99 protein-coding genes, 3 tRNA genes and 1 other RNA gene (1 of these 103 running past the window's edge) are annotated in these 115,343 nt (G+C 47.9%); 32 read left to right on the top strand and 71 right to left on the bottom strand.

Annotated elements, in window-relative coordinates:
• The 6 genes from mepK to cmoM form a co-directional block, all read right to left on the bottom strand.
• Positions 1-275: the start of a peptidoglycan L,D-endopeptidase MepK gene (mepK, locus tag MKR94_RS04185; RefSeq protein ID WP_241645567.1), read on the bottom strand. It extends 283 nt beyond the left edge of the window; 275 of the gene's 558 nt are visible here — the first part of the coding sequence; its start codon is at positions 273-275; its stop codon lies off the left edge, out of view.
• Positions 276-428: 153 nt separating this feature from the next.
• Positions 429-2,210 (bottom strand): L,D-transpeptidase, encoded by a 1,782-nt coding sequence (ldtD, locus tag MKR94_RS04180; RefSeq protein WP_241645566.1) that lies wholly within the window; start codon positions 2,208-2,210, stop codon positions 429-431.
• 141 nt (positions 2,211-2,351) lie between these two features.
• Entirely contained in the window at positions 2,352-6,809 is a 4,458-nt protein-coding gene (gene mukB / locus MKR94_RS04175) for a chromosome partition protein MukB (protein ID WP_241645565.1), read from the bottom strand.
• On the bottom strand, positions 6,806-7,531 hold the full coding sequence (mukE, locus tag MKR94_RS04170; RefSeq protein ID WP_241645564.1) for a chromosome partition protein MukE: 726 nt from the start codon (positions 7,529-7,531) through the stop codon (positions 6,806-6,808). Before mukE ends, mukB begins: the two co-directional genes overlap by 4 nt.
• Complete coding sequence (gene mukF, locus MKR94_RS04165) at positions 7,512-8,834, bottom strand: chromosome partition protein MukF (RefSeq protein ID WP_241645563.1); 1,323 nt, start codon at positions 8,832-8,834, stop codon at positions 7,512-7,514. Before mukF ends, mukE begins: the two co-directional genes overlap by 20 nt.
• The gene (gene cmoM, locus MKR94_RS04160) at positions 8,831-9,616 is read right to left on the bottom strand and encodes a tRNA uridine 5-oxyacetic acid(34) methyltransferase CmoM (RefSeq protein WP_241645562.1); all 786 of its coding nucleotides are present in this window, start codon (positions 9,614-9,616) and stop codon (positions 8,831-8,833) included. Before cmoM ends, mukF begins: the two co-directional genes overlap by 4 nt.
• A 123-nt stretch (positions 9,617-9,739) precedes the next feature.
• Between cmoM and elyC the strand changes: the two genes are divergently transcribed.
• Positions 9,740-10,498: an envelope biogenesis factor ElyC gene (elyC, locus tag MKR94_RS04155; RefSeq protein ID WP_099822376.1), complete on the top strand. Its 759-nt coding sequence runs from the start codon at positions 9,740-9,742 to the stop codon at positions 10,496-10,498.
• A gap of 20 nt (positions 10,499-10,518) precedes the next feature.
• Here the strand turns inward: elyC and kdsB are convergent, their stop codons facing one another.
• From kdsB to cmk, 8 genes are all read right to left on the bottom strand, one after another.
• Complete coding sequence (kdsB, locus tag MKR94_RS04150) at positions 10,519-11,265, bottom strand: 3-deoxy-manno-octulosonate cytidylyltransferase (protein WP_241645561.1); 747 nt, start codon at positions 11,263-11,265, stop codon at positions 10,519-10,521.
• 2 nt (positions 11,266-11,267) lie between these two features.
• Positions 11,268-11,444 carry a Trm112 family protein gene (locus MKR94_RS04145; RefSeq protein ID WP_099822378.1) on the bottom strand — a complete coding sequence of 59 codons (177 nt, stop codon included), beginning with the start codon at positions 11,442-11,444 and terminating at the stop codon, positions 11,268-11,270.
• Between the two features lie 32 nt (positions 11,445-11,476).
• Positions 11,477-12,487, bottom strand: a complete 1,011-nt coding sequence (gene lpxK / locus MKR94_RS04140) for a tetraacyldisaccharide 4'-kinase (protein WP_241645560.1) — start codon at positions 12,485-12,487, stop codon at positions 11,477-11,479.
• Positions 12,484-14,232, bottom strand: coding sequence for a lipid A ABC transporter ATP-binding protein/permease MsbA (gene msbA, locus MKR94_RS04135; RefSeq protein ID WP_241645559.1), 1,749 nt, complete (start codon positions 14,230-14,232; stop codon positions 12,484-12,486). The genes lpxK and msbA overlap by 4 nt, the downstream gene beginning before the upstream one ends.
• A gap of 34 nt (positions 14,233-14,266) precedes the next feature.
• Positions 14,267-16,516: a DNA internalization-related competence protein ComEC/Rec2 gene (locus MKR94_RS04130; protein ID WP_241645558.1), complete on the bottom strand. Its 2,250-nt coding sequence runs from the start codon at positions 16,514-16,516 to the stop codon at positions 14,267-14,269.
• A 180-nt stretch (positions 16,517-16,696) separates the two neighbouring features.
• Positions 16,697-16,981 carry an integration host factor subunit beta gene (gene ihfB / locus MKR94_RS04125; protein ID WP_048911891.1) on the bottom strand — a complete coding sequence of 95 codons (285 nt, stop codon included), beginning with the start codon at positions 16,979-16,981 and terminating at the stop codon, positions 16,697-16,699.
• Between the two features lie 104 nt (positions 16,982-17,085).
• Positions 17,086-18,762, bottom strand: coding sequence for a 30S ribosomal protein S1 (gene rpsA / locus MKR94_RS04120; protein WP_048911897.1), 1,677 nt, complete (start codon positions 18,760-18,762; stop codon positions 17,086-17,088).
• 134 nt (positions 18,763-18,896) lie between these two features.
• Positions 18,897-19,571: a (d)CMP kinase gene (gene cmk / locus MKR94_RS04115; RefSeq protein WP_241645557.1), complete on the bottom strand. Its 675-nt coding sequence runs from the start codon at positions 19,569-19,571 to the stop codon at positions 18,897-18,899.
• A 168-nt stretch (positions 19,572-19,739) separates the two neighbouring features.
• On the opposite strand from cmk, the gene MKR94_RS04110 reads away from it, so the two are divergent.
• Complete coding sequence (locus MKR94_RS04110; RefSeq protein ID WP_241645556.1) at positions 19,740-19,931, top strand: YaiA family protein; 192 nt, start codon at positions 19,740-19,742, stop codon at positions 19,929-19,931.
• A 46-nt stretch (positions 19,932-19,977) separates the two neighbouring features.
• Here MKR94_RS04110 and MKR94_RS04105 read toward each other — a convergent pair whose 3' ends face one another.
• From MKR94_RS04105 to serC, 3 genes are read right to left on the bottom strand one after another with little or no spacing between them, the layout of a single operon-like run.
• On the bottom strand, positions 19,978-21,600 hold the full coding sequence (locus MKR94_RS04105; protein WP_241645555.1) for a peptide ABC transporter substrate-binding protein: 1,623 nt from the start codon (positions 21,598-21,600) through the stop codon (positions 19,978-19,980).
• 58 nt (positions 21,601-21,658) lie between these two features.
• Complete coding sequence (aroA, locus tag MKR94_RS04100; protein ID WP_241645621.1) at positions 21,659-22,939, bottom strand: 3-phosphoshikimate 1-carboxyvinyltransferase; 1,281 nt, start codon at positions 22,937-22,939, stop codon at positions 21,659-21,661.
• A gap of 57 nt (positions 22,940-22,996) precedes the next feature.
• Positions 22,997-24,082, bottom strand: a complete 1,086-nt coding sequence (serC, locus tag MKR94_RS04095) for a 3-phosphoserine/phosphohydroxythreonine transaminase (RefSeq protein ID WP_241645554.1) — start codon at positions 24,080-24,082, stop codon at positions 22,997-22,999.
• A gap of 194 nt (positions 24,083-24,276) precedes the next feature.
• Between serC and ycaO the strand changes: the two genes are divergently transcribed.
• The gene (ycaO, locus tag MKR94_RS04090) at positions 24,277-26,037 is read left to right on the top strand and encodes a 30S ribosomal protein S12 methylthiotransferase accessory factor YcaO (protein ID WP_241645553.1); all 1,761 of its coding nucleotides are present in this window, start codon (positions 24,277-24,279) and stop codon (positions 26,035-26,037) included.
• Positions 26,038-26,074: 37 nt separating this feature from the next.
• Here the strand turns inward: ycaO and MKR94_RS04085 are convergent, their stop codons facing one another.
• The 6 genes from MKR94_RS04085 to lrp all read right to left on the bottom strand — a co-directional run bounded on the left by MKR94_RS04085 (position 26,075) and on the right by lrp (position 35,011).
• Positions 26,075-27,235, bottom strand: coding sequence for an MFS transporter (locus MKR94_RS04085; RefSeq protein WP_241645552.1), 1,161 nt, complete (start codon positions 27,233-27,235; stop codon positions 26,075-26,077).
• A gap of 150 nt (positions 27,236-27,385) precedes the next feature.
• Complete coding sequence (serS, locus tag MKR94_RS04080; protein ID WP_099822388.1) at positions 27,386-28,678, bottom strand: serine--tRNA ligase; 1,293 nt, start codon at positions 28,676-28,678, stop codon at positions 27,386-27,388.
• A 75-nt stretch (positions 28,679-28,753) separates the two neighbouring features.
• Positions 28,754-30,103, bottom strand: a complete 1,350-nt coding sequence (locus tag MKR94_RS04075) for a replication-associated recombination protein A (protein ID WP_241645551.1) — start codon at positions 30,101-30,103, stop codon at positions 28,754-28,756.
• Positions 30,104-30,119: 16 nt separating this feature from the next.
• On the bottom strand, positions 30,120-30,731 hold the full coding sequence (lolA, locus tag MKR94_RS04070) for an outer membrane lipoprotein periplasmic chaperone LolA (protein ID WP_241610025.1): 612 nt from the start codon (positions 30,729-30,731) through the stop codon (positions 30,120-30,122).
• 161 nt (positions 30,732-30,892) lie between these two features.
• A complete protein-coding gene (locus MKR94_RS04065; RefSeq protein ID WP_241645550.1) occupies positions 30,893-34,405 on the bottom strand; it encodes a DNA translocase FtsK 4TM domain-containing protein in 3,513 nt (1,170 codons plus the stop codon).
• A gap of 111 nt (positions 34,406-34,516) precedes the next feature.
• A complete protein-coding gene (lrp, locus tag MKR94_RS04060; RefSeq protein ID WP_048911880.1) occupies positions 34,517-35,011 on the bottom strand; it encodes a leucine-responsive transcriptional regulator Lrp in 495 nt (164 codons plus the stop codon).
• Between the two features lie 388 nt (positions 35,012-35,399).
• On the opposite strand from lrp, the gene trxB reads away from it, so the two are divergent.
• The 5 genes from trxB to infA all read left to right on the top strand — a co-directional run bounded on the left by trxB (position 35,400) and on the right by infA (position 41,245).
• The gene (trxB, locus tag MKR94_RS04055; RefSeq protein WP_241645620.1) at positions 35,400-36,365 is read left to right on the top strand and encodes a thioredoxin-disulfide reductase; all 966 of its coding nucleotides are present in this window, start codon (positions 35,400-35,402) and stop codon (positions 36,363-36,365) included.
• A 130-nt stretch (positions 36,366-36,495) separates the two neighbouring features.
• Entirely contained in the window at positions 36,496-38,271 is a 1,776-nt protein-coding gene (gene cydD, locus MKR94_RS04050; RefSeq protein WP_241645549.1) for a heme ABC transporter permease/ATP-binding protein CydD, read from the top strand.
• The gene (cydC, locus tag MKR94_RS04045) at positions 38,271-40,010 is read left to right on the top strand and encodes a heme ABC transporter ATP-binding protein/permease CydC (protein WP_241645548.1); all 1,740 of its coding nucleotides are present in this window, start codon (positions 38,271-38,273) and stop codon (positions 40,008-40,010) included. Before cydD ends, cydC begins: the two co-directional genes overlap by 1 nt.
• Positions 40,007-40,711 (top strand): leucyl/phenylalanyl-tRNA--protein transferase, encoded by a 705-nt coding sequence (aat, locus tag MKR94_RS04040; RefSeq protein ID WP_241645547.1) that lies wholly within the window; start codon positions 40,007-40,009, stop codon positions 40,709-40,711. Before cydC ends, aat begins: the two co-directional genes overlap by 4 nt.
• Positions 40,712-41,026: 315 nt before the next feature.
• Positions 41,027-41,245 (top strand): translation initiation factor IF-1, encoded by a 219-nt coding sequence (gene infA / locus MKR94_RS04035; RefSeq protein ID WP_028684310.1) that lies wholly within the window; start codon positions 41,027-41,029, stop codon positions 41,243-41,245.
• 55 nt (positions 41,246-41,300) lie between these two features.
• Here the strand turns inward: infA and clpA are convergent, their stop codons facing one another.
• Entirely contained in the window at positions 41,301-43,586 is a 2,286-nt protein-coding gene (clpA, locus tag MKR94_RS04030) for an ATP-dependent Clp protease ATP-binding subunit ClpA (RefSeq protein WP_241645546.1), read from the bottom strand.
• Positions 43,587-43,639: 53 nt separating this feature from the next.
• Positions 43,640-43,960: an ATP-dependent Clp protease adapter ClpS gene (gene clpS / locus MKR94_RS04025; protein WP_099822396.1), complete on the bottom strand. Its 321-nt coding sequence runs from the start codon at positions 43,958-43,960 to the stop codon at positions 43,640-43,642.
• A gap of 252 nt (positions 43,961-44,212) precedes the next feature.
• Between clpS and poxB the strand changes: the two genes are divergently transcribed.
• Positions 44,213-45,934, top strand: a complete 1,722-nt coding sequence (gene poxB, locus MKR94_RS04020; RefSeq protein ID WP_241645545.1) for a ubiquinone-dependent pyruvate dehydrogenase — start codon at positions 44,213-44,215, stop codon at positions 45,932-45,934.
• A gap of 184 nt (positions 45,935-46,118) precedes the next feature.
• Here the strand turns inward: poxB and MKR94_RS04015 are convergent, their stop codons facing one another.
• The gene (locus tag MKR94_RS04015) at positions 46,119-46,952 is read right to left on the bottom strand and encodes an N-acetylmuramoyl-L-alanine amidase (RefSeq protein WP_241645544.1); all 834 of its coding nucleotides are present in this window, start codon (positions 46,950-46,952) and stop codon (positions 46,119-46,121) included.
• Between the two features lie 163 nt (positions 46,953-47,115).
• Between MKR94_RS04015 and artP the strand changes: the two genes are divergently transcribed.
• Genes artP through artM form a run of 4 tightly spaced genes read left to right on the top strand, consistent with a single transcriptional unit; the run spans position 47,116 to position 49,980 of the window.
• Complete coding sequence (gene artP / locus MKR94_RS04010; RefSeq protein ID WP_241645543.1) at positions 47,116-47,844, top strand: arginine ABC transporter ATP-binding protein ArtP; 729 nt, start codon at positions 47,116-47,118, stop codon at positions 47,842-47,844.
• Between the two features lie 13 nt (positions 47,845-47,857).
• Positions 47,858-48,589 (top strand): arginine ABC transporter substrate-binding protein, encoded by a 732-nt coding sequence (gene artJ / locus MKR94_RS04005; protein WP_241645542.1) that lies wholly within the window; start codon positions 47,858-47,860, stop codon positions 48,587-48,589.
• Between the two features lie 6 nt (positions 48,590-48,595).
• Complete coding sequence (gene artQ, locus MKR94_RS04000; protein ID WP_241645541.1) at positions 48,596-49,309, top strand: arginine ABC transporter permease ArtQ; 714 nt, start codon at positions 48,596-48,598, stop codon at positions 49,307-49,309.
• A gap of 2 nt (positions 49,310-49,311) precedes the next feature.
• Positions 49,312-49,980 carry an arginine ABC transporter permease ArtM gene (gene artM, locus MKR94_RS03995; RefSeq protein WP_241645619.1) on the top strand — a complete coding sequence of 223 codons (669 nt, stop codon included), beginning with the start codon at positions 49,312-49,314 and terminating at the stop codon, positions 49,978-49,980.
• Positions 49,981-50,003: 23 nt separating this feature from the next.
• Here artM and rlmC read toward each other — a convergent pair whose 3' ends face one another.
• The gene (rlmC, locus tag MKR94_RS03990) at positions 50,004-51,131 is read right to left on the bottom strand and encodes a 23S rRNA (uracil(747)-C(5))-methyltransferase RlmC (RefSeq protein WP_241645540.1); all 1,128 of its coding nucleotides are present in this window, start codon (positions 51,129-51,131) and stop codon (positions 50,004-50,006) included.
• A gap of 88 nt (positions 51,132-51,219) precedes the next feature.
• Complete coding sequence (nfsA, locus tag MKR94_RS03985; protein WP_241645539.1) at positions 51,220-51,942, bottom strand: oxygen-insensitive NADPH nitroreductase; 723 nt, start codon at positions 51,940-51,942, stop codon at positions 51,220-51,222.
• A gap of 166 nt (positions 51,943-52,108) precedes the next feature.
• Between nfsA and MKR94_RS03980 the strand changes: the two genes are divergently transcribed.
• The 3 genes from MKR94_RS03980 to ybjG all read left to right on the top strand — a co-directional run bounded on the left by MKR94_RS03980 (position 52,109) and on the right by ybjG (position 54,959).
• Entirely contained in the window at positions 52,109-52,372 is a 264-nt protein-coding gene (locus MKR94_RS03980; protein ID WP_048911867.1) for a GrxA family glutaredoxin, read from the top strand.
• Positions 52,373-52,554: 182 nt separating this feature from the next.
• A complete protein-coding gene (locus MKR94_RS03975; protein WP_241645538.1) occupies positions 52,555-54,237 on the top strand; it encodes an aspartate:alanine antiporter in 1,683 nt (560 codons plus the stop codon).
• Positions 54,238-54,353: 116 nt separating this feature from the next.
• Positions 54,354-54,959, top strand: a complete 606-nt coding sequence (ybjG, locus tag MKR94_RS03970) for an undecaprenyl-diphosphate phosphatase (RefSeq protein ID WP_241645537.1) — start codon at positions 54,354-54,356, stop codon at positions 54,957-54,959.
• Between the two features lie 79 nt (positions 54,960-55,038).
• Here ybjG and MKR94_RS03965 read toward each other — a convergent pair whose 3' ends face one another.
• Positions 55,039-56,235, bottom strand: coding sequence for a serine hydrolase (locus tag MKR94_RS03965; protein ID WP_241645536.1), 1,197 nt, complete (start codon positions 56,233-56,235; stop codon positions 55,039-55,041).
• A gap of 266 nt (positions 56,236-56,501) precedes the next feature.
• On the opposite strand from MKR94_RS03965, the gene moeA reads away from it, so the two are divergent.
• On the top strand, positions 56,502-57,734 hold the full coding sequence (gene moeA / locus MKR94_RS03960; protein WP_241645618.1) for a molybdopterin molybdotransferase MoeA: 1,233 nt from the start codon (positions 56,502-56,504) through the stop codon (positions 57,732-57,734).
• Entirely contained in the window at positions 57,731-58,489 is a 759-nt protein-coding gene (gene moeB / locus MKR94_RS03955) for a molybdopterin-synthase adenylyltransferase MoeB (RefSeq protein ID WP_241645535.1), read from the top strand. Before moeA ends, moeB begins: the two co-directional genes overlap by 4 nt.
• Before the next feature lie 19 nt (positions 58,490-58,508).
• Here the strand turns inward: moeB and MKR94_RS03950 are convergent, their stop codons facing one another.
• The 4 genes from MKR94_RS03950 to ompX all read right to left on the bottom strand — a co-directional run bounded on the left by MKR94_RS03950 (position 58,509) and on the right by ompX (position 62,494).
• A complete protein-coding gene (locus tag MKR94_RS03950) occupies positions 58,509-60,101 on the bottom strand; it encodes an ABC-F family ATPase (protein ID WP_241645534.1) in 1,593 nt (530 codons plus the stop codon).
• A 182-nt stretch (positions 60,102-60,283) separates the two neighbouring features.
• Complete coding sequence (locus MKR94_RS03945) at positions 60,284-60,682, bottom strand: H-NS family histone-like protein (protein WP_241645533.1); 399 nt, start codon at positions 60,680-60,682, stop codon at positions 60,284-60,286.
• Positions 60,683-61,140: 458 nt separating this feature from the next.
• On the bottom strand, positions 61,141-61,608 hold the full coding sequence (mntR, locus tag MKR94_RS03940) for a manganese-binding transcriptional regulator MntR (RefSeq protein ID WP_241645532.1): 468 nt from the start codon (positions 61,606-61,608) through the stop codon (positions 61,141-61,143).
• 358 nt (positions 61,609-61,966) lie between these two features.
• Positions 61,967-62,494 carry an outer membrane protein OmpX gene (gene ompX / locus MKR94_RS03935; protein ID WP_241645531.1) on the bottom strand — a complete coding sequence of 176 codons (528 nt, stop codon included), beginning with the start codon at positions 62,492-62,494 and terminating at the stop codon, positions 61,967-61,969.
• Positions 62,495-62,780: 286 nt separating this feature from the next.
• Between ompX and rhtA the strand changes: the two genes are divergently transcribed.
• Together rhtA and dps are read left to right on the top strand one after the other, a co-directional pair.
• Positions 62,781-63,692, top strand: coding sequence for a threonine/homoserine exporter RhtA (gene rhtA / locus MKR94_RS03930; RefSeq protein WP_241645530.1), 912 nt, complete (start codon positions 62,781-62,783; stop codon positions 63,690-63,692).
• Positions 63,693-63,807: 115 nt separating this feature from the next.
• Positions 63,808-64,311, top strand: a complete 504-nt coding sequence (gene dps / locus MKR94_RS03925; protein WP_241645529.1) for a DNA starvation/stationary phase protection protein Dps — start codon at positions 63,808-63,810, stop codon at positions 64,309-64,311.
• A 17-nt stretch (positions 64,312-64,328) separates the two neighbouring features.
• Here the strand turns inward: dps and rlmF are convergent, their stop codons facing one another.
• The 8 genes from rlmF to pbpG form a co-directional block, all read right to left on the bottom strand.
• Positions 64,329-65,228 carry a 23S rRNA (adenine(1618)-N(6))-methyltransferase RlmF gene (gene rlmF / locus MKR94_RS03920; RefSeq protein ID WP_241645528.1) on the bottom strand — a complete coding sequence of 300 codons (900 nt, stop codon included), beginning with the start codon at positions 65,226-65,228 and terminating at the stop codon, positions 64,329-64,331.
• On the bottom strand, positions 65,228-66,187 hold the full coding sequence (gene ybiB, locus MKR94_RS03915; RefSeq protein ID WP_241645527.1) for a DNA-binding protein YbiB: 960 nt from the start codon (positions 66,185-66,187) through the stop codon (positions 65,228-65,230). The genes rlmF and ybiB overlap by 1 nt, the downstream gene beginning before the upstream one ends.
• A gap of 7 nt (positions 66,188-66,194) precedes the next feature.
• The gene (gene dinG / locus MKR94_RS03910) at positions 66,195-68,372 is read right to left on the bottom strand and encodes an ATP-dependent DNA helicase DinG (protein WP_241645526.1); all 2,178 of its coding nucleotides are present in this window, start codon (positions 68,370-68,372) and stop codon (positions 66,195-66,197) included.
• 77 nt (positions 68,373-68,449) lie between these two features.
• On the bottom strand, positions 68,450-68,974 hold the full coding sequence (locus MKR94_RS03905) for a GNAT family N-acetyltransferase (protein ID WP_241645525.1): 525 nt from the start codon (positions 68,972-68,974) through the stop codon (positions 68,450-68,452).
• 270 nt (positions 68,975-69,244) lie between these two features.
• Positions 69,245-69,769, bottom strand: a complete 525-nt coding sequence (gene idi / locus MKR94_RS03895; RefSeq protein WP_241645523.1) for an isopentenyl-diphosphate Delta-isomerase — start codon at positions 69,767-69,769, stop codon at positions 69,245-69,247.
• A 99-nt stretch (positions 69,770-69,868) separates the two neighbouring features.
• The gene (gene bglX / locus MKR94_RS03890; protein WP_241645522.1) at positions 69,869-72,166 is read right to left on the bottom strand and encodes a beta-glucosidase BglX; all 2,298 of its coding nucleotides are present in this window, start codon (positions 72,164-72,166) and stop codon (positions 69,869-69,871) included.
• Positions 72,167-72,310: 144 nt separating this feature from the next.
• A complete protein-coding gene (locus MKR94_RS03885) occupies positions 72,311-74,734 on the bottom strand; it encodes a DUF3772 domain-containing protein (RefSeq protein ID WP_422047493.1) in 2,424 nt (807 codons plus the stop codon).
• Positions 74,735-74,819: 85 nt separating this feature from the next.
• Complete coding sequence (gene pbpG / locus MKR94_RS03880) at positions 74,820-75,725, bottom strand: D-alanyl-D-alanine endopeptidase (RefSeq protein ID WP_241645521.1); 906 nt, start codon at positions 75,723-75,725, stop codon at positions 74,820-74,822.
• Positions 75,726-75,956: 231 nt separating this feature from the next.
• Between pbpG and MKR94_RS03875 the strand changes: the two genes are divergently transcribed.
• A complete protein-coding gene (locus MKR94_RS03875; RefSeq protein ID WP_241645520.1) occupies positions 75,957-76,535 on the top strand; it encodes a DedA family protein in 579 nt (192 codons plus the stop codon).
• 147 nt (positions 76,536-76,682) lie between these two features.
• Positions 76,683-77,741, top strand: coding sequence for a L,D-transpeptidase family protein (locus MKR94_RS03870; protein WP_241645519.1), 1,059 nt, complete (start codon positions 76,683-76,685; stop codon positions 77,739-77,741).
• A 40-nt stretch (positions 77,742-77,781) separates the two neighbouring features.
• Here MKR94_RS03870 and MKR94_RS03865 read toward each other — a convergent pair whose 3' ends face one another.
• The 11 genes from MKR94_RS03865 to moaA all read right to left on the bottom strand — a co-directional run bounded on the left by MKR94_RS03865 (position 77,782) and on the right by moaA (position 86,896).
• Positions 77,782-78,984 (bottom strand): MFS transporter, encoded by a 1,203-nt coding sequence (locus MKR94_RS03865; protein WP_241645518.1) that lies wholly within the window; start codon positions 78,982-78,984, stop codon positions 77,782-77,784.
• Positions 78,985-79,060: 76 nt separating this feature from the next.
• Positions 79,061-80,008: a tRNA dihydrouridine(16) synthase DusC gene (gene dusC / locus MKR94_RS03860; protein ID WP_241645517.1), complete on the bottom strand. Its 948-nt coding sequence runs from the start codon at positions 80,006-80,008 to the stop codon at positions 79,061-79,063.
• Between the two features lie 4 nt (positions 80,009-80,012).
• A complete protein-coding gene (rhlE, locus tag MKR94_RS03855) occupies positions 80,013-81,344 on the bottom strand; it encodes an ATP-dependent RNA helicase RhlE (protein ID WP_241645516.1) in 1,332 nt (443 codons plus the stop codon).
• A gap of 183 nt (positions 81,345-81,527) precedes the next feature.
• Positions 81,528-81,920 (bottom strand): YbhQ family protein, encoded by a 393-nt coding sequence (locus MKR94_RS03850; RefSeq protein ID WP_241645515.1) that lies wholly within the window; start codon positions 81,918-81,920, stop codon positions 81,528-81,530.
• Positions 81,921-82,370: 450 nt separating this feature from the next.
• The gene (locus MKR94_RS03845; RefSeq protein WP_241645514.1) at positions 82,371-83,081 is read right to left on the bottom strand and encodes a Bax inhibitor-1/YccA family protein; all 711 of its coding nucleotides are present in this window, start codon (positions 83,079-83,081) and stop codon (positions 82,371-82,373) included.
• Entirely contained in the window at positions 83,081-84,145 is a 1,065-nt protein-coding gene (locus tag MKR94_RS03840; protein WP_241645616.1) for a DUF1615 domain-containing protein, read from the bottom strand. Before MKR94_RS03840 ends, MKR94_RS03845 begins: the two co-directional genes overlap by 1 nt.
• 44 nt (positions 84,146-84,189) lie before the next feature.
• The gene (gene moaE, locus MKR94_RS03835) at positions 84,190-84,660 is read right to left on the bottom strand and encodes a molybdopterin synthase catalytic subunit MoaE (protein WP_241645513.1); all 471 of its coding nucleotides are present in this window, start codon (positions 84,658-84,660) and stop codon (positions 84,190-84,192) included.
• Positions 84,660-84,905 (bottom strand): molybdopterin synthase sulfur carrier subunit, encoded by a 246-nt coding sequence (gene moaD / locus MKR94_RS03830; protein WP_214217745.1) that lies wholly within the window; start codon positions 84,903-84,905, stop codon positions 84,660-84,662. Before moaD ends, moaE begins: the two co-directional genes overlap by 1 nt.
• The gene (gene moaC, locus MKR94_RS03825) at positions 84,898-85,383 is read right to left on the bottom strand and encodes a cyclic pyranopterin monophosphate synthase MoaC (RefSeq protein WP_099825510.1); all 486 of its coding nucleotides are present in this window, start codon (positions 85,381-85,383) and stop codon (positions 84,898-84,900) included. Before moaC ends, moaD begins: the two co-directional genes overlap by 8 nt.
• On the bottom strand, positions 85,380-85,901 hold the full coding sequence (gene moaB, locus MKR94_RS03820; RefSeq protein WP_241645512.1) for a molybdenum cofactor biosynthesis protein B: 522 nt from the start codon (positions 85,899-85,901) through the stop codon (positions 85,380-85,382). The genes moaC and moaB overlap by 4 nt, the downstream gene beginning before the upstream one ends.
• A gap of 14 nt (positions 85,902-85,915) precedes the next feature.
• Complete coding sequence (gene moaA / locus MKR94_RS03815) at positions 85,916-86,896, bottom strand: GTP 3',8-cyclase MoaA (RefSeq protein WP_241645511.1); 981 nt, start codon at positions 86,894-86,896, stop codon at positions 85,916-85,918.
• Positions 86,897-87,129: 233 nt separating this feature from the next.
• Here moaA and yvcK point away from each other — a divergent pair, with 233 nt between their 5' ends.
• Positions 87,130-88,032 carry a uridine diphosphate-N-acetylglucosamine-binding protein YvcK gene (gene yvcK, locus MKR94_RS03810; protein ID WP_241645510.1) on the top strand — a complete coding sequence of 301 codons (903 nt, stop codon included), beginning with the start codon at positions 87,130-87,132 and terminating at the stop codon, positions 88,030-88,032.
• 44 nt (positions 88,033-88,076) lie between these two features.
• Here the strand turns inward: yvcK and uvrB are convergent, their stop codons facing one another.
• Positions 88,077-90,107: an excinuclease ABC subunit UvrB gene (gene uvrB, locus MKR94_RS03805; protein WP_099825894.1), complete on the bottom strand. Its 2,031-nt coding sequence runs from the start codon at positions 90,105-90,107 to the stop codon at positions 88,077-88,079.
• A gap of 725 nt (positions 90,108-90,832) precedes the next feature.
• Between uvrB and MKR94_RS03800 the strand changes: the two genes are divergently transcribed.
• Positions 90,833-91,570: an ABC transporter ATP-binding protein gene (locus MKR94_RS03800; protein ID WP_241645509.1), complete on the top strand. Its 738-nt coding sequence runs from the start codon at positions 90,833-90,835 to the stop codon at positions 91,568-91,570.
• Here the strand turns inward: MKR94_RS03800 and bioD are convergent.
• From bioD to bioB, 4 genes are read right to left on the bottom strand one after another with little or no spacing between them, the layout of a single operon-like run.
• Complete coding sequence (gene bioD / locus MKR94_RS03795) at positions 91,545-92,228, bottom strand: dethiobiotin synthase (RefSeq protein ID WP_241585270.1); 684 nt, start codon at positions 92,226-92,228, stop codon at positions 91,545-91,547. The genes MKR94_RS03800 and bioD overlap by 26 nt on opposite strands.
• Positions 92,228-92,989, bottom strand: a complete 762-nt coding sequence (locus MKR94_RS03790) for a methyltransferase domain-containing protein (RefSeq protein WP_241645508.1) — start codon at positions 92,987-92,989, stop codon at positions 92,228-92,230. The genes bioD and MKR94_RS03790 overlap by 1 nt, the downstream gene beginning before the upstream one ends.
• Entirely contained in the window at positions 92,979-94,127 is a 1,149-nt protein-coding gene (gene bioF, locus MKR94_RS03785) for an 8-amino-7-oxononanoate synthase (RefSeq protein ID WP_241645507.1), read from the bottom strand. The genes MKR94_RS03790 and bioF overlap by 11 nt, the downstream gene beginning before the upstream one ends.
• Positions 94,127-95,158 carry a biotin synthase BioB gene (gene bioB / locus MKR94_RS03780; protein WP_241645506.1) on the bottom strand — a complete coding sequence of 344 codons (1,032 nt, stop codon included), beginning with the start codon at positions 95,156-95,158 and terminating at the stop codon, positions 94,127-94,129. The genes bioF and bioB overlap by 1 nt, the downstream gene beginning before the upstream one ends.
• A gap of 81 nt (positions 95,159-95,239) precedes the next feature.
• On the opposite strand from bioB, the gene bioA reads away from it, so the two are divergent.
• Positions 95,240-96,529 carry an adenosylmethionine--8-amino-7-oxononanoate transaminase gene (gene bioA, locus MKR94_RS03775; RefSeq protein WP_241645505.1) on the top strand — a complete coding sequence of 430 codons (1,290 nt, stop codon included), beginning with the start codon at positions 95,240-95,242 and terminating at the stop codon, positions 96,527-96,529.
• Positions 96,530-96,631: 102 nt separating this feature from the next.
• Here the strand turns inward: bioA and pgl are convergent, their stop codons facing one another.
• Positions 96,632-97,624, bottom strand: a complete 993-nt coding sequence (gene pgl, locus MKR94_RS03770; RefSeq protein ID WP_241645504.1) for a 6-phosphogluconolactonase — start codon at positions 97,622-97,624, stop codon at positions 96,632-96,634.
• Positions 97,625-97,760: 136 nt separating this feature from the next.
• On the opposite strand from pgl, the gene MKR94_RS03765 reads away from it, so the two are divergent.
• Positions 97,761-98,579 carry a pyridoxal phosphatase gene (locus tag MKR94_RS03765; protein ID WP_241645503.1) on the top strand — a complete coding sequence of 273 codons (819 nt, stop codon included), beginning with the start codon at positions 97,761-97,763 and terminating at the stop codon, positions 98,577-98,579.
• 36 nt (positions 98,580-98,615) lie between these two features.
• Here the strand turns inward: MKR94_RS03765 and MKR94_RS03760 are convergent, their stop codons facing one another.
• Positions 98,616-98,756 carry an AcrZ family multidrug efflux pump-associated protein gene (locus MKR94_RS03760; protein WP_241645502.1) on the bottom strand — a complete coding sequence of 47 codons (141 nt, stop codon included), beginning with the start codon at positions 98,754-98,756 and terminating at the stop codon, positions 98,616-98,618.
• Positions 98,757-98,907: 151 nt separating this feature from the next.
• Here MKR94_RS03760 and modF point away from each other — a divergent pair, with 151 nt between their 5' ends.
• From modF to gpmA, 5 genes are all read left to right on the top strand, one after another.
• Positions 98,908-100,380, top strand: coding sequence for a molybdate ABC transporter ATP-binding protein ModF (modF, locus tag MKR94_RS03755; RefSeq protein ID WP_241645501.1), 1,473 nt, complete (start codon positions 98,908-98,910; stop codon positions 100,378-100,380).
• A 452-nt stretch (positions 100,381-100,832) separates the two neighbouring features.
• Positions 100,833-101,879: a UDP-glucose--hexose-1-phosphate uridylyltransferase gene (locus tag MKR94_RS03750; RefSeq protein ID WP_241645500.1), complete on the top strand. Its 1,047-nt coding sequence runs from the start codon at positions 100,833-100,835 to the stop codon at positions 101,877-101,879.
• Positions 101,876-103,030, top strand: a complete 1,155-nt coding sequence (galK, locus tag MKR94_RS03745; RefSeq protein WP_241645499.1) for a galactokinase — start codon at positions 101,876-101,878, stop codon at positions 103,028-103,030. The genes MKR94_RS03750 and galK overlap by 4 nt, the downstream gene beginning before the upstream one ends.
• A complete protein-coding gene (locus MKR94_RS03740; protein WP_241645498.1) occupies positions 103,024-104,043 on the top strand; it encodes a galactose-1-epimerase in 1,020 nt (339 codons plus the stop codon). The genes galK and MKR94_RS03740 overlap by 7 nt, the downstream gene beginning before the upstream one ends.
• A 141-nt stretch (positions 104,044-104,184) precedes the next feature.
• Positions 104,185-104,937 carry a 2,3-diphosphoglycerate-dependent phosphoglycerate mutase gene (gene gpmA, locus MKR94_RS03735; protein ID WP_099825539.1) on the top strand — a complete coding sequence of 251 codons (753 nt, stop codon included), beginning with the start codon at positions 104,185-104,187 and terminating at the stop codon, positions 104,935-104,937.
• A gap of 600 nt (positions 104,938-105,537) precedes the next feature.
• On the opposite strand, the gene MKR94_RS03730 is transcribed toward gpmA, so the two are convergent.
• From MKR94_RS03730 to pnuC, 4 genes are all read right to left on the bottom strand, one after another.
• Positions 105,538-106,764, bottom strand: a complete 1,227-nt coding sequence (locus MKR94_RS03730; protein ID WP_241645497.1) for an O-antigen ligase family protein — start codon at positions 106,762-106,764, stop codon at positions 105,538-105,540.
• Between the two features lie 4 nt (positions 106,765-106,768).
• The gene (locus MKR94_RS03725; RefSeq protein WP_241645496.1) at positions 106,769-107,755 is read right to left on the bottom strand and encodes a glycosyltransferase; all 987 of its coding nucleotides are present in this window, start codon (positions 107,753-107,755) and stop codon (positions 106,769-106,771) included.
• A 244-nt stretch (positions 107,756-107,999) separates the two neighbouring features.
• Positions 108,000-109,055: a 3-deoxy-7-phosphoheptulonate synthase AroG gene (gene aroG, locus MKR94_RS03720; protein WP_241645495.1), complete on the bottom strand. Its 1,056-nt coding sequence runs from the start codon at positions 109,053-109,055 to the stop codon at positions 108,000-108,002.
• 98 nt (positions 109,056-109,153) lie between these two features.
• The gene (pnuC, locus tag MKR94_RS03715) at positions 109,154-109,870 is read right to left on the bottom strand and encodes a nicotinamide riboside transporter PnuC (protein WP_241645494.1); all 717 of its coding nucleotides are present in this window, start codon (positions 109,868-109,870) and stop codon (positions 109,154-109,156) included.
• A gap of 163 nt (positions 109,871-110,033) precedes the next feature.
• On the opposite strand from pnuC, the gene MKR94_RS03710 reads away from it, so the two are divergent.
• Positions 110,034-110,792, top strand: coding sequence for a DUF3750 domain-containing protein (locus MKR94_RS03710; RefSeq protein WP_241645493.1), 759 nt, complete (start codon positions 110,034-110,036; stop codon positions 110,790-110,792).
• Positions 110,793-111,010: 218 nt separating this feature from the next.
• Here MKR94_RS03710 and MKR94_RS03705 read toward each other — a convergent pair.
• The 8 genes from MKR94_RS03705 to tolA all read right to left on the bottom strand — a co-directional run.
• Positions 111,011-111,133, bottom strand: a non-coding RNA gene (locus MKR94_RS03705) — RtT sRNA.
• Positions 111,134-111,179: 46 nt separating this feature from the next.
• A tRNA-Lys gene (locus MKR94_RS03700) sits at positions 111,180-111,255 on the bottom strand.
• A gap of 19 nt (positions 111,256-111,274) precedes the next feature.
• Positions 111,275-111,350, bottom strand: a tRNA-Lys gene (locus MKR94_RS03695).
• A gap of 37 nt (positions 111,351-111,387) precedes the next feature.
• A tRNA-Lys gene (locus MKR94_RS03690) sits at positions 111,388-111,463 on the bottom strand.
• A gap of 166 nt (positions 111,464-111,629) precedes the next feature.
• Positions 111,630-112,421 (bottom strand): cell division protein CpoB, encoded by a 792-nt coding sequence (gene cpoB / locus MKR94_RS03685; RefSeq protein ID WP_241645492.1) that lies wholly within the window; start codon positions 112,419-112,421, stop codon positions 111,630-111,632.
• Positions 112,422-112,430: 9 nt separating this feature from the next.
• Positions 112,431-112,961 carry a peptidoglycan-associated lipoprotein Pal gene (pal, locus tag MKR94_RS03680; protein WP_048911808.1) on the bottom strand — a complete coding sequence of 177 codons (531 nt, stop codon included), beginning with the start codon at positions 112,959-112,961 and terminating at the stop codon, positions 112,431-112,433.
• 44 nt (positions 112,962-113,005) lie between these two features.
• A complete protein-coding gene (tolB, locus tag MKR94_RS03675) occupies positions 113,006-114,301 on the bottom strand; it encodes a Tol-Pal system beta propeller repeat protein TolB (RefSeq protein ID WP_241645615.1) in 1,296 nt (431 codons plus the stop codon).
• Positions 114,302-114,413: 112 nt separating this feature from the next.
• Positions 114,414-115,343 (bottom strand): cell envelope integrity protein TolA (tolA, locus tag MKR94_RS03670; RefSeq protein ID WP_241645491.1); only part of this gene is annotated, 930 nt, incomplete at its 5' end.

The following is a 115,343-nucleotide window of genomic DNA, read 5'->3' as shown; positions in this document are numbered from 1 at the left end:
ATATGGTCAAAGAGGTGTGGGTCTATGGCATGAATTTTCTCTGCTCGGTAATCACGGAAAAAATGATTGAGCCTTGCAAGTTCACTCGGATTATACGTTTTACCATTGAAGAACTCTGCTTTTAAGCTCTCACCCGTATTGATGTTATTTAACGTCAAAATTCTAGGTCGCGAGGTCGATAAAGAGGCATGTGCGAAATGAGGTAGGCAAGAGATGCCTGCTGCAGCTGAACCAAGTAAAAGCAGTTTACGACGATGTGAATCAATTTTTTCCATGGGCATGACATCCGCGAGAAGAAAGGACAAAAAAACAACAGAGGAACCATACCCAGAGTGTTGCCCTTCGTCAAGACGCAGACATGAGAACGATCAATTTAATTACAATTAGAAAGATCTTCAGCTGGCTTATCCACCAGCTGAACGATAAATCTATAATAGAAACTTCTCAGCGTTGTTGATTGCGTTCCAGCCTGAACGCGCTAATTGGTCATAATTATAGATGTCAGTACGGAATTGTGCCTGTCCATCCTCACTCACCCACGCCGTTAAGTAATACAGGTTGACGGGGATACGATGACGAATAGCAATAGGTCGTGTCGTCCGGCTATCAAGTGTCGCGGAAATACGGCTTTGATCCCAACCGACATCTTTCAGAAGTAAGCCAGCCAATTGCGACGCTTTATTAACCCGCACACAACCAGAGCTAATGGCTCGAATATCTTGCTGGAATAATCCATGATTTGGCGTGTCATGAAGGTAAATCGCATCAGAACTCGGCATATTGAACTTATAGCGCCCCAAGGAGTTTTGGGGTCCCGGCGCTTGCATGACGCGATAAGGGAAAGCAGAAGCTGATACGGTTTGCCAGTTAACACTTGACGGGTTTACCATTGTCGCGTCAGCCCCCCACCCCGAATAAAGCGTGAAATTATGCTTGGCCAAGTAACTTGGGTCCCTACGCAGTTTCGGCACTAAATCTTCTCGAATTAGCGTGTTAGGTACTGTCCACGTTGGGTTAAGCACCACGCTGTTTAATGCACTGCGCATTAATGGCGTTTTCCTTTCTGGGCGACCCACAATAACGCGTGAAGAGAGGATAGTCTTGCCATCAACGTAATAATTTAGGGAGTAGTTCGCGATGTTAACCATGATGCCATTATGCATATCATCAGGTAACAACCGCAGGCGCTGCATATTCAATGCAAGCAGTGTCGCACGTTGATGCGGAGTAATATTGAGCCACTCACGCGTTTTATAACCAATAATCCCGTCATCGGTTAATCCTTGCCAATGCTGGAATCGTTTCACAGCTGAAACCATTGCATCAGAATAGATATCTTCCGCTGGCCCTGAGCTTGCCGGTGCGGCATTTGTTGAAGCAGGCGTTGGCGATAACATTCTTTGCTGACTTGGCGCTGCGACAGTTTGCGGTTGTGTCGATTGCGATTGATCAGGTTGCGGCGTAGCAGGAATGGAGGATTGTGCTTGCGCTTCACTGAGCCATCCGGCGCGAACAAGTAACTGCCGCAATTGCGGAACGGCCGGATCGCTATCACCTGGGCGAATAGTATGCGTTAAATCGACCTTCGGCCAAGGCTTATTATCCGCTAATAAAACCACCAGTGCTTTTTGCATCGGACGATATTGAGGGTGCTGAGGCATTAACCCCTCAATAAAGTGCTGCGTCGTACCATGGCTAACGGCTTGCAGCCAACGCCCTACAAGTGCTGAACTTGGTGCTGTCAGGCGGAAACCATTTGGACCATAGAACCATGACTCCCCTTGGGCGGGCGCGGCATTCACAAATTGTAAATACCCCAATAAGGCATCGGATAACACGACATCGCGCGCATCACCGGATAAATCGCTGCGGCTTAATACCGAGAGCCAGCGTGCAAACTGAGGTTGAACGCCTGACAACGCCACCTCAGAAAGTTGCTGCTCAAAACTGTGGATCGCCGCTTCATCCGTCCATAATGGTTGCTGATGATGCTGACGATAGAGGGAAGTTAATAAGCTGCCATAATAAGGGGAAACACCGGAAGGTAACGCTTGATAAATCGACGCAATACGCTGGCTAGGAGTATTAGTATGAGTAATAGGTGAGCTCGCCTGTTCAGGGGCGGCTTGCGCTACCATTGAACTACCGATCGCTAACGACATACCGCCGACTAGCACTACCGGTTTAAGTTGAAAACACTTTAGAAACATCCCTGACTCCTTACCTTGTTTAGACACGCACCAAAAAGTTCAATGTTTTTTATTATTTTCTTCCTTTGAGTGTAAACGAAAAAACGACATTTGTTATAAACAAATGTCGTTTAATCCGAGCAAATGATAATTGTGGCTTATCTAGTTATCATCAGCGTTCGATGCAACGGTCTCCTGCGCGGGGGTGACTTCAGGTGAAAAACCTTTTAATCCAACCACATGCACATGTTCGATCTCGTTAACGACTTTACGCATTAATTTATAAGTCGTGCCTTTTTCTGGGCTAATATTTTCTGGTGCCGCAATCACTAATTGCATCTCAAGTCGCTCACACAGCTCAAATAACGTGGCGATCGAACGCGCATCCAGTCGTGCGGCTTCGTCCAAGAACAATAAGCGGCAGGGAGAAATATCTTTCCCTCTGAGACGACGCGATTCATCCTCCCAGCTTTGGACAACCATGACCAATATCGACATCCCGGTACCGATCGCTTCACCCGTCGACAGCGCCCCGCTTTCTGCACGTAACCAACCGTCAGAGCCACGGTTAACTTCGACTTCCATCTCCAAGTAGTTACGATAATCCAGCAGCTCTTCACCGATCACTTGCGGAGTACGGCTGCCTAAGTCGATATGCGGATTGAGACGTTGGTACAGTTTGGCTAACGCTTCAGAAAAGGTCAGTCGTTGACTGTTGAACAAGTCTTGATGCTGCTCATGATCTTGTGCCAAGGTCTCCAGAAGCGTCGAGTGGGCCTCGCGCACATTTACGTTCAAGCGTACGCTATTAACCTGACCGAATTTGACCGCTTGTAAGCCTTGGTTTAATTGGCGTATACGGGTCTGCTCTCGCTGAATTGTCTTACGAATAATATTCGCGGCACTACGAGAACTGATCGCTAGCGTTTGCTCACGAGAGGTTAACTCTTCCGTTAAGCGATTAAGCTCGATTTCCATCTGTTCGATAGCTTCGATCGGATCATCGGTGCGGATAATGTCTTGACGGATCCGCTCACGAAGATGCTGGTAGACGGCAATAAAGAAGCGAATCTTACGCTCCGGATAACGTGGCTCTTCTGACAGACGTAACACGTCACGAAGATGTTCGTTATCGGCGACCGCTAAACGCAACGCCCCCAGTGCTTTATCCGACATAGAACGGAGTTCATCACCGCCTAAATAAGCCAACTCACGACGATGTAAACGTCTTTCCAAGCCATTCTCTTTCACTAAACGCAAGACGGTGCACCACCCCGCTTTTGCGGTGACCACTTGGTTACGGCTTTGGCTGTAATCCCGTTCGACTTTACGGAGACGTTTCTGTAAGGACTCCATTTCCGCTTCACAGAAGGTCAATTGTTTTTCCAATTGATGGCGGCGGGCACGGTTATGGCTTAACTGATGGTAAAGCGAGTCACGCAATTCTTTAGCTTGTAACTCAGCATGGGGATCGGCTTTTGCCCCCAAGGCTTGCATCTCTTGCTGTAACTCCGACAGCATATCGCGCTTCGCATCATATGAACTTTTTAATGAGGCCAATAACTGACTACTTTGTGTCAATTGCTGCTGATGCTGACGTAAACGGTCGCGGAGTTCGGTACGCTCACCCTCAGCCTGCGCTAACTGCTGGCGCAATTTTTGGGTGAGATCGCTATTACCATCAACCATTCCCTCTGCTTCAGAATAATTAAAGTGCGCACGGCGCTGAACCACTTCGGTAAGAGCAAAGGCTTGCTGACGGTAATCGCGCTGCTGTTGCTGCGCCGTACGGTAATCATCCTGTAACTGTTGATGCTGTTCTGGATCGCTTTGCAATACACTGATCATCGGCTCGAGCTTGGCAAGCTTCTGTCCGAACTGATGTAAGAAGCGTGCCGCTTCCTGCGATTCCTCAACCTGCTCACGCAACTCTTCACAACGATCTGCTAAAGTTTCGTCTAACAGCAAATTGACGCGAGGTAAAAGACGGTTAAGTAATGCCACCCCTTCACGAGCCATCTCGAATTGTTGGCGTTGCTGTTGAGTATTCGCTTCGTGTTGAGCCATTGCCCGTTCGATATCGGTACGGCGCGAAGAGAGTTGGCGGATTTGTGCTTCGGGATCCTGTTCAAAGGCAATCGCCAGATGGCTGCCGATGAAACGACTGAAGGATTGGTGCAGACGCTGTGACTTTTGGACATCAAACGACAGGGTGGCATATTTTTCGCTTAAACTATCACGCTCCTGCGAGAGCAGTTCCAGTTGATTTTCACGGGCGGCACGGCCAAAGAGAGGGACCTTCGGGAAACGCGAATAACGCCACTGACGATCAGCAATCTTGACCACCACTGCTTGGTTCAGTTCTTCGACACTGAACACACTATCATCGAATGATTGGGGATCCCCTTCAATTAAGTAGAGGTCTTCAGGGCAATCGTCGAGATCAGCCAACAGCGCTTGGACCGGAGCCAGCTCAGGAACAACAATCGCATGGCGAGAAGGCCCATAAAGCGCTGAGAAGTAAGGCGCATCATCGAGAGTGACGTCATCATAAATTTCGGATAACAAAACGCCGCCAAACTTTTCAGCTAAATGATTTAAGCGACTATCTTCTGAGCCGCCCGGCTGGCTCAAGCGCTCAATTTGTTGTTCGACTTGACGACGACGACTGGCAACTTCATCACGTTCAACAGTGGTTTCCCGCTCACGTTCCAGCAGGTACTGCATATATTCTGTTACCTGACTGCTTTGCGTAAAGACTTGGCCCGTCTGCTCGCTTAATTGTGTCAGGATCTCTTGTGCCGCTAACCAATGAGGCGCGCGGTGAGTCAGTACGCTGATCTTTTCGCGAATTTGATCCAATGATTGGCGATGTAATAAACGCTGCTCGCTGGCTTCATCAACGCCGGAGCTTAATTGTTCGATACGCGCTTCATATTCCCGATGTAAGTCTTCAAGCGCATCGGCTTCATATTGCTGGCCTTGACGTTTACAAAATTCGGCTAGCAGACGCTCTGCGTCATGCTGTTCGCGAAGACGCTGTTCTAATTCAGACAAGCGTAAACGTAATGCAGGGAGTTGATCCGCAATATGGCGTTGTTGTTGCGCTTCACGTAGCGCTTCACGTCCAACTTGCCATGCTTCAGCACGATTGACCGGGCCACTGATTTGTTGCACTAGTTCTAACGCTTGGTTGAACTGGCTATGTGCTGCCTGCGCAACGCTAAGCTTCTGTTCTAAGTTCAACAGTAAATTGGTGGCTTCTTCTTCGCGGGCTTGGAAACGTGCCTGCCACTCGGCGGCGCTTTCGGCAGATAAATCGTCGAGGTGACAGAGATCCTTTGCACGCTGTAGCGCATTTACCGCTTGTTGATATTGAATAGCGCGCGTTTGTTGAACATCCAATGCCTGCTGGAAATTGGCGAGCTGGCTTTTAAGCTCATCCACTTCGATTTCAGAAGCTTCAACGTTCTCTAGGTGCGCTTCATTGATCTCTTGCGCTTCAGCCACCACTTCTTGCTGCTCTTCTAAACGGTACGAAAGCTCTTCGATCTCGTTTTCGTAACGTTCGATTTTTTCTTGCTGACGTACCGCATTCTGAACAATGGTGAGGTGGTCACTGGCAGCTTGATATTCGCTCTCCAACTCCCCTTCTGCCCCAACGTGCTCGGAGAGCTCGCGAGCCATCTCCACATGTCGGAATTGTTCAGTCTTCAACTGATGGCGGCCCGTCAGCAACTCTTGACGTAGCGCAATGGCGCTATCCAAGTTAATCCGGCGATCATTGGCATGGCGCATATAGTCCGAAGCAACATATTGCGTGGCTTCGGTAATCAGGTGCTTAAACAGACTGCGGTCAGCTTGGGTGACTCGAATCGCTTCAAGCGTCATTCTATTTTCGCGTAAAGCCCCTTCCATATCTTGGAAAGCCTTACGCACACCACCGTTTTCAGGTAATAAATAATCGCGCAGTGAACGGGTGATGGTGCTGGAGATCCCGCCGTATAAAGAGGCTTCAATTAGGCGATAGAATTTACTGCGATCACTTTGGCTGCGCAGACGACGGGGAACGATACCGTGGTCAAACATCATGCTGTGATAATCGGTCACCGAACTGTACGCTTTAAAGGTCATGACCTGTTGCGCATCCATCCGCTCTTTCACTTCGCTCAGCGGACGTACTTTAGCCTGACGACTGTTTAAGACCTCGGTTAAGAGATCCGTCGGTAAGGTATCTTCTGGAATATCGTGAATACTGAAAGGTTTAATATCGACTTTTTTATCGCGACCCGCCACTTGCTGGAGACGCACACCAACCAGCGAGCGCTGTCCACGGGAGTTAACGACGTCTAAAGCAGCATAACAAACACCTGGACGCAGTTTACCGTGTAACCCTTTATCTCGAGACCCGGTGGTTGCACCCGCTTCAGTAGTATTACGAAAGTGTAATAGAGTCAAATCGGGGATTAACGCGGTAATAAAGGCCGCCATGGTCGTCGATTTACCCGCACCGTTCCCCCCTGATAGCGTCGTGACTAATTCATCTAAGTCAAACGTTCGGGCAAAAAAACCGTTCCAGTTTATTAGGGTAAGCGAACGAAATTTTCCACGTTCAATCATGCGTCATCACCTTCTTGTTGCCCTTCGGCCGCGTCATCGTCGGCACGCTCTTTATCTTCATCTGTCAGCCCTGAGCCGCGGTCAATTTCAACCGCTTCGCCATCGCGTATTAAGCGAAGTTGCGCTTCACGAGGGTCATCGCCACTGCGCACTTCTGCACCAAAACGAAAGACTGACTCTTTAATTCTGAATTTACTGCTATCATTTGCCATAAACCATACCATGCCCAGACGGCGTAGACGGTTTAAGGAAGAACGTACTTTGTCGAGTAGCTTCGCCCTGTCGACATCCGACCCGGTGGACCGCTGGTTAACATAGCGCAGCAATTTACTCTCATCGGCTAAACTTACTAGTTCGTCATACAGCTCTTGGAAGGTGAAAATCCCTTCATTAGCCAAGCGTTCTGGGCTGAGATAGAGGTAGCAGAGTATTTTTCCGACCATCATATCCAATTCTGATAGCACCGAACGCGCGATAAGCGTCGTTGAACGTGGACGCAGATAGAAGAAACCTTCGGGTGCGCGGATAAGTTCTACGTGGTAACGACCGTAAAATTCGGCGAGTTCGTGCTCAAAATCCATCAATAAAGCATGGTGGTCGAGATCTTCCAGACTGATATGGCGACCTGCACGTAATTGGCTGTCTAAGGCTGGAAATAATGGGTTAGCAAGAGCTTGTGCCAATTTAACTGGCATCACTTGTTCAATATTTGTCGATGACATGTGCCTGCACCTTAGCGCCATATTCATTAATAGTGTGCCATTCAGCGGGTAATCCTGCTAAATCGGCTTCAGAAACCCCCAGTTGCACCGCTTGGTCAACCACAATGCGTGCGAGGTCGAAATGGCGTGCCCGAGGGTATTGTGCGAGATAACCTTTCATCACATCGGCGAGATTAAGCGGCTTACCTTCACGACGGTAAGCCTGAAGAGCGTGTTCAATCATGGCGGCTAATTGCTCGCGAATTTCATTAAACTCTTCGAATTCCAGCTCGGGTGGCAGCTCACCCATCACATCATCGTTGCGTAGGGTCATTTCGTCATCACGCGTGTCGTATAACCGTTCTGCACTGCTATAGGTGAGCGCCCAAGGGGCATCAAAATAGTGTTGAACCGATTGCCGTAAACGTTGGGCAAACACACGATTCTTATCTAAGTCTATCGCCGTCCGAATAAACTTATGCACATGGCGGTCATATCCTATCCATAAATCGATGGCTTGTTGGCCCCAACTGATAATTCGGTCTAATTTATTTTGCAGTTCGAAAATCAGTTTATCGATATAGGCAAGGTCAGGGATACCATAGATAGATTCTTGAATAACCAATAGATGAGTTTGCAGTTTATCGCCTGCCGCTTCCAACGTATCTTGCAGTTCACGTAAGGTTCCCGACGTTTCTGACAGCAAGATCTCACAACTTGAGATAGCGGCTCGCCAATCTTTATTCAATAAGTCAGCAATCTCTTGTTTAATTTGCTGTTGCTGCTCATCCATTTGGCGCTGTGTTAAATCGATACTATCGAAAATTTCAGCGACCGAATACTTTAGCGGCGCGAATACGTTGCGGTGCCAATGGAATTGGTCGCCATCCTGATGTGCATCGTCTGCTGCGCGCTTAAGTTCATTACCCACAATTGATAATTGCATCGATAAGCGCAGAGTTGAGAACTCTTTTTGCCGCACATAATAGTCAGTGATGCCGATGGCTAATGGTGTTAAACGGTAGATAGCATAGCCTTCAGTTTGCTCAGAGGTGAATCGGTTAAGAATGCGCTGTTTAACCATATCGTTAATGGCATTATTTCCCCGCAGCTCAACCGTTTCTGGGCTTTGTTCGAATACATTACTGACATGCTTAAACGCATCTAATAACTCAGACTCCGTCAGCTCGCCCTCAATACGTTCGCCATTCAGCGTGGCGATGGCGAGCAGAAAAGCTAATCGCTCGACGGGAAGAGAGATTGCAAAATCACTTTTGCGGGCCCACGACACTAGCTCAGGTATGGTCTGGGTAAAATCACTCATAGCTCATCCTTTATTGCGGGCTTACGTGCCGTGACGTGAATATAACGCCCTAAACTCATAAAAGGTTCCTGACGACTGTAACGCCGTTCCATTTCAATAATCCCCTCTTCACCGTTTGCTGAAGGAGGCAAATCGCGTATGAAGTCACTAAATACTCGGATCCCCGCTTTACTCTCGATGTCAAAACCAACGTTCGTTAACCATTGGTCGACCTCTGCAGGATCGCGCGGGTAATCGGGCGAAAGGGTCTTTTTCTTTCGCTTCTTCATGTGAGCCTTCAAATAACCGAAATTTCCTAAAGTTAAATTTTGCAGCGTCAAGCCATGAAGGTTGTAAAACATCAATGATAACACGCCACCGGGAGATAGGGTGTCGAATAACGCAGCGAGCGTTTTTTCAGGCTCAGCCACCCATTCCAGTACTGCATGGAAGAGAACGATATCGACAGGTTTTTCCAGTTGCGTGCCGACGTGTTGCGCACTGGTTTGGATAAACGTCATCTGCGACGCAACACCTTGCTCTTGCGCATGCTGCTTGGCACGGATTAACATCTGTTCAGAAACATCGCATAACGTTATCTGATGGCCACGCTGTGCCAAGCCAGAAGAAATTTGTCCGATCCCTCCGCCTGCATCAAGAATAGATAACGGCTCATTGGGGAAAGTCGCTAATAGCTGATCTAACTCTTCCCAAAGAATAATCTGTCGTATACGCCCCTTAAGGGTGCCATAGATGTTTTGAGCAAAACGTTCTGCCAAATCATCGAAATTTCGATCCATCATACTGATACTCCGCATAAACGACAGAGGAAATATGCTATTTTGTCATAGCTCTGATGGGAATGGAGCTATTGGCTGCAGAATCCTGTGTTGGGTGCTGTTTTTTCGTTCGATTCGGGGTTAACTATGCTATTTATATTAAAAAAAATAATCGGTGGTTTACTACTGCCACTGCCTTTTTTATTAGCGTTATTAGGCGTTGGCCTTTTTTTACTCTGGTTTACCCAGCGCCAACGCTTAGCCAAAGTTTGCCTGACCACGGGTTGGTTAGCCCTGCTGTTACTCAGTCTGCAGCCGATCGCGGATCGCTTGTTGACGCCGATTGAGAACCACTATCCAACCCTTAATCACCCCCCACCGGTGGCCGCGATTGTTGTGCTTGGTGGCGGTTACACTTATAACCCACAGTGGGCGCCCAGTTCTAACCTATTGGGGAACAGTTTGCCAAGGGTCACAGAAGGGGTCAGGCAGTGGCGCATGAATCCGTCAGCGAAACTCATTTTTACCGGAGCCGCCGCAGGGCATAACCCGCGCAGTAGCGCGAGTGTGGCTGAAGAAGTCGCTGAGACGCTCGGCGTGCCCAGAGATAACATGATAGCGCTAGAGTCACCACGTGATACGCATCAAGAGGCTATCGCCGTCAAACAATTACTCGGTGATAAGCCCTTTATTTTGGTGACCTCGGCCAATCATCTGCCTAGAGCCTTACACTTTTTTGCCGAGCAGCAGCTATCACCTATTCCGGCCCCTGCCAATCAGTTAGCTATCCACTCGCCGCTTAACGGCTGGGAACGTGCCATCCCCTCACCTTATTGGTTAAGCCACAGTGAACGCGCTTGGTATGAGGGGTTAGGTCGAGGTTGGCAATGGATAACGCAAGGTTAGCCCTTGGGCTAACCCAGGTTTTAAGCGAGAACTTCTCGGACTCTTGCGAGATCTTCTGCTGTATCCACCCCGACAGCGGGAATCGCTTCGGCCGTCGCAACGTGGATTTTTTCACCGTTCCACAGCACGCGTAGCTGTTCAAGTAACTCGCATTGCTCAAGCGGGCAAGGCGCCCAAGTGATGTATTGGCGAATAAATCCTGCACGGTAGGCGTAAATACCGAGGTGGCGCTGAAACTGATCACCAATGATTGCCTGAGACTGCGCAAAACGTTCACGGTCCCAAGGGATCGTGGCTCTCGAAAAGTACAAGGCATACCCCTGTTTATCGGTGACGACTTTGACCGCATTGGGATTAAATGCTTCATGAGCGTCGGTAATGGGCGCAGATAACGTCGCCATACCACAGTCAGCTTGCGCTAAATTGGTCGCGACCTGCTTGATAATCACCGGAGGAATTAACGGCTCATCGCCTTGGACGTTTACGATGATCGTCGAATCATCGAATCGGTATTTTTCGATCACTTCCGCTAAACGTTCCGTCCCCGATTGATGGTCGGCGCGGGTCATGCACACTTCTCCACCCGCAGCATCGACCGCGGCCGCCACCTCGGCATGATCCGTGGCAACAATGACGCGATCTGCCCCTGCAGCACGAGCTTGGTTTAAGACATGCACAATCATCGGTTGACCATGAATATCTGCTAAAGGCTTACCTGGGAGTCGTGACGAGGCATAACGTGCCGGGATGATTACCACAAAGCTCATTATTAGCTCTCATCCGCAGTCAAGCTACGGGCTTCATTTTCTAACAATACGGGGATCCCGTCTTGGATAGGAAACGCTAAGCCATCAGGTTTACAGATTAACTCTTGTTCTTGAGGATGGTAGTCGAGCTTACCGTGACACACTGGGCAGGCGACAATGCCCGCTAAACGATGATCCATATGACCTCCAAATTGAAAAATCTAATAAACTGCTAAGGCGTTTTTCCTTGATCAGCAGTCGGCAGCAATGCCAATATTTTGTTCAGTAATACGTCTGCGTCGGGTTGTGGTAGTTGCGCTTCCACAGGGAGATACCACCAGCTCTCTACTGCAAAGGATCGACATTTTACCGCATCCTTTTCCGTCATCAGCAGTGCCTGTTCACGAGTTGCTAACCCCGCAATATCCTCTAAACGATAAGCCTGATGGTCGTCAAAGGCGACCTCTTTCTGCGGGTAAATCCCTTGAGCGTGTAATGTCGAAAAAAAACGCGGCGGATAGCCAATCCCGGCAAAGGCCACTGAGGGTTTATCGACAAACGCGGTTAAGGGAAGTGTATGACCGGTAGCCAGATTAATCCACTGACGCGGCACTAAACGCATCGGAATTTCCCGCGCTTGCGCTTCGCCACCGTTAGTGATGACAGCGTCAACCCTGATTAAGCGTGAAGCTCTTTCACGCATCGGCCCTGCAGGAAGCCACCAACCATTTCCAAAACGTCGTTCACCGTCTATCACCACGATTTCAATATCGCGTTGTAAAGCGTAATGCTGTAACCCATCATCGGTAATGATGACCGAAATTTCTGTGTCAGCCTGCAGTAAAGCTTGAATCGCCTCACTCCGTTTTGGTGCGACTGCCACAGGCGCCCCGGTGCGTTGATGAATCAGCACGGGCTCATCACCCGCTTGATCAGCAGGTGTCTGTGCATTGAGCACTAAAGGATAATGCGGTGCTTTACCGCCATATCCGCGAGAAACGACCGCGGGCTTAAGACCGCGTTGTTGAAGTTGCTCGACTAACCAGATCACAACAGGGGTTTTGCCATTCCCCCCAGCCGTAAGATTACCGACCACAACAACGGGAACCGGTGCTTTCCAGCTTTTCTTAAGCCCGCATCGATACGCTAAACGAATACCGGCAGTGATAAGGCCATAAAGCCAAGATAGCGGCAAGAGTAGCCGCCAACCAGCCGATTTACCGCTCCATAAGCGCTCAATCATTGTCCGAACTGAATACGATGCAGCTGCGCGTAAGCCCCAGCTTGCTCAAGGAGTTCTTGATGCGTGCCGCGCTCAATAATCTGACCGTCTTCAACCACGACGATCATATCGGCCTTCTCAATGGTTGATAAGCGGTGTGCAATCACCAGAGAGGTACGATTACGCTGCAATTCGTCCAGTGCTGATTGGATAGCGCGCTCCGATTCCGTATCCAAGGCTGAAGTCGCTTCATCCAAGATTAAGATAGGGCAATCGCGTAATAGTGCACGGGCAATGGCAATACGCTGGCGTTGGCCACCAGAGAGCAGTACCCCGTTCTCACCTATCACAGTATCCAAGCCGTTATCCATGCGGGAGATAAAGTCCATAGCATGTGCCATCTTCGCCACATTTTCGATATCTTCGCGGCTATATTGGTCGGCACGTGCATAGGCAATATTGTTGGCAATAGTATCGTTGAAAAGGTGTACATTCTGTGACACTAAGGCGACTTGGTTGCGGAGTGCTTGCAATTTATAGTCGGTAATTTCGTGACCATCCAATAGAATCTGACCGGATTGAATGTCATAAAAGCGCGTCAGGAGACTGGCTAAAGTCGATTTCCCCGATCCTGATCGCCCGACCAAAGCAATCGTTTTGCCCGCTGGTAGCGTTAAATTAATATTTTTAAGCGCTGGCGTTTCACGTCCGGGATACGTAAAAGTGACGTTACGGAATTCAATATTCCCTTGAACGCGTACAGTCGTACGTTGCCCGTTATCCACTTCCTGTTCAGCATCGAGAATACTGAAGAGCGTTTGACAGGCTGCCATCCCACGTTGGAACTGTGCATTAACGTTAGTTAAGGATTTCAGCGGGCGCATTAAGGCAATCATCGAAGAGAACACGACGGTGATTGTCCCTGCCGTTAAGGTCTCCATTACGGCCGGGAAGCTTGCAGCATAAAGAATGAAGGCCAGGGCTAAGGAAGCAATCAATTGAATAATCGGGTCAGAAATGGACGAAGCACTGACTAACTTCATCCCTTGTTGACGCATCCGATTACTGACGACCGCAAAGCGTTGTGTCTCAATCTCTTGTCCACCAAAAATCAAGACTTCTTTATGACCCTTAAGCATCTGTTCAGCACTGGTCGTGACTTCACCCATGGTATTTTGCATGGTCTTACTGATATTACGAAAACGTTTAGAGACCAAGCGGATGGTGAAGGAGACAATCGGCGCAAGCAATATCAAAATGAGTGAAAGTTGCCAGCTATAATAAAACATCATGATGAACAAGCCGATGATCGAGGCCCCCTCTCTCACCACGGTGACAAGCGCACTGGACGATGACGAAGCAACTTGTTCAGAGTCGTAGGTTATTCTGGAAAGCAGGGTTCCCGTAGATTGCTGATCAAAAAACGAGACCGGCATGCTCATCATATGCGCAAATAAACTGCGGCGCATACGCATCACCACGTTGCCCGAAACCCAGGAGATACAATAGCTGGAGGCATAGCTGGTGACGCCGCGGATCAACATCAGGCCGATAACCGCTAGGGGCATCCACAGTAATACTGACTTGTCCGCTTTCCCAAACCCGTCATCAAGCAGAGGTTTAAGTAGCGATAACATCAAAGTGTCCCCTGCCGCATTAATAATTAGGGCAATCGCAGCAATAAATAATCCTGCTTTATGGGGGGCTATCATTGGCCAGAGACGACGAAACGTCTGCCACGTTGAGAGATCTTTGTCTAAGTGCATTATTTCTTCACGGTTTTTAACATCGACGGGTAGTTTACCCGTAATCGGGTTTTACACCAAACCATTGATGGTACCATCGAGGTGAAATTTGATCACGAAATTGTAAAATCTCAACCCCGTCGCGTTTCACACGTATTGAGAGTTGCCCAGACTGCGCCGTGTCCAACCATTTTACCCCTTGATGATGATAACGTTGGACGACCGCTTTAGCCGGTAGACGCCAAGCATTATACCTCGCTACCGAGGCTATCGCGACCTGTGGCGAAAACGTTCTGATGAATAACGGGCTGGAAGAGGTACGGCTGCCATGATGCGGGACCTGTAACCAGGTCACAGCTTCCCCGCCCTTCTCTGCCGCGACTAATTGCTGCTCTGCTTTTTTCTCGATATCACCTGTTAATAACAGATGATACTGACCATCACTCACCGATACGACGCAGGAATCGTTATTTTGACCGGCAGTTAGCGCACTCTCGGGCCAGAGCACCCGCAAGGTTAAGCGCCGCCACTGCCAGCTATCCCCGCGTTGACAGGTGAGTCGTCCGGGGTAAGGGTACGTTGTTCTGACCTTAAGCGTTGGCCACACTTTTTCGACGCTAGCGAGCCCTCCTGAGTGGTCGCTATGACGGTGGCTAATCAATGCCGCGATCGGGGTAATCTGTTGGTCGATCAGCCATGGAATGATAACCCTCTCACCGGCATCACCCATCTGCCAACGATTTCCGGTATCATAAATAATTCCTTCGCCTTGCTGACTGATAACCACCGCTAAGCCATGCCCCACATCCAGCATATCCACCCGCCACAGTATCTCAGGCGATGATAAACGCGTGCTGGCAATACTTAATATAATCGCGCTCACACTCAAGGGATACTGTCGCCAGCCTTTAAGACGCCAAAGGGTCAGACCGCCCCACACCGCAATAGCGATAAAGCGCCCGTCAGAAAGATAATGCCACCCTTCGCTTTGCGGCGTTAATAGATGAAACAATATTGCGTACAGGCCATCCTGTATTCTACCTAATCCTTCAATCAGCAGGGATGGGAGTGGAATCAGAAATAAAAAAGAGAGTGGTAATATCCCTAAGCTTACCAAAGGGATCGCGACGAGGTTGGCAGTCAGTGCACGATAACTGGCCCCATGAAAAAAGAAGACCTGTACCGGTAATAGCAGTAGCATCAGCCCCAACTGTAAATGGAGCAGTCGTATTAGGGCGTACCGTTTACGGTGGCGATAGGCTGGGGGTAGAGGAAACCATTGATACCAAAGTAATAGTGCTAATACCGCCAACGCCGACAGCCACAGGCTATCGGATAAAATGATGATGGGGTTAATCGCTAGCAAGCCGGCTACACAGAGCGTAAGGATATGAAAACTAGAAAGATTAACTGAACACCCTTTAGCCAGCAACCAACATGTTAACGCTAGCATGGCACGCATTGCCGAGGGCTGCGCCCCGGAAAGATGACAATAGAGGGCGCTGGCAAGCCATCCGCCGCTTTCTGCCAGCCGATTATGCATGAGGCGTAACGGTAACAGTGTCAGAAGCAGCATTAACCCTCGACGGGTGAAGAAGAAGAGTAATCCAATGTGCATACCAGATATCGCCATTAAATGGCCGATACCTGTTTCGCGAAAAAGTCGATTAACCTCAGCCGGAATATGGTCGCGTAAGCCGAAGACCAAGGCACGCGAAATCCCCTGCCAAGGTGATCCTGCACTCTGTTGTAGGAAAAGTGTTTCAAGATTATGGCGTAGGGAGCAATCGCGACGCATCAACTGCTGATTGAGCACTTTACCGGTAAAAGGTGTCTCTTTAGCCAATGCATTGCGCTGGCTGTCGTAGCCGCCTTCGTTGAGTAAGCTGTGCACTGGCCGTAATACTAAAGTCATTCGCCAACGCTGACCGACGCACATTTCGCTATCGAGCGCTTGGCTAATCCATGCGGCAGAGGTAGGAAACTGCCATTGCCCGTCGATATTCAATAGGTTAATTTTCACTCTTCCCGTCAACCTATGATGTTCAGCGATCTCTACATCGGCGATCAGTGGCCGGTCGGCGTATGCCGTAATTTTTGTCACCATGGCCTGCGCTACCCATTGGCCATAAACAAAAAAGAGTAGGCTGATTCCCAAACAGTGCCAATACAACCGACGAGATCGACTTAATAGCACTCCGACTGCCACCCCCCCTAGTATCACGGATGTGTCCAGTAACTCGGCCATAAACAGCAGTGGCAGGCAAGCCGCTATAAGTAGTCGTGCATAAACCAGTATTTGCATGAGATCCCTGCGTAAAACTGGCAGATTACCGCGATAAAATTGAACCGAAATCGCTTACAGGCATTATTGTGAAGGGCTTAGAGAGGTGTTTAATGACAGGCGTAAGGAAGTAGATAAAAGTGTGAGGTAGGCTTAAAACAAAAACGATATCTTACGATACCGTCTTTTTAAAACTGCTTTTTAGCTTGGAAGATTAGCTCTATCGCGAAGCTCTTTACCCGGTTTAAAGTGTGGCACGTACTTACCTTCCAACTCCACTTTCTCACCAGTTTTAGGGTTTCGGCCGACACGTGGGGCACGGTAGTGTAAAGAGAAGCTACCAAAACCACGAATCTCGATACGGTCTCCCTGCGCGAGGGTAGAAGCCATATATTCCAGCATCTCTTTAACAGCATCTTCAACAGCTTTTGCAGGGATTTGTGTCTGCTGGGCTGCGAGGCGTTCAATCAGTTCAGATTTAGTCATTAATCCTCCGGAAATATCCTGTAAAGAAAGACAGTTTTAAAAAAAGCCAAGAGTGCGAACACCCTTGGCTAGTTGGGGGGATGTCACCATCCCCCTGTCGGCAATTACTCGCCTTTAGCTGCTTTAAATGCTTCAGCCATTGCGTTAGAGAAGTTGCCTTCATCTTGTTGCTTGTTGTTCACAGCAGCAACAGCATCTTTCTCATCAGCTTCGTCTTTAGCACGTACAGACAGTGTTACAACACGGTTTTTACGGTCAACACCGGTGAATTTCGCTTCAACGTCATCACCAACATTCAGAACCAGAGTTGCATCTTCAACGCGGTCACGTGAAGCTTCTGACGCACGTAAGTAACCTTCAACACCGTCAGCTAGTTCAACAGTTGCGCCTTTAGCGTCGACTGCAGTCACTTTACCGTTAACGATAACGCCTTTCTTGTTCAGCGCAACGTAGTTGTTGAATGGATCTTCAGCCAGTTGTTTCACGCCTAAAGAGATACGCTCGCGCTCAGCATCAACTTGCAGAACTACTGCAGCAATTTCGTCGCCTTTCTTGTATTCACGAACGGCTTCTTCGCCAGTTGCGTTCCAAGAAATGTCAGACAGGTGAACCAGACCATCGATTCCGCCGTCAAGACCGATGAAGATACCAAAGTCAGTGATTGACTTGATTTTACCTTCGACGCGATCGCCTTTGTTGTGAGTTTCTGCGAAGTGCTGCCATGGGTTAGATTTACATTGCTTCAGACCCAGGGAGATACGACGACGCTCTTCGTCAATGTCCAGAACCATAACTTCAACCACATCACCTACGTTTACAACTTTAGATGGGTGGATGTTTTTGTTGGTCCAATCCATTTCAGAAACGTGTACCAGACCTTCAACGCCTTCTTCGATTTCTACGAAGCAGCCGTAATCAGTCAGGTTAGTTACACGACCCGTCAGCTTGGTGCTTTCTGGGTAACGCTTAGCGATAGCAACCCATGGATCTTCGCCCAGTTGTTTCAGACCTAATGATACGCGAGTACGCTCACGGTCGAACTTCAGGACTTTAACATTGATTTCGTCACCAACATTCACGATCTCGCTTGGGTGCTTAACGCGTTTCCAAGCCATATCAGTGATGTGCAGCAGGCCGTCAACACCGCCCAGATCAACGAATGCACCGTAGTCAGTCAGGTTCTTAACGATACCTTTAACTTCCATGCCTTCTTGCAGGTTTTCCAGCAATTGATCACGTTCTGCACTGTTCTCAGACTCGATCACCGCGCGGCGAGAAACCACGACGTTGTTACGCTTCTGATCCAGTTTGATGACTTTAAATTCTAACTCTTTGCCTTCAAGGTGCAGAGTGTCGCGAACCGGACGAACGTCAACCAGTGAACCTGGTAAGAACGCACGAATACCGTTTAGCTCAACAGTGAAGCCGCCCTTGACTTTGCCGTTGATAACACCGGTAACAGTTTCAGCATCTTCGTAAGCTTTTTCCAGCGTGATCCAAGCTTCGTGACGCTTAGCTTTCTCACGGGACAGCAGGGTTTCACCGAAGCCGTCTTCTACTGCGTCCAGCGCAACATCAACTTCGTCGCCTACCTGGATTTCCAGTTCGCCAGCTGCGTTTTTGAATTGCTCTGCAGGAATTGCAGATTCAGATTTCAGGCCCGCATCAACTAGAACGACGTCTTTGTCGATAGAGACAACTACGCCACGAACGATGGAACCCGGACGGGTTTCGATTTCTTTCAGGGACTCTTCAAAGAGTTGAGCAAAAGATTCAGTCATATTGATAATCTTAGGATTCTTCAATTTAACGTCCATTGGACTTCATGTCTAATGGGGTTGTTTAACATTCTTCACACCATCCATGGAATGAAGCTACAGCAATCTTTTTATTTTAGCACAATTATGCGCCGAAGTTAGGCAATTTTTTTTTGAATATATTCAAGGGCCATTGCGGTCACATTTTCGATATCAATTCCTGTGGAATCAATCACTAATGCATCAATGGCAGGAACCAAGGGTGCAACGGCACGATTTCGGTCGCGATCGTCACGCTCAACCGTCTCGGCTAAAAGGCGCTCAAAGTTAACATCTACGCCTGCTTGCTGCAACTGCTGACGGCGGCGTTCCGCTCGCTCTTCAGCACTGGCATCCAAGAAAATTTTCACTGGTGCGTCAGGGAAGACCACGGTTCCCATGTCGCGCCCGTCTGCAATTAACCCAGGTAATTCACGGAAATTCCGCTGTCTGCGCAGCAGAGCCTCTCTGACGCGAGGGAACGCCGCAACCTTAGACGCTGTATTGCTCACCTCTTGCGTACGGATCGCGGCGGTCACCTCTTCGCCTTCCAGAATTACTTGGCTACGATGCTGTTCGACCACAAATTTAACGTCGAGATGCGCTGCCAGAGGGACGAGAGCGTCTTCTTGGGTAATATCAACTTGGTGATGGAGTGCGGCTAAGGCTAAGACGCGGTAGATCGCACCTGAATCGAGCAGATGCCAGGATAACTTTTCAGCCAAGGCTTTACTCAGTGTGCCTTTACCTGCACCGCTTGGACCATCGATGGTAATGACGGGAATGCTTGTCATTCCTAACTCCTTACTGCTTGGCAATGAATCCCGCCAGTATACCTGATTGATCAGCTAAACAGTACCCTCTGACAGTAGGGTGACTTGCACAACGCATAAGCTTGTCTACACTTAAGGATGTGAAAAACAAACGATAATCATAGAGACAAGCTATCTAGGAGGCGAGTCATGGCAGGTCATCCCCCGTATCCCCGTAAAGCATGGGTTATTGAGGTATCTGATGGTCAAGGTGAAGACAAAGTGGGCCACTACGAATTAAGAGCGGATCACCCCTACCCTGACACTCTGATTAGCCAACATAGTACTCGTCAAGATGCAGAAGATGCAAAAGAACGCTATGTTGGCGAAGATAAGAAGTAGTAAATAATAGTAAGGCCATGGCGTTATTCTCCCATGGCCTTTTTTATTAATGCTTACGAATATACATGTCTTGCGTTTTATAGAAACCTAAACGACTCACCGACACTCCGCCTACCCAAGGTTTTACCAGTATATTTTGAACATAATAATACAACGGCACGGCTGGCACATCGTGACTTAAAATATCTAACGCTTGTTGATAATCTGCCTTGGCTTTAGCGGGATTAATTTCTGCCGCCGCCGCATTAACGAGCTTATCATAATCAGCGTTCGTGTATTTGCCATCGTTCTGCGTATTACCGGTCATAAAATTATTCAAAAATGTCGGTGGCGCGTCATAATCCGCGAGCCAAGATTGACGAATCAGTTGAAAATCGCCGCTATGTTGAGTCTGGATCAGCGTTTTCCACTCTTGATTACGCATCGTGATTTGCGCGCCCAAATTCTTTTTCCACATTGAGCTTAAGGCAATCGCAATCTTTAAATGATCTTGGGAGGTATTATAAAGCAACTCTGCTTTTAACGGCTTCTCGGCGCTAAATCCCGCTTCTGCTAATAATTTCTTCGCTTGAGCAATACGCTGAGCAGGCGTCCATTTTGCAATGTCGGTAGGTTGATAGGTCTCTCCGCCAATCTGTAAAGGCATCAGCGTCCACGCCGGTTTTTGCCCCATTCCTAAAATTTTATCCGTGATGATCGATTTGTCGACGGATAAATTAAGCGCCATACGCACCCGCGGGTCGTTAAATGGCGGCTTATTCATATTGAACCAATATTCATAGACGCCGAGCAGAGGCGTTTGTTTGATTTGCTCGGGGATCGTTTTTTTGATCTGTGCAAAATTAACGGTTGGAATAGTGTCGGTTATATCAATTTCACCACTTTGATAGCGATTCAAGGTCGCAGAAGGCTCCGCGATAGGCAGATAAGTGACTTGATTAATAACAGTCGTCTTGTTATTCCAGTAATGTGGATTTCGGACGGAGACGAAGCGTTCATTTATCACCCACTTATTCGGTTTAAACGCACCACTGACCACAATGTTGGCGGGTTGAGTCCATTGATCATCGAATTGAGCAACGACCTTTTTATTTACCGGGAAAAAACTCGGTGAGGCTGCTGCTTGTAGAAACCACGAAACAGGCTGAGAAAGTGTGACTTGGAAAGTCTGCGGGTCGATTGCTTTCACGCCTAATGCAGAAGGAGGAAGCTTACCACTTATCACCGCATCAGCATTCAGCAGATGTACGGCACTAATATAAGATTGATAAGGTGAAGCCGTTTTCGGATCCGCTAGTCTCTGCCAGCTATAGACCAGATCATCAGCGGTAATCGGTTGACCATTAGACCATGTAAGCCCTGGGCGCAGATGGAAGGTCCATACTTTATTATCTTGATTGTCCCACCTCTCTGCTAGCTCTGGATGCACCTTCCCTTCGCTGTCTAGAGCCACAACGCCCGCAAAGCTATCAAGAATAATATTAAACGCTTCGTTGCTCTCAGCCAGTTGCGGATCGAGCGTCGCAGGATCCGAACCATTCCCCCGTGTAATCTGTTGCTGGTCTGCGAGTGTCGTCCCCGCTGGCACAACCGCCGCGTCGGCCATCGTCAGCGTACCTAGGCCTAGTAGCGCCATGATTGACATAGAGAGCATTTTACGTTGCATCATTAACCTCATCACCTGTAAGCAAAAAAAAAGCGAGCTTAAATGCTCGCTTGAATAATTATCAGAACTGGCTGATCGACTTGAGTCGGTCAAAATAATCAGGGAATGTCTTCGCCGTACAACCTGGGTCGAGAATCGTGACTGGCGTATCGGAGAGTGCCACCAAGGAGAAGCACATTGCCATGCGGTGGTCGTTATAGGTCTCAATTTCAGCATGGTGTAACTGACTTGGCGGGGTGATAGTAATGTAATCCTCCCCTTCAATGACTTCTGCTCCGACTTTACGCAATTCTGTCGCCATCGCAAACAAACGGTCCGTCTCTTTCACCCGCCAGTTATAGATATTGGTCATAGTGGTGGTACCTTGCGCAAAGAGTGCGGCGGTAGCAATTGTCATGGCTGCATCCGGGATATGGTTCATATCCATTGTCACCGCCTTAAGGGGCGCGCCGGTGCAAGCAATAAAGTCATCACCCCATTCGACGGTTGCGCCCATTTTCTCGAGCACCTCGGCGAACTTCACATCACCCTGCACACTGTTACGGCCAATGCCGGTAACTTTAACCGTTCCACCACGAATTGCGGCAGCTGCTAAGAAATAGGACGCCGAAGAGGCATCACCCTCTACCAAGATTTCACCCGGCGCTTGGTACTGTTGTTGGCCTTGTACGATAAAGCGTTGGTAATTTTGGTTCTCGACGGTTACACCGAATGAAGCCATTAAATCGAGCGTAATATCAATATAGGGTTTGGAGACCAACTCACCCTTAATAGTAATCACCGTTTCACCTTGCGTTAACGGGGCCGCCATAAGGAGTGAGGTCAGAAACTGGCTGGATACCGATCCATCAACACTAAGGTTACCGCCCTTGAAACAGCCCTGCAGGCGGATAGGTGGGTAGTGTTCATTTTCGAGATAAGAGATCGTCGCGCCGCCTTCCCGCAGGGCATCGACTAAATGACCGATAGGTCGCTCTTTCATTCTTGGTTCACCGGTTAACACTATGTCGTTTTCTGCGAGAGAAAGCGCTGCCGCCAGAGGACGAATAGCAGTACCCGCATTGCCTAAAAACAGTTCCAGTGGTTCACGACTTTGTAGTGGACCGCCGATGCCCGTCAGGGTACAGACGGTTCGATCGTCTGAGAGCTGATATTTTACCCCCAGTGCGGTTAATGCCGTGAGCATATGACGGATATCGTCACTGTCTAGTAAGTTAGTTAACCGTGTTGTACCCTGTGCCATCGCAGCTAGCAGCAGTGCACGATTGGAGACGCTCTTGGAACCCGGAAGGTTTACTGTCCCGCTAACGTGGGAGATAGGTTGTAAAGTCAAAGATTGCATTAAGATACTCATATAACCACTTTCCTCGCTAGTGCGAAGAAAGTGTGATGGTGAAAATTAACCGTGACGCTGTGCGAAATCTTGCATAAAGCTCGTCAACGCTTGAACGCCTTCTAGCGGCATTGCATTATAAATCGATGCGCGCATTCCGCCGACAGCACGGTGTCCTTTTAGCGCATGCAAGCCCGCGGCTAGGGACTCGTCTAAGAACAATTTATCAAGCGTCGCATCAGCCAGTTGGAAAGGAACGTTCATTTTAGAACGGTTACGCGCAATAACATTGTTACGATAGAAATCGCTGCGATCAATGGTGCCATAGAGCAAGTCAGCCTTAGCTTGGTTTTGCTTGGCCATCGCCTCAATACCGCCCTGTGCTTTAAGCCATTTGAAAACCAGACCCGATAAATACCAAGCAAAAGTTGGCGGGGTATTAAACATCGAATCGTTGTCCGCTAAGGTTTTAAAGTCTAAAACCGACGGGAACTGCTGAAGGGTCTTATCTAACAGATCTTCACGAACAATGACGAGGGTTAAGCCTGCTGGGCCGATATTTTTTTGAGCGCCTGCATAGATAACGCCATAGCGGCTGATATCGAGAGGACGAGAAAGAATGGTCGATGAGAGGTCAGCAACCACCACACGATCGCCAAAATCAGGTTCTTCGTCGATTGCGGTACCGTCGATAGTTTCATTCGGGCAGTAGTGTACATAGGCCGATTGATCCGATAACTGCCATTGATTCATTGGCAGTAAGGCGACTTTACCCTTTTCCGTGGTTTTGATATCGATAACATTTGGGGTACAGAATTTCTTGGCTTCGTTAATCGCACTGTGAGCCCAGTAGCCCCCATCGATATAATCTGCCTGTTGGGCTGAACCTAACAAATTAGCGGGGATAGCCGCAAATTGTGCCCGCGCTCCGCCCTGACAAAATAAAACTTTATAGTTGGTAGGAATGGAAAGTAAGTCACGAAGATCTTGTTCTGCCGTCTCGGCAACAGCAATAAATTCTTTACTGCGGTGGCTGATTTCCATTACTGAGGTTCCCAGCCCCTGCCAATCGAGCAGTTCTGTTTGAACTTGTTCTAACACTGCTTTCGGTAACATAGCGGGACCGGAACTAAAATTAAACACCTGCGTCATTGACCTTCACCCTTTATTATTCTGTCAAAGAAATTGTGCTGAGCCTTCGGTTTTATCACTGCCAGATTATTGCTGCAATAGATAATCTCTCCAACGACAAAGATTGCTGGAAAAGCCCGCACAACGATAGCCGCTCGCAGCGAAAAAACGTATGATAGCCGCTATCATTTCTAGATTAACCAGAGAGCGCCACTATGACGCAAACCTTTATTCCCGGCAAAGATGCCGCCCTTGAAGATTCTATCAGTCGTTTTCAAGATAAACTTCAGCAGCTTGGCTTTACTATCGAAGAAGCTTCATGGCTTAACCCTGTTCCTAATGTCTGGTCGGTTCACGTCCGTGATAAAGATTGCGCGTTATGCTTTACTAATGGTAAAGGCGCAACCAAGAAAGCAGCATTGGCGTCCGCGCTAGGCGAATATTTCGAGCGTTTATCCACCAACTATTTCTTTGCCGACTTCTGGCTCGGTGATGAAGTGGCGAACGGACCCTTTGTCCACTATCCGGATGAAAAATGGTTCCCGTTAAGCAGTGATGATTCGTTACCGGACGGTATCCTTGATACTCGCTTGCGTAAATTTTACGATCCTGAAAATGAACTCAGTGGTTCGGACTTGATTGATCTACAATCCGGCAATCATGAGCGCGGTATTTGTGCCCTTCCTTTTACTCGCCAATCTGATCTACAGACCGTTTATATTCCTATGAACATTATTGGCAATCTTTATGTCTCTAATGGCATGTCTGCCGGTAACACCGCCAATGAGGCACGCGTCCAAGGATTGTCTGAAGTCTTTGAGCGCTATGTGAAGAATAAAATCATCGCCGAATCGATCAGCCTGCCTGAAATTCCGGCTGACGTGCTAGCACGCTATCCTAGCGTAACCGAAGCGATTGCCCGTCTCGAGGCGGAAGGCTTTCCAATCCTTTCTTACGATGCGTCATTAGGCGGTCAATACCCGGTGATCTGTGTCGTACTCTTCAATCCGAGCAATGGCACCTGCTTCGCCTCCTTTGGTGCACATCCCGATTTTGGTGTCGCCTTAGAACGTACCGTGACCGAGCTGCTACAAGGCCGAGGCTTAAAAGATCTCGATGTCTTTACCCCCCCCACCTTCGATGATGAAGAAGTGGCAGAACACACCAACCTCGAAACCCACTTTATCGATTCAAGTGGCTTAATTTCTTGGGATATGTTTAAAGATGGTGCCGATTATCCGTTTGTTGATTGGTCGTTCTCGGGCTCGACCGAGCAAGAATTCTCGACGTTAATGACGATTTTCCAACAGGCACAGCAAGAAGTGTATATCGCCGACTACGAGCACTTGGGTGTCTATGCCTGCCGTATCATCGTGCCAGGTATGTCAGATATCTACCCTGCCGAAGACCTGTTGTTAGCCAACAATAATATGGGCGCCGATTTACGCCAAATCATCCTGTCATTACCTGGCTCTGAATGGGAACCGGAAGAGTACTTAGAACTTATTTCTACACTGGACGACCACGGTCTAGATGACTTTACTCGCGTACGTGAGTTGTTAGGGATTGCTACCGGTAAAGATAACGGGTGGTCTACGCTACGGGTAGGCGAATTAAAATCGATGCTAGCTTTAGCTGGCGGTGATATTGACCAAGCACTCACCTGGGCGGAATGGACGATCGAATTCAATGGTTCGGTATTCAGTGCTGAACGTGCGAATTACTATCGTTGCCTACAGACCCTGTTACTGCTGGCCTTGGAAGAAGATCGCCATGCTGTCGACTACCTTAATGCCTTCAACAAAATGTATGGTGCAGAAACGGTTGAGGCCGCCTCAGCCGCCGTAAGCGGTGAAGCGCCGTTTTATGGATTACAAGCCGTCGATGCGGCATTGACGGCGTTCCCTGGACATCAATCGTTGTTAGCGGCTTACGAAAAGTTACAAGCCGCCAAACGCCAACATGCGCAAGGCTAACTCGCTGAAATGAATAAGGCCTCGAATGAGGCCTTTTTTATGCGTGAGCGATGGGCGTCGCTTGTTGATCGGTTTTACGCAGCAGCATCATCAGATAGACGAATGAGACGATGGCAATCATCACAAACAAGATGTTATCTGACCACGTCTCCATCAGTAATGAAGTGATTGCCGGGCCCGCTAGGCTCCCCGCGGTATAACTCAGCAGTAATGCCTGATTCATCGGAATAAGCTCACTCTTACTCACCTTTTCACAAGCCCACGCCATCGCCACCGGGTATAGGGTAAATCCTGCACTGCCAAGAATAAATAATCCAGCGACCAAGGAGGCATTCATCAACATAGCAATTGCCGCCATAATCACCACAAATACTTGTACACGCAAGACCAATAACCGTCCGTAACGGTCAGCTAATTTCCCTAATGGCCACTGCGCGATAATCCCAGCGCTGATTAATAGCGCCATCCAGTAGCCAACATTACTGTCGCTCATGCCCTTATGGGAAAGATAGAGTGGCATTAGCCCATAAAGTGATCCCAACACCACACCAGAAATAATGCAACCATTGATCCCCAAACGAGATTGACGGCGGAAAAACATCTTCATTACACCCGGTTGTTTTGGTGTCTCCAGTGCCTCTTCCGCTTCGCCTGCGGTCACCGCGACAAATAACAACGGAAGAATCGCGAGCATCATCAGGGTAACTAACGCTGGAACCAGATCGGTAACCGAGAGTGGCATTGCACTGATAAAGAGCTGCCCTAGTACCGTCCCGAGATAATAGACAATCATATACGCGGCAAGCAGACGTCCGCGGTTGGATAGCGTACCAGAGCAGAGTAATGCGCTCTCTACTATCACCCAGAGTAAGGCACAACCATTACCGGCGATAAAACGCCAAAATGCCCAGCTCTCGAAAGCGTGACTAAAGACGAGGACTAATGTCGCTATCGCGAAAACCGCAGTGGCTAGGTAGTAGCTACGGTTGAACCCCAAACGATTGATCAATTTACCCGCAAAAAGGGTCCCGGTGAGATTACCGGTGAAAAAAGCTGAGCTGATTAATCCGATTTGCAAGGTTGACCATGACTCATGGGAGAGCCAAAGCGGGATCTGTGTATTGAGCACAGCAATACACACCGTTAAAAGTAGCAAGCCACTTAATAGCAGAATAACTGGACGTGATAGCGCCGACATGATGGTTGGAATAACTCAGAAGAATAAAAGTGAGCGAATAATGGCAGGGATTACGGCAAAGTCAATTGAGGGAAAGTGTCGAAGGCACTTTTTGTTTCGGCATAAAAAAAGCTCCACCTTGACGGGTGGAGCTTCTTATACAGCGGCGCGTTAGCCGATAAATTCAAGCCCCTTCATATAAGGTTTTAATACCTCTGGGACTTGGATTCGACCATCTGCAAGTTGATAGTTTTCCAACACCGCAACCAATGTACGTCCTACCGCTAAGCCAGAACCATTTAAGGTATGGACTAAGCGCGTTTTACGGTCGCTCTTCGAACGACAACGGGCTTGCATACGACGCGCTTGGAAGTCACCCATGTTTGAGCAAGAAGAGATTTCACGGTAAGTTTCTTGAGCCGGTAACCATACTTCTAAATCATAGGTCTTACAGGCGCTAAAGCCAATATCGCCGGTACAGAGTAGTACTTTACGATAAGGAAGCTCTAATAGCTGTAATACTTTCTCAGCATGACCCGTTAACGACTCTAATGCATCCATTGACTGTTCAGGTGCAACGACTTGGACCATTTCGACTTTATCAAACTGGTGCATACGAATTAATCCGCGAGTGTCGCGGCCATAAGAACCGGCTTCTGAACGGAAGCATGGCGTATGAGCAGTATATTTAAGCGGTAAAGCATCTTCGTCGATGATCTCGTCACGAACTAGATTCGTTACCGGCACTTCAGCCGTGGGGATAAGCGCATATTGGCTATTGCCAGCTTCTTCATCCAATGGACGGGTGTGGAAGAGATCGTTGCCAAATTTAGGCAATTGCCCGGTACCAAACAACGAGTCGTGGTTAACAAGGTAAGGAACATAGAGTTCAGTATAGTCATGTTGTTCAGTGTGAAGATCCAGCATAAATTGCGCCAACGCACGATGCATTTTCGCAATCTGTCCCTTCAGCACCACAAAGCGTGAACCAGTTAATTTCACTGCAGACGCGAAATCGATACCCCCACTGAGTTCCCCCAGGTCGACGTGATCTTTAACGCTGAAATCGTATTGCTTAGGCGTGCCCCAGCGTAATACTTCTAGATTTTCAGTGTCATCTTTACCGTCTGGAACAACATCATCTGGGATATTCGGTAGGGTCAATGCGAGTTGACGAATGTCGTTGAGTAGCGTGTCCAGATCGGCTTTAGCCTGATCCAGCTTCTCACCCAATCTGTTCACTTCTTGACGCAATGGCTCGATATCTTCCCCACGTGCTTTTGCTTGACCGATCGATTTCGATCGCGCATTACGCTCGGCTTGCAACGTTTCCGTTTCAACTTGTAGCACTTTACGACGTTCTTCGAGCGCACGTAGCGTTTCGACATCTAAAGTGAATCCTCGGCGTGCCAGTTTTTCTGCAACTGCGTCTGGCTCATTACGCAACAGATTGGGATCGAGCATGCTAATCCTGTTATATGTAAGTGGAAAAAACTTGTCGTGGTAAACGACGACGATAAGTATCAGATTACCGGAATGTTAATTGCTGCGGTAGCGTTTTGTCGGACTATTATGATCCTGTTCAGTAAGCCAGGCGAGTTTTTCAGCAATTTTCGCTTCTAATCCCCGGGAGGTAGGCTGATAGTACCGTTTGTCTGCCATTTCTGGCGGAAAATAGTTCTCACCGGCCGCATAGGCGTGGGGTTCATCGTGAGCGTAACGATACTCTTTTTTTAGCCCCATCTCTTTCATTAACGCCGTGGGCGCATTACGGAGATGGTCAGGCACGTCGTAGTCTGGCGAATGACGAGCATCGTGCATCGCTTGATTAAAGGCGTTATAGACGGCATTACTTTTCGGCGCACAGGCCAGATAAACCAGCGCTTGAGCGATTGCCCTTTCCCCTTCGGCGGGTCCAACACGGGTATAACAATCCCAGGCCGCTATGGCCACTTGCATCCCACGTGGATCGGCATTACCGACATCCTCAGACGCGATCGCTAACAGGCGGCGAGCCACATAAAGCGGGTCACCCCCCGCCGTGATGATGCGGGCATACCAATAGAGCGCTGCGTCCGGTGACGATCCGCGCACGGACTTATGCACGGCAGAAATAAGATCATAGAAACGGTCGCCCTTATTATCAAACCGCGCACTGCGCTCGCCGGCAATCTCCGTGAGGAGTTCCGGCGTGAGCAGTCGCTGGCCTTGCGATGATTCTTCGGCCATATCTGCCATCATCTCTAAGGTATTCAGTGCGCGACGCGCATCACCATTGACCAGCTCTGCTATCATCTTTCGGGTGGTATCAGGCAAATAAAGGTTTTGTCCCGCCAAGCCACGTTCAGAATCTGCCATCGCTTGGTCGAGAATGGCTTCAACTTCTGCAAGCGTCAGCGATTTCAGTAAATAAACCCGCGCGCGCGACAACAATGCCGAATTTAATTCGAACGAGGGATTCTCCGTGGTCGCGCCAATAAAGGTGATGGTGCCATCTTCAATATGCGGGAGAAACGCATCCTGTTGGCTTTTGTTAAAGCGGTGGACCTCGTCGACAAAGAGAATGGTACGCTGGCCAGATTGGCGATTAATACGGGCGAGTTCGATCGCCTCACGGATTTCCTTGATACCAGAAGTCACCGCTGAAACCCGCGAAACCTGCGCCTGCGCGTAAAACGCCATAATCTCCGCCAGCGTGGTCTTCCCTGTACCGGGCGGGCCCCAGAGGATCATCGAATGCAGCTGACCTGCTTTGATAGCTTTTGCTAAGGGTTTACCGGGAGCAAGGATATGCTGCTGTCCCACATAGTCGTCAAGCGTGGTGGGACGCATTCGTGCCGCCAGAGGTTGAAATTCAGCAGGCGCAAAATCTAACGATAAATTACTCACGGTAAACCTTACTTATTTATTGACGTTGATCGTCCACCGTCACACCTTTCGGTGGCGTGAACTGGAATTTAGCAGCATCGATAGCGCCATTTTTTTGGCTTTTCAATTGGTAGTTACTGCGTTGACCATCTTGTTCGATCGCACTGAACTGATTGATTGTCCCTTCTGACGTGACATCGATACTGAATTGTTTCAGATTGCCGCCACCATTTTTAGGCGTTAATGCAAAGTGGTCGCCCTGCTGAGTCACATTATAGTTTTTCCAATCGGAACGTTGGTTACGGGCAATAAGCATAAACGGTGTGTTGCTGGTCGCGTTTTTTAGCCAGGTTGCGCTGACCTGCTCAACGAAAGGATTATAAAACCAGAGTGTTTTACCATCGGAAATGATAGTGCTTTCATCGGGTGCTGTCATATGCCAGTTAAAAAGACTGGGACGCTTCACCCATAATTCGCCTTGTCCCTGTTGCACGTTTGCCCCCGAACCATCGGTAACTGTTTGGGTAAAGCTTGCATGGAAGCTATTCACTTTATTAAGGCGTGATTGCAGCGCCGCAGCATCATCGGCAAAAGCCTGTGCAGAAAGTAGACCCGCGATTAATCCTGTGGCAACGATCATCTTTTTCATCATTGATAATTCCTTGTAAATTCTTGCTCGAGGTTGAATAACTGTAGCCACTACATAGCCGATCGAATAGCAGAATAGGTGTAAAGTTGATATGGGGGCACTCTTTGCATAAACAATAGGCCAGAGTTAACTCTGGCCTATTTCTTCACACGAGTGCGCGATTACATCTCGTGAGGAGGGGGTGAGAGGACCTCTCGGTTACCGTTATTGCCTGGCTCGGAGACAATCCCCTGCGCTTCCATCTGCTCGATAATCCGCGCCGCCCGGTTATAACCAATACGGAATTGACGCTGAACGCCTGAGATTGAGGCACGACGTTTTTCCACCACAAAGGCTACCGCTTGGTCAAACAGCGGATCGAGATCCTCGCCATTACCGTCAACTCCCCCAGCACCGTTTTCACTCTCATCCCCCGCAGTGATACTGTCGATATATTGCGGACGACCACGCGCTTTCCAATCTTGAACCACGGCATGCACTTCTTGGTCACGGACGAAGGCACCATGTACCCTCACTGGCATTGATGAGTTTGGCGGCATATAAAGCATATCCCCCATTCCAAGCAAGGACTCAGCACCACCTTGATCAAGGATAGTCCGGGAATCGATTTTGCTCGATACCGTAAAGGCGATACGTGTCGGGATGTTGGCCTTAATCAAACCAGTGATGACATCCACCGATGGCCGCTGTGTCGCCAGAACCAAGTGTATACCGGCCGCACGTGCTTTTTGAGCGAGACGGGCAATTAGCTCTTCAACTTTTTTACCCACAGCCATCATTAGGTCGGCAAATTCGTCGACCATCACGACGATATAAGGCAGTTTCTCCAGTACTGGCGGTTGAGTATCCATACTGTCACCCGGTTTCCAGAATGGATCAGGGATAGGTCGTCCCATGGCTTCCGCTTGTTCAATTTTCTCGTTGTAGCCCGCTAGGTTACGAACACCCAGCGCCGACATTAATTTATAGCGACGCTCCATCTCCATCACGCTCCAGCGCAAAGCGTTGGCAGCATCTTTCATATCGGTCACTACTTCGGTTAATAGATGCGGGATCCCTTCGTAGACCGATAATTCCAACATTTTCGGGTCGATCATGATAAAGCGCACTTCGTCTGGCGTAGCTTTATACAAGATACTGAGGATCATTGCGTTAACACCGACAGATTTACCCGAACCGGTCGTACCGGCGACCAATAAGTGCGGCATTTTACCCAGATCAGCCACCACCGGATCACCCGAGATGTCTTTACCGAGTACCACACATAATGGCGATGGATTGTCTCGGAATGCTGGGCAATCGAGTACTTCGCGAAGATAAACGGTTTGACGATGCTGGTTGGGTAGTTCAAGGCCAACATAAGGTTTTCCCGGAATAACTTCGACCACTCGTACTGCGATAGCGGAAAGCGAACGTGCGAGGTCACGGGAAAGGTTAGAAATACGTGCGGCTTTTACTCCTGGTGCAAGGTCTAGTTCAAACCGCGTAATCACCGGTCCTGGCGAAATACCCACAACGTCGGCTTTAATACGGAAATCCGCAAGCCGCGCTTCCACTAGCTGCCCTGTTTGTTCTAATGCGAACATATCGACGGGCTCTTCTTCAGCCGGCGGAGCGGTCAATAAATCCAGTGTCGGCAGCGGTGTGGTCGGTTTGACTAAAGGCTGCTCATGTCTCACCAAGAATGGGTGGAATAAGCTATCTTTTGCTGTATTTTGGCTTTCAACTTCCTCGTGGGTTTCCACTGTCGGCGTTGGCTCAACCGCATCATTATAAACCGCCGCCGATTCAGGCTGAGCGGGAACTGTCGGCTCGGAAGGCGTAATAGTAAACAGCGGCTCACTTGGTGACTCCGTGACTAACTCTTCCATCGGCGAGAAACTGAAATCGGCTAGGTCGACAAGCGGTGATTTATGTCCCGTATCAACGGTATTAGGTTGATCGTAACGCTGTTGTTGCGCCGCATGGAACTGACGAGCCAGCTCTTCTTGCTCTGCCTGCGCTTCAGGATCTGGCTCAGTAATGTCGGTAGTCACAACCTCTGTATAGCGTTGCTTTTGCTGTGCCGAAAATTGTGCGGCAAGTTCAGCGTTATGCTGGGCTTGCTCATCATCAATACTTTCTTTCTGATGGGCTGCGGTTTCGCGTTGACGAAGTTCCTCTTCAGCTTGTCGTTGCGAGGGCAGTTTAATGCCATAAGAAGCCAATTCGCGGCGCGTAGGGATGCGTACAGGATTAGGACGAGGTAACTCTGGGCCTATCCCCTGCTTAACCTGAGCATTATTTCCCGACTCTTTAAGTTTCTGACCGGATAAAACAGGTTTCGTTAATTTGCCCATGCTCGCTGCTGCGGCAAAGGGCGATAAAGGTTTGGCGCTCGCTGCCGCTGTGGCAGTGGCCGCTGCATCAGACGTGACAGGACTCGCCGACGTTGAAGAAGGTGGCGTTGGCGCTCGCTCAGGGTAACTGGCCTGCGGCGTGACCGTTGGCGTGACGGCCTCAGCCTGCGTGGTGTGCTGTGAGCGAGATTGATACTCGCGGTTTTCTGCTGGGATCTCAAAGTGGTATACCGGTTGAGATAAGGGTTCTGGGACAGAAACCGTATGCTCTGACATCTGCGCCGGAGGGACTGCAGTGTCAACCCCTGATTTATCTGGGGTGACTGGCATTGTCGGCTGTGCCATCTCCGCGGCGGGTTGTACCGCGACGTCTTCTACCTTGGCAGACTGGTCAATGGCCGCTGGCGTAAACGCCACCGGCTGGCTTGCTGAAGGGTCAGGCTTAGCCGCAGGAGATACTGTATTCGGTTGGTAATCCAATAATGGGTCATAATCCAATAGCGGATCATACTCTTCCTGCTTAACAGTTGTTGGGGCCTGCGGACGAGGAGCCAGTAATGGGTCGTCATGATCGGCAGCCGGCGCAGTAGAAGCGTGTTTATTGGCAAAGCGGCGGAACACACTGCGGTTGGCTTTTGGGACTGGAGTCTGCGCAGATTCAGGGGTTCCGACAGCAGGCTGCTCGACCTCTTCTTCTTCTTCCCAGTACTCTTCTTCGCGACGATGGCTAGCAAAGGTCATGATACGCATTACCGTATTACCGATTTTCTCGGCAATCGTTAGCCAAGACCAGCCAGTATAAAGAGTGATACCCGCGGCCCAGATGAAGAGCAGAATCAGCGTGCCTAGGGCTGGCGCAAAATACTGCGACATAGCACTGCTTACCAGACTCCCGATAACGCCACCCGAGGCAAAGTACCAGATATCATCGGCGTTGAGCGAGGCTAGACCACAGGTCGTCACCACGAGGCTTAAGACACCAATCAGGCGTAAACCAATCGCGAAAAAGTCGATGTAATGCTGCTCTTTAAAGCGGTAGCGATGCGCAATCCAACATAACCCGAGGATAACGACAGGGATAGCATAAGCCATCATCCCGAAGATGAAGAGCAAAGTATCCGCCAGCCAGGCACCGATTCCACCACCCAAATTATGGATAGGTTCGTGCCAAGCCGTTTGCGACCAACTTGGATCAGAAGGGTTAAAACTCACTAATGAGATCATCAAATAGACGGCAAACAGCGCAACCAGAATCAACAGTGCTTCCAGTAAACGACGTCCGCTACTCATAGGGGTTAAAGCAATATCTTTATCTTCAATGTATTCCTGGCTCAAGAGTACTCTCCAGGTGCCTGTCTAGGGAGGAAGGAACAACGTCTAATACGCTGTTCCTGTATGCATTTACAGGAGTGTACCGAAAAAATTCAGCCTTTGCACCTGTCAGATTTAACGAGTTTTGATCACTAAACGATTACTTTGCTTAACTTCTTCCATAACAACGTAGGTTCTGGTGTCGTTTACGCCAGGTAATCTTAACAGTGTTTCGCCAAGCAGTTTACGGTAGGCAGACATATCAGGGACGCGGGTTTTAAGGAGATAATCAAAATCGCCAGAGACTAAATGACACTCTTGGGTTTCTTCTAACTTCTGCACGGCGGCATTGAACTGTTCGAAGACATCGGGTGCACCACGATTCAGAGTTATCTCAACAAAGACGAGTAGCGAAGCATCTAGATAATGCGGGTTCAATAGCGCGGTATATCCCAAGATGAAACCTTGACGCTCCAGACGACGAACGCGTTCTAAGCAAGGTGTAGGCGATAAGCCGACTCGCTTTGACAGTTCTACGTTAGAAATTCGCCCATCCTTCTGTAATTCATTAAGTATATTGCGATCGATACGATCGAGGTCCTTACTAGGACGCTTTTTGTTATCTACCATTTTTGATTATCTCTTTTATTCCGAGCTTCAATGCAAAGCCCGCCCCTGTGCCCGGGGATTGTTTGACCCGCTTATGTTGTGTCGTAGCTTATTACCGTTATGCTGAAGCGATTAACGGCTTCCCCTGTTTTCGCAAAACAATAGCGGATTGTCAAAGCAAAACATCTTTTTTCAGTACAACATTCGGTATTTTTTTTATTTTTATCCGTGAGGTATGATTATTCTAGAAAAAAAAACCGGTTTTAGCGGGTTTTGCCCCCAATTACATCAGAATTTTCCGCTGAGATACCGCTTACCTATTGCAGTAATAGAGAACAACACTAGCAGATGCTTTTTTTCAGGAAGAAGTTTCCCTACAATCAATAAAATTATGATTTAACACTGAGGAATAAAAATGGCCAAACACAGCAAACTCTTAATTCTAGGATCAGGTCCTGCGGGCTATACCGCTGCGGTCTATGCTGCACGTGCCAACCTTAACCCTGTTCTGATAACTGGGGTAGAAAAAGGCGGACAACTGACCACGACGACGGAAGTTGAAAACTGGCCGGGGGATGCCAACGATCTGACTGGTCCTCTCCTCATGGACCGCATGCATGAACATGCCGTTAAATTCAATACCGAAATTGTTCTCGATCATATCAACCGTGTCGATTTACAACAGCGCCCGTTCCGTCTTTTCGGCGACAGCGAAGAGTACACCGCTGATGCGCTTATCATCGCGACAGGTGCTTCGGCACGTTATATCGGCTTGCCATCTGAAGAAGCATTTAAAGGGCGTGGTGTTTCAGCCTGTGCGACCTGTGATGGTTTCTTCTATCGTAAGCAAAAAGTTGCGGTAGTGGGTGGCGGGAATACTGCCGTCGAAGAAGCGCTCTATCTATCAAATATCGCTGCAGAGGTTCACCTCATTCACCGCCGGGATAATTTCCGGGCAGAGAAGATACTGATTGACCGACTGATGGATAAAGTGAGCAGCGGAAACATCATTTTGCATACCGACCGAACCTTAGACGAAGTGGTCGGTAACGAGATGGGAGTAACCGGCGTAAAACTGAAGTCGACGCACGATGGTAGCATTGATGAGTTAGCGGTGGCAGGTGTGTTTATCGCGATAGGCCATAAGCCGAATACGGCGATTTTCGCAGAGCAACTGACTCTTCAAGATGGCTATATCGTGGTGCAATCAGGTCTAGCCGGTAACGCAACACAAACCAGCATTCCTGGCGTGTTCGCTGCAGGGGATGTGATGGATCATAACTATCGTCAAGCAATCACCTCAGCAGGGACCGGCTGTATGGCAGCCCTCGATGCTGAGCGCTATTTAGATGGATTAGTTAGCAAAAATAACTAATTTGTTAATTGTATGATCTAGATTAATCCCGGCGACAGGTTATCTGTCGCCTTTTTTATCTCCTGCATGCTAGAGTTGTTAGGAATTTCATATAGTCGATGTTCAATTCCAACAGGTCAAAGACTCTTCCGTGGATAAATCAAGACAAAAACAGCTTACCCTCTGGCTCAAAGCGCAGCGTCTCCATGCTAAACGTTGGCTTAAACTCTCGGTCATTTTGGGCACCTGCAGTGCACTGACGATACTTTTGCAGGCTTATTGTTTAGCAGAACTTCTGCAACGCGCCTTAATCGATCATCAACCCCTTCCGCATCTTTACCACTGGTTAGCCCTGCTCGTCGGTTGTTTTGCGCTACGCTCAGTGCTGCACTATAGCCGCGAAAAAGTCGGCGTCAAAGCGGGCGAGGCGTTACGGCTCGCGATCCGCCAACTTGTATTAAACCGCTTAGAAGAGTTAGGACCGGTTTGGATCGCTTCTCGGCCTGTCGGCAGCTGGACCACTTTGCTGCATGAACAAATTGAGAAAATGCACGACTATTACGCGCGATATCTGCCGCAAATGACCTTGGCTGCGGTAATTCCACTGCTTATTCTGATCACCCTGTTTCCCATTAACTGGGCAGCGGCGACCATTCTATTCCTGACGGCCCCGTTAATCCCACTGTTTATGGCAATGGTCGGGATGGGAGCCGCCGATGCTAACCGCCGTAACTTTGCGGCGCTTGCGCGCCTGAGTGGCGATTTTCTCGATCGCCTGCGCGGCCTTGATACCTTGCGTCTCTTTAATCGACGCCACGCGGAAGAGCAGGCAATCGCAGACAGTACAGAGCAGTTCCGCTTACGAACAATGGAAGTCCTGCGTATCGCCTTCCTCTCTTCAGCCGTTCTCGAGTTTTTCGCATCAGTCTCCATCGCGATCGTCGCCGTGTATTTCGGCTTTTCATACCTCGGTGTGTTTCACTTTGGCAACTATCAGGGCGCAGTGACCCTATTCGCTGGCTTTATCGCGTTAATTTTAGCTCCGGAATTTTTCCAACCTCTGCGTGATTTAGGCAGTTTTTATCATGCCAAAGCCCAAGCCGCTGGGGCTGCCGATGAGATAGAAAGTTTCCTTACGGAGACGGACCTTTTGCACCCTACTGCTCAGCGTGAAGACCTGACTCTCGATCGCTCCCAAGCTCTCACTATTGAGGCCCGCGATTGGGTCATCACCTCAATCGATGGTAAACAATTAGTCGGTCCCCTCAATTTTTGCTTTAATGCCGATCAACGCGTGGCGTTAGTAGGACCGAGCGGGTCGGGTAAAAGTACACTACTTAATGCGCTGCTAGGGTTTCTGCCTTATCAAGGGTCGTTACTGGTCAATGGCCATGAACTTAATAGGGTGTCACGCGAAGACTGGCTGAAATCGGTGAGTTGGGTAGGACAGCATCCTCGGCTATTCCCTTGCTCTATCGCAGAAAATATTTCACCTCAAGGTGAACTTAGCGAACAAACACTGAATACGTTAGTGGCACAAACCGGCATCAATGAGTTTCTTGATCGCTTGCCGCAAGGTCTCGCCACGCAAGTTGGCGAAGAGAGTCAGAATTTATCTGTTGGCCAAGCACAACGCATCGCAGTCGCCCGTGCGCTGGCGAAGCAGGCGCAACTCTTACTGCTCGACGAACCTACCGCCAGTTTGGACCGCCATCATGAGCAGCGGATCATGCACTGTTTGCAACAGGCGAGTCACCAACAACTGACCGTCATGGTCACGCATCAACTCGACCAATTGACCGATTGGCCAACGATTATCGTTATGGAAACAGGGAAAATTGTCCAGATGGGCGATTTTCGTTCGCTTGCCGCCGAACAGGGGCTGTTCCAAACATTGTTAAGCCATCGCTCAGGGGAGATTGAATAATGAAAGCATTATTCCCTTTTTTAACGCTGTGGCGTAGGCATCGTTGGCAGCTAGTATTAGGCGTATTATTAGCCACCCTCACTTTGCTCGCGAGTGTTGGGCTGTTGAGTCTATCTGGCTGGTTTCTCGCCGCTTCCGCAATGGCCGGGAGCGCCGGTATTTATACTTTTAACTATATGTTACCCGCCGCAGGGGTTCGAGGGGCGGCAATCCTTCGCACGGTTGCCCGTTATCTTGAGCGCTTAGTCAGTCATGACGCCACCTTCAAAGTATTAAAACATCTGCGCGTTACCATCTTCAGTAAAATTTATCCGCTCGCGCCAGCAGGGACCCCTCAATTCCGTCAGGGCGATTTACTGAACCGTTTTGTCGGCGATGTTGAGACGCTAGACCATTTATATTTACGGGTTCTCTCACCGATGGTCGGGGCTCTACTGGTAACACTTGTCGTCGGAGTAGGCTTAAGTTATATCAACCACCAAGCCGCGCTGATGGTAGCGGGTGTGATGATTATAGTTATCCTGCTGTTCCCTCCCCTGTTCTACCGGGTGGGAAAACCGGCGGGTGAACAAATTGCTAGCTTGAGTAGTGCTTATCGGCAACAACTGACTACTCATCTCAGCGCGATGTCTGAACTCTTATTATACCCACCACGACAGGATTGGCGTCAGGAGCTCGGACAGACAGAGAAAAAATGGTTGGCAACGCAAGCGAGGCAGCAAAATCTCAATGCCTTGGCACAAAGTATTATCATCTTGCTGACCGGCTTAACCATTGTCGCAGTCTTTATCATTATGTCTCGCCATCAGATCGCGCAAATTGCGACCGCCGATAATGCATTATTGGTTTTCTGTGTACTGGCTGCATTTGAAGCGCTTGGTCCGGTGGCAACGGCTTTTCTCCACCTCTCTGAAGTATCGATTGCTGCCGAGCGCTTGAACCAGTTGTTAACGCAACAACCAGTGGTTACCTTTCCCACTCAGTCGGTCGCCATCGATGATCGTGCTGCTGAACTGTCTATTGAAGCCGTCGATTTTGCTTACAGCCCTAACGGGCCTAAGGTATTAGAGCACTTAACGTTGACGCTTGCCGCGAAACAGAAAGTGGCACTACTCGGAAGTACCGGATGCGGGAAAACAACATTATTACAATTACTTACTCGTGCTTGGGACCCGTTGGCCGGTAAGATCCTTATTAATAATCAGCCTTTAACGGCTTTTTCAGAACCCCAGCTTCGTTCCACCATCACGGTCGTTAGCCAGCGAGTGGCTATCTTCAATCAGACATTACGTGAAAACTTAACACTCGCTCAACCGCTCGCTAACGATGCACAACTCATTGAAAGCCTCGAGGTTGTCGGCTTAACAACGCTTCTTGACGGTGCAGGATTGGATAGCTGGTTAGGGGAAGGTGGCCGCCCGCTTTCCGGTGGCGAACGTCGTCGCTTAGCGATAGCCCGTGCACTATTACATAACGCGCCGATTTGGCTATTAGACGAACCTCTTGAAGGGTTGGATGCCCAGACCGAACATCTGATTATGCAACTTCTTCTTAGGGTGACCGCTGAGAAAACTGTGCTGATAGTTACACATCGCCTGACCGGTATTGAAGCTGTCGATAAAATCTGTGTGATGGAGCAAGGCCATATTATTGAAGCAGGAACGCATCAACAGCTGATGGCGGATAAGACCCGCTATTACGCTTTTCGCCAACGCCAGCAAGACCATAATGGACGATGAGTGCGATCTATCTTCCTTGCTTAGATGGTCGGCCTGACACGCAATTTCCGTCTACCGATAGCGCCCTAACCTCGCCGCAAGGGCTTCTCGCTTACGGTGGTGATCTGCGACCAGAACGGTTACTCTCAGCCTATAAGCAGGGTATTTTCCCTTGGTTCTCTGAGCAGGACCCTATTTTGTGGTGGAGCCCCGATCCGCGTGCCGTGCTACCGGTTGAGGGTTTTCATCTCAGTCGCAGTATGCAACGCTTTTTACGCCGCTGCCCTTATCACGTCACGCTTAATCATAACTTCCGCGCGGTGATAGAAGGCTGTGCCAGTACACATGTTGAGGGGACGTGGATCACTGAAGACGTCATCGCGGCATGGTGTGATCTCGCCGCAATCGGCCAAGCCCATTCATTGGAAGTGTGGTGCGGCCATGAACTGGTTGGCGGGCTCTACGGGATGGCATTGGGTGGGATGTTTTGCGGAGAGTCGATGTTCAGTCGCCAGCCCAACGCATCAAAATTGGCATTGCTGCAACTCTGTCGGCATTTTTCAGCATACGGCGGTGAGGTGATCGATTGTCAAATACTTAATCCACATACGCATTCCTTGGGCGCAAAAGAAATTCCCCGCCAACATTTTCTGACCCAATTAGCTGACCTACAGAAACGAATTATTCCATTAGAATGCTGGGTGAAAAAGCGGTTATTTTAAATCAGGGTGAATCTTTAACAGGCTTTTTTGATAAAAAGGTAGTATAATACTGGCGCTTGTTATGCTGGTGGCGGTTTAGTTAACACCCTATTTTCTTTTTACCCCACGCTTTCTTTGCGGAATAACGCGTCAGTAGATGGCGAAGATGGCCCTACTCTCACTTGTTCCTCAAGCGACATAACACCCAAATTCACGTAAAGATCGCTCGCTTGATGCCAAGCACAGACCTAATTGGTCGCCTTTTCTTTACACAGGTATAAGACTTCGGCATTATTCTGTCGAGTAAACATTTAGTTAGTCCATTCAGAGGATTCGATGGCCAAAGAAGACAATATTGAAATGCAGGGCACCGTACTAGATACGTTACCCAACACCATGTTCCGTGTAGAACTCGAAAATGGGCACGTTGTTACTGCTCATATCTCAGGTAAAATGCGTAAAAACTACATTCGTATTCTTACCGGTGATAAAGTCACCGTTGAACTGACACCCTACGATTTAACGAAAGGTCGCATTGTCTTCCGTAGTCGTTAATCTTTCGTTTAATGACTGCCATAAAAAAGGCCGGATTTTCCGGCCTTTTTATTTTCTAGTGAACGGTCCCTTCTGCTTTCTGCTTCGCCGCACTTTCAAAATGGTAAGTCAGCTGATCTTTCTGACGATCTAATCCTACTGACACCGATCCCCCTTCGACCAATGAACCAAACAGTAACTCATTGGCTAACGGTTTCTTCAAGTTTTCTTGTACGGCTCTAGCCATTGGACGGGCCCCCATCGCTTTATCGTAGCCTTTCTCTGCTAACCATTCGCGAGCTTCATCACTCACTTCAAGTGACACACCCTTAGGATCGAGCTGAGCTTGCAGCTCAACGATAAATTTATCCACCACCTGATGAATAACAGTTGTGGACAGATGCTCAAACCAGATGATGTTATCAAGACGGTTACGGAATTCTGGAGTAAAGATTTTCTTAATCTCTTCCAGAGCATCAGTACTATTATCTTGCTGAATTAAGCCGATAGTTTTACGTTCAGTCTCACGCACGCCCGCATTGGTGGTCATCACTAAGATCACATTACGGAAGTCCGCCTTACGGCCGTTATTATCGGTCAAGGTGCCGTTATCCATTACTTGAAGCAGTAAATTAAATACATCTGGATGCGCTTTCTCAATTTCATCCAGTAACACTACAGCGTGAGGATGTTTGATGACCGCGTCCGTTAATAATCCACCTTGTTCATAACCCACATAGCCTGGTGGCGCACCAATCAAACGGCTGACCGTATGGCGTTCCATATATTCCGACATATCAAACCGCAGTAACTCAATACCTAACGCTTTGGCCAACTGAGCCGTCACCTCAGTTTTCCCCACACCAGTAGGCCCGGCGAATAAGAACGACCCGACAGGTTTGTGCTCATTGCCTAGACCTGCCCGACTCATTTTGATCGCTTCCGATAACGCATTAATCGCTTTATCTTGACCAAATACCAGCATTTTTAAGCGGTCATCAAGACTGCGTAGCGTGTCGCGGTCAGTGGCGGATACGCTTTTTTCTGGGATCCGCGCAATACGTGCAACAACGGTCTCAATGTCTTGGATATTGATGGTTTTTTTACGTTTACTATTCGGTAATAAACGCGCCCGGGCACCGGCTTCATCAATCACATCTATCGCCTTGTCAGGGAGATGACGATCGTTGATATATTTGACGGCTAACTCTACCGCAGCGCGGATAGCTTTGGCTGTGTAGCGCACATCATGATGCTTCTCGTATTTCGGTTTGAGGCCGGTCAGAATTTTTACAGTCTCATCCATTGTCGGCTCGACAATATCAATTTTTTGGAATCGGCGCGCTAAAGCCCGATCCTTTTCAAAAATAGAGCTGTATTCTTGATAAGTAGTAGAACCCATTACGCGAATTTTACCACTAGAAAGCAGTGGCTTGATTAAATTAGCGGCGTCGACTTGCCCACCGGAGGCAGCCCCTGCCCCGATGATGGTGTGTATCTCATCAATGAAAAGAATGCTGTTCTGATCTTGTTCAAGCTGTTTTAGCAACGCTTTAAAGCGCTTTTCGAAATCACCACGATACTTTGTTCCTGCAAGCAGTGAACCGATATCAAGCGAATAGATCACACACTCTTTCATTACATCTGGCACATCGCCTTGCTCGATACGCCACGCAAGGCCTTCGGCGATAGCCGTTTTTCCAACACCTGACTCACCCACCAGTAACGGATTATTTTTACGACGACGGCAGAAGACTTGAACGGTTCTCTCTAACTCTTTCTCACGTCCGATGAGCGGGTCAATACCGCCCACGCGAGCGAGCTGATTAAGATTTGTCGTGAAGCTGTCAATGCGTTCTTCACTAGAACCGCTTGTAGCGTCGTCGGAAGATGCACTGTTTTCGGACGACTTATCTTCAGCACTGTCATCTTTGCGCGTGCCATGGGAGAGATAATTAACGATATCTAGACGACTCACTTCATATTTTCTCAGTAAGTAGGCCGCTTGTGATTCTTGTTCACTAAAAATCGCCACCAGCACGTTAGCGCCGGTCACTTCGCTGCGTCCAGACGATTGGACATGGAAGACCGCACGTTGTAGAACACGTTGGAAGCTTAATGTGGGTTGTGTTTCTCGCTCTTCATCCGCTTCGGGAAGCACTGGCGTTGTTTTTTGAATAAACGTTTCCAGTTCTGCACGCAACGCAGCGAGATCGACCGAGCATGCCTCTAGCGCTTCGCGTGCAGCGGGATTGCTGATTAACGCGAGTAGCAGATGCTCGACGGTCATAAATTCGTGATGGTGCTCACGCGCTCTGGCGAAAGCCATATTTAAACTGAGTTCCAGTTCCTGATTGAGCATTAGGCACCTCCGATCGGTTAACGCTTAGGTCTCAGCCTAGATATATGGGCTGATTAGCTTTTTTCCAGCATACATAGCAACGGATGCTCATTTTCCTTCGCGTAACGATTCACTTGCATGACTTTGGTTTCAGCCACTTCGGCAGTAAATTCACCACAAATCGCTTTCCCTTCATAATGCACTGTAAGCATCAGTTGCGTTGCACGCTCAATATCGAGTGAGAAAAATTTTTGTAAAACCTCGATGACAAACTCCATAGGGGTGTAATCGTCATTCAATAACACAACTTTATACATAGATGGCGGTTGAAGCGCCTCGTCGAGATTACTGTCTAAAAGTTGTTCGAAGTCAAAACCATGATGCGTGTTAGCCATAATTACCCAGCAATACTTGAATGAAAAGCACAAATTTTACTGTCAGTTTATCATGAACCCTAGTATTTAGCAGAACCGACCCTATCTTAGTCTAGCCCTTTTGGCACAATACATCTAAAAAAAACCTTGTGACAACCCATTCCCTGACTTTTATTTGCTGGACCGCACTCTAGGTTTATCCCTTCTGAGCAAACAGTGGCGAAAGTTGAACTACAATTACCCCATAATACGTTTATCCAAAGGGAGTAGTTCATGGAAAAGACAGTCGCGGCATTACTGGTCGAGACCTTAACAGAGGTAGGCGTCAAACATATATGGGGCGTCACCGGTGATTCGCTAAATGGGATTAGCGATAGTCTGAATAAACAGTCAGCAATCACTTGGATGTCAACGCGACATGAAGAGGCTGCGGCTTTCGCGGCAGGGGCTGAAGCACAAGTCACCAATGAATTAGCGGTCTGCGCGGGGTCCTGTGGGCCAGGTAACCTACACTTAATTAACGGCCTATTCGATTGCCATCGGAACCATCAACCAGTCCTTGCCATCGCCGCGCATATTCCTTCCAGCGAAATTGGCAGTAACTACTTTCAGGAAACCCACCCGCAAGAACTGTTTAAAGAGTGCAGTCACTATTGCGAACTCGTGAGTAATCCTGAACAGTTCCCGCAAATTTTGGCGATAGCCCTACGTACGGCGATTGTGAAACGCGGCGTCGCGGTGATCGTCCTACCTGGCGATATTGCCTTACAAAGCATTGAAGTGCCAGATAACCTTGAGTGGTATCCGCCGTCACTGCCTGAGGTCAAACCGGTGGCATCGGAACTGGAACAATTGGCTAACGTATTAGATAGCGCTCACAATATTACGCTGATGTGCGGCAGCGGCTGTGCAGGGGCGCATGATGACGTTGTTGCCTTAGCTGAAAAACTTCAAGCACCGATCGTGCACGCACTGCGTGGTAAAGAACATATCGAATATGACAATCCCTATGATGTTGGGATGACTGGACTAATCGGGTTCTCCTCTGGCTATCACGCCATGCTTGAGGCGGATACCCTCGTATTACTAGGGACACAGTTCCCTTACCGCGCATTCTATCCTGAGTCGGCAAAGATTATTCAAATCGATATCAACCCATCGAGTATCGGTTCGCACTGTCATGTTAACTTTCCGCTCATTGGCGATATCAAAGCGACTGTTAAGGCGTTGCTACCCTTACTTAGCGCTTCTCATGATCCCGCTCACCTGGAGAAATCCGTTAAGCATTATCGTAAAAGTCGCCAACAGTTAGATGATTTAGCCGTAGCGAACGATGATCGCCCTATTCATCCGCAGTATCTCGCCCAACAAATCGATCGACTCGCCACTGACGACACGATTTTTACCTGTGATGTTGGCACGCCAACCGTTTGGGCGGCGCGTTATCTCACCATGAATGGTAAAAGACGTTTACTAGGGTCGTTTAACCATGGTTCGATGGCGAACGCAATGCCTCAAGCGATGGGCGCACAATCTGTCGATGAATCGCGTCAAGTCGTCGCGATGTGTGGTGACGGTGGCTTTGCAATGTTGATGGGGGATTTATTGACCATTGCTCAGCACCAGTTACCGGTCAAACTAGTGATATTCAATAACAGTGTGCTGGGGTTTGTGGCGATGGAAATGAAAGCCGGGGGCTATCTGACCAATGGTACCGAATTGGACAACCCTGATTTTGCCGCCATCGCTAAAGCGTGTAATATCGAGAGCTTCAGCGTACAGAGGGCCTCAGAATTAAGCGATGTCTTACAACAGGCGTTTGACCATCCGGGTCCAGTGCTGATCGATGTGACGACAGCGAAAGATGAGTTAGCGATGCCGCCGCAGATAAAACTTGAACAAGCTAAAGGTTTCAGCCTGTATATGCTGAAGGCGATCATTAATGGCCAAGGCAGTGAGATTATCGATTTAGCAAAAACCAATCTGCTCCGCTAACCTATACCTCAGCCAGCCCCTGATAAGGGGCTGCTTATTCCAATTCTGTAATCGTCGTCACTATCGCTAAGTAACGGTGATCAAAAGGTACGAGCAAACAGTTCCGTCTGCATGATTATTCATCTTTCAAGCAAGGCTCAGACCAAACTGCTCTGCCAAGCTCGCCGCGACAATTATCTAATGATTAATGGTGCCAAGGATACTGCAGCAGAAGGGCCTGCAACCTTGCAAGGGTTAATTGATCACCCTGACCACTGCTATTCTCTGGCTGAAAATGCATCTGAAATGCGCGAATAACTTGTCGCTGTTCCTGCGGCGTAGCATGAGCGCTGAACACATAGCCATATTGTTTCAGTAAGGGAAGCAGAAGCGCATTGTCGACCGGTGTATCGGGTGCCCGTTCCGCCAATAACTTATTGACTCGCTTCTGATCCGGCCACGCACCTACCCCCTGTTGAGCCAGCTGCTGCCACGGAAAGCAAGGTCCTGGATCCACTTTTCTTAATGGGGCGATATCGCTATGTCCAATGATATTCGCCGGCTCTATCTTATAGCGGTCAGCTATCTCTCTGACCAATTTATTTAGCACGGCAATCTGCTGCGGCGGATAACTTTCACAGTGACCGTGATGCTGACCAGAGGGTAGGCTATAACCTCGGTTCACTAACTCGATGCCTATCGACGTTTTATTAAGGTTATAGGTCCCCCGCCACGCGCTGATCCCGGCATGCCATGCAGCCTGATCTTCAGGCACCAGCTGATAAATTTCTGGCGACGTCTGATGATCTTTCGGATACTGCGCAATCAGATAATGGCTACTGACTTGCTTACCCGTGAGCAGCGTTAAAGCCCGCTGCTCATCTGCCACAGTATAATGGATCACAATAGCGTTAATTCTTGGTTGATAACTGCGCGCGACGTAGGTAGTGTTAATTGCCTGCGGCACAGTCGGTGAAGTAGGCGTTGTTGCCTGACACCCCGATAACAGTGCCAGTATAATGAGAAATCCCTTTTTCATTTTTTACCCCTTTAGCCAGTAATGCTTTACTTTACCTCTGTTCCCGCGATTGACCAAACAAGGTAAGGATGATGCGAGAAAAAGTCTGCATCATAATTGCATATTTATGCACAATGAATTACTATCTCGGCAAATACACTCTTATAAAAGTCAGATTTATCGCATGAGCATTCATTTAGAAGGCGTAAATTGTTTCTACGGTGGTCAACAAGCCCTGTACGATATTACTTTGAACTGTGCTCAAGGGGAGACGCTTGTGCTGCTCGGCCCGAGCGGTGCAGGAAAGAGCTCATTGCTGCGTGTATTAAACTTATTAGAAATTCCGCGTTCAGGCCTGCTATCCATTGCTCAGCAACAGTTCAATTTCACGCAACGCCCCTCCGCTGCGGCGATTCGAACGTTACGTCAAGATGTTGGGATGGTTTTCCAGCAGTATAATTTATGGCCGCACCTCACCGTTGAACAAAACCTTATTCAGGCGCCTTGTAAAGTCTTAGGCTTAAGTCGTAGCGAGGCCCAAGCCCGCGCCAAGAAATATTTAGAGCGCTTACGCTTGGCGGACTACGCTCAGCGCTATCCCCTGCATCTTTCGGGTGGACAACAACAACGGGTCGCGATTGCGCGAGCGTTAATGATGGAACCTCAGGTGTTACTGTTCGATGAACCTACCGCGGCCCTCGATCCTGAGATCACCGGTCAAGTGGTAAAGATTATTAATGAACTCTCGGCGACCAATATCACCCAAGTTATCGTGACACACGAAGTTGAGGTCGCAAAAAAAACGGCATCTCATATTGTCTATATGGAAAATGGACGTATTGTTGAGCAAGGAAACGCTGATCGTTTTACGCATCCTCAAACACGCGAATTTGCGAACTATCTTTCACATTAAGGACAGGGTTACCATGAAAAAAATTCTTATCGCTGCACTCCTCACCAGCCTGTCAGCCTCAGCATTCGCGGCCGAAACGCTCCGCTTCGGAACTGAAGCCTCCTATCCTCCCTTCGAATTTGTTGGCAGTGATAACAAAATCCAAGGGTTTGATGTGGATTTAGCGATGGCAGTTTGTAAGCAAATTAATGCAAGCTGTAGCTTTAGCAATCAATCATTCGACAGTTTAATCCCCAGCTTAAAATTCCGTCGTATCGACGCGGCGATGGCGGGAATGGATATTACGCCTGAGCGTCAAAAGCAGGTATTATTCAGTACCCCTTACTATCTTAACTCTGCGCTATTTGTCGCAGAAAAAGGCAAAGTGGCTAGCCTAGCAGCGTTGAAAGGTAAGAAAGTCGGCGTACAAAATGGCACCACTCACCAGAAATACCTTGCAGATAAACAGAGCGAGATTAAGGCTGTTCCATACGATAGCTATCAAAATGCGATTCTCGACTTGAAAAATGGTCGTGTCGATGCGGTCTTTGGTGATACTGCTGTCATCAATGAATCGTTGAAAAATAACCCATCACTGGCACCGGTCGGTAATAAAGTCACCGATAAAGATTACTTCAGTACGGGTGTCGCGATTGCAGTCCGCCAAGGAAACAGCGCGCTGCAACAGCAATTCGACCAAGGTTTAGCCAAAGTCAAAGCCGACGGTGAATACCAAAAAATTTACGACAAGTGGTTTCAGAAATAATCGCTGATGAATGAATTACCTTATCTTCTCAATGCCGGCGGCTTGACCGTCGGCCTTGCCCTTTGCGCACTCGTCGTCGGCTTAACGCTGGCGATGATTTTCGCCAGTTGGGAATCCCTCTCCTGTAAACCGTTAGCGTGGATCGGCAGTTTACTGGTGATGCTAATTCGTGGCTTACCAGAAATCTTAGTCGTATTAGGGATCTATTACGGTTCCTCGCAGCTATTGCTTACCCTGTCTGATGGCTTTTCACTGCCGTTGGGCTTCACTACCTTGCACTTACAACTCCATATCGAAAACTTCGATGTCAGTCCATTTTTATGTGGGGTGATTGCACTTGCGTTATTGTACTCAGCCTATGCCTCGCAAACCCTGCGCGGTGCATTGCGAGCAGTACCTCAAGGACAGCGAGAATCTGCCTATGCTTTAGGGATGCGTAAATCAACCGTCTTTTTCACTATCGTTATGCCACAAATGTGGCGTCACGCCCTGCCGGGATTGGGAAATCAGTGGCTAGTGCTGTTAAAAGATACAGCTTTGGTCTCCTTAATCAGTGTAAATGATTTAATGTTGCAAACTAAAGGTATCGCGACACGTACCGAGCAGCCCTTTACTTGGTACCTGATTGCCGCAGGCATCTATCTACTTATTACCTTATTGAGTCAGGCAATCTTAAAATTTGCTGAGCGCCGTGTCACACGCTTTGAGTTGGAGCAATAATGATGGGCGACTATTTACTGAAGCTTAGCGCTGGCTTACCCGTCAGCCTTGGTCTTACTGTCAGCGCAGCACTTATTGCCCTGCTGATCGCCGTAACCCTCACCATTCTTCTATCATTACGTCATCGCGTAACAAATGCGGTGATCCACTGTTACTTAACCCTATTTACAGGGACACCGTTACTGGTACAGATCTTTTTAATCTATTACGGTCCAGGTCAGTTTCCGACCTTACAGCACTATCCCACGCTATGGTCGATTCTCTCTCAACCTGGGTTCTGTGCGGTGGTAGCGTTATCGTTAAACAGTGCCGCTTACACGACACAGCTACTCTACGGCGCGGTAAAGGCTATCCCTGCAGGGCAGTGGCAATCCTGTTTTGCCTTGGGGATGACACGGGGGGAGACGCTTAAAGTGTTACTGCCTTATGCGTTTAAACGTGCACTCTCTTCCTACTCTAACGAAGTGGTATTGGTGTTTAAGAGCACGTCGTTAGCCTATACCATTACCCTGATGGACGTGATGGGGTTAAGCCAACAACTGTATGGCGGAAATTACGACGTCAACGTTTTTGTTGCGGCAGGCATTATCTATCTCTGTATTAATGGGCTGTTGACCTTACTGATGAGAGCGATCGAAACCTATGCCCTACGCTTTGAGCGTCGCGCTTAATGAATAAGTTGCCTTCTGGCAACTTATTGCTCACGAATCAATAAAGAAAGCACTTCGCTGTGCGCAGTATGCGGGAAGAGGTCGAATAGCTGAACGCGTTCGAGACGGTAGCCTTGTAGTCGCGCAACATCCTTTGCCAGAGTCTCTGGATTACAGCTCGAATACAAGATCACCGCAGGCTTAACACTGACGATAAAGTCACAAAGCGCCTGGCCAATTCCCCGTCTCGGCGGGTTCACTAGCAGTAAATCCGGTGCATTCTCCTCGTTAACGGCGTAACGGGTGGCATCTAGCGCGCGGAATTCAGTATTCTTTAATCCGAGTTTACGGGCAGAATCTTTTGCACAGGCAATCGCCTCAGCCGAGATTTCAATCCCCGTTAAATGGGTTTCAGCTCTCGCACAATGCAGTCCAAAGCCCCCTACCCCACAAAACAGATCCCATAACGTGTCAAGCTTAAGTCCTTGCGTCCATTCACGCGCCGTTAAATAGAGTTTAGCGGCAACCTCAGGATTAGTTTGGAAGAAGCTTTGTGGGCGAATCCATAAAGGAATACGGTTGAATGACTCCGCTAGTGCTGAGGCATCACTCAATATAATCTCCTGCTCGCCCTCCATAATCGCCATATGAACCGGCTGAATATTCACTGAGATCACGGTTAATTGCGGCAAGCATTGCTGGAGTTCCGGTAGAACTTTTTTTAGCTGCTCTAACTTTTTGTCCGACCGTAAGACAAAGCGAAGCATCATTCCACCCTGCGTACTTTCTGTTAACAGTAAGTATTTCAGTTCGCCTTTGCGCCGAGCGATATGGTAAGGGGTTAAGCCCGCTTTCGCGATAAAGGGTAATAATTGACGAAAAACCGGGGCAAAAGTCTCCGGATAAAGGGGACAGTCGATCAAGTCCACGCCTTGGCCCTCGGGATTAACGATACCCAAAATGGGGCGTTCCACCGAACCACTGACGACCATTTTAGCCTTGTTACGAAACCGAGATTGCGCAGACGGTACAGGGGGGTACCACTCCGTCACCGGTATATCGGTTAATAGCTGTTCAATCTTCGCCTGTTTGTCGGCTAATTGCGTAACGTATTCTTTGGGGAGCCATTGGCAAGAGCGACACTGACCCGCGTCATAGCGAGGGCAAAACATAAGTTACCTGTGGACGAAAGTAAATGAGGCGCGGCAGTATAGCATTGAAGCGGAATGAAATCCTATGGTTCTCACCCCGCGACAGCGTTTAGCGGGTAATCCAACCTTGCTGCTGAAGGAAAGCTAGCATATGAGGGCGGCTTTCTTTGGTGATCATTCTTTCCACCATTTCACTCCAGGTTTCATGGCGGTTGGCACTGCTACGATGTTGGTAATACTCTAATAGTTGTTGGTCGTAGGCCGCGAGCGTTTCAGTTTCGATCGGCTGGTAGCGATTTTCATGCACAAGCATTGAGAGCGGCATACGCGGCTTGAGTTCAGGGGTATCTGTTGGCCAACCGAGGCAGAGTCCAAATAACGGTAAGACAAATTTAGGCAGATCCAGCAACTCACTTACCGCTTGCGGTTGGTTTCGTAGGCCGCCTATGAAAACACCCCCTAAGCCGAGTGATTCCGCCGCCACCATCGCATTTTGGGCTAACAGTGCCGTATCGACACACCCCAAAATCAATTGTTCGGCATAGCCTAACTCCGCATGTTCACTGATTTGCTTGTGTCGGTTAAAGTCAGCACACAGTACCCAAAATTCGGCGGCCTCAACCACCCATGATTGGTCGCCTGCAAATTCAGCCAAACGCTGGCGTTTATCTTTATCCGTTATCCTTACCACCGACGCGCATTGTAATAAACTTGAGGTAGACGCTGATTGAGCTGCTAACAGGATCGCTTCACGGTGTTCTGCGCTGATGGGGGCATCGCTAAAATGGCGAATAGAGCGGTGCTGGCGAAGAAGGTCGATGGTCGGTGTCATAACGCACTCCAAAAATTTGGTAAAACGTAAGTGTAGCTATAATTCAACCGCCTAACATCTCTACCGACTCACCAATTGTGCGGAATCGACGATAATCCCTCTTCTCAACTTCCAATCTTTCAGCCAGCAAGGCATGATAAATCGTTCATTCTTCAAAGGAGCTGTTATGTTTGTGGTAATTTTTGGTCGTCCGGCCTGCCCCTATTGTGTCCGTGCCAAAGAGTTGGCGGATAAACTGACTGAAGAGCGTGACGATTTTAGCTATCGCTATGTGGATATTCACGCTGAGGGGATCAGCAAAGACGATTTATCGAAAAGCGCAGGGAAGACGGTGGAAACTGTTCCGCAAATATTCATCGACGAATCCCACGTTGGCGGCTTTACCGAGTTTGAAGCCTACGCCAAGCAACACCTCGGATTATATCAATAATCTCTTCGGGTACTGATGTATCAGTACCCGCCATCCCTCTGTCTAAATCATTTTTTCTCTCAATCAGTCATAGCAGTTAGGCAAGTGAACGATTAGAATGAGTCTGTTTTTTTAGAACCAACAGCCTGAGCTCAACGCTGGCTGATGGAATCACTCTTCGACTTATTAATGAAAATTGACTCGTGAATATAAACGTTGCAAATTTGCTCAGCGCCAATGATGTCTTGCTTCTTTTTGTAGTGCTCTCTCTCGGTCTTTGCCTAGGAAAAATTCGGCTTGGCAGTATCCAGCTCGGTAGCTCAATTGGGGTACTGGTGGTCTCACTGCTGCTAGGCGAACAACATTACTCTATTAATACTAATGCGCTGAGCTTGGGTTTCATGCTGTTTATTTTCTGCGTGGGTATCGAAGCCGGACCTAATTTCTTTTCAATTTTTTTCCGTGATGGGAAAAACTATTTAATGCTGGCGCTAGTGATGGTTGGCAGTGCATTACTGATCGTGCTGGGCTTGGGCAAACTTTTTCACTGGGATATTGGCCTCTCTGCTGGAATATTGGCAGGCTCGATGACCTCTACACCGGTACTGGTCGGGGCCGGAGACACACTCCGGCAAGTGATTAGTGACCCCCAACAACTCGCCGTATTGCAAGATAATCTCAGCCTAGGCTATGCCTTGACCTATTTAATTGGCCTGGTCAGTTTGATCTTTGCTGCCCGCTACCTTCCACGGTTACAACACCAGGATCTTCCCACCAGCGCACAGCAAATCGCACGCGAGCGCGGCTTAGATGCCGATAGCCAGCGTAAGGTTTTTTTACCGGTTATCCGTGCCTACCGTGTCGGAAAAGAACTTGTCGAGTGGAGTGGCGGTAAAAACTTACGCGAACTTGGGATTTATCGTCACACGGGCTGCTATATCGAGCGAATCCGACGTAACGGTATCTTGGCTAGCCCAGACGGCGACGCAGTGTTACAAGAAGGTGATGATATCTCTTTAGTGGGATATCCCGATGCGCATGCACGCTTAGATCCTAGTTTCCGTCATGGGAAAGAGGTGTTCGATCGTGATCTACTGGATATGCGAATTGTCACCGAAGAGATCGTGGTAAAAAACCATAATGCAGTCAATAAGCGTCTAGGGAAACTTCGCTTAACCGATCATGGATGCTTTCTTAACCGTGTCATCCGTAACCAGATCGAAATGCCTATTGATGACGATATCTTATTAAATAAGGGAGATATCTTACAGATTAGCGGTGAGACAAGACGGGTAAAGAGTATTGCCGACCGTATTGGTTTTGTCGCTATCCACAGTCAAATGACCGACCTACTGGCCTTTTGTTCCTTCTTTATCGTTGGATTGATGATCGGTATGGTGACATTTCAATTCAGTAATTTTGGCTTTGGTATTGGTAATGCGGCAGGGCTACTTTTTGCAGGGATTATGCTCGGTTTCTTACGCGCCAACCACCCAACCTTCGGTTATATCCCGCAAGGGGCATTGACCATGGTAAAAGAATTTGGATTGCTGGTCTTTATGGCCGGTGTCGGCTTAAGCGCAGGCAGTGGCTTACATCATGGGCTGGGTGAGAACGGGCTTTCCATGCTGTTGTGTGGCGTCGTCGTCAGTCTTCTACCTGTGGTGGTCTGTTACTGTTTCGGCGCTTATGTGTTACGAATGAACCGAGCGATGCTGTTCGGTGCATTGATGGGGGCGCGCACCTGCGCCCCAGCGCTAGAAATTATTAGCGATACCGCACGCAGCAGTATTCCCGCGTTAGGGTATGCAGGGACCTATGCGATTGCTAACGTTATTCTGACCCTTGCTGGGACACTTGTGGTGATGTTGTGGCCAGGCGGCTAATCATCAGCTTAAGGGTGAAAAGATAAGACTTTTCACCCTAGTCGCAAAACATTAATTATATTAACATTAAACGTTAACAATTAATGCTACCCACCCTTAAGGAGAATAGTGATATTATGGAGCAGTTGAATACTCAACTTTTTTTATGGCTTAATGCGACTCCAGATTCTCCCCATTGGTTGATTAATTTTGCCACCATTTTGGCTAAAGATGTTATCGGTATCATTCCGTTACTCGTGGTCAGTCTATGGCTCTGGTCACCTAAAAATTGCTTAGATTCGCGCCGTGAGTTGGTCCTTAAGACAGCAACTGCTTTATTCTACGCTATCGTGTTTTCCTTCGTCATTGGTGTAATATTCCCACATCCTCGCCCCTTCGCGATTGGCTTGGGATATCAGTGGTTGAATCACTCTGCAGATACCTCTTTCCCAAGCGATCACGGTACCTTTATCTTTACGTTCAGTTTAGCCTTCCTATTCTGGCATCGCGCGTGGTCGGGCATTGCACTACTTACCGTTGGCGTGTTAATCGCATGGTCACGTATTTATCTTGGTGTGCACTGGCCACTCGACATGGTCGGCGGACTGCTGGTGGGGATGATTGGCTGTTTATCGGCCGAGCTTGGTTGGAGATTTTATGGACAAGCACTTTTAAGCTTCGCTCATAAAGTGTATCGCCAACTCTTTGCCTTACCTATCCGCTGGGGTTGGACACAACATTAACGATTGTTTGAGACAAAAAAGCCAGGCAATGGACTGACTCCATAATCCTGGCTTTTTTATGTTCGCTATTCAGTACTCATTAGAACCATTTAGCAAACAGGGCAGAGATATGGAGCCAGACATAGTCAACTAAGCGGCTGAACATTCCCCCCTCTTTCACATCGTCTAAGACGACTAAAGGTTTCTGATCGACAACTTTCCCGTTGATTTGAAAATTCACTTGGCCGACCACCTGCCCTTTAGTCAGCGGTGCAGAAAGCTGGTTTTGGTTTAATGTGTAATCTGCTTTTAAGGCATTCACCTGACCTTTAGGAACGGTAACAGAAGCGTTGTCCATTACACCCAGCGCTGCCTGCTTCGTCTCGCCAAACCAGACTTTAGTCTGTATGAAAGGTTTCCCCGCTTTGATAGGTGACAACGTTTCGAAGTTTTGGAAGCCCCAATTCAACAATTTTTCGCTCTCACGAAAACGGATAGCGTCTGTATTCGCACCCAGCACCACTGAGATAAGGCGCATATTTCCGGATGTCGCAGAAGCCACTAAATTATTACCCGCTCCTGAGGTGTATCCCGTTTTAATTCCATCAACATTCAGTGATGAATTCCACAATAGACGGTTACGGTTAGGTTGACGAATATTATTGAAGCTAAACTCTTTCTCTTTGTTCAGTGCGTATTCTTCCGGTACATCACGGATTAAGGCTTGGCCAATCAGTGCCATATCACGTGCGGTACTGTATTGACCAGGCTCATCTAGTCCATGCACGGTGGTGAAGTGGGTATTCTTAAGGCCGAGCTTTTGACTATAATTATTCATTAAGCCAATAAAGGTATCTTGGCTGCCCGCGACATAATCAGCAAGCGCGATACAAGCATCATTTCCTGATTGGATGACGACTCCGCGATTGAGATCAGCCACAGAGACCTGTGAACCCGGTTTCAGGAACATCACCGACGAGCCACGCAATTTTGGATTTCCCGTGGCCCACGCGTCTTGACCAATGGTTACGTTATCCGTCGACTTGATTTTTCCACTTTTCAATGCTTGACCTACCACATAGCTGGTCATCATTTTGGTTAAACTGGCAGGATCTAATCGGTCATCGGCATGCGATTCGGTGAGGACTTTGCCGCTATCATAGTCCATTAGAACCCATGCTTTAGCCTCAACCTGCGGAGCATTAGGTTGAGGCTCGGCAAAAGCAATGCTTGGGGCAATGATCAATACAGCGAGTAACGCTGGGCGAAGCGGGGTTGACATCTTTAATGGGCGCATTATTTTTACTCAATCCTAATTAACTCGTTGAAAATGAGGATATCCTGACAGAGTGTCAGTATCTACAGTCGTGTTAAAAAATTTACAATTTTTTTTCAAGGTTGAGTCTCTCATCATGGCACGCTAAGACAGATGAACGCGTAGTTACCATGCTGATTCGTTAGCGTAAGCCCTATTATCACTGCGAAAAGAAGATGCTCCTCCGCTCGGCAAACGTTGCTAACGTGTTAATCTATAGTCAATTACCCCCATTGAACGAGGTTAAGATGGAACCCTTTACCGCGGACCTACTCTCTGTCGAAGACGCCCAAGCACTTTTACTCGGTGATCTTTCCCCTCTTATTGCCTCACAAACGCTTAACATTAATGAGGCTTTGGGTTGGGTGACGGCCGAGCCAATTATCTCTCCACTCAATGTGCCTAGTTTCGATAACTCAGCGATGGATGGCTATGCTTTACGGCTGTCTGATCTCCACGCCGATCAAACTTTACCGATAGCTGGTCAAGCGTTCGCAGGTAACCCCTATCCTAGTTCCCTGCCCGACGGTTATGTTATCCAGATTATGACAGGAGCACCGATCCCCGAAGGCTGTGAAGCCGTTATCATGCAAGAGCAGACCACAAGGACAACACAAGGTATTCAGCTGAAATCAGCCGTAAAAGCTGGGCAAAATATTCGCCGAGTGGGTGAAGATATTCGTCAAGGACAAGTCGTACTTGAGGCAGGTGTCCGCCTTAAAGTGAAAGATCTTCCTCTCCTGGCATCTTTAGGTATACAAAACGTTAAGGTCACCCGCCCTCTGCGCGTAGCGATTTTTTCGACCGGAGATGAGCTGGTCTTACCAGGAAACCCTCTTGCGGCTGGGCAGATATACGACACTAACCGCTTTGCGATTTCACTCATGCTACAACGCCTAGGCTGTGTTGTGATCGACCTAGGCATTATCCCAGATAATAAACCGTCACTGACCGATTCTTTCCACCGCGCGGATCACCAAGCTGACTTGGTCATCAGTACTGGTGGCGTATCGGTAGGGGCTGCTGACTATACCCGGGATGTACTATTGGAATGCGGGGACATTACGTTCTGGAAGTTAGCGATGAAACCCGGGAAGCCTTTCGCCTTCGGACGATTACGCGAAAGCCTATTTTGTGGATTACCCGGTAATCCAGTTTCAGCTGTAGTGACTTTTTGTCAGCTGGTTTACCCAATGATCCTCCGCTTACAAGGGATCACTGCTGCGCCTTTCACTTCCTTCACTGCAAAGTTGACGGCCCCAATCGCTAAGCAGCCGGGCCGAACCGAATTTCAGCGCGGATATTATAGATCTCAGTACGGTGAACTCCACGTCACAGCGGACGAAAAACAGGGCTCGCATATGTTCAGTACCTTTACTCATGCCAACTGTTTTATCTGTTTGCCGCGTGAATCGGGTTCATTATCACAGGGAGAGAGTGTGACCATTCAACCCTTCCCCGAATTTTTAAACGGTGCATGATGCCTTTATCTGATAATGCGTTATTACGCTACGACCGGCAAATAGCCTTAAAAGATTTTGATATTGATAAGCAGCAACAGCTCGCCGCAGCAAAAGTCATGATTGTAGGAATGGGAGGATTGGGCTGCGTTGTGGCGACTTATTTAGCCTCAAGTGGCATCGGCCAGCTAACATTGGTTGATCCCGATACCGTCAGCCTCTCTAACCTTCCTAGACAGATACTCTTCACTGAGACCGACTGCGGGAAAGCAAAAGTTGAGGTAGCACAACATCAGCTCGCCATGCGTAATCCAGAGTGTCGAGTAAATATTGCGCAGCAAGCGTTTGATGAATCCAGTGAATGGCTCGCCCACTGTGCTGAACAGCAGATAGTTATCGATTGCACCGACCAGCTTTCGAGCCGCCAGCAGATAAATCGTCATTGTTTTGCGACCTCTACTCCGCTTATTTCAGGCGCAGCTATCCGAATGGAAGGTTGTGTGATCAGCTTTACTTGGCAGAAGGACGAGCCTTGCTACGAGTGTCTCAGCCATTTTTTTGGCGAACCTATCGGTAGCTGCGTAGAAAATGGCGTGATGGCACCGCTGACTGGAATTATCGGGAGTTTGCAAGCAATGGAAGCGATTAGGCATTTGACCCAGTATGGCAGTACCACACAAGGCCGGTACCTGCTTTACGATGCGATGAATTTCAGCTTTACCTCGTTAAAGGTAAAGCGAAATCCACACTGTAGGCTTTGTGCCTATCCTCAATAAGAGTTAGGCACAGTGTTCACTAGTTAATACCTTGTGAATTGAGATAATCTTCATAATTACCGGTAAAGTCGCTGACTTTACCGGGTTTAATTTCCAGAACCCGAGTGGCTAAGGAGCTGACAAATTCGCGGTCATGTGAAACAAAGATTAGAGTCCCTTCGAACATTTCTAACGCCATATTTAAAGATTCGATGGATTCCATATCTAAGTGGTTCGTTGGCTCATCCATAATTAAGATATTCGGTTTTTGCATCATTAATTTACCGAATAGCATCCGCCCCTTTTCCCCTCCAGATAGCACTTTTGCCGGCTTTTTAATATCGTCTTGGCTAAACAGTAAACGCCCCAGTACACTCCTTACTGATTGCTCGTCATCACCCGCTTGCATCCATTGGCTCATCCAGTCAAAAACCGTTAAGTCATTAGCAAATTCGTATTCATGGTCTTGTGCGTAATAACCAATTGAAGCATTTTCAGACCATTTAACACTGCCACTTTCAGGCGTAACCTCGCCAACTAACGTTTTAAGTAACGTGGTTTTACCGATACCGTTGGCACCAATAATAGCTAATTTCTCTCCGACTTCGAGGAGAAGACTCAGTTTAGAAAATAGCGGTCCGTCATCAAATCCTTTGGTTAATGCTTCAACTTCTAGAGCATTACGGAAAAGTTTTTTATCTTGTTCGAAGCGGATAAAGGGATTTTGTCGGCTCGATGCTTTTACTTCATCTAATTTAATTTTATCGATCTGTTTCGCGCGCGAGGTTGCTTGGCGTGATTTCGATGCGTTAGCACTAAAGCGGCTAACGAAAGATTGCAGTTCTGCAATTTGTGCTTTCTTCTTAGCATTATCTGAAAGTAGGCGCTCACGAGATTGCGTAGCCGCAGTCATGTATTCATCGTAGTTACCTGGATAGACTCGTATTTCACCGTAATCCAAATCGGCCATATGGGTGCAGACCATATTTAGGAAGTGACGGTCGTGCGAAATAATAACCATCGTACTATCACGCTCATTTAACGTTTGTTCTAACCAGCGGATCGTATCGATATCCAAGTTGTTGGTCGGTTCATCTAATAGCAGAATATCCGGATTAGAAAAGAGTGCTTGAGCAAGTAATACACGCAGCTTCCAGCCAGGAGCGACTTCGCTCATGGGGCCATAGTGTAAATCAACCTCAATTCCAACACCCAGTAACAGTTCTCCCGCACGCGCTTCAGCGCTATAACCATCCATTTCACCATACAGGACTTCGAGATCGGCGACCTTATAGCCCTCTTCTTCACTCATTTCCGGTAATGCGTAAATACGGTCCCTTTCTTGCTTGATTTGCCATAACTCATCGTGGCCCATTATTACCGTATCCAAGACACTGAAGGCTTCAAAAGCGAACTGGTCTTGGCGTAGCTTACCAATACGCTCATTCGTATCTTGCGCAACATTACCCGCCGTTGGTTGTAAATCACGTCCCAAAATTTTCATAAAGGTTGATTTGCCGCTACCGTTTGCGCCAATTAACCCATAGCGATTACCTCCGCCAAATTTTACAGAAATATTTTCAAATAGTGGTTTACTACCAAATTGCATGGTTACGTTATTAGTTACTAACACGATTAAGCCTTTTAATTAATGGGGTTGGGCAATGATGGAGTATGACTTGACAGAATTTACCGCTGTGTAATCACGACATGATGAGGTGATTATAACTCATCTGGGAAAATTCTCTGAATATTACAGAAAGAAAAATAATAAAAAAACCAGCGCAAGCGCTGGTTCTTAAGGAGCACTGAAGCTTAGATTAAGAAGCTATCCAGTGATTTACCTTCGTCCAGCGCTTTTTTGATAGCGGCTGGAGTACGGCCCTGACCAGTCCAAGATTTCTTCTCACCGTTCTCGTCAGTATAAGCATACTTAGCAGGGCGAGGTGCACGTTTAGCACGTTTTTTACTGGTATCAGCTGCGCCTAATAGTTCGCTTGGGTCGATACCTTCGGCCGCTAATAATTCGCGGTATTTAGAAAGCTTTTCTGCTTTCTCACGGTTTAATTCTTCTTCAGCTTCAATTTCTTCACGACGTTCGGTCACGACAGTCGTTAATTTTTCTAAAATCTCTTCCAGATCGGTTAACTCAACTTCGCGAGCTTGCGCACGAAGTGTACGGATATTGTTCAGTAGTTTAAAAACGTCGCTCATTATTTTTCCCTTTCTATAAACTTTGAAAATCACAATAATGCCAAGGTTACCGAAATTAGTTTAGAAAATAAATAGAAAATTAGAAAATATTAATTTTAAAAATAAATATTATTTCAAGGTAAAGAGATCTGACACCTTCATTACAAATTCATTACTTTTGAAATTGTTAAATCATTAAACGCTTTTAATTTGACAGTGAAATATACTTTATTAAGTAAAAACCAGTTTCAGATAATTCTGGTACTGATTCCATTCTGAAATTGTGTTCATTACTTTCTCTTATAGTGTAAAAGAATTTTGATTAATTAACATAATTTTCAGAAAAAAAATAATACGTCTTGAGGTTTGGTAACAATAACGTCGAAAGAACAGCGTTAAAATGCTGAGGGAATAATAGCCATACTCACTAATTACCCCCTACTCTTTATAATGAAAAGACCGATTTCTCACGGCTTACTTTAGAGATTAGATTTGTTTTTGGCGATAAACGCTTTGAAAATGGCTAAGGTCTCATCGCTAACATGGTGTTCGATCCCTTCAGCGTCACAGTGCGCGACTTCTGGCGAGATTCCTAGGCTTAATAAAAATTCTTCAACTATTGCATGGCGCTCTCGGCTTTGCTGAGCCAGGCTTTCACCTTCTTGGGTTAAGAATACTCCACGATAAGGTATTTGCTGAATAAGCCCCGCAGCCGCTAAACGTTTCAACATTTTTGCCACAGTAGGTTGTGAAACACCTAATCGTGCAGCCATATCCACCTGACGGACTTCGCCAAACTCATGAATAAGATCAGAAATTAACTCGAGGTAGTCATCGATAAGCTCGCGTCGATGCGCTTCTCTAACCTGTTTAAACCCTTCAACATGGTTTTCTAGATCTTTAATTGGGCCAATTGTTGGCTTTACACGAGTGTTAGGGTGATTCATCGAAATTCCTTACAAAGGCCAATGTCGACATCGCCGACCATGCCACTATCTTAAACGAGATGAGATCAAGCTCAACCCTTTTCTCACATAGCGTTGGCTAAACAATATAGCCTGTGCTATAAATTATTAACGATGACTATTCTGTCATCATTGTTGAGGAGGTCGATCTATGCGTTGTAACCAAGAACACCCTCAGACATCGAGTAGTGCTCGCCCCTCGCCTGTCCAGTCGTCTTTATACGGCTACGCGACACTCTCTCCTTTTCAATTACGCCTCTACCTGTTGAAACGCCTACTAGGCATTTTCTACAGGTAAAAAAAAACGACCCCAAAGGGTCGTTTTTTTGGAGTTGTACAATTAGAAGCTGTAACCAACGCCAGCGATCCAAGTACCAACGTCCACGTTACGGATACGGCTTTGCTCGTAACCTACGTCAAGCGCAACGTTTTCCCACGGGTTGAATTGCAGACCAGCACCGTAAGCTACGCCGACATCGCTGTTGCTTTTGCTGTTGTAACCAGTTGCAGCGTGACCTTCAGCGTTGTTTTGTACGCGACCGATACCGATACCTACAACACCGTAGATGCTCGCCCAGTCATTTAGACGGTAAGCAGGACCTGCGGTGATGCCGTAGTACTGACCTTTACGGTAGTCATTGACGTTTTTGTTAGAATCTTTCTCAGTGTAAGTGAAAGATGCGATCCAACCTAATGGGTTAGATTCATCTTCGTAACGATATTTTAAGTTGAAACCGTTAGCTTTGTTTAAAACACCTTGGTAATCGCTTTGTGCGTAACCACCAGTAACGGTGCTTTTAGCCATTGCAGAACCTGCAGAAACGGCGAGTAAACAAGCTAAAGCTGAAAGACATGCAATTTTTTTCATAATAACCTCAATGTGAAATTACTTTTATTTTTACTGACAACAGATGAAATATAACAAAAAAAAGTAAGAAACTCTGCTCGAATTTTGTTGTCCAACCCCGAGCAACATGTAACATAACGTGTACAAAATCACTTATCTTACTGATAAACATGACTTAATTGCTCAAAAAAAACACCTTATTTTTTTTATAAAATAACAAATCTTTAAGCATATTCTGAATCTCTATAGCTATTTCTTCACGTTTCAATACAATTCTACCCTACCATTTATCAGATTTGAGCTCTCTATGACCACTCTGCAAAAAGGTGCTGCATCAGTATTTTATCCAATCGGCCTGCTACTCATTGCCATGTTTACCTTACAAGGTGCAGCCTCTTTGGCTAAATCATTATTCTCTGAAGTCGGCGCTCCAGGTGTTGCGGCGTTACGTTTAGGTCTTTCTACTATAATGTTGTGGGGGATGTTTAAACCTTGGCGATTAACGTTTTCTCCGGAACAACGTCGACCGTTAATTTTCTATGGTCTCGCCCTAGGTGGGATGAATTTTCTTTTTTACATGGCCTTGCGGACTATCCCACTAGGGATCGGCGTCGCGTTGGAATTTGTGGGGCCGCTAACGCTTGCACTCACCAATTCCCGCAAACTCACCGATTTTTTATGGATCATTATCGCCGTCAGCGGTCTGTGGATGTTACTCCCGGTCCACGGTGGCGCGAATAATATCGATCCGCTCGGGGCGTTTTTTGCCTTGGCGGCAGGTGCCTGTTGGGCTATCTACATCATATTTGGTCAAAAAGCCGGGGCGGAACATGGTGCGGCAACGGTGGCGGTGGGATCACTCATTGCCTCGTTGGTCTTTGTGCCCACTGGACTCGTCATGGCAGAACCTGGTATTTGGCATTGGTCAATTATCCCTGTAGGGCTATTGGTTGCTTTACTTTCGAATGCAATACCTTACTCCCTAGAAATGATGGCATTAACGCGTTTACCTGCGAGGGTATTTGGCACGCTGATGAGTATGGAGCCGGCTGTTGCTGCCTTCTCAGGATTTTTATTTCTTAACGAACACTTAACTTTTACCCAACTTTCCGGGCTATTGGCGATAGTATTTGCTTCAGCAGGGTCGGCGTTGACCATGAAACCTAAGGATGGCCGTATCAAACGCATTAAGATTAAAAAGAAAAATCATTCTCATTAGGGTTAAATTAATCAGTCTATCTCACTGATAGGCCAGACCTTGCTGCAGTTTTTTAATGCACTGCTATACTGGATTTAGTTGATTTCAATAGGTTCATAACAAGAAGGAATTTTTCATGAGTACTGCAAAACTTGTTAAAACAAATAATACTGAACTGCTTTACACCCGTAATGATGTATCGGATGAAGATAAATCCGCAACGATTCAAGTATTAAACAAAATCGTGGTTGAACTAATTGATCTTTCACTGATTACTAAGCAAGCGCACTGGAATATGCGCGGTGCTAATTTTATGGCTGTTCATGAGATGCTTGACGGATTCCGTACTGTTATCACTGAGCACCAAGACAACGTAGCCGAACGTGCCGTGCAGCTGGGTGGCGTCGCACTGGGTACCACACAAGTTGTTAACGACAAAACCCCATTAAAAAGCTACCCACTGAACATCCACAGTGTGCAAGATCACTTAGTTGCTTTAGCAGAACGTTATGCGTTGGTCGCGAACGATGTGCGTAAGGCGATTAGCGATGTCAACGATGAAGATACCGCTGATATCTTCACCGCAGCCTCTCGCGATTTAGATAAATTCTTATGGTTTATCGAAGCAAATATTGAGTGATAACTCGCGAAGCCAGCCTAGGCTGGCTTCATCATTGCTTTCCTTTCTCGCTTGGTGTGAAAACTCCAAGCAAATAGTCGACTCTTTTTATTTCCCTGCCCCATCTCAATTTCCTTAACCACCGGCACAGACTTTTGCTTTAATATTTTTCTTAAAGAGCCCAAACTCTGCTGCTTGGCTACCAAGGTCGTAAACCACAATACTTGGTTTTTATGCACTATGCTTTCGTCGATCATCTGGCTAATAAAGCCAACTTCTCCGCCCGGACACCATAGTTCATGGTAACGCCCGGCAAAATTGAGCTGCTCAGTCGCAAAACCTAAGTGATTATTTTTCCTCGCTGTAGCTTGTGCCGCGGCCTGCGCCGATGTATGGAATGGGGGATTACATAAAGTCGCATGATAAAACTCATTGGGCTGTATAATACCGTCGAAAATTTTTTGTGAGTCTTTTTGCCTTCTTAAGCGAATCGATCGCGTCAATCCGGTATTCATGGCTAACAATTGTTGTGCCGCGCGAATCGACTCAGGCTGACAATCACTGCCCGTAAATCGCCAACCGTATTCAGCGTTACCGATTAAGGGATAAATACAGTTCGCGCCACAACCAATATCCAAAACAGAAATCTCGGGACCATAAGGGGTTGGCAAATCTTCAGCCAAACAATCCGCTAAGTGGTGGATATAATCGGCTCGACCCGGTATGGGTGGACATAGGTGATCATCGGGTAACATCCACTCTATTTGGTACCAATGTTTTAATAGCGCTTTATTTAACAGCTTAACGGCTTCCGGCTCGCCGAAGTTTAGGCTCTCTTTACCTGTAGGCGTCAAGGTCGACCAGGTTTTGAGGCTAGGCTCCAACCTAAAAAGTGCCGTTAAATCATAATGGCCTTGATAACGATTCCTAGGGTGCATCAGTAACCTTGCTCCGTAAGCCATAAATCTGCATCGCGCTGTGAACTAAAACGTCCGCAAACAGCTAAGCAGCTGATCATTTGCTCGCGGAGTGGCAGTGGAATCGGGATATGTTTATGTAATACTGACTGCATCCACGCTATTGTGGTCTCAATCTGTTTGTTCGCAGCCAGCGGCGTTTGTGCAGGAACGCCACGCGGTAGGATTTCTGAGGTTTCGCTCGCCTCAGTATTGACATAGTGCATTGCCGAAGGTCGTTGCGGATTAAGATAGACTTCGCCCTCACACCCGTTAGAGACCAGTGCCTTAGCCTGAATATCACGGAAGAATTGCGTCACTTTAGGTAGATATTCCGGATGTGACACGCTGGTCAGTCGCACTCCAGCCTGAGCAACAAAGGGTGAAATAAATTTCGCTAAAGTATGGGCGCTATTGCGCAGACCGAGATGCCACCTTAAGTCGAGCTGCTTCGCTAAAGGGGGGCATAGCGTATCGATTGTCATAAACGAGAAACCCGTCTCTAACAGCTGTTGATGACTTTCAGCAATATCACCTGCCGGGTTGATACCCATTGCCGCAAGGATCGCTGCGCTTGTAATACGCGTCGGGTCATTATGGACACCGTGCAGAAAGACATTCACCCCACACTTATGCAGTAACAAAGCTAAAAGGGGCGTCATATTCGCTTGGCGACGAGCGCCATTATAACTCGGGATGATTAAGGTATTCGGCAAGGCTGGCCATTGTGGTAAAAACGCCTCCAGTCCCCGGTAGAAACCCAGTAATTCTTCTTCTCCCTCCCCTTTAATCCGTAAAGCGATTAAGATCGCCCCGAGAGAGAGGTCATCAACCTCACCCCTTAATATCGCGCCATAAAGTGCCGCCGCAGTGTCTTCGTCAAGATGGCGAGCATGCAGTTTGCCACGACCAATCTCTTTAATTACTTGTTTAATATCCATGATTTCTCTACTTACGCGATGTACGACGACGGGCTGTTTTCTGCTTTAACGCTGAAGGTACTACGCTAGCATCACTCGGTGCAAATTTTGGCTGTTCAATTGGAAAGACGGGCAGCGAGGCCAAGAGCCGGCTTCCATATTGACGTGTTATCAACCGACGATCATAAATAATAATTTCACCGTGGCAATGATGGCTGCGTATTAATCTACCGACTTGCTGGATTAACGTGAATGAAGCAGTGGGTAAACTCTGACTTTCGAAAGGATAGCGTTGTTTACTCTTGAGCCACTCACCCTCTGTTACGATCACTGGACTATCAATGGGGGCGAACGCAATTTTGTGAATATGAACTGCCGTCAGTAAATCCCCTTTTAAGTCAAGCCCTTCCGCAAAAGATTGCAAACCAATCAGAATACTTTGTTGCCCTGCTAGCACTCGCTCACGATGCAGTGCGATCAATCGCGTACGCGGTTGGTCACCCTGTACTAACATCGCTAAGCGTTTATCGCTCATCAAGGTAACGAATTGCTGCAATGCACGCATGCTGGAGAAAAGGACTAAAATCCCTTTATGATTCGATTCCACCAGCGTCTGGCGGAAAATCCCTGCCATTTCAGTAAGGTGCAATGCTTCGTGTTGGAATCCAGGCTCATACTGCATCTGCGGAATGATCAACTTACCCTGCTGCGCATGATTGAAAGGACTCTCTAAGCACACAAAACGATCAGTGGCTTTTTCGCTTAACCCAGAGAGTTCCTGAAAACGATTAAAAGTATTGAGGCTACGCAGCGTCGCCGAGGTTAAAATAGTGTGCGGGACCTTTGACCAAAGGATATTCTCAAGCTGCGTACTGACACGGATGCCCGCGCAATGTAACCATAATTGCGGTTTACCATCCGCTGTCTCTAAGGTTGCCCATTTCGACACTGGCGCCCCAGACAGTTGTCGCAATGCCGCTAGGCGCCATAATTTTGACTGCGCTTCAAAATGGCCAAAAAAACGATTGAGTTGCAGCATACCGCGGTGAATCCGCACCATATCTGCTTTGCCAGTCTGTTCGCCCAAGAAATTTAATAGGGTCTCGGCTGCCGCACGTAATCCATCATAAAGTTTATACAGCTGTTCACATTGCTCCCTAAGTACGTCCGGTAACTCCCCCATTACAAACCGATAACTCTGCTCCACCTCAGCCTTAACCAGAGGTAATAAAGCCTGTGTAAAGGCCATGACTAACTCATCAATCGTGTCTCGGTGGGCCGCCAATCGTTCGGGCTTCGCCAGTGCTGGCGGAGATTTCAGTGTAAATTGCGCAGTGATCTGCTCAATAGTTTTTGCAAAAAGATCGAGTTGGAGGCCTAAACTGCTCGGTGTAATCTCCGCGCTGATCTCTAAGGCATCGCGCGCAACATCGGGAAGATGATGTCCTTCATCCATAATCAGCATTAGATCTTTCGCGGGAGGTAATACGGAGTCGCTCTCTAAGGCCGCCATCACCAGAGCATGGTTGGTGATCACCACGTCAACACTGTCAATATCACGCCGTGCCAAAAAGAAGGGACACTCTTTATACCATTGACAATGGTGAGCTAAGCAATGCGCTTTATCCGTCGATAAGCGCGCCCACAAACGATCGTTAATGTTCTCTGGGTAGTGGTCACGTACGCCGTCCCAATTGCCCTTATCAAGCCCCTGCTGCAGCTGTTCACATTGTTGTTGTTCCTGCGGCGAGATAGATCCTGGCGCTTGGCTACTGAGCGAATCGTCATCTAAAAGGTAAAGCAGGTCCGGCTGGCTATTATCCCCCGTAAAATAGAGGTTACGCGGGCAGACATAACGTCGCCGACCGAAGGCTATGGTATAGGTGAGATCGGGGATAAAGCGTTTGAGTAACGGCAGATCTTTACCGTAAATTTGATCTTGTAACGCAACATTAGCCGTACTGACGACGAGGGTTTTACTCTCTTCACGACTGACGGCAATACCGGGAATAAGGTAAGAAAGGGTTTTCCCTACCCCGGTCGGCGCTTCAATGGCTAAATGTCGGCCCGATTCACCGGCCAAGGTTTTGGCTACTTCTGCCATCATCTGACGCTGTGCCAGCCGAGGGATAAAATCATCAACGTTTCGCTGAAGTTTTTTATACCAATCGCTGATTTGCGCTTTTATTGCTGAAGTGAGTGCCATAACAACCCATTATCGAGTGAAACAGCCTGTATTTTTACACAGTATCCATGCAACGTCAGTAATTGTGGGGAATTTTTTTATTCATCAGTCAGGTAGCGAAACATCACGGTGGTCGCTTGGTAATCGCCTAACGTCGACTGAGCATAGCAGGGGATTTCTCCTGCCACCGTCCAGCCTAAAGATTGATAAAGGGCAACCGTGAAATCCTCTGTACGTGTATCGAGTACTAGAAGTTTAAGCCCCAGTTGTGTCGCACTGTCGACGGCCGTCTGCAGCAGTCTTTTCGCGAACCCTTGACGCCGCCATGCCTGGCTGACGATCAATTTAAAAATCTCACCGCGATGGGTCCCGTTATACTTTGCGCAGGGCTCTAAACCAATGACCCCAACAATTTGGTTGTCAATTCGGGCACAATAAAAATATACCTCATTGTGCGCAATCGCCTCACTCTGACGCTGCCAGAAGCGATACATTGCATCAACTTGCTCGGTGGCGTTGGTATAGCCAATGCTAGCATCCAAGCTGACCGCTTCTTGCATCAATGCCGTTAACTGCTGAAGATCGTCGTCATTAATGGGTGATGTGATACGAGTAATAATCATCAGGACCTCCTTTAAGAACGACTTTACCTGAACATCTTTTTCAGACGTCATAGTATAATCTTATGGATACCGGATAAGGCACACAGCTTTAATGATCTCCGGGTTAGGAGTATTATTTCCCCAAACTATCTTCGAGACTCAGTAAATGAACATCAAAAAAATTTTTTTTATCACGCTTTTCATAGTGATGGCGTTAGGGGGAATTGGTGGCGTGGCGCTAATGGGGTATTCGATTATAATCGGTAAATAGCCTCTCGCGTTGGGGGACGATTAATCCCCCGCCTGCAACTGCTTAACCAGCATCGGAAAAGTCGTTTTAAACCACGGAGTGAACCGTTCCGGCGACGAGATTAGCTCTTGCTGAACCTCGGATAGTGAAGCAAAACGATAGTTTTCGGCTTCATGCGGATTGAGTACGGGAGGTTGATCGGTCAACCCCGTAAAAATATGACCGAATTCATGCTCAACTAAACCATCCGTTACCGGTAGATTATAATAAGTCTGCGTCAGCTTAGTGAGTGATAGCTTCAACCCCATCTCTTCATCAAGACGTCGTTCTGCGGCCTGCTGCGTACTTTCATTCGGAAAAGGGTGTCCGCAACATGTATTACTCCAGAGTCCACCACAATGATATTTACTGAATGCCCGCTGCTGCAGCATAAGTTGCTGCTTGGTATTAAAAATATACACGGTGACGGCACGATGAAGACGCCCCTGACGGTGAGCTGCTAATTTTTCCATTTTTCCCAGTGGATTATCATGTTCATCCACCAGTATCACTTCGATATTTTCCATGCTTTCACCACATTTAAACATGCCAGAAGCCTAAGTGTAGCACCCTTATTAAAAAAAAAGCTGCCTTACGACAAGGCAGCGCAATTATCCAGCGAATACTTAAGGATAGTTGAATGATTTCGTTTCGGTATGGACTGAGTCAGTGCCGATTAACACCTCAAATTCTCCCGGCTCAACCCCCCATTTCATCTGTTGATTCCAGAATCCTAAATCCTGTTTGCTGAGAGTGAATCTCACTTTTTTCGATTCACCCGGTTGTAACTGCACCTTTTGAAATGCCTTCAACTCTTTAACCGGCCGACTAATCGAAGCGACGGGATCGTGTAAGTAAAGCTGCACGATCGTGCCCCCTGCCCGTTTCCCCCTATTTGTGACCGTAACCGATGCGGTGGTGACCCCCTGCGACGAGCCAGTTGCGGAAAGTGTTATCGGTGACAAGGAAAACGTGGTATAGCTCAAGCCAAATCCAAAAGGGTAGAGTGGGCTATTATTGATATCAAAGTAGTGAGAAGTATATTTATTCGGATGCGTAAAGTCGTAAGGGCGGCCGGTTGGCAGATGGTTGTAGTAGAGCGGCAGTTGTCCGACTGAGCGCGGGAACGTCACTGGTAATTTCCCAGAAGGGTTCACATCACCAAATAATACATCGCTGATCGCATGCCCGCCTTCGGTTCCACTAAACCAGGTCTCTAAAATTCCCTCGGCTTGTTGATCTTGCTGCGTTATATCCAATGCACGACCATTCATCAACACCAGTACCAGCGGTTTACCGGTGGCCTTAATCGCCGTGATAAGGTCACGTTGCGCTTTAGGCAGCCGGATATCACTACGACTCGAGGCCTCGTGAGCCATACCTTGAGACTCTCCTACCGCCATGACCACAATATCGGCTTTTTTCGCAGTAGCGATCGCTTCCTCGCGAAGCTGCTGCGGGCTACGTTTATCGACCACTAGCGCAGGCTCATAAAGATTGAGAAAAGCCTGTACCTTAGGGTTATCCGTAATATTCGAGCCTCTCGCATAAAGCAGTGTGGCTTTATTCGCCACGGCCTCACCCATTCCCTGTAATAACGTCACTGACTGCTTAGCCACCCCCGCAGCCGACCAGCTCCCCATAATATCTCGCTGGCTATCGGCTAACGGACCAATTAAGGCTATAGTCCCCTGCTTCTTAAGCGGTAAAATTTGCTGCCAGTTTTTAAGCAGCACTAAGCTTTGCGCTGCCACCTCACGTGCTTGCACACGGTGTAAACGATCTTCGGCATTGGTATCTTGCGGATCACTTCCCGCTGGGCCTAAATGACTGTACGCATCGCGAAATAGACCCATATCGTATTTCACATTCAGGACATGCCGTGCGGCATTATCCACCTCCGCCTCGCTTACCGCGCCGCTTTTCACTAATCCTGGTAAATATTGGCTGTAGTATTGGTCGCTCATGCTCATATCAATACCAGCTTTAATCGCCACACGCACGGCATCCGCTGGGTCGCTCGCGACCCCATGATTGATTAATTCTTTAATCGCGCCATGGTCACTGACGGTAATCCCCTTGAAATGCCATTGATGACGAAGCAGGTCGGTCAGCAGCCAATGATTGGCCGTAGCCGGGATACCATTAATGGAATTTAGCGAAACCATTACCCCGCCGCTGCCCACTTGCAATGCCGTTTGGTAAGGGGGCAGGTAATGCTGGAACATCTGCTGAGGGCTCATATCGACACTATTGTATTCTCTGCCCCCCTCTACCGCGCCGTATAAAGCAAAATGCTTCACACTGGTCATCACCGAATTCCGGTCGGCAGGGCTCTTCCCTTGCATCGCTTCAACCATGGTTTTACCCATAATCGAGGTTAAATAGGTGTCTTCACCAAAGCCTTCTGAACTTCGGCCCCAGCGAGGTTCATGACTGACATCCACCATGGGTGCCCAGGTCATATTCAAGCCGTCCTGCGCCGCTTCCAGAGCGGAGATACGGCCAACCGTTGCCACGGCTTGCGTGTCCCAACTTGCCGCAAGGCCAAGCGGTATGGGGAAGATAGTACGCTGACCGTGCACGACATCGTAAGCAAAAAATAAGGGAATTTTCAGTCGGCTTAGCTGCATGACTTGGTCTTGCATAACACGGATATCGGGACGCGTGACGGTATTAAAGATCGCGCCCACCTGTCCTTTTTCAATCATCTGCTTAATGGTTGATTTCGGGGTATCGGGCCCAACACTGATCAATCGTAGCTGGCCAATCTTTTCGTCTAAGGTCATTTTCTTTAATAGCATAGAAACAAAATGATCACGCTGAGATTCATTGGGTACCTGAAGTGAGGCGGGATCAGCAAAGAGGGAAGTGCAGAAAAATGCTAAGGGTAAAACAATAGCCTGAGGACACATCGATTTCATTAACAACTCTCTTTAGGATAATCCCTACCACTCACGCGCTTAGGGAGAAGACGATTGAGTTATGATAATGTCAGAATCCTGTAAAAAAGAGAAAATAATTTAATGAAAGGCACGACGCGATGCGTCGTACCAAGGTGAGGTTTACTACGGTTCGACGCTTTGCGCCTGTTCTAGCGCTTTTTGTTCAATTATCATCGTTTGTGGCGAAGATAGCGCGATATTGGCCGTGCGTAATCTTACTAATACCTCAAACAAAAGTTCACTGCGGGTGGCGGAGATTAACCGTTGTGAATTCACATTTCCCGTCACACTTAAGAGGATCCCTTGCGCAGAGAGATCCTTAAAACTTACCGACGGTGCCGGGTTATCCAAGATTTTCTCGTTGTCATTGAACGCCCCGAGTAAAATATCTTTTACCTGTACCGGGTCGATATCTAATGGGAAGGTTAAGGGGATGGTCACAACCCCTTGGGCATTACCCATGGTCGCATTACGAACGTTTTGCGAGATAAATTGTGAATTGGGAACAATTACCGTCGATTTATCGGTTAAGAGGATCTCGGTAGCACGCACGTTTATCCGGCGAATATCTCCTTCAATTCCGCTGATCGTCACGAGGTCGCCGACTTTAACTGGCCGCTCAGTAAGTAAAATTAGGCCTGAGATAAAGTTTTTAACGATCTCTTGCAAGCCAAAACCGATACCGACGGATAAGGCACTGACTATCCATGCTAATTTGTTCCACTGTACGCCAATCGCCGATAGGGTCATCAGTAAGACCAGGACAAACCCAATATTACTGAATAAGGTCACCAGCGACACACGCATTCCTGCGTCCATGCTGGTCTGGGGAAGAAAATCATTATCCAGCCAGTTACGCACCGAACGGAGCACGTAAATACCAGCAACCAAGGTCACCAAGGCCATTACTATGTGTGACGGGATTAAATTCAGTTTTTCGAGGCCGCGTCCAGCAAAGAAATCGATAATCCTGCTCAGGATCTCGCCAGGGCTAGAGGATGAGATAGTGCCGTTCATCAATAACAAAATCAGCATAATAACGAGTGCAGATTTTAACAAGCCAGAGAATAAGCTGCCTAATTGCAGTAACGTCTTACCATTAAGATTTAGAGAACGGGTGACTAATTTACCCGGCGCACTGTTGGTCGAGAATAAGACCTGGCATCCATCAATCGCTAAAGCATTGAGGAAGTAAAAAGTGCTGAGTAATATCCCGACCCAAATGACTTCGTAACTTAAATATCGCGCCAATCCGACATATCCAATTACCAAACAGATCAGAATCGTTATCCCGGTGAGGATTAAAGCGATATCGACTAAGCCAGCGATACGCGAACGTTCAACCTCATACCCATCACGTTCTAAGCGTTGGCGGATACGGCGGGTGCGGACAACTATCAGTAAGCAGAGTAAGCCGATCAGAATCGCGGTGAGACCATTACCGAAGATAGTGGTATTGACGCTGGTTTCGATCGCTCGGTTAAAGGCTTCAAGTCCTTGGAAGATAAAGACTAGTGTAGCGATGACAATAGGGAAAGGCTTTAAGGCTTTTGCTAATTCATCATTGATCTCCGGCAAACGCCAACTTGGGCGACGCGTGGAAAGGAAGGCACGTCCTAGGCCGGCAATAAGCCCGGCTAACAGGCTCTGAATACCTAAGCTCGACACCAGATCCCGCACATCGTCGGCGACATCGGGATGACGAGCAAAAGCTAAGGCCAAGAAATTACAGCATAGTGTGATGGCGAGCAGAGTCGTTATAGCGATCGCACAAGCGAGAAAGCTGCGCCGTAGCCGCCCTTCAGAGAGTTTATTGATACTGACCCAAGCGAGGAACTCTTCCATATAACGGCGACCAATAACCATTACGAGCACAGCCGCAATAAACCACAGCGCCGTCCCTAAACGGTAACCGGGAGAGAAAGAGAGCTGTACACTTTGCTTAAGATCGTGAGCAAAACCAACAATCTTCGGTTCATCGACCGGATTATTGTAGAGTGGCTGCCAGAATTTAGCGGCTACAATACTGCCAGTATTAAGACTGACTTGGTTTTTTAGCCGATCCCGTCGGAGGTTTAAAATCTGCGACGACAAAACTGATGCACCGTTCTGTAAGGCGTTGGCTTGTTTGATCTGATCATCTAAGCGTGATTTTTGCGCCATAAGCTGGCGACGCTTACTGGTGACATCAGAGGTCTCTTTTACCCCACTGCCCGCTTCTGGGGCTGGACCTAATACGGCCAACTGCGCATCAATCTGCTGGCTTTGTGGTACCAAGTTTTGCGAGAGCGTATTAGCATTTTCACCCAGCTCGACAGCCATATCATTTAATTGAGCGAGTTGTGACTCATCTGTGACACTCGAAACTTGTCCTTTAATTTTATCGAGGATCATTTGCATCTTCGGCAATTCGACCGCGGCATTGACCTTTGAAGCTGCCTCGTCACTATTTTGATCAATACTGTCCTCTGCCAGTACCGACGTCATCGGTACCGCTAAGGTAAAGAGCATACAGAGCGTCAAGATAACTTTTTGTAAACGACTCATACACATTCCTAAATTCCTTACTTATCGCTATGGATAAGTATAGGGAGTTGTCAAAAATCTGCCTATCAGAAGGTGGCTGAAAAGCTTATTTCGCGGCTGCTCTATAGGCTAAGGCTGCGGCCGGAACGGGAGCCGCCTTTCCTGTTTCTAACCAACTGCGAATTCGATTAGCGTCGGCAAAGTGGGTATATTTCCCAAAGGCATCCAATACGACCAATGCCACTGGCCGACCATTAATGACGGTGCGCATCGCTAAACAGTGCCCGGCTTCATCGGTATATCCCGTTTTCGTTAGCGCGATCTGCCACGTTTTGTTATAGACCAGATGATTGGTATTACGGAAAGGTAAGTTGTAACGCGGATTCTGGAAAGAGGCCGTGGTTTCCTGCGTGGTGCTTAATTGCCCTATTAACGGATAAGCACGGGTCGCTTTAAGTAATTTAACTAAATCTTCGGCATCGGAAACGTTATGGATAGACAACCCCGTGGGTTCAACATAATGAGTATGACTCATCCCTAAAGCACGCGCCTTCGCATTCATTGCTTGAATAAACGCGTTATAGCCGCCTTTATAGTTCGCCGCTAAGCTTGCCGCCGCACGGTTTTCAGAGGACATCAATGCCAGCAGCATCATGTCGCGGCGGCTAATATGACTGTTCACTTTGACTCGCGAAAATACACCACGCATTTCCGACGTTTGATGAATATCCACGGGCAGCAGCTCATCTAACGGCTGTTTAGCATCCAAAGCAACCATCACTGTCATCAGTTTAGTGATTGAGGCAATCGGCCTGACTCGGTCCGGATGAAGTGAAAAGATCACTTTATTGCTGGCTAGGTCGACGACCAAGGCGCTGCCAGAAGCGATCGGCGGTTGCACTAATCGATTCTCTTGGCTTGCACTATACTTAGCCGGAGTCGCTTTCGCTGATAGGGAAAAACAACAACATAACAGGAGAGCTAGGATACAATGATGGCGTTTTACTGGCATTTTTCGTCTAATATGGTCAAAGTCAATTTTCTGTATCGGCTACAGGCTGCCCACCTCCAAACCGGAGAAAAGCTGGCGACAGCATCATACGCGTATCGAGTCAGAAAATACTAAGTCTGTTTACTGATTTAGGCGGGTATTTGTAAAAAAATCTGTCAATGAGCTATTTCGTATGCGGCTAGCCGGATACATGATGATAAAACGATCATTTACTTACTTCAGGACCTTATTTTGTCTATCGATATTCATTCTCTGATTTCACATTACGGTTATCTCGCACTGGTTATCGGCTGTATGGCTGAAGGAGAAACCTTTGTTCTGCTGGGGGGGATTGCCGCGCACGAAGGGTTGCTGCACCTCTATTGGGTGATCGCTGCCGCGATGCTGGGTGGTATCATCGGCGACCAGATTCTGTTCTTTTTGGGTTGGCGCTATGGCACCAAGTTCTTAAGCCGCTTCGAGAAGCAGCAGAGTAAAATTGATAAAGCGAATACATTAATCCACCGCCACCCTGCCCTATTTGTTATCGGGGCGAGATTTATGTACGGCTTTCGAATTATCGGACCAATCATCATTGGGTCCAGTGGATTACATCCTTGGCTATTCGTGTTACTCAACATAATCGGGGCCGCGATATGGGCGGGACTCTTTGCAAGCCTAGGATTTTACGCCGGTAAAATTATTACCCCGTGGCTAAATCGTATCGAAGATTACCTTGAACCCCTGTTTTGGGTGGCAGTAGCGGCATTAGTGATTTGGGGTGCTTGGAAACTCATTCAGTGGCTACGAACCCGAAATTCTGCTCAGTGAGCACCAGAAATATCAGAATCTTTCACTGAAATACAAAAGCAGATGTTCATTCATCTCGTCTGCACATATACTAAGCATAAGGCTGAATTTGGTTCGGCCTACTACCCTGTTCACACTACCGTTAATCAGGTTTAAGCCATACATTCTATGAAAAAAAGCATCCGCGCGTTGATCTCTGCTGCCATGACTGTTGCAGCCTTTTCTCAGACTGCACAGGCGGTGGTATATCCACTTCCGGCAGCCAACAGTAGTATTACTGGTGAGAACCTCGAAATTTCTATCCCTAGTGACAGCAGATTACCGCTGGAAGCTTTTGCAGCACAATATGAGATGGGGCTGAGTAATATTTTAGAAGCTAACCCGGGTATTGATGTATATCTACCGAAGGCTGGATCTAAACTGATCATCCCACAGCAATTGATTTTGCCTGATGCCCCCCGCGAAGGGATCGTTATCAACAGTGCTGAAATGCGTCTTTACTACTATCCGAAAGGCGGTCACACCGTCGTTGTTCTGCCTATTGGTATCGGTCAATTAGGCAAAGATACGCCACTTGATTGGGTCACTAAGGTCGAAAGTAAACGCCCTAACCCAACGTGGACCCCAACAGCGAAAATGCACAGCGAATATGCGGATGAGGGTAAAAACCTACCGACCATCTTCCCTGCGGGTCCAGATAACCCTATGGGGCTTTACGCGCTCTATATTGGCAAAATGTACGCCGTCCACGGCACCAATGCTGATTTCGGTATTGGGCTGCGTGTTAGCCACGGCTGTGTACGTCTACGTGGTGACGATATTAAATGGCTGTTCGAGCATGTCCCAGTGGGCACCCGCGTGCAATTCGTCAACCAACCGGTTAAAGCGTCCGTCGAAGCCGATGGGTCACGCTACCTAGAGGTGCACAATCCTCTGTCAACCACCGAAGAACAATTTACCAGTAATGCCGTGGTGCCGATTACCTTGACGCAATCTGTCAGTAAAGTGCTTTCTGATTCCAGCGTTAATCAAGACGTCGTGAACCAAGTATTGAAAAATCGTTCTGGGATGCCAGTAAAAGTTAATGGTGTAGCAGAAGCACATGCGAATACGCCACAGCCTGTCGCTGAACAGAGTGACGCGCAACCAACTGAGGCACCCGACTCGGCTTTCTCCGCACAAGGAGCAAGCGATTCAGTGACTCAGCCACCACCGGTTGAAGAGTAAGCTTTTCGTCGGCCACACCCTGCGGTGTGGCCACAACAGCCTACTGCCCACTTTCGATGAGTCGGCGGCTCTTGACCAGTAACGTTCCCACCAGCAACGCACCTAAACAAACCATGACGGCAGCAGCCAGATAGATTGACCGAATCCCGCTATGATTCATCAGCAAACCCGCCACCGGTCCAGTTAATCCCAACGCGAGATCCAAGAAAGCGGAATAAGTGCCCAGTGCAGACCCTTTACTCTGTTCACTGACCCGCCGAACCGCTTCGACGCCCAATGCGGGAAAGACCAACGAAAAACCTGCACCGGTGAGCAGTGCGCCAATATCGGCCCACAATACGCTCTCTGCATGCCAGAGCATAAATAATCCAATGGCTTCAGTGATGAGACAGCCGAGAGAGACGGCCAGCCCCCCGAAACGCGTAATCATATGACTAAACAGAAAGCGCGATAACACAAAACCTAAGCTATAAAGGCTTAATGTCATGGCTGCGCCCTGCCACCCACGACTGGAGAAATAAAGGGTAATAAAGGTCGCAATCACGCCGAAGCCTAGCGTGCCTAACGCTAACCCCATTCCGTAAGGGCTGACTAACCCCAATACTTGGCGAAAAGGCAGACGTGGTGCCGTCAGCGAAATAGTAATACTGGCTTGGTGGCGTGCAATCAAAAAACCTGTCACGCCCATCAGCGTAATCAACCCCGCAAAACCACTGATGCCTAACCATTGGTTTAACATCACACCAAAAGGTGCACCAACAGCCATCGCAAAATAGGTCGCAACGCCATTCCACGAGATAACCCGTGCAGTATGGACAGAACCCACTAAATTCATTCCCCATAATGTCGCGCCAGTGCTACTGAAGCTTTCACCAATCCCTAAGCAGATTCGACCTAACGCAAGCAGCAGTAGACTACTCATTGGGTGGCTAGCAGATAAGGCAGCGATTACCGTCATCGCACCGCTGAGACCACAAAGTACCATCCCCAGCATAACGACTTTCTTCGGCCCAAAGTGGTCAGCCAGTCTACCACTCTGTGGGCGACTGATCAGGGTTGAAAAATATTGTAGGCTGATAATTAACCCAGCAATAAAAGGCGAATAGCCTAATTGATGGTGCACAAAACCTGGCAATACTGCTAAAGGAAGACCAACTGAGAGATAGCAAAAGAAGGTAAATATCATTACCGACAGGATACGCTGATTAAGTTGACCGCGCGTCGGTTCGCTCTGCTGAGGCATATACACACCAAAATAAAAACAGGAATATCCTCAGCATAGCATATCAATAAGTCGAGGTTGCGTTACAAGGTTGATATTAGGTTAATTTTATTAACTCTTTGTTAATGGCTTGGGCAATTGCGGTAGAATGCGTCATCGGACGGATTTGACTGAAGAGCTCATCAGCCTGAGCGTAGGATTTTCGTAAGTAGCCCAGCCATTGTTTAATCCGCGCCACATGATACATACCGGTATCACCCTGCTTTTCAAGATGACAATAGTCCTCCAGCAGCGCTACCACTTCTGGCCACGGCATTGCCGGATGATTATATTTGATCATCTTACTGAGGTTTGGGATATGAAGCGCGCCTCGACCGACCATCAGGTCACTGCAGCCGGTGGTCGCCAAACACGCTTGTGCCGATGCCCAATCCCAAATTTCACCGTTAGCGATCACAGGTATCGTCAGTCGCTCTCGAAGAGCGGCTATTGCCGACCAGTTAATGGTCTCTGCGCGATAACCATCCTGCTTAGTTCGCCCGTGAATCACGATTTCCGTTGCCCCAGCCTGCTCTACCGCATCGGCAATTTCAGCACTGTGGTCGATGGAATCCCAACCTAAACGGACTTTTACGGTAACGGGAAGCGTAAAAGGAACCGCTTGACGCATTGCTTTCGCTGCTTGGTAGATCAGTTCTGGGTCCTTTAATAATGACGCCCCGCCACCACTACCATTAACGGTTTTAGAAGGACAACCACAATTCAGATCGACGCCCCAAGATCCTAGCTCCACTGCGCGATGCGCATTTTCAGCTAACCACTGTGGGTGCTGACCCAGTAGCTGGATCCTGACCAGCGTCCCTGTTGGCGTGCGACTCTGGTGCGCTAATTCTGGACACAAACGATAGAACGATTTCTTGGGTAATAACTGATCAACGACTCTTAAAAACTCCGTGACACAGAGATCGTAGTCGTTGACCTTAGTCAGGAGTTCCCTGACTAAGGCGTCCAGCACACCTTCCATCGGTGCTAACAATACACGCATCGGACTAGCGATTGCCCTGCGGTTTCTTTGCGGCAGGCTTTGTTGACGCAGAAGCCCCATTACGCGTGCGAGGTCGAGAGCTATTTTGTCCTTGAGGACGGCCCTGTCCACGCGAGCCATTATGCTCAGAGCGTCCACCACGTCCAGCACCTCGTCCACCTTGACGTCCGTTTTGAATCGGCTCAGCTTTAATAGACGGATCCGGCTCATAGCCTGGAATGGCCAGGCGAGGAATCTCTTTTTTCAAGAGCTTTTCGATATCACGCAATAACTTATGTTCATCTACACAAACGAGTGACAGTGCAGAACCACTGGCCGCTGCACGGCCAGTACGGCCAATACGGTGCACATAATCTTCCGCCACATTGGGCAGCTCGTAGTTCACGACGTGAGGTAGTTCTTCTATATCGATGCCGCGCGCTGCAATATCGGTCGCAACTAACACGCGCACTTCCCCGGTTTTAAAATGCTCAAGCGCACGCGTTCGCGCACCTTGGCTTTTATTACCGTGGATAGCGGCAGCCGTAATCCCATCTTTATTCAGCTGCTCTGCAAGGTGGTTAGCACCGTGTTTGGTACGGGTGAAGACCAATACCTGTTGCCAATTTTCCTTACCGATTAAATAAGAGAGCAATTCACGCTTACGCTTCTTATCAACAAAATGCACCTGTTGAGAGACTTGTTCGGAAGCAGTATTACGGCGAGCCACTTCGACCAATTTTGGACGGTCTAATAACTTTTCAGCCAGGGTTTTGATCTCGTCAGAGAAGGTCGCAGAGAACAGTAAGTTCTGACGACGCGTCGGTAATTTCGCCAAGATACGACGGATATCATGGATAAAGCCCATATCTAGCATACGGTCAGCTTCATCCAGCACTAAAATTTCGATATTTGATAATTGCACGGCATTCTGCTGCACGAGATCGAGTAATCGACCAGGTGTAGCAACCAGTACGTCAACTCCGCCACGTAATTTCATCATTTGCGGATTAATGCTGACACCGCCGAATACCACCAGCGACCGTAATTTAAGGTAACGGCTATAGCTTTGAACATTCTCGCCAACCTGTGCGGCCAGTTCGCGCGTAGGCGTTAAAATGAGTGCTCGTACCGGTCTGCGTCCATTAATAGGCTTCTCACTTGCGGCAAGACGGTGTAACAGTGGCAAGGTGAACCCTGCGGTTTTACCCGTACCCGTTTGCGCGCTGGCTAATAAGTCATCCCCCGCTAAAACGATAGGAATCGCTTGTTGTTGGATTGGCGTGGGAGTGGTGTAGCCCTGTTCGTTAACAGCACGCAAAATCTCGGCATGTAGACCGAGTGAATCGAAAGTCATGGGGTATTGCTCCAGAGACACCCTGACCGTCTATTCACGGTGCAGTTTTCAGGGGGGGGATTGTCACTAAATTGAGAGAGATCAACGCAAACTACAATGCGATAAGTGGAGGGAGTGTATCAGACTTTAGGCAGGACTGCGAGGATGTTAAAAAGGCCAGTCGAATGACTGGCCTTGGAGGTATTAGCTGCGTTTTTTTTCGACTTGTTGACTGGAACCTTTAGCCAACAATGAAAAAAGTGCGGGCCCAATAAGCATCGCCACACCTAATCCACAAATCAGTAGCGGATTGTGCAATACACGAGAGAATAAGAAGAGTGACAACATTGCCGCACCAAAATAGTAGGTGGTAGAGGCTTCTTCTAGATAATCTCCCACTGCGCGTAAGCGCGAGACATTTTGCGTAATCAACATAGCAACCAGCAAAACGACATAACTTGCGACCAATCCGGCACTGACTTCAACTAACAACTTGTGTTTAAAACCCCAAATTAATGAAGCCACGATGGTTAAGTGCATCGCGATATGAAAACACGTTTGCCCAGTGACAATCTGAACACGGTTAGACCATTTCATAGTTATCTCCTAGTAATACTCGCACTAAAGCAAAACACTCTAACGCCAGTAATTGTCTTCCGAGAGTAATCGAATTAAATCGGTTGACCACTACTCTGCACTGCAATTGTGATAAGACCGATATTTCTTCAGATAATTCCTTTAGAAGACGGCCCCAGTCTGCCACAAAAAAGGAGGAATATCATATTTTGTTTTAAAGCCGGTAATTAATCAGTATGAAACACTGTAAAAATACCTAAAAATCAGGATTTTTAGAATAATGTAGTGAAAGGCTTTTTATTGGTCAAAAAACAATCCGTAGGAGGTTTTTATTGATAAATGGTCATTAAAAACAGTAAGTTGAAATAAAACCTCTTTTTGTAGTGTATTCAACTTAAGAAATTTCTGCTGTTTTTTTACGCAAAAAAAAGAGGGGATAATCCCCTCTTTTCACGATCTTCTGCTGTTACGTTATCGTCTATCACCAAAAATTCTTAGTAACATCATGAAAAGGTTGATGAAATCCAAGTATAAGGTGAGTGCCCCAACGATACTGTAACGACGAAAATTCGCCTTATCCGATGCATCAATGTTCTCACCTAGTTGGCGAAGTTTTTGTGTGTCGTAAGCGGTTAAGCCGACAAATACCACTACACCGATGTAGGTAATCGCCCACATTAATGCGGTACTCTTAAGCCAGTAATTAACCAGCGAAGCGATTAATATGCCGATCAACGCCATAAACAGTAAGCTTCCCAATTTACTGAGGTCGCGCTTCGTTACCGCACCATAAACCGTCATCGCACCAAACATCGCCGCCGTCACCACAAAGGTACTGGCAATCGAAGAATAGGTGAAGGCAAGAAAAATACTGGCCATGGTCAGCCCAGTCAGGACGGAGTACAGCATAAACAGGCCAGTGGCCAGTGCTGCGCTCATTTTATGCACCATACCTGACAGTACGAATACCACGGCAAGTTGAGCAATGATTAACCCAAAGAAGGTCATTCGGCTGGAGAAGATCGCTTCCATTACTGCAGGCGTTCTTGCGGCAAACCAGCTTACAAACGCCGTTAATAATAAGCCAGTGGTCATCCAACCATAAACTTGGGTCATATACGCTTGTACGCGACTGCCCGACGAGGTGTGTCCTAATGATGAAGGACGTTGATAATTTTCCATTACTCCTCCCTAGCTTGAAGTAAACAGTGTTGATAACGTTGGTTTACGCGTTGTGCAAACCAGGCGGTAGTCAAATTACGAGAAATTTTAGGGCTTTCTAATGTGATCCCTGGTAACCGCTCGTGTGGCCAAGCCTGCCCTCGCTTTTTATCGGCGGCAGAAAAGACTTTTTTCCATAATTGGCTTTGTTCAAATTCAAGTGATTCACCTTGTGACAACTGTTGGTGAATCGCTGATTCGCTCAGTTGCAGTGTAGAGCGAATCGACCTAATCGCCAACTCGGTATGACTCGGCGCGTCACTCTGATATTGAATTAAATCGCCATCTAATGCCAATTTTTGTCCGCTCAAATAGGAGACTGCCGCTTGGAAGGCAGCATTACGACTGGCATACCACCCTGCATTATAGTCGGCAAAACGGTATAAAGGCACCGAATAATGGGTGGGGTAGCCGAGCAGATGCAGTGTACCAAAATAGATCCCACCGCGCTGGGTAAGTACTTCTTTACGAATACTTTTCTCTACCTTGTAAGGGTAATTCTCTGCATGCTGTTCCGCAAAGGCGATACTTACCTGCATCGGCCCTCCAGTATGGATGGGGTTAAAGCGACCAAATAACCGTTGGCCTAAGGGAACAGAATCAATTAAATCGTCAAAAATATCGCTCAGTTCACGTTCGCTGCGTACCGTATCTAATCGCTCAGTGTAGCTTTTACCATTGGTCGACGGAATTTTTAATGCCGTACGTACTACAAATTCAGGAATATGCAGTGAGCCTGCTCGACGATAAATCTCCTGCCAAGCAATCTGCGGTAAACCTTTAACCGGCGCGTCAGCATTAAAATTGGTCTCTTGGCCCGCCACAGCAATGACTGCGCACAGATTAGACACATTAGCATCGATCTGTTGATGTAAAAACGCTTGGTAGATATCCTCCGACCAAGCAGTTTTGTTTGACACAGAACTCGGCAGCAGCTGCTTAACTTGAGTGGTTACGGCAACTTTTGGTCGTGCTGGCGCTTTGGGTTTTTCTGACGCACAACTCGCCAGCAGCAAGGCCATCATAGCTGACAGTATCAAGTTTTGGGCTGTCGATCGCGTCACGTTGATCATTCCTTATTGTTCCATTTTTCTGAAGCGGTACTGTCTTGTAAGGTAGGTGATAACCACCTTATCCCCTCGGCTGTATTCTCACGTTTCCAAAAAGGCGCTTGGCTTTTCAATAAATCCATAATGAATTCTGTTGCCAAGAAGGCGGCATGCCGATGGATAGCACTGACGATCACCAAGACAATCTCTTCTGCCAACGAAAACGTCCCTACGCGATGGATAATCGTGATGTTATTGACTGCAAAGCGCTCCCTAGCATGATCCGCAAGGTCATTTAACACCCGCTCGGTCATGCCTGGATAGTGTTCTAAGGTAAGCTGACTCACCGCGTATCCCTGGTTCATATCTCGCACCTTACCGACGAAAAAGACGAGAGCGCCATCTTGATGATGGCTGGCGGCAAGCCGATATTCATCCTCGATATTGAAAGGAGCGGCAGTGACCTCAATACGGGTCAACGCAGGCATCATTATCCCCCTGTGACGGGTGGGAAGAAAGCCACCTCATCACCTGACTGTAGAGGCTGTGAAACGTCGCAAATTTCTTGGTTCACCGCAACCAATAAGCGCCCATCCGCCAGTGCCAACTGCCAGCGTTTACCGCGTTGTACGAGTGCGGTACGGAGTTGTTCAACCGTGTTGAACTCGGCAGGCAGCATAAGCTTATCGCACTCTACCAGTTCACGGGTTTGTGCAAAAAAAAGTACCTTAATCATGCCAACTCCCTTGATAGTCACCGGATTTTCCACCCTGCTTCTCCACCAGCCGGATACACTCAATCACCATGTCTTTCTGTACCGCTTTACACATGTCGTATAAGGTCAACGCCGTAACTGAGGCTGCCGTCAAGGCTTCCATCTCCACGCCTGTTTGCCCGCTCAAGCGGCAGAGCGTTTGGATATGAATACGGCAAGGATCGCGTAGTGGGGTTAGCAATACTTCCACTTTGGTCAGCATTAACGGGTGACACAGAGGGATAAGATCCCATGTCTTCTTCGCTGCTTGAATCCCGGCGATCCGTGCCACAGCAAAGACATCCCCTTTAGGATGTTTGCCCTCAGTAATTAATTGCAGGGTATGCGCATTGAGTGAGAGATAAGCTTCGGCACGCGCTTGTCGTAATGTCACCGCTTTTTCGCTGACATCCACCATATTCGCCTCGCCCGCTTGATTAAGGTGAGATAATGAATTCATTGGGAGATTTTCTTGAGTTGTGGCACGAAATTACAGGGGGTAGTGTTGATATTAAGCTGTGCATCGATAATCTGTTCCCATGCCAATTGACACGCCGAGGTGGAGCCAGGAAAGGCAAAGATGACTGTTTGATTAGCCAGCCCTGCTACCGCACGAGATTGTAATGTCGCCTGCTGAATCTGTTCAAACGAGAACATCCTAAACAGCTCACCAAACCCCGTGATCTCTTTATCGAATAACGGAACTATTGCCTCAGGCGTTGTATTCTGTTCATGAAACCCCGTTCCGCCATTGATTAACACCGCTTGGATATGCGGACTCGCAATCGCTTGTGACACGATGGCGCGTATTGCATAGCGATTATCGGGGCAAATAGCACGCTCAACCACGCGATGTCCAGCTTGTTCCACCGCCTGTTGCAGATAATCGCCAGAGCTATCATTTTCCTTGGTACGATGGTTTGAGATCGTTAATACTGCAATATTTAGAGAAGGTGTGTTCCCTTGTGGATTATCCATTTCAGCTCCTCGCCTTAACCACCAATATAAGAGAGATTGCGTGCCATGCCCGTCATCCCTTGATGGAGAAAATGTGTCTGTTTCTTCTGAGCCAAGCTCAACTGAATACGTTCTTGTAGCGCCGATTGTTGGGCATCAGCCTGCAGTAAATCACGCAGATCGATGCCTTGCTCACCAAATAAACAGAGGTGTAATTGACCGATAGCTGAGACCCGTAATCGGTTACAGCTATCACAGAAACCTTTGTCATAAGGCATGATCAACCCGATCTGTCCAAGATAGTCAGGATGAATAAAAATTTGGGCAGGTCCCGCATCAGCGGCTCGGGTGACGATTTGCCAACCTTGATCCACTAATTGGCGGCGTAAATGCTCACCAGAAAGGTGGTGCTTAGCAAAGTAATCGTTGCCTTCCCCCGTTTCCATCAACTCAATAAAACGCAGCTGTAATGGACGATCCTTTATCCACGCGAGGAATTCGGGGAGCTGTTGGGTGAGATGTTTCATCAACACAACATTGATTTTGACCACGGGAAAACCGGCGGCCAAACTGGCATCGATTCCAGCCATAACCTCAGTAAATTTATTCTGCCCAGTTATTTGATGAAACTGACGCGCATCCAAGCTATCTAGGCTGACGTTAACCGCAGTCAGTCCCGCCGTACGCCAATTTGCCGCCTCTTTCGCTAAGCGGTAGCCATTGGTTGTCATAGCAATCTGTTGTATCGCCGGTTGCTGACGAATAGCGGCGATAATATCGCTAAAATCACGGCGCATTGAGGGTTCACCGCCCGTTAACCGTATTTTCGTCGTTCCCAATTGACCGAAGGCTTGCGCCACTCGGGCGACCTCCTCGACAGATAAGAACGCCTCTCGGTCCTTACTCGGTCGATAGCCATCAGGTAAACAGTACGTACAGCGAAAGTTACAGACGTCCGTAATGGACAACCGTAAGTAATAAAATTTGCGCTGATAGGTATCGGTCAAGGGTAACAAATAAATACCTCGTTAAAGGTGATGCAACAAAATATCCATTCACGCCAATTCACGTGTAAGGAAAAACCGGGGAAGTGATGACATTATCCTAGCTTGAATAGGTATAAGTGTCATGTTTGGCTGATCAATTCTCTGATATTTTTCAAATTTGTCTTGGGCAATACGTGGAGAACAGCAGATAATACGCGCTAGTATTTGCCGTAAACACTCGACCCTTAAGGATGATGCCCCAAATGAACCGTACCTTAGCAGATCTTGATAGAGTCGTTGCCATCGGTGGCGGCCATGGCTTAGGACGAGTAATGTCTTCGCTCTCCTCCCTCGGTTCTCGTCTTACCGGAATAGTCACGACTACCGATAATGGTGGCTCGACGGGGCGCATCCGACGCTCAGAGGGCGGCATTGCGTGGGGAGACACTCGTAATTGCTTAAATCAGCTCATTACCCAACCAAGTGTCGCGTCAGCGATGTTTGAATATCGCTTTTCCGGCCAAGGGGAATTAGCGGGGCATAACTTAGGGAATTTAATGTTACGTGCGCTAGATAGCCTGAGCGTTCGGCCGTTAGAGGCAATCAATCTCATACGTAATGTATTGAAAGTCGATGCCTTTTTAATCCCCATGTCGGAACAGCCCGTTGACTTAGTCGCCACGGACGCTCGCGGGACCTTGATCCACGGAGAAACCGAGATCGATGCAATGAAGGAGTGGCCAACGAGCTTAGCGCTCTCGGCCCCGGTAAAAGCTACCCGAGAAGCGATTGAAGCAGTTCTCGATGCTGATCTGATTATTTTGGGCCCTGGCAGTTTCTATACCAGCATTATGCCAGTCATTTTAGTGAAAGCGATTAGCCAAGCGTTGCGCCGTACTCCGGCAAAGATGTTATTTATCGATAATCTAGGAACAGAATTGAGTCCTGCAGGGCATCTTTCGGTAGCGGAGAAGCTCACCTTAATTGAAAATGAGATTGGCCGCCGCGTGATAGACGGCGTTATTCTGGGTCCCACCGCTGATAGCCGTGGTATTACCCAACGACTGCGCATCCAGCGCCCATTAGATGCTAGCGATGTGGGTTATCGCCATGACAGACAGCTGCTACGCCAAGCGCTAGAGGATGCCTTTCAAGCCTTACATTAAGAACATTGCAGCACGGCACGCTGTCCGTGTCGTACTGCGGTTGCCTACATAGCGATAAGCAATAAATCTCGGAGTTGATGAAGCTCATCACGCAAACGAGCAGCCTCTTCAAATTCGAGGTTTTGCGCATGTTTCTGCATAGTTCGCTCGTACTCCGAAATCTTCTTTTGTAACTCCGGCGCGGTCATCAGCGAATATTCCGCCGCTGTTTCCGCTGCTTTTAGCTCGATATCCCCTTTGGACGGGCTGGCTTTTTTACCGGACACCGACGCTCCACCAATTTCAAGAATATCCGTAATTTTCTTGTTTAATTTGGTCGGCGTAATACCGTGCTCTTTATTCCAAGCCTCTTGCTTTTCACGACGACGCTCGGTTTCCTCAATCGCACGGGCCATGGACGGCGTAATCTTATCTGCATAAAGAATCGCTTTACCGCTCACATTCCGAGCCGCCCGTCCAATCGTCTGAATCAGTGATCGATCGGAGCGCAAGAAGCCTTCTTTATCCGCATCCAGAATCGCCACCAGCGAGACTTCTGGCATATCCAGACCTTCTCGCAGTAAGTTGATCCCTACCAAGACATCGAACTTCCCTAAGCGTAGATCACGAATAATTTCCATACGTTCAACCGTATCGATGTCAGAGTGAAGGTAGCGGACCTTCTCACCATGCTCTTCTAAATATTCGGTCAGATCTTCTGCCATACGCTTAGTCAGTACGGTGACTAACACCCTCTCATTGATTTCAACGCGTTGGCGTATTTCAGACAATAAGTCGTCCACTTGGGTCGCCACCGGTCTAATCTCTAAGATTGGATCCAGCAATCCTGTTGGACGCACCACTTGATCAATCACTTCCTCGCCCGATTTTTCCAGTTCGTATTTGCCTGGGGTCGCTGAGACATAGATCGTTTGCGGGGCGAGCGCTTCGAACTCCTCAAACTTCATCGGCCGGTTATCCAGAGCAGAAGGTAAGCGAAAGCCATACTCAACTAGGTTTTCCTTGCGCGCTCGGTCACCTTTATACATCCCACCAATCTGTGGGATGGTCACGTGGGACTCGTCCACCACCAGCAGGCCGTCTGCGGGCAGATAGTCAAATAAGGTTGGCGGTGCCTGACCTGGGCCCCGTCCGGACAGGTAGCGCGAGTAGTTTTCGATACCTGAACAGTAGCCCAGTTCATTCATCATCTCGAGATCGAATTGCGTGCGCTGTGTGATGCGCTGCTCTTCAAGGAGCTTATTATTGTCTAAGAGGACTTTTTTACGATCAGCCAGCTCGACTTTAATCTCCTCCATCGCTTGCAGTATCCGCTCACGGGGGGTGACATAGTGGGTTTTCGGATAGATAGTAAAGCGTGCAACAGATTGCTCTATTTGCCCAGTTAGCGGGTCAAAGAGGGAGAGTCTTTCGACTTCTTCGTCAAATAATTCCACGCGCAACGCTAAATCGTCTGATTCCGCTGGGAAAATATCAATCACATCTCCGCGAACACGGAATGTCGCCCGCTGAAAAGCTTGATCGTTACGTGTGTACTGCAGCTCTGACAGACGGCGCAGAATGCTACGCTGGTCAATAATCATGCCTCGCGTTAAATGCAGCATCATTTTCAAATAGGCGTCAGGGTCACCTAGTCCATAGATAGCCGAGACTGAAGCCACAACAATCACGTCCTTGCGCTCGAGTAGGGCTTTAGTGGCTGAGAGACGCATTTGCTCAATGTGTTCATTCACCGAAGCATCTTTTTCGATAAAGGTGTCGGAACTCGGTACATAGGCTTCCGGCTGGTAATAATCGTAGTAAGACACGAAATACTCGACGGCGTTTTCGGGGAAAAAAGCCTTCATCTCTCCATAAAGCTGGGCAGCTAGCGTCTTATTCGGTGCCATGATCATGGTGGGACGGTTTGAATCGGCAATAACGTTAGCGATGGTAAAGGTTTTCCCTGAACCGGTCACGCCAAGTAACGTTTGATGAGCGAGACCATCGTCCAACCCTTCTTCTAATTTTTTTATCGCTTCAGGCTGATCACCAGAAGGCTTAAATTCCGAGTGTAAGGTAAAAACTTTACTCATAATCATTGGTTCCGGTTAGTCAGTATCAGGATGAGAGGTAATTTTACGCTTTAGCGGTAAGAAGTACAGATTTTTACTGGATAAACATCCAGTCCGCTCGTACACTTATCGCCAAAAATGCTCGGCGTCGAATAAAAGTCAGTCAGTCAATCTTTTTTTAGGTTATCCACCGTCGGCCGAGGATAATTTATTTTTGTCAAGCATTTGTCATTAAGTTCGCGGCCTCGCGTGTCGGCGACCGTTCATGCTATTGCTTTTGCGTAACGTATTGATTTTAAATTTATATAAAAATAAGTGTAGTTTACAACCACTCCAATGCCAACCCGCATCATTCATCGGCTAGCCACTGTTTTCAGAGGGTAATACACATGGTTATCCACAGGAATGGTGGATAACTGCTGGCAGGCCAGTAACCGTGGGCTGTGTATAATTTTTCAGAAAGATGACAAACCAATAAAAAAAATTTTTTTTAATGATGGCACTTTTTTACTTCGGCAATTCCGCTGCAAATTATTGTCATAAATGTTAACTGAACAGGGAAAGTCAATACTTGTTGAGATAAATAATTGCTATTTTATGATTCGTTATGCACCACTAAAGTTCATCCTTTTCGTCAATTGACTCATCCCCTCCTCTCACCTTCGCTATCAGCCTTACAAAAACTGGCGCGCTTATTGCTTAACAACTCTATTACATAGCTTGCTAATGGATTGGGAGATGACACCATGCTTCAGCTGAGAGAGATCAATCAAGCCTACGACGACCACCATACGCTCTGGGATATCAACCTTGAAGTGAACCAAAATAGCTGCTCAGCCATCGTCGGGCAACAAGGCACAGGTAAGACAACCTTATTCCATTGTATTTTGGGGTTTCTCCCCATCATGAGTGGCGAAATGACGTGGCAGCCGCAAAATACGCTGCCTTGTAGTTTAATTTCGCTTCCTAGTCAGTTTCGTTCGCAACTAGGCATAACCTATGTTCCACAAGGAAGTCCGATTTTCTCGCAACTGAGTGTAGAAGAAAATTTACTCATTGCGCTGAAGGCGGGCCATCAAAGACGCTTACCCGCGACCTTACCCTCGATAATCAGTCAGCTATTCCCAACCCTGATCAGCGAACGCCATCAACGCAGCGGGACATTAGCGAAAGGATTACAATATCAATTGGCGCTAGCCCGGGCAGTGATCAGCCACCCTAAGTTAATTTTATTAGATGAACCTTCGGAAGGTTTGACCGCGCATGAAGCTGACCAGCTTGTTGCGATAATTACTGCCCTCACAAAACAACATAATATTAGCGTGTTATTGATGGACAAGAATTTGCCTTTTGTGAAACGGGTCGCCGATAACTTTACCCTGCTTCATCATGGTCGAAGTATCATGTCGGGGACGGCCGCCGATTTAATGCGTTTCAGCGGCGCGGTGGAGTGGAGTACTAACGCATTGACGAAGGTAATGTAAGATAGTGTCCCAGATTGTCCAATTGCTCCGCATCGCTTAAATACGGGATTTCGCCCAGTAACGGCGCATTAATCTGGTCAGTCAGGTAGCCACAATAAGCAGCATATTCGTGTGGCTCAGGACTCAGGCTATTAGCCACCCAACCTGCTAGCGTCAGTCCCGCTTGCTGAATAGCCGCTTGGGTCAATAAGGCGTGATTGATACAGCCTAGCTTCATTCCTACCACTAAGATAACCGGTAGTCCCTGCGCACTCACCCATTGACCATAGTGTTGCTGTGCAGAAAGCGGGGTAAACCAGCCCCCTGCCCCTTCCACTAACACCCAATTCGCTTGCGCTTGTAAGGCCGATAGTCCTTCATCAAGCCGTGGGAAGCTGATCGGTTGGCCTTCGCGCTGGCTCGCGATATGCGGAGAGGTCGGTTGCTCAAAGGTAAGTGGGTTGACCGACGCATAGGGTAAGTCTAGGTTACTGTAGCGCTGTAAAATCAACGCATCACGATTACGCAAGCCTTCCGTTGTCCATTCTGATCCTGATGCAACCGGTTTATATCCTGCAGTGGTGTAGCCCTCGCGTGCCGCGGCTTGCAGTAGTGCGGCCGATACGAGCGTTTTGCCGACATCTGTATCGGTTCCGGTTAAGAAATACGTGTGACTCATCAGGTAACTCCAAAAACGATTTGATAGGTGAGACGGTAACCTTGCTCGTCTCGCGGCCAGTGGTCAGCTAATTGGTGAAAGAAGGCTCGTCCGCCTAGCCCTGCCTGACGCCCCGCGTGCAAGTGTGACGCCCCGATACCTTTTAACGACCAGAGAGCCTCGAGAGGAGACGCAAAATGGCAGATGATAGGTGCTTGCCAAGCAGTCAGCCCCAGAGACTCCGCCGTGGCGAGCAGTGACTCAGCACTAGACCAGCGATTGATCGGTGCAGAACGCCCCAACTGCTGCCAGACCTGTTCAATTTCCGGTAAAGAGCCAGCGGCTAGGGTTGAGATGGCGAGTTTCCCTTGGGCCGTCAGCGAGCGTTGCAACTGTTGCACGGTTTGTCGGAAATCACTGCACCACTGTAGCGCAAGATTACTCCATAAGTAGTCAACACTTTGCGCAAGGAAAGGAAACGCTTCAAGGTCGCCACGCACATAGTGATCTGCCGAGTGCTGTTGAACGGCCTGTTGCAGCATTCCGCTCGAGAGGTCAAAAGCCGTTACGCAATGACCCTGCCCACGAAAATAACGACTAAACCAGCCTGAACCTGCTCCAGCATCTACCAGTAAACCAGGCTTATGCCAGTCGCAGTGCGCCATGAGTTGCTCACCGACAATACGTTGAAACGCAGCAAATTGATCGTACTGTTTCGCCGCACGGCCAAATGCTTGCGCCAGCGCCTTTTTATCGACCTGGATAGGGGGATTAGAGGACATGATGTAAGGCCTCAACCAAACGGGTAATCTGCTCAGTACTGTGTGCAGCACTCAGCGTAATTCTTAAGCGTGCGCTTCCCACTGGGACCGTCGGTGGGCGAATCGCTTGTACCCAATGCCCTGCCGATTGCAGGCCTTGGGCGATGGCCAACGCTCGATGATTATCACCGATAATCACTGGCTGGATCGCCGTTAATGAATCGGTTAGAGGAATTCCCTGCTGCCTACATAAGGTTCGAAAATCGCTGATATTTTGGCTCAGCTTTTTGCGGTATTCCGGTTGCTGACGAACGATTTCGATACTGGCTAAGACAGCAGCAGCCTGGGCCGCGGGTAATGCTGTGCTATAAATGAGATGACGAGCCGATTGTTCCAAGTAAGCCGCTACCGCGTCGGAACAGAGAATGGCCGCACCGCTCACCCCAAGCGCTTTACCGAAGGTCACTACCAATATGTCGGGTGTGACCTGCTGCTGGGCGCAACTGCCCCGCCCTTCGTCACCCAACACACCGATACCATGCGCATCATCGACCATTAACCATGCTTGGTGTTCGCGGCACATTTCACTGATCGCGGCTAACGGCGCTTGATCGCCATCCATACTGAAGACGCCCTCGGTGATGACCAGACGATTCTCCGTATCGGTCGCCCCTAATTGCCGCGCAAGGCCGTCTAACGAGTTGTGAGGGAAACGGCGGTAGCGGGCCGGAGACAACGCCGCCGCTTCCTGTAACGAGGCATGCATTAATTTATCGGCGATAAGTGTGTCACTGGACTCGGCAAGGGCGAAAATTAACGCTTGGTTCGCCGCGAAGCCTGAGCTAAAGAGAATGGCCCGTGGGAAACCCAGCCAGTCGGCTAGTGTGTGTTCAAGCTGTTGGTGGCAAGGTGAGTAGCCGGTGACGTGCCCCGACGCCCCCGCACCCGTCCCCCAGTGTTGTGCCCCCTTGCACCATGCATCAATCACCGCAGGGTGATGGCTTAACCCTAAGTAATCGTTACTGGAAAAATGCGTGAAGTGTTGACCGTCCTGAGTGAGGCGGGCGTGCGGGGAGACGGTGACCGCTAACCTTCGCCGCAGCAATCCTTGCTGCTGGCGTTGGTGTAAAGCGTCTTCGATGCGTTGTTGCCAAGACATTAGACAGCCGCATTGTAGAAGAGTGAGGTATCCGCTTGGCTAATTTGCTGATGCAGCATTTCAGACTCAGACTCCACCCCTAGCTCCGTGTGAGCATGCGCCGGTTTTAATCCAAGCTTGCGGAAAAGTTGAACATCGCTATCTTCTTCAGGGTTTTCAGTGGTCAACAATTTGCAGCCATAGAAAATTGAGTTCGCCCCCGCCATAAAACACATCGCTTGAGTTTGTTCACTCATCTGTTCACGACCCGCTGAAAGACGTACATACGAACTCGGCATTAATACCCGTGCAACGGCAATGGTACGGATAAAGTCGAAAGGATCGACATCATCGTTATCGGCCAGTGGCGTCCCCTTCACCTTCACTAACATATTGACGGGTACGCTTTCTGGCGGGGTGGGAAGATTTGCTAACTGCATCAAGAGGCCAGCGCGGTCATCAATCGTTTCCCCGAGTCCGACAATCCCACCTGAACAGACCTTGATTCCCGCACCGCGAACATGTGACAGCGTATCGAGACGTTCTTGATAACTACGAGTGGTGATGATGTTGCCATAAAACTCAGGCGAGGTATCGAGGTTATGGTTGTAATAATCGAGTCCAGCAGTGGCTAACTCGTCGGCTTGTTCAGGAGAGAGCGTACCAAGCGTCATACAGGTCTCTAAGCCCATCGCCTTAACGCCTTCAACCATTTTCTTCAGGTAAGGCATATCCCGCGCATGCGGATTTTTCCATGCTGCACCCATACAAAAACGTCCTGATCCCGCGGCTTTCGCTTTACGGGCTGAGGTTAATACTTCTTCCACTTCCATTAATTTTTCAGATTCTAAACCGGTTTTATAGCGCGCACTTTGCGGGCAATATTTACAATCTTCAGGGCACGCCCCCGTTTTGATGGAAAGCAAGGTACTGACTTGTACTTTAGCAGGGTCGAAATTTTCACGGTGGATCTGCTGCGCCTTAAACATCAGTTCTAAAAAAGGCATCTCAAACAGCTCAGTAACTTGCTGACGTGTCCAACGTTGTGACATGGCTTGCTCCATAACTTTAAACATTCGGTTATTGTGGTTATACTTGTAAACTAAATTTATAGAAAACAGTTTACAACAATTATGTTCCCGACAGAAGATAGTGAATTCGATCGTCAACACCTTTGGCATCCCTATACCTCAATGCGGGATCCTCTTCCTTGCTACCCTGTTGCTTCGGCTCAAGGCTGCAGTATTACTCTCGAAACGGGGCAAGAATTGGTGGAAGGGATGTCTTCATGGTGGGCCGCAATTCATGGTTATAATCACCCACGGTTAAACCGCGCGATGACCGACCAAATTGCTAGCATGTCGCACGTGATGTTCGGCGGTTTGACTCACCGTCCCGCCGTGAAGCTTGGCCGTGAATTATTGGCCATTGTGCCGACTGGGTTAACGAAAGTCTTTTTGGCTGATTCGGGATCGGTCGCAGTAGAAGTCGCAATGAAAATGGCGGTGCAATATTGGAGTGGAACGTCGCAGAGTAAGCAAAAATTTTTAACGTTACGCGGGGGGTATCATGGCGATACCTACGCGGCAATGTCAGTCTGTGATCCTGAAAACTCCATGCATTCCCTATGGCAGGGTTACTTGCCCGAACATCTCTTCGTTCCAGTACCCCAATGTACGTTTGACCAACCTTGGCAGGAAAGTGAAGCGGATGCACTGAGGGAGGCCTTCGCCGAACATCATCATACTCTTGCGGCCGTCATTCTGGAGCCAATCGTACAAGGTGCCGGGGGGATGCGTTTCTATCATCCTCAGCTGCTTAAACGCATACGAGAGTTGTGTGATCAGTACGATGTACTTCTGATAGCCGATGAAATTGCTACTGGCTTCGGACGAACAGGGAAGATGTTCGCCTGTGAACATGCCAATATTTCTCCAGACATTCTCTGTGTTGGTAAAGGCCTGACGGGTGGCACGATGACGCTCGCGGCGACTTTGACGACTGATCGTGTCGCAGAGGGTATCAGTTGTAGCCCGGCTGGTTGTTTTATGCATGGCCCAACCTTTATGGGAAACCCCCTCGCCTGTGCAGTCGCGACCGAGAGTTTAAGAATTCTAGCCGAAGGTGCGTGGCAACAACAGGTGAGCAGTATCGCAGCGCAGCTTAATGCTGGACTCGGTCCGTTAATTGACCACCGAAATGTTAAAGATGTCAGAGTATTAGGCGCTATCGGGGTGGTGGAGTGTCATCGCACTGTGGCGATGGCGGACATTCAAGCTTTCTTCGTTGACGCCGGTGTATGGATAAGGCCTTTTGGTAAACTGATTTACCTTATGCCTCCCTATCTGATCACTGAACAGCAGCTTGCGCAATTAATGTCAGCTATTACCGCAGCCGTAGAGCAAGACTCGCTGTTTCAGTAATCGGTAACGCGAAGGCTGTAGCGAGCGAAGCGTTGCCCTATTAGGCTGACTTTCGATTAGGTGACCTTCAAAAAAAGTGCCACCTCGGTGGCACTTTACACGCTATTCTGGGGTATGGGCGATCGCCCACATCGGCCCCTGACCTGCTGCATAACGCCCTAAATCGGTTAGCTTTCCGCTTTGTTGATCAATGCGGTAGACCGCGATATGGTGAGATTTCTGACCGGTCGCGATTAAAAATTTCCCTGCTCTATCCAATGTAAAACCACGGGGTTGAGTCTCTGTTGGGTGGAAGCCCACTAAAGAGAGCGCATCCCCCTGCTCGGAAACAGCAAAGATAGTCAGTAAACTACTGGTCCGATCACAGGTATAGAGGAATTTACCATCCGGTGTGAGATGGATATCTGCAGCCCAAGGGGTTCCAGTGAAATCGTCAGGTTGAGTTGGCAGTGTCTGCACCACCTTATCGTTACCTTGACCCAATGCGATAACCATCACCGTGCTGTCTAGCTCGTTAATGGTGTAAGCAAATTTTCCTTGGGGATGGAAAGCCATATGGCGTGGGCCAGCCCCTGCCGCGGACTCGATTTGCGAAACGTTGGCTTCATCTAAACTCTTGTCATCACGAAGCGGATATACACAGATACGATCTTGTTTTAATGCGGGGACGTAGAGTTGGTTATTGGCCACGTTAATATTCGCCGAGTGACAACCGTCTAACCCTTTCAATACTTGGGACGGGGAGGTCGGTTGACCTTCGGCCCCGAGCTGACCATAACTAACAAAACCATCATGGTAATAGCCAACATACAGCGCCTCTCCCCCACGATCCGTAGCAAGATACGTGGCACTTCCTGGCAGCGCAGCTTCGTCTAACCAAGTCAGTGTGCCTGTTGCGTCGATTTTCCACGCCGCCACTCGGAATTCAGGCTTCACCCCTGCGTACAGGACGTTATGCAGAGGGTTAATGGCTAACGGCTGGGGTTGCCCAGGCGCGTTGACCGTTTGCAATAACGCCAAATCACCCTGCTCAGACAGTTGCCATACATGGATCTCTTCACTTTCTGGGCTAGCTGTATAAATAACTTGTTTCATGCGCTCTCCTTAACTTTAGTTAGATCTAGTGTGCACCAATTCTATAATTGTAACAGTGATTTTGTGCGAGATTTGCTGCTCCGCTCCTTTCGGGTGTAGACTTTTTTTATACATCTTAAAATTAGGTGACGTTATTATGGATTACCGAGTTATCGCATTAGATTTAGATGGCACCCTATTAACCAGTCAAAAACAGGTTCTCACCGAATCCATTGAGGCTCTCACCCGTGCTAAAGCGGCGGGCTATCACGTTTTGATCGTCACAGGTCGCCACCATAGTGCAATTCATCCGATTTATCAGACCCTCGCCTTAACGGATCCTGCCATATGTTGTAATGGTACTTACTCTTATGATTTCCAAAAGCATGCCGTGATTGATAGTGATCCGCTTCCTACTGTCGACACTGAGATTGTTATCGACGCTTTACGGCAAGCGGACATCAAGGGATTACTGTATGCCGGTGACGCAATGTATTACGAGCAACCCACCCCACATGTTATCCGTATGCAAGCTTGGGCGGAACAGTACCCAGTAGAACTGCGCCCGGTATTTCGTCAAGTCAATGACCTCAAATCGGTGGTGGAGAGCGGTGAACCCTTGTGGAAATTTGCATTAGCTCACGCTGACTTGACGCAGTTGCATCGTTTTGCAGACCGTGTGGAGGCTGCTGCAGAGGTGGTATGTGAGTGGTCATGGACCGACCAAATTGATATTGCCAAACGGGGTAATAGTAAGGGTAAGAGACTTGCAGAATGGGTGAGCGCGCAGCAATTATCAATGGATCAAGTGGTCGCCTTTGGCGATAACAATAACGATTTAAGTATGTTAGAAAGAGCGGGAATTGGCGTTGCGATGCATGAAGCGAAACAGGAGATTAAAGATCGCTGTCAGGTAGTGATTGGAAGTAATGACGCGCCATCGATCGCACGATTTATCGAATCGACACTTCTGTAAACATTTTGCCTATGCCGGACAGGCATAGGCGTGACATCAGGCTGAGTTCTTTTCGTTCTTCGTTCCAGAAATAAGGTTAAACAGCTCACCTATTCCCCAGATTAACCCCAAAATAACGGCCATCAGTACAGGTACCATGATGATCGCCATCAGCAAACTTTTCAGCAGTTCCAGCATAGTCTTCTCCCTTCGGCGTCTAAAACTTCTATTTTAACGACACTGGAGCAGCGTGGATACCGCTTTTTGTGCCTTTACCCTGTTCAGCAAAGATTGACAAGCCAGCGGCAGCTCGCTAAAACTAAGGTAAATGCATAAAACGGTATAGAATATGAAAATATTGCATATTTCGCAATGTACATTTCATCGTGGGGAACGCTGGTCTCTACAGATAGACTCGTTGCACTTATCGGAAGGAGAAAGCATCGCCTTAGTCGGGACTAATGGCAGCGGAAAATCTTCACTGGCGCTGGCGCTAAATGGCGACCTCCCAAAAGCTAGGGGAACCCTCGACAATGACTTCACCTCCCCTACTCGGCTCTCATTCGAGCAGCTTTCGGCATTTATCGATAAAGAGTGGCAGCGCAATAATAGCGATCTCTTCAGCGAAGGTGAAAACAGTGATGGCAAACTGACACGGGAGGTTATTCAGGAAGCTTATCAAGATCCCGCACGCTGCCAAGCTTTAGCCGAGCGTTTCGGTATTGTGCCACTGCTTGATCGACCATTTAAAGTGCTATCAACCGGCGAAACGCGAAAGACTTTATTATGCCAAGCTTTAATGTCTACCCCGGATCTGTTAATCCTTGATGAGCCTTTCGATGGGCTGGATGTCGATTCTCGTGCAGCTTTGCAGCAAATTTTGCGGGAGTTACAGCAACAGGGGCTTACATTGGTTTTCGTGATCAATCGTTTCGAAGATATCCCGCCATTTGTCGACCGAGTCGGCTTACTGATTGAAGGTCACTTACAGCCTTTAGCACCGCGTGAGCAAGTGTTAGCAGATAATGTTGTCGCACAACTTCACCATCTAGAGCAGTTATCAGCCGTTAAGCTACCTGAGCGCGATACGCCTACCACCGTGCCAGCGCTGCCCTCTTCTACACCGTTGATCCGTCTAGTATCGGGACGTGTCTCATGGGATGATAATGTAATTATCAATAACCTCACTTGGCAAGTAAATCCCGGTGAGCATTGGCAGATTACCGGTCCCAATGGTGCGGGGAAGTCGACGTTACTGAGCTTAGTCACCGGCGACCACCCACAAGGCTACAGCAACGATCTGACATTATTCGGCATTCGTCGAGGCAGTGGTGAGACCTTGTGGGATATTAAGAAACATATTGGCTACGTCAGCAGCAGTTTGCACCTTGAGTACCGCGTTAGCGCCTCAGTGCGTACCGTTGTGCTCTCTGGCTATTTCGATTCCATTGGCCTTTACCAGGTTCCGGGCGACCGCCATCAGGCATTGGCTGATCAATGGCTCGCGCTGATCGGAATCTCTGCTGAACAAGCACACCTGCCCTTCCATGACTTATCCTGGGGGCAGCAACGGTTGGTGCTGATTGTACGAGCGTTAGTGAAACATCCCCAATTACTGATTCTCGATGAGCCTTTACAAGGGTTGGATGGGCTTAATCGTCAGCTGATCAAACAGTTTGTATCGAGGCTAATTGACCAAGGCACCACACAGCTGCTCTTTGTCTCTCATCATGCAGAAGATGCTCCGCAGTGCATCACCCACCGATTACGCTTCGTTGCCAACGATCAAGGGGGCTATGACTATTTACAAGAGAGCCTTTAGCCTGATCTCACCCACTGTGAAAACGGTGGGTGCTCAACAATATTAAGCGACGAAACCATCATCTTTTTGACAACCCGGTCGGGACAGTTGTCCCACAATCTTGCGGCCTTTCTACAATTTCCAAAAAACCTTAAAGTAAAATGTAACCCTTATTAAGGATAAAAGTTAAGCAGTGACTCGCTCCTCTAAAAGTGTTAATCACCTGCGCTACCTCCCCTCATTTCTCTTACCTTCAATCACTTAAGTTCAGAATGTTAGGGTATGTGTTGAATTGGGCTTTATTACTCTAGAATGTAATCGCTTACACAAAAGGATATTAATTGCTCGATTATTCTTCATAAAGCCTTTTGAATTGAGTGTAAACGTTTCCATAGTTATTAGCATGATCACAAAAATAGACCTAAATTCATGCTACGCTTCAGTTATTACGGCTTAATTATGACGAGATGACTATGCAAACCTTTAATCCCCTCGACCATCCCCATCGCCGGTTCAATCCCCTAACCGGTGAGTGGGTGTTGGTGTCCCCCCATCGTGCAAAACGCCCGTGGCAAGGCGCTGAGGAGACAGTAAGCCCTCAACAGCTGCCGCAACATGATTCAGAGTGCTACCTGTGTCCAAGGAACAGGCGTATCAATGGCGAGGTTAATCCTGATTACCATGCACCTTTCGTCTTTACGAATGATTTCTCAGCATTACTCCCTGACACCCCCTCTTCGGCAGAGTGTGAGGACGAACTATTCCAATTAGAGAGTGCTCGCGGGATCAGCCGAGTGATCTGTTTTTCCCCCGATCACAGTAAAACGCTGCCAGAGCTTTCGCTTTCAGCAATTAGCCAAGTTATACAGGTATGGCAAGCGCAGCTGGCCGAATTGGGAAAGACTTACCCGTGGGTACAAATTTTCGAAAACAAAGGGGCGGCAATGGGTTGCTCGAACCCACATCCTCATGGTCAAGTTTGGGCAAATAGCTTCATTCCTAACCAAATCGCTACCGAAGATCGCCAACAACATGACTATTATCAACGCCACCAGCGTCCGCTGTTATGGGACTATGCGCAGAAAGAACTGCAGCAAAAAGAGCGCTTAGTGATTGAAACGGACCATTGGATCGCCGTCGTACCTTGGTGGGCGGTATGGCCCTTCGAGACCTTATTATTGCCTAAAGCCAAAGTGGCCCGTTTAACCGAACTCTCTGTGGCGCAGCGCGACGATCTCGCCCTTGCCTTAAAACAGTTAACCAGCCGCTACGATAATCTGTTCCATTGCGCTTTCCCCTATTCGATGGGATGGCATGGCGCACCGTTCACCGATGAAGCCTGCGCGCACTGGCAGTTACATGCTCACTTTTATCCCCCACTACTGCGCTCTGCTACCGTGCGTAAATTTATGGTCGGCTACGAAATGTTAGCAGAAGTCCAGCGCGACCTTACCCCTGAACAAGCTGCGGAACGCCTACGATCCGTGAGTGACCGCCACTTTCGAGAGACTCCACAATGATCACTGAACTTAAACAGCGCTGTGAACAGCGTTTTCAGCAGCACTTCGGCTATGCACCAACCGATTTCTTCCAAGCACCGGGACGGGTTAACCTGATCGGTGAACATACCGACTATAACCAGGGCTTCGTCTTACCTTGCGCCATCGATTATAAAACGGTTATCTGTTGTGCTAAACGCCAGGACAATCGCGTTCGCGTGATTGCCGCAGATTATGACGATCAACGGGACGAGTTCTCGTTAGATACGCCAATCGAATTTCACCCGTCTGCGATGTGGTCAAATTATCTGCGTGGCGTAGTTAAACATTTACGACAGATTACTGACCAGTTTCAAGGAATGGATATGGTGATCAGTGGTAATGTTCCACAAGGTGCTGGATTAAGCTCCTCTGCTTCCTTGGAAGTGGCAATCGGAACCGCGATTAAGCATTTATGGCAACTGCCGATTACCCCTGTACAAATCGCACTCAACGGTCAAGCAGCGGAGAACCAGTTTGTAGGCTGTAATTGCGGCATAATGGATCAGATGATTTCGGCAATGGGTCAGGCTGATCATGCCTTATTACTCGATTGCCAATCGCTTGAAACAAAAGCCGTATCGATGCCAAATGATATTGCGGTATTGATTGTGAACTCCAATTTCAAACGGACCTTAGTGGGCAGCGAATATAATCTACGCCGCGAGCAATGCCAGCAAGGTGCGGCCTTTTTCGGCCAGCAATCATTACGCGAGGTGACCTTGGAAACGTTTTACGCCCGTGAAGCAGAAATGAAACCTACCGTCGCGAAACGCGTCCGCCATATTCTTACGGAAAACAAACGGACGTTAGAAGCAACAGAAGCACTGAACCGAGGTGATTTAACCCGAATGGGGCAGTTAATGGCCGAATCCCATAACTCTATGCGCGATGACTTCGCGATAACGGTGCCACAGATCGACTGTTTAGTGGCGTTATTACAAGATGCGATTGGTGAGGAGGGCGGCGCACGCATGACTGGCGGCGGATTCGGTGGCTGCGTCGTGGCACTCCTGCCCTCTCATAAAGTTGAGGCCGTCCAAGCGGCCATGGCCGATCACTACTTTGCCGCGACAGGAATCAAAGAGACCTATTATCTCTGCCATGCTTCACAAGGAGCTAGCCCATGCTAACATCAACTGCCCTCGCGCCCGACGGTCAACCGTTTAATCTTGCCGAACTGCGTAATGCGCAAGGAATGGTTGTACGCTTTATGGACTGGGGAGCAACGTGGATAAGTGCGCAAATTCCGCAAGCGGATGGCCACTTACGGGAGGCTATCCTAAGCTGTGGCTCACCTGAACGTTATCTACAACAATCGGCCTACCTTGGGGCAACCGTCGGACGTTACGCAAATCGTATTCGCCAAGGCTATCTCACTGCTCTCGACTGTCAGCTGACTAGTAATCAAGGTCCTCATCAACTACATGGCGGGCCAGAGGGATTTAGCCATCGACGCTGGCAGCAGGTGGTTCATACCGATAAGACCTTAGTCTATCGCTTACACTCTGCCGATAGCGACCAAGGTTTCCCGGGGAATGTTGACATTGAGCTCACCCTAACACTGAGTGATGATAATCGCTTAGATTTCTGTTTTAGCGCACAATCCGATGCCCTCACCCCGTTATCGTTAACTAATCATGCCTACTTCAATCTCGATGGGACACAAGGCGATATCCGTGCTCACCGGCTTACGCTGCACAGCTCATCTTTCCAACCCGTCGATGCGGATGGACTCCCCGACGGAGACTGCCTGCCTGTTGCAGAGACCGCCTTCGATTTTCGCTCGCCAAAATCTCTCGCACAAGATTTTTTAGCGGACAATTTTCAACAAATGACCGGCGGTTATGATCACGCTTTCATTATCGATGCCCATACGATAAACCAGCCGGTCGCGACGCTAAGTGCAGCTGATGGCCGATTACAGATGAATCTATACAGTAGCGAACCGGCGTTACAACTATATACTGGGAACTATCTGTCAGGTACGCCCGCACCCCAAGGAAAATATGATAATTATCAGGGTGTAGCATTAGAACCGGGTTATCGTCCTGACGCGGTGAATGATACGCCACTGGCGGGCTGTTGGTTACCGGCGGGAGAAATTCGTCAGATTCGTTTTGGCTATCATTTTATCAGTGCTTAAAAAGTCATCGCAAAAAGGGTCAGAGACTTACGCGACGCGCCCTTTTCCGCTATGGTAGTGGCAGTAGTGTCTCTTGACCGAACAGTCGTTGCGGTGAGAACAATTTTAAAGTGAATGATTAATCATTGAAGGAGCTTTACGATGGCAGTAACTAAGCTTGTACTGGTCCGCCACGGCGAAAGCCAGTGGAACCAAGAAAACCGCTTCACCGGTTGGTATGACGTTGACCTTTCTGAAAAAGGTCGGGGAGAAGCGCAAGCTGCGGGCAAACTTCTCAAGCAAGAGGGGTTTACTTTTGACTTCGCTTACACTTCTGTTCTCAAACGTGCCATTCATACCCTATGGTCTGTGTTAGATGAGCTTGATCAGGCTTGGCTACCCGTTGAAAAAAGCTGGCGCCTCAATGAGCGTCACTACGGTGCGCTGCAAGGTCTGAACAAAGCAGAAACTGCAGAAAAATACGGTGACGAGCAAGTTAAACAATGGCGTCGTGGCTTTGCCGTTACCCCACCAGAATTAGAGCGTTCTGATGAGCGTTTCCCGGGACATGACCCACGCTATGCTTCACTCAGTGCTGAAGAGCTGCCGGTGACTGAAAGCTTAGCAACCACCATCGAGCGTGTGATTCCTTACTGGAATGAAACCATCCTGCCGCGCATTAAAAGTGGTGAGAAAGTGATTATCGCCGCGCATGGTAACTCTCTGCGTGCAATGGTTAAGTATCTTGAAGGTCTTTCTGAAGATGAGATCTTAGAGCTGAATATCCCAACTGGCGTGCCATTGGTCTATGAGTTCGATGAGAACTTCAAACCACTGAAACGCTACTATCTCGGTGATGCCGATGAAGTGGCTGCCCGCGCAGCAGCGGTCGCTAACCAAGGTAAAGCGAAGTAAGTAAAAAGGCCGGATAATCGGTAGTGCCGAACGGTTAAGCAGTGGATGGCTAATTAAACGATCAAGCCATAATATTAGAATCCGTAATTTTTTTAAGATTACGGATGTTTTTTTACTTCTTGTTGTAGCACTAAACCCGAGCATCGAAAGATAATGATATCGACAGAAGGCTGATTTTTCGGTCATATTTAAGCCCTTACTCAATTTAACTTCCTCTGTAATCTTATCAGTAGGGGTAACCGCTATAATAAGCTAAATTTATACTCTGACAGAAAGCGATACTTAGGGTGCCCCCCTAATTAGCCTCCTTATTCAGACGATGATAATTTTGACGAGCTAAAACAGAAAAATCGCTATTACACAGCGATCAGGATTGGAGAGTCGAAATCTTTCTTATCAAAAAGACCTCGCTAATAACGGTATAATGGAGAGTAAGAGAACCAAAGGTCATGACTTAGATAATGTGATAGCCGAGTATATAAAGTATTTTAATTCCAAGCGGACTAAAGTTTAATGCAAAGGCCTAATGTAATCAGGCCTCACATATTTTCTAACTAGAAATGTCCAGTTTTATTAGCAACTCCACACGAGGCCTTTATTTTAGACTCTTTGTTCTCTATTTATTCTAGTGAGCATGTTGTATAGACATAGTGTTGGAAAGATAGAGAGTATCGCTTTCGGGTAAATCATCAACACGTCACCAATACCAAAAATAATGAGCGGCATAGTGAACGTAAAGACTGCCAAGTCAACTCTTCCTTTCTTCCTAAATGCCATGAAAGTGAGAGCATATAATATCAGCATGAGCGATGCAGGAGCGATACCTTGTAGTGAAGCAATCTCAATTAGCTCGTTATGCGTATGATAAGGAACATTACGCAGCGCTTCAGCGTTGGCTTTTTCGTTTGTATCAATGTATCGGGTAATGTCATGTAATCGAGATTCGGCACTCTGCCCTACTAGGTGGTTACTAGCGGTGAAAAATCCTGACCTCCACATACTAAACCGAGCCCCAATAGAGGTACTATTATTTGTATTTTCATGACTAAGATCCTGATACGCTTCAATGAACCTATCTCGGACCTGATGCGCAGCGATCAGTGTTACGGTAAACAGTATGACAAGAACGAGAACGAGTTTAATAACATCCTTTACAGCCATGCTTCTGAAGGCCATGATTAGTAAAATCACAGGAAACAATAGCGTTGCACTACGTGTACCAGTCATAAGGATAATGATGAAAGTTATCACGCTGACAACTATCATTAAACGCTTCTTGTAACGCACTTCAAGAGTATTGATCGCATAAAGGCATAATAACCCTTGGATTGTTTCAAGATATGCCGCTGTTGTCGATATCCCCCCAATGTTAGCACGAACGCTATCTTCGCTTAGGTAAGTATAAATTCCTTCATAGGAAGCTACCCCAAATGCAAGACAGATCATCCCCAATAGCAGGAAACGAAAGCGAGAAATAACTTTATCTGGAATTACGCTCGTAACAAAAATTAGAATCGATAAAGGCATCAAAAGTTTGTACGTTTTGGCATAACTTGTATTAGCAAGTAACTCTCCGGCACTGCTGTCCCCGAACTGATTTACCCACCAAAGCTGGCAGAAAGCTATCCCTGCCACCACTACTGCTATAAATAACCAGATTCTATCTAGCTGACGGGCTTTTTCCCTGCTGCAGATAAACTGTAGTACGAGAATAAATAATGCGAGAAACATAGCGTTCCGTCCCATTATCCATTCTGTAGGAGCTAAGAAAGCGCTAATAGGCATTAGTAACATACTAATGCCATAAAAAAATTCGCGTATTGTCATGCTATCAACTCAGGGCTTTATACTTGATGTAATCGCGTAGCGCTCTAAAGATACGGCCATTAAATCTGTAGTGCTTTGCGGAATATTTGTGGTTGTACTTCGTGACTGGCTTGATAAGAGGTTCATAATGCCAAGGCGATGAAGATTTAGCTACGTTAAAAGGTTCACATTCACGGTAGAACTGAGACCACTCGTGCCACGGCTTAGTTAAACCAACAAAATGAAATAATGAAGCTTTTTTATGGGCTAAATTTTCGGTACATTTGTATTTATAGTTGAGATCGATAATATAATTAAAAATATTATCTATAAATAATACGTTTCCATTAGTTGCCACATTAATAGCATCTTGGTCATAATAGGTCAGAGCGTTCATTTTACTGTCATTGATAAGGATATTCATTGATTTCTCAGTAATACTTTGCTTACCCCACTCATTAATATTAATAAGCATCACACCTGAGTTGAAATATCCTACTTGAGCAAAATTAGTGCAGAATAACTCATCTGTTTTGATGATATGTTTAGTGCTAGGATCGTTCACTGCAGCAACGGTGTAACCGCTAATGTCAAGATCAATCAAGTAGCCAATATCACCCGAACAAAAAACGTCCGAATCAAGATAGAGAACTTTTTCCACCTTACTCTGAAAGTAGTCTGCTATCATCAAGCGGAAGTATATAGCGTGATTCCACGCCTTGTTTGATGGCAGCGTCTTGATAAAACCGCTATCAACATTGTATATATTGATAGCGGTTTTATGTTTATCGCATATCCTAGCTAATTTGGCTGCGTTATCGCGTGATATATCGTCAGTAAAGATATGGAATCGCAATTTCTTATGTTTATTATTGATAATAACAGACTCGATTGAAACGCCAGCGCCAAAGATAAATTTATCATCTGCACCGTAAGCAATATTCAAATCTTCGCTGTCATCAAGCGAGCTAAATTGGACCTGACTTTTGATTGTTTTTTGACCGAAAAACATTAATTCATCCACTAAGCAATGAGATGAATCCAATTTTATATTAGGATTGCGTAAATTTCTATAAGAAACGTTAAGGCGGTTGTGGTTCGATAGCAATTAGGATTACGAATGGAGACTATTCATCAAGTCTGATAGTATATTTTTTATTCAAAATCATTTTGTTTATATAATAAACGAGCTACAGATGTACATCACTACAATGTTAGTTACCTTTTGGCTAAGGCCGGATAATCCGGCCTTTCTTTTAGGCTTGACGGCGTGCGATTACCGCCTCAGCTAACTGTTTCAATACTTGTTCCGTAACAGGCCAACCAATACAAGCATCTGTAACGCTTTGACCGTAGGTCAGAGGCTGTCCGCTCTCTAAACTCTGGTTACCTTCCACTAAGTGACTTTCAATCATCACACCCATAATCGCGTTATCACCCTGCGCGATCTGACCAGCAACATCCGTCGCAACCTCCATCTGCTTTTGATACTGCTTGGAGCTATTGGCATGGCTGAAATCGATCATCACTTGCGGCGGTAAACCTGCTTGAGTCAGGCCGGCCTTCACGGCGGCAACATCTTCCGCACTATAGTTAGGCGTTTTGCCGCCACGAAGGATAATATGACAATCTTTATTCCCTGCGGTCTCAACAATCGCCGAGTGACCATATTTGGTTACCGATAAGAAGCAGTGGCCAGCGGAGGCTGCATTGATGGCATCAATCGCGACTTTAATCGTGCCGTCGGTACCATTTTTAAAGCCCACAGGACAAGAGAGACCAGACGCCAATTCACGGTGTACCTGCGACTCAGTGGTACGGGCACCAATCGCTCCCCAGCTCATGAGATCAGCTAAATATTGGGGAGTGATCATATCAAGAAACTCTCCCGCCGTCGGCATACCCAGATCGTTGATATCCAGAAGAAGCTTACGACCTAATCGTAATCCCTCATTGATATCAAAGCTGCCGTTCATGTAGGGATCGTTAATCAACCCTTTCCAACCCACGGTGGTACGCGGTTTTTCAAAGTAGACACGCATAACGATTTCTAACTCGCCTTTCAGTTCATCCCGTAAGGCAACAAGACGTTGAGCGTATTCCATCGCGGCATAGGTATCATGAATCGAGCAAGGTCCAATCACGACAAGTAATCTATCGTCTTGTTGCTGCAAGACCTGCTGAATAGCTTGACGGCTTTTAGCCACCGTTTCAGCGGCACGGTCTGTTGCAGGAAATTTCTCTAGCAGTGCCACTGGCGGTAAAAGTTCTTTAATTTCTGTGATCCGTAAATCGTCGTTTTTATAGCTCATTATTATTCCATCACGATAAGTGTGCCGTTGTCCTAGCGATACTCTAACGTGCCACTGTCAAACTGCAAACCCTTATTGCCACTTTTTCCCTCAGGGAATTAAGAAGTGTGTGAACCGTCATTCTGCGAGGCTTTTCTCGACCAGAGACGCACACCATTAATCGCGATAAACGTGAGAATCATATACTCAATCGACATAGCGTAAACCCCTTGTAGAGTGAATATTACGACGCTGATGATGTTAATCACCACCCACAGTATCCAGTTTTCCACCCATTTACGTGTCATGAAAATCATCGCCACAACCGATAGAATGGTCATACAGGCATCCCAGAAAGGATAGGCATCGGGTTGTAACACCGGAAGCTGAGCCGTAAGCCCTAATTGATTGAGAAGCATAACGGTTAGGCGAGCGAATAGCCCAAAAATAGCATCAATAAAGCGTGTCATGACGAGTATTGAGATCAAAGAAACTGCCCCCCACACTGTACGCGCACGCGTCCCCAGCCAACGTATTTGGAGCTCTACTTGTTGAGAAGACGTTTGTCGGGTCCAAGCGTACCAACCGTAGACATTGGCCAGTAGGAAGAAAATTTGTAGCAGGAGACTGGAGTAAAGCTGTATTTGATAAAAGATAACCGCAAACAGCAGCACATTAACAATACCAAAGGGATAATTGATGATTTTCTCTTTGCTTGCAAGCCAGATACAGAGTAATCCACAAAGGGTACCGACCGCTTCAATCCATGAGAGATCGTAGCCCTGCTTACCTAAAGGAATATGCACTAACAACGTATTGATACTGAAAAAATTCATCGCCGCACCTCATGTTTAGTATACTAAACAACATACAATAAGTCGGTCCGTTTGTCTTTTATTTCCTTAATTTTCCCCACTCTCCCAAGTTAAGTTGTGTTTCCATCATGACTTCCTACACTCTATCTTATCTACTTCCGTTTTAAGGAGCGTAACTATTCTTATGCTACGTCGCGGCCTCTTCGCTTACATTATTATCGCATTATTAGCCTTACTCGCCAGTTATCTCACTGACAGGGCCGCTAATCGTCCTGTTATCGGGGATAGCTGGACTACTGCGCGCCGAGACTCTGCACAACTCTTAGCTGACCCCGCGTCGATAAAGGATAGCGCACTGGTAGCCGTATTGGCGGCTAAGACCTATGGATGGCGTGGGCATTTTACCGTGCACACTTGGCTCGTCTATAAGCGCAGTGGCGAGACCCACTATACGCGTTATGACGTTATTGGCTGGCGCAATAGTGATTTGATCCGGAAAGACTATGCCATTGCTGATGGTTATTGGTATGGGGCACGCCCTCATATCTTGGTAGAGTACCGGGGAGAGGCCGCGGAAGCCATGATTCCGCGTCTGGACGCTGCAGTACACAGCTATCCCTATCCACATACCTACCATGCATGGCCTGGGCCTAATAGTAATACCTTCATTGCGCATATAGGACGTCAAGTTCCTCAGCTGGAACTCAATATGCCTGCTAATGCGATAGGCAAGGATTATCGTTCCTTAACCGACCCAATTGGCCGTCCCCCTTCAGGTAAAGGGATACAACTGTCCTTTTTAGGGCTATTAGGGATTAACCTAGGTGAACAAGAAGGGATTGAATTCAACTTACTGGGAATGAATCTAGGGATTAACGTTTCACCGCTGCAGGGTCGACTTCCTTTCATCGGTAACCTACCCGCCGATCATCATGATCCTTAACCGATGAGTGTTATCGAGACAAAAAAACCGCGTCAGCATTCTCTGGCGCGGTCATGACTAGAGGCTTGGCTCCAGTAGGAACTTGGTAGGTCGTTGCTACTGGCAACGCTGTCTCACTGCGTTCGACTCGAACCTGCTGCAGGTTCTCATCCTGTACGATTTAACACCGAGTGTTGGAACGAAAAAAAAGCACCTATAAGGTGCTTTTTTACAAAATTTGGTGGGTCGTGCAGGATGACTCGCTACGCTCGCCCTACGGGTCGTTGCCACTGGCAACGCTGTCTCACTGCGTTCGACTCGAACCTGCTGCAGGTTCTCATCCTGTACGATTTAACATCGAGTGTTGGAACGAAAAAAAGCACCTATAAGGTGCTTTTTTACAAAATTTGGTGGGTCGTGCAGGATTCGAACCTGCGACCAATTGATTAAAAGTCAACTGCTCTACCAACTGAGCTAACGACCCTGAATAGGGATGATTAAGATGGTGGGTCGTGCAGGATTCGAACCTGCGACCAATTGATTAAAAGTCAACTGCTCTACCAACTGAGCTAACGACCCATCTTAAATCATTCTGGAAAATCAGTCCCCACTTAAGTGGTGGGTCGTGCAGGATTCGAACCTGCGACCAATTGATTAAAAGTCAACTGCTCTACCAACTGAGCTAACGACCCGATTTTCCTTGCCAAAAACACTGTTTAAGTTTGTCTCGGCAACGGCGGCATATATTACTGATTTACCGAGACAGCGCAACCATTAATTCAAAATAAATCATCAGTTGCTTACCTTTACAGCGACACGGACACTATTCAGCCAGAAATTGCTGAAAAAATCTTAACATTACTCGGCTAAGGCTTTTTGCGCCACTTTTGCTGAAGGGGTATTAGGATAGAGCTGAATCACTTGCTGCCAAACAGATTTGGCTTTATCCAGCTGATTTTTATCCTTCATGATGGTACCAATCTTCAACAACGCTTCTGCCGATTTTGGAGATTTAGGGTATTTTTTCACTACCGTGGCAAAATAATAAGCGGCGTTATCTTTCTGCCCCTTATTATAATAGAGCTGCCCTAACCAATAATTAGCATTAGGTTGGTAAGTGGAGTCCGGATATTTTTTAACCCAAGCTTGTAATGCCGCCATCGCCTCATCAGGCTTGTTCTGCTTCAATACCAAATCGACAGCCGCATTATAATCTTTATTCATATCGCCAGTCTGGGTTCCTACCTGTCCTGCAGCGTCACTAGCAGATTGGTCGGTTGTAGAGGCTTGTTGACTATTATCGCTTGAAGCTGAAGAGGTAGCTGAGGCGGCCGCCCCACTACTGCTTAGGGTATCGATTTGTTGATAGAGTTGCTTTTGCCGTTCAACCACTTGATTCAGTTGATAGCTATTCTGTTGGATCTCACCACGCAGCGCATCAATATCACTTTGGGTATCGTTCAACTGCTGTTGCAGTTGCTGGAGAAGTTGAGATTGTGCGTTGGAGATTCGTTCGAGGGTGGTGACACGGTCTTCGGTCGATCCCGAGCCAGCGCTACTGATTGACGCCTGGGCATGAGCGGCCGGAACGGCCGCTACGCCAATCAGTAACGACAGACCCAATGTATGAAGTCTGAAGTTACTAATCATAGTTTTCTCTTAGTATACCAATACAGCACGACGGTTTTTCGCCCATGCAGCTTGGTCATGACCTAAGACTGCTGGTTTCTCTTTACCGTAAGAGACGATAGACATTTGGTCTTCGCCTACGCCTTTACCTTGCAGGTACATTTTAACCGCGTTAGCACGACGCTCGCCCAGGGCGATGTTGTATTCTGGCGTACCGCGCTCATCCGCGTGACCTTCGATAGTCACTTTGTAAGAAGGGTTGCTACGTAAGAAGTTAGCGTGTTGATCTAACATCTGTGCAAACTCAGGCAGGATGTCATACTTGTCCAGACCAAAGTAAACAATGTTGTTTTGTTGCAGTTGTTGCATCTGCAGACGGGCTTGCTCATCTGAAGACATGTTGCCGTTGCTGCCATTGCCAGACATGCCGTTACCGTAAGCGCTATCTGCACCAGTGGTAGAGCCTGATTGGTCATTGTTGTTCTTGTGAGAAGAACATGCAGCAACCGCTAACACTGGCAGAGCCAGCAGTAAACCTTTCAGCACTTTATTGAATTGCATTTCGAAAATCCTATTATAGTTTGCCATACATATTTACACATGCATCACATATACGGCGACCAGGCAGGGAATTTTACCTGTCCATCAGTCGTCGGAAGACGCGCTTTGAAACGCCCATCGGTCGAAACCAACTGCAATACGGAACCATAACCCTGAGTAGAGCTATAGATCACCATCGTGCCGTTAGGTGCTAGACTTGGCGTCTCATCCAGATAAGAGCTAGACAATGTTTGTACTGCCCCTGTCTCTAGATCTTGTCGAGCGATATGTTGCGCACCACCTGCAGTGCTAACCATCACCATTGATTTACCATCGGTTGCGACATCAGCGTCTTGATTTTGACCACCTTGCCAAGTGATACGCTGTGGTGTACCACCGTTGATATTTAATTTGTAAATTTGAGGTAATCCACCTTGGTCAGAGGTGTAGGCAATATTCTGACTATCAGGGAACCACGTCGGTTCAGTACTATTATAACGGCCATTAGTAATTTGACTAATTTGACCTGAACCTAAATCCATCACATAAAGGTTTAAGCTACCTGTTTTCGATAACGCGAAAGCCAGCTTAGTCCCATCCGGTGAAAACGCGGGTGCGCCATTGTGACGAGGGAACGAAGCAATTTGACGGATACTACTGTTTGAGAGTGTTTGTACCACCAACGCCGAACGACCACTTTCGAATGTCACGTAAGCGACCTTGCTTCCATCTGGCGACCAAGCCGGTGACATCAATGGTTCACTCGAACGATGTACAACATTTTGATTGTAGCCGTCGTAGTCAGATACACGCAGTTCGTAAGGGAACTGTCCGCCATTAGTCTGTACTACATACGCGATACGCGTACGGAAGGCACCTTTAATTCCAGTTAATTTTTGGAAGACTTCATCACTGGCAGTGTGAGCTGCATAACGTAACCACTGTTTGGTCACTTTATACGAATTCTGCGCGAGCACGGTGCCCGGGGCGCCTGCAGTATCAACAAGTTGATAACTAATTTGATAGCTACCATCGGCATTACCTTTAACTTGTCCTACTACGACAGCATCAATACCCAGCGCTGACCATGCTGCAGGTTGTACCTCTTGAGCGCTTGTCGGTTGTTGTGGAAGGCGTGAACGATCCAAAGGATTGAACTTACCACTATTACGCAGATCTGCCGCAACTATACCACCGATATCTTCAGGCGCTGAGCCACCGCCACTCCATTGGAAAGGCACAACACCAATAGGACGCGCAGTATTTACCCCTTGGGTAATTTCAATATGTACCTCTGCTTGCGCGATTGCTGCCCACGCCAACAGAAAAAAGCTCAACGTTATTCGTAATGCCTGTTTCATTTTATCTCCCATACCTGAACAATCGCTCATGATAAGTGGTTTCCTAATATCTGATGGCCGCTAGTGCGAGCCACCAGTGTTCCCTATCGCCACAGGTCGTGTTACAGCCAGCTTATTGACCGGGTTTAAAGGTAATCGTCGCGTCTTTCACCGCCGCCCATACATCTTGGCTTGGCGGTTTCGGAATATGAGCCATACGCGATGCCGTCAGTGCAGCTTGGCAAAGCGCAGGATCGCCTCCTGCAGAGGTTGCAGAGATTAATAGCCCATCAGGCGCTAATTTTATGTGTACTGAGCACTGTTTACCGACATAGTTGTCTGCATCGTAAAACTTGCTTTGTATCGCACTTTGCACTTGACCAAGGTAACTTTGGATCGCTGCGCCAGAGACCCCTGCTTTTTTCTGATTACCCTGTCCCGATGCGCCACCACTTGCTGCTGATTTCGGTGCGTTTTTCCCGGAGGATAAACCGCCTAAAAGATCATCTAGCGCGGCATCGTTTTTCGCCGCTTTTGCTTTAGCGGCTTTTGCTTCTGCTGCAGCTTTAGCTTTAGCATCAGCCTTGGCCTTCGCTTCCGCAGTAGCCTTATCTTTAGCTTCTTGGGCAGCTTTCGCTTTCGCCTCTGCTGCAGCTTTTTCTTTAGCTTCTTCTGCTGCTTTCGCTTTCGCGTCCGCTGCAGCTTTGGCTTTAGCTTCTTGCGCGGTCTTGGCTTTTGCCTCCGCAGCTGCTTTGGCTTTAGCCTCTTGCGCCGCTTTTGCTTCTACAGCAGCTTGAGCTTTCGCCTCCTGCGCAGCTTTCGCCTTCGCCTCAGCTTTCGCTTGCGCGGCTGCTTGCTTAGCTTGCTCTGCTGCCTCAGCTTTCGCTTGCGCGGCTGCTTGCTTAGCTTGCTCTGCTGCCTCAGCTTTCGCTTGAGCTGCCGCTTGTTTAGCTTGCTCTGCTGCCTCGGCTTTCGCTTGAGCTGCCGCTTGTTTAGCTTGCTCTGCTGCCTCGGCTTTCGCTTGAGCTGCCGCTTGTTTAGCTTGCTCTGCTGCCTCGGGATT

This window comes from Rosenbergiella metrosideri (assembly GCF_022602565.1).
Taxonomy (GTDB): Bacteria; Pseudomonadota; Gammaproteobacteria; order Enterobacterales; family Enterobacteriaceae; genus Rosenbergiella; species Rosenbergiella metrosideri.
The sequence above is the reverse complement of the archived record's forward strand: the minus strand, read 5'-3'. Positions and strand labels throughout refer to the sequence as shown.

Excerpts from the sequence above, each read along its gene's own strand:
- bioA (WP_241645505.1), top strand. The coding sequence starts at position 95,240 with ATGTTCCCGACAGAAGATAGTGAATTCGATCGTCAACACCTTTGGCAT.
- MKR94_RS03730 (WP_241645497.1), bottom strand. The coding sequence starts at position 106,764 with ATGACAATACGCGAATTTTTTTATGGCATTAGTATGTTACTAATGCCT.
- rlmC (WP_241645540.1), bottom strand. The coding sequence starts at position 51,131 with ATGTTTTGCCCTCGCTATGACGCGGGTCAGTGTCGCTCTTGCCAATGG.
- rpsA (WP_048911897.1), bottom strand. The coding sequence starts at position 18,762 with ATGACTGAATCTTTTGCTCAACTCTTTGAAGAGTCCCTGAAAGAAATC.
- bioB (WP_241645506.1), bottom strand. The coding sequence starts at position 95,158 with ATGTCACAACGTTGGACACGTCAGCAAGTTACTGAGCTGTTTGAGATG.
- MKR94_RS04085 (WP_241645552.1), bottom strand. The coding sequence starts at position 27,235 with ATGTCGGCGCTATCACGTCCAGTTATTCTGCTATTAAGTGGCTTGCTA.
- bglX (WP_241645522.1), bottom strand. The coding sequence starts at position 72,166 with ATGAAATCGATGTGTCCTCAGGCTATTGTTTTACCCTTAGCATTTTTC.
- mukF (WP_241645563.1), bottom strand. The coding sequence starts at position 8,834 with ATGAGTGATTTTACCCAGACCATACCTGAGCTAGTGTCGTGGGCCCGC.
- dusC (WP_241645517.1), bottom strand. The coding sequence starts at position 80,008 with ATGCGTGTATTGTTAGCACCGATGGAAGGTGTGCTGGACGCCTTAGTC.
- mukB (WP_241645565.1), bottom strand. The coding sequence starts at position 6,809 with ATGATTGAACGTGGAAAATTTCGTTCGCTTACCCTAATAAACTGGAAC.
- modF (WP_241645501.1), top strand. The coding sequence starts at position 98,908 with ATGAAAATATTGCATATTTCGCAATGTACATTTCATCGTGGGGAACGC.
- clpA (WP_241645546.1), bottom strand. The coding sequence starts at position 43,586 with ATGCTCAATCAGGAACTGGAACTCAGTTTAAATATGGCTTTCGCCAGA.
- yvcK (WP_241645510.1), top strand. The coding sequence starts at position 87,130 with ATGAACCGTACCTTAGCAGATCTTGATAGAGTCGTTGCCATCGGTGGC.
- clpS (WP_099822396.1), bottom strand. The coding sequence starts at position 43,960 with ATGGCTAACACGCATCATGGTTTTGACTTCGAACAACTTTTAGACAGT.
- moaD (WP_214217745.1), bottom strand. The coding sequence starts at position 84,905 with ATGATTAAGGTACTTTTTTTTGCACAAACCCGTGAACTGGTAGAGTGC.
- moaC (WP_099825510.1), bottom strand. The coding sequence starts at position 85,383 with ATGAATTCATTATCTCACCTTAATCAAGCGGGCGAGGCGAATATGGTG.
- ycaO (WP_241645553.1), top strand. The coding sequence starts at position 24,277 with ATGACGCAAACCTTTATTCCCGGCAAAGATGCCGCCCTTGAAGATTCT.
- MKR94_RS03800 (WP_241645509.1), top strand. The coding sequence starts at position 90,833 with ATGCTTCAGCTGAGAGAGATCAATCAAGCCTACGACGACCACCATACG.
- MKR94_RS03790 (WP_241645508.1), bottom strand. The coding sequence starts at position 92,989 with ATGTCCTCTAATCCCCCTATCCAGGTCGATAAAAAGGCGCTGGCGCAA.
- MKR94_RS03870 (WP_241645519.1), top strand. The coding sequence starts at position 76,683 with ATGAAAAAAAGCATCCGCGCGTTGATCTCTGCTGCCATGACTGTTGCA.
- ihfB (WP_048911891.1), bottom strand. The coding sequence starts at position 16,981 with ATGACTAAATCTGAACTGATTGAACGCCTCGCAGCCCAGCAGACACAA.
- rlmF (WP_241645528.1), bottom strand. The coding sequence starts at position 65,228 with ATGCACCCTAGGAATCGTTATCAAGGCCATTATGATTTAACGGCACTT.
- msbA (WP_241645559.1), bottom strand. The coding sequence starts at position 14,232 with ATGCACTTAGACAAAGATCTCTCAACGTGGCAGACGTTTCGTCGTCTC.
- MKR94_RS03865 (WP_241645518.1), bottom strand. The coding sequence starts at position 78,984 with ATGCCTCAGCAGAGCGAACCGACGCGCGGTCAACTTAATCAGCGTATC.
- MKR94_RS03905 (WP_241645525.1), bottom strand. The coding sequence starts at position 68,974 with ATGATTATTACTCGTATCACATCACCCATTAATGACGACGATCTTCAG.
- artM (WP_241645619.1), top strand. The coding sequence starts at position 49,312 with ATGGGCGACTATTTACTGAAGCTTAGCGCTGGCTTACCCGTCAGCCTT.
- cmk (WP_241645557.1), bottom strand. The coding sequence starts at position 19,571 with ATGACAAGCATTCCCGTCATTACCATCGATGGTCCAAGCGGTGCAGGT.
- MKR94_RS04110 (WP_241645556.1), top strand. The coding sequence starts at position 19,740 with ATGGCAGGTCATCCCCCGTATCCCCGTAAAGCATGGGTTATTGAGGTA.
- MKR94_RS04145 (WP_099822378.1), bottom strand. The coding sequence starts at position 11,444 with ATGGATCATCGTTTAGCGGGCATTGTCGCCTGCCCAGTGTGTCACGGT.
- artQ (WP_241645541.1), top strand. The coding sequence starts at position 48,596 with ATGAATGAATTACCTTATCTTCTCAATGCCGGCGGCTTGACCGTCGGC.
- MKR94_RS03840 (WP_241645616.1), bottom strand. The coding sequence starts at position 84,145 with ATGATGGCCTTGCTGCTGGCGAGTTGTGCGTCAGAAAAACCCAAAGCG.
- pnuC (WP_241645494.1), bottom strand. The coding sequence starts at position 109,870 with ATGAATTTTTTCAGTATCAATACGTTGTTAGTGCATATTCCTTTAGGT.
- cydC (WP_241645548.1), top strand. The coding sequence starts at position 38,271 with ATGAAAGCATTATTCCCTTTTTTAACGCTGTGGCGTAGGCATCGTTGG.
- rhlE (WP_241645516.1), bottom strand. The coding sequence starts at position 81,344 with ATGACTTTCGATTCACTCGGTCTACATGCCGAGATTTTGCGTGCTGTT.
- rhtA (WP_241645530.1), top strand. The coding sequence starts at position 62,781 with ATGACCACTCTGCAAAAAGGTGCTGCATCAGTATTTTATCCAATCGGC.
- MKR94_RS03885 (WP_422047493.1), bottom strand. The coding sequence starts at position 74,734 with ATGAGTCGTTTACAAAAAGTTATCTTGACGCTCTGTATGCTCTTTACC.
- moeB (WP_241645535.1), top strand. The coding sequence starts at position 57,731 with ATGATGCCTTTATCTGATAATGCGTTATTACGCTACGACCGGCAAATA.
- uvrB (WP_099825894.1), bottom strand. The coding sequence starts at position 90,107 with ATGAGTAAAGTTTTTACCTTACACTCGGAATTTAAGCCTTCTGGTGAT.
- ldtD (WP_241645566.1), bottom strand. The coding sequence starts at position 2,210 with ATGTTTCTAAAGTGTTTTCAACTTAAACCGGTAGTGCTAGTCGGCGGT.
- pbpG (WP_241645521.1), bottom strand. The coding sequence starts at position 75,725 with ATGCCAGTAAAACGCCATCATTGTATCCTAGCTCTCCTGTTATGTTGT.
- MKR94_RS03845 (WP_241645514.1), bottom strand. The coding sequence starts at position 83,081 with ATGGAAAATTATCAACGTCCTTCATCATTAGGACACACCTCGTCGGGC.
- pal (WP_048911808.1), bottom strand. The coding sequence starts at position 112,961 with ATGCAATTCAATAAAGTGCTGAAAGGTTTACTGCTGGCTCTGCCAGTG.
- MKR94_RS03740 (WP_241645498.1), top strand. The coding sequence starts at position 103,024 with ATGCTAACATCAACTGCCCTCGCGCCCGACGGTCAACCGTTTAATCTT.
- galK (WP_241645499.1), top strand. The coding sequence starts at position 101,876 with ATGATCACTGAACTTAAACAGCGCTGTGAACAGCGTTTTCAGCAGCAC.
- elyC (WP_099822376.1), top strand. The coding sequence starts at position 9,740 with ATGCTATTTATATTAAAAAAAATAATCGGTGGTTTACTACTGCCACTG.
- aat (WP_241645547.1), top strand. The coding sequence starts at position 40,007 with ATGAGTGCGATCTATCTTCCTTGCTTAGATGGTCGGCCTGACACGCAA.
- serS (WP_099822388.1), bottom strand. The coding sequence starts at position 28,678 with ATGCTCGATCCCAATCTGTTGCGTAATGAGCCAGACGCAGTTGCAGAA.
- nfsA (WP_241645539.1), bottom strand. The coding sequence starts at position 51,942 with ATGACACCGACCATCGACCTTCTTCGCCAGCACCGCTCTATTCGCCAT.
- pgl (WP_241645504.1), bottom strand. The coding sequence starts at position 97,624 with ATGAAACAAGTTATTTATACAGCTAGCCCAGAAAGTGAAGAGATCCAT.
- aroG (WP_241645495.1), bottom strand. The coding sequence starts at position 109,055 with ATGAGCTATAAAAACGACGATTTACGGATCACAGAAATTAAAGAACTT.
- dinG (WP_241645526.1), bottom strand. The coding sequence starts at position 68,372 with ATGGCACTCACTTCAGCAATAAAAGCGCAAATCAGCGATTGGTATAAA.
- MKR94_RS03945 (WP_241645533.1), bottom strand. The coding sequence starts at position 60,682 with ATGAGCGACGTTTTTAAACTACTGAACAATATCCGTACACTTCGTGCG.
- bioD (WP_241585270.1), bottom strand. The coding sequence starts at position 92,228 with ATGAGTCACACGTATTTCTTAACCGGAACCGATACAGATGTCGGCAAA.
- tolB (WP_241645615.1), bottom strand. The coding sequence starts at position 114,301 with ATGAAACAGGCATTACGAATAACGTTGAGCTTTTTTCTGTTGGCGTGG.
- lpxK (WP_241645560.1), bottom strand. The coding sequence starts at position 12,487 with ATGATTGAGCGCTTATGGAGCGGTAAATCGGCTGGTTGGCGGCTACTC.
- ybiB (WP_241645527.1), bottom strand. The coding sequence starts at position 66,187 with ATGGATATTAAACAAGTAATTAAAGAGATTGGTCGTGGCAAACTGCAT.
- MKR94_RS03710 (WP_241645493.1), top strand. The coding sequence starts at position 110,034 with ATGCTACGTCGCGGCCTCTTCGCTTACATTATTATCGCATTATTAGCC.
- artJ (WP_241645542.1), top strand. The coding sequence starts at position 47,858 with ATGAAAAAAATTCTTATCGCTGCACTCCTCACCAGCCTGTCAGCCTCA.
- gpmA (WP_099825539.1), top strand. The coding sequence starts at position 104,185 with ATGGCAGTAACTAAGCTTGTACTGGTCCGCCACGGCGAAAGCCAGTGG.
- MKR94_RS03850 (WP_241645515.1), bottom strand. The coding sequence starts at position 81,920 with ATGAAATGGTCTAACCGTGTTCAGATTGTCACTGGGCAAACGTGTTTT.
- lolA (WP_241610025.1), bottom strand. The coding sequence starts at position 30,731 with ATGAAAAAGATGATCGTTGCCACAGGATTAATCGCGGGTCTACTTTCT.
- mntR (WP_241645532.1), bottom strand. The coding sequence starts at position 61,608 with ATGAATCACCCTAACACTCGTGTAAAGCCAACAATTGGCCCAATTAAA.
- aroA (WP_241645621.1), bottom strand. The coding sequence starts at position 22,939 with ATGCAATCTTTGACTTTACAACCTATCTCCCACGTTAGCGGGACAGTA.
- cpoB (WP_241645492.1), bottom strand. The coding sequence starts at position 112,421 with ATGATTAGTAACTTCAGACTTCATACATTGGGTCTGTCGTTACTGATT.
- artP (WP_241645543.1), top strand. The coding sequence starts at position 47,116 with ATGAGCATTCATTTAGAAGGCGTAAATTGTTTCTACGGTGGTCAACAA.
- MKR94_RS03725 (WP_241645496.1), bottom strand. The coding sequence starts at position 107,755 with ATGTTTTTCGGTCAAAAAACAATCAAAAGTCAGGTCCAATTTAGCTCG.
- MKR94_RS04105 (WP_241645555.1), bottom strand. The coding sequence starts at position 21,600 with ATGATGCAACGTAAAATGCTCTCTATGTCAATCATGGCGCTACTAGGC.
- kdsB (WP_241645561.1), bottom strand. The coding sequence starts at position 11,265 with ATGAGCTTTGTGGTAATCATCCCGGCACGTTATGCCTCGTCACGACTC.
- MKR94_RS03765 (WP_241645503.1), top strand. The coding sequence starts at position 97,761 with ATGGATTACCGAGTTATCGCATTAGATTTAGATGGCACCCTATTAACC.
- ybjG (WP_241645537.1), top strand. The coding sequence starts at position 54,354 with ATGGAGCAGTTGAATACTCAACTTTTTTTATGGCTTAATGCGACTCCA.
- dps (WP_241645529.1), top strand. The coding sequence starts at position 63,808 with ATGAGTACTGCAAAACTTGTTAAAACAAATAATACTGAACTGCTTTAC.
- MKR94_RS03965 (WP_241645536.1), bottom strand. The coding sequence starts at position 56,235 with ATGCGCCCATTAAAGATGTCAACCCCGCTTCGCCCAGCGTTACTCGCT.
- moeA (WP_241645618.1), top strand. The coding sequence starts at position 56,502 with ATGGAACCCTTTACCGCGGACCTACTCTCTGTCGAAGACGCCCAAGCA.
- MKR94_RS03750 (WP_241645500.1), top strand. The coding sequence starts at position 100,833 with ATGCAAACCTTTAATCCCCTCGACCATCCCCATCGCCGGTTCAATCCC.
- infA (WP_028684310.1), top strand. The coding sequence starts at position 41,027 with ATGGCCAAAGAAGACAATATTGAAATGCAGGGCACCGTACTAGATACG.
- moaE (WP_241645513.1), bottom strand. The coding sequence starts at position 84,660 with ATGATGCCTGCGTTGACCCGTATTGAGGTCACTGCCGCTCCTTTCAAT.
- cmoM (WP_241645562.1), bottom strand. The coding sequence starts at position 9,616 with ATGATGGATCGAAATTTCGATGATTTGGCAGAACGTTTTGCTCAAAAC.
- lrp (WP_048911880.1), bottom strand. The coding sequence starts at position 35,011 with ATGGTAGATAACAAAAAGCGTCCTAGTAAGGACCTCGATCGTATCGAT.
- ompX (WP_241645531.1), bottom strand. The coding sequence starts at position 62,494 with ATGAAAAAAATTGCATGTCTTTCAGCTTTAGCTTGTTTACTCGCCGTT.
- MKR94_RS03760 (WP_241645502.1), bottom strand. The coding sequence starts at position 98,756 with ATGCTGGAACTGCTGAAAAGTTTGCTGATGGCGATCATCATGGTACCT.
- moaB (WP_241645512.1), bottom strand. The coding sequence starts at position 85,901 with ATGGATAATCCACAAGGGAACACACCTTCTCTAAATATTGCAGTATTA.
- MKR94_RS04015 (WP_241645544.1), bottom strand. The coding sequence starts at position 46,952 with ATGAAAAAGGGATTTCTCATTATACTGGCACTGTTATCGGGGTGTCAG.
- bioF (WP_241645507.1), bottom strand. The coding sequence starts at position 94,127 with ATGTCTTGGCAACAACGCATCGAAGACGCTTTACACCAACGCCAGCAG.
- MKR94_RS03980 (WP_048911867.1), top strand. The coding sequence starts at position 52,109 with ATGTTTGTGGTAATTTTTGGTCGTCCGGCCTGCCCCTATTGTGTCCGT.
- MKR94_RS04130 (WP_241645558.1), bottom strand. The coding sequence starts at position 16,516 with ATGCAAATACTGGTTTATGCACGACTACTTATAGCGGCTTGCCTGCCA.
- mukE (WP_241645564.1), bottom strand. The coding sequence starts at position 7,531 with ATGTCATCGACAAATATTGAACAAGTGATGCCAGTTAAATTGGCACAA.
- idi (WP_241645523.1), bottom strand. The coding sequence starts at position 69,769 with ATGGAAAATATCGAAGTGATACTGGTGGATGAACATGATAATCCACTG.
- serC (WP_241645554.1), bottom strand. The coding sequence starts at position 24,082 with ATGACGCAGGTGTTTAATTTTAGTTCCGGTCCCGCTATGTTACCGAAA.
- poxB (WP_241645545.1), top strand. The coding sequence starts at position 44,213 with ATGGAAAAGACAGTCGCGGCATTACTGGTCGAGACCTTAACAGAGGTA.